Raw genomic sequence first — 109,921 nt, 5'->3', positions numbered from 1 at the left:
GATCGACCGCCGGTCGCTGCTGATGATGATCGAGCAGTTGAAGGGAGCGGCCTAAAGCCAGCGCTTGCGGCGCTTGAAGCTCTTCAGGTTCTTGAAGCTCCGGCGCTGCTCGCCGGCGCCGCCGAGGTAGAACTCCTTGACGTCCTCATTGGCCGCCAGGGCCTCGGCGGTGCCGTCCAGCACCACCTTGCCGTTCTCCATGATGTAGCCGTAGCTGGCGCAGGACAGCGCCATCCGGGCGTTCTGCTCGACCAGCAGGATGGTCAGGCCGAGTTCGGCGTTGAGCTGGCGGATGATGCCGAACACCTCCTTCACCAGCAGCGGCGACAGGCCCATCGAGGGCTCGTCCATCAGGATCAGCTTCGGCCGGGCCATCAGCGCCCGGCCGATCGCCAGCATCTGCTGCTCGCCGCCCGAGAGGTAGCCGGCCAGGCCGGTGCGCTCGCGCAGCCGCGGGAAATAGCCGTAGACCCGGTCGATGTCGTCGCCGATCTCGCGGTCGCGCCGGGTGTGGGCGCCGAGCCGGAGGTTCTCCAGGCAGGTCATGTCGGCGACGATGCGGCGCCCCTCCATCACCTGGAAGATGCCCCGGCGCACGATGGCGCCGGGGTCGAGATGGTGGATCGGCTGGCCGTCATAGGTGATGCCGCCGCGGGTGACGGCGCCGTCCTCGGTGCGCAGCAGGCCCGAGATCGCCTTCAGCGTGGTCGACTTGCCGGCACCGTTGGCGCCGAGCAGCGCCACGATCGCGCCCTTCGGCACCGTCAGGCTGAGGCCGCGCAGCACCAGGATGACGTCGTTGTAGACCACCTCGATGTTCTCGACCGAGAGCAAGGGCGGCGCCGTTTCCGGCAGGGCCGCCGCCGCGGGCGCCGCCTGGCTCATCTCAATACCCCAGCCATTCCGGGCGGCGGGGCAGGGTGATCTCGCCGACCTTCTCCAGCGCCATGGTGCCGTCGGCCATCAGGGCGGAGACCTCCTTGCCCTGGGTCGCGCCCTTCACATGGCCCTGGTAGATCGGCACGGTCATCAGGCCGCGATGGTCGGTGGCGGTCCAGGTCGAGGGCAGGCACACCCCCTCCAGCCCGGCCGGCACCCAGTCCTTCTTGTCGTACATCGCGTCGCGGATGGCGACGCCGCCGACCGCGCCCTTGGCCTTCGCCGCCTTGATCGCCTCGACCATGTAGGAGGTGGCGCAGACCCCGGCGATGTAGCTGAGAGGGCGGTAGGCTTGGCCGCCGGAATCGCTGATCTTCGAGATCTCGCGCACCCGGTCCATGCCGGCGCCCTTGTCGGTCCAGATCGCGCCGGTGCGGACCGCGACCACCACGCCGTCGGCGTTGGCGCCGGCCGCCTTCATGATGTTCTCGTCATAGCCCCAGACATTGGCCACGAACTGCACCTTGGTGCCGGCGGTGGCGCAGGCGTTGAGCAGCGAGGGGGTCGAGCCGGCGATGTTGGCGATGTAGGCGTAGTTGGCGCCCTTCTCCTTCAGCGTCAGGCATTGCGGCGTGAAGTCGCCCGGCGCCATGGTGTACTGGATCGGGTCCAGCACCTCGAAGCCCAGCTCCTTCGCGTATTCGTTGCAGGCGACCTTGGGCGAGTTCGGGTAGGGGTGGTTGTCGCCCATATGCACCCATTTCGGGGTGCCCTGGCCGCCCTTCTTCTTCCAGTCCTCGGCCGCCCATTGCGCCAGGGCGCGGCAGGCGTCGGAGTAGGAGGGGCCGTAGAAGAAGTTGAACGGCGTCGCCTTGGTCGCCTTCGGCGCCTTGCCGGTCGGGTCGGTCAGCGCCCCGGAATAGGAGCCGGAGAAGTAGGGGATCTGGTCCTTGCCGATGAACTCGATCAGCGCCTCGGTGTCGGCCGTACCCCAGCCGGCGATCGCCACCACATGCTCGTTGGCCACCAGCCGCTGGTATTCCGACACCGCCTGCGGCGCCTTGTAGGCGTAGTCGTAGGTCTCGAAGGCGATGCTGTCGCCGTCGACCCCGCCATTTTCGTTCACCCAGTTCAGCGTGTCGGCGACGCCATCGGCATAGGGCACGCCGATCGAGGCGGTCGGGCCGGTCAGGTCGGCGATGTGGCCGACCGGGATGTCGTCCGCCACAGCCGGTGCGGCGGCGCAGAGGCCGATGAAAGCGGTGGCGGCGAGCAGGGATCGTCTCGACATCGGTGTCTCCTCCATGGCGGCCGTTCTGTCGCGGCCGGGTTAGTACGAGAAGGGATACAGCTTCCACCAGGCCTTGATCTGGCGCCAGCGATGGGCCAGCCCGTCCGGCTCGAAGATCAGGAACAGGATGATGGCGACGCCGACCGCCATCTCCTTCAGGAAGTTGATGCCGACCCGCAGGTCGAGCGTCTTGTACAGCCAGGTGCCGCGGATCAGCCGCACCAGCCAGTCCATCACATCGGGCAGCGACACCATGAAGATGGTGCCCAGGATCGACCCCATGATCGAGCCGAGCCCGCCGATGATGACCATGCCGAGGAACTCGATCGATTTGAGGATGGTGAACTCCTCGACCGAGACCACCTGCAGGTAATGGGCGTAGAGGGCGCCGCCGACCCCGGCGTAGAAGGCGGCGATGCCGAAGGACAGCACCCGGTACTTGGTCAGGTTGATGCCCATGATCTCGGCGGCGAGGTAGTGGTCGCGCACCGCCACGAAGGCGCGGCCGTCGCGCGAGCGCATCAGGTTGGTCGCGGCCAGGAACAGCAGCACCGCCCAGAACAGCACGACGTAGAAGTAGTTGATGCGGTCGACCTCCCAGCCGAACAGCATCACCGGGGCGGCGGTGGCGCCGGCGACGCCGCCGGTGAACCAGCCGGCGCGGGCGAAGAAATCCTCGAGGATGACCTGGGCGGCGAGGGTGGCGATGGCGAGGTACAGGCCCTTGATCCGCGCCGCCGGGATGCCGAACACCAGCCCGACCCCCGCGGTCAGGATCCCGGCCAGCGGGATGCAGAAGAAGACGGGGATGCCGGTGGTGCGGTTCAGCCAGGCCGAGGCGAAGGCGCCGAAGCCGAAGAACACGGCATGGCCGATCGAGATCTGGCCGGTGAAGCCGACCAGGATGTTGAGGCCCAGCGCCGCGACCGCGAGGTAACCGATCTCGATGAAGCTGTCGATCCAGCCCTTGGACAGCCAGCCGAGCTGCACCGCGATCGGCGAGGCCGCCAGCAGCAGCAGGATGACGATGACGCTGCGCCGGCTGAAGGCGTCGGCGAAGATGGTGGTGTCGGCGCCGTAGCTGGTGCGGAAGTCGCCGCAGGGGCGGGCATAGGCGTTGGCCATCACATCCGCTCGATGTCTTTGGTGCCGAACAGGCCGTAGGGCTTGATCATCAGGATCACGATCAGGACGTAGAAGGGGGCGATCTTCAGCATGTTGCCCCAGCCCAGGACCGTGACGTCGAGCCAGTGGGCGAAATGCTCGAGGATGCCGATGATCAGCCCGCCCACCACCGCGCCGACCACGCTGTCCAGCCCGCCCAGGATCACTGCCGGGAACACCTTGATGCCGAAGCCGGACAGGGCGGAGGACACGCCGTTGACCACCCCGACCACGATGCCGGCCACCGACGACACCATGGCCGAGATCGCCCAGGCCATGGCGAACACTTGGCGGACCGAGATGCCCATCGACTGCGCCACCTGCTGGTCGAAGGCGGTGGCGCGCATCGCCAGCCCCATGCGCGAGAATTTGAAGAACCAGGCGAAGCCGCCCATGATGAACAGGCTGATCGCCATCGACAGGATGTAGACCGTCTGCACCTGCAGCCCGAGGATGTTGACCGACTGGGTCTCGAAGATCGGCGGGAAGGGCTGGGCCGAGACGCCGAAGATCCAGGCCATCATCGGCTGGAAGATCAGCGACAGCCCGATCGTCACCATGATCACCGAGATCACCGGCTGCCCGATCATCGGCCGCAGCACCACCAGCTGCAGCAGGATGCCGAACACCAGCATGAACACCAGGGTGATGGCGAAGCCGATCACGAACGGCACCTGGTACTTGGTCAGCACCCACCAGCAGATCCAGGCGCCGATCAGCAGGAACTCGCCCTGGGCGAAGTTCACCACCCGGCTGGCCTTGTAGATCAGCACGAAGGACATGGCGACCACGCCGTACAGCGTGCCGACGATGACGCCGTTGACCAGCAGCTGCAGCAGGAAGGAGAGGTTCATCGGCTCACTCCGCCGCGTGGCGCTGGCCGGGCCGGCCGGGCGCGAGGTCGACCACCTTCAGCGTGGTCCGGATCCGCTGCTTCGTGCCGTCCTGGAAGGCGATGGTGGTGTCGACCGGGATCGCCGGGTCGCCGCGATACACCGCGTCGATGATGTCGCCGTATTTCTCGCCGATCACGCCGCGCCGCACCTTGCGGGTGCGGGTCAGTTCGCCGTCATCGGCGTCCAGCTCCTTGTACAAGAGCAGGAAGCGGCGGATGCGCTGGGCCTCGGGCAGCCCGGCATTCACCGTCTCAACCTCGCGGCGCAGCAGGGCATAGACCTCGTCGCGGCCCGACAGGTCGGTGTAGGTGGTGAAGGAAATCCGCTTCTTCTCCGCCCATTTCGACACGATCGGGAAGCGGATGCAGATGATCGCGGCCAGGTCCGGCCGGCCATGGCCCAGGATCACCGCCTCGCCGACGAAGGGCGAAAATTTCAGCTTGTTCTCGATGTGCTGCGGGCTGAAGCGGTCGCCGCCGCTGGTGACGGCGAGGTCCTTCAGCCGGTCGATGACCACGAGATGGCCGCGGGCGTCGACATAGCCGGCATCGCCGGTGGCCAGCCAGCCGTCGCGCAGGTCCGCGGTCGACGCCGCCTCGTTGCGGTAGTAGCCCAGGAACATGTTGGGGTGGCGGGTGACGATCTCGCCGACGCCGTTGGGGTCCGGCGCGTCGATCCGCAGCTCGACCGTCTCGTCGAAGGCGACGCCGACCGTGTCGAAATCGACATCGTCGGCGGCGTGGATGGTGTAGGCGCCCAGCAGCTCGGTCTGGCCGTAGAGCTGGCGCAGCGGCACGCCCATGGCGAGGAAGAAGCGGAAGGTGTCAGGCCCCAACGCGGCGCCGCCGGTCGCGGCCGAGCGCAGCCGCGAGAAGCCCAGCCGGTCGCGCAGGGCGGCGAACAGCAGCAGCTTCGAAAGCGGTGATTTTCGCTTCCGATCAAGTGCTTTCAGTCCGATCTTCATTCCGAGGTCGAACAGCCGGCGCTTGAGCACGGAGGCATCCATCATCCGGCTGCGGACATCGGCGGCCAGCCCCTCCCACACCCGCGGCGCCAGCAGCACGAAGCTGGGCCCGATCTCGCGGAAATCGGCCCAGGTGGTGCTCTGCTCCTCGACGAAGTTCACCACCATCCGGCATTGCAGCGCTTTGCCGAAGACGTAGACCTGCTCCATGATCCAGGACAGCGGCAGCACCGAGACGTATTCGTCCTTCGGCCCCTTGGGGTCGACCGCGAGGTAGCTGGCGCTGTGCCGGATCAGCGAACCGGCCGACAGCATCGCCAGCTTGGGATGGGCAGTGGTGCCGGAGGTGGTGCACAGCACCGCGACGTCGTCTCCGCGCGTCGCCGCCACCATGCGGTCGTACAGGCCGGGCTCGGCGGCCTCCAGCGCGGCGCCGCCGGCGATGAAGGCCTCGACCGGCAGCAGCCGCGGGTCGTCGTATTTCCGCATGCCGCGCGGGTCGGTGTAGACGATGTGGCGCAGGCTGGGGATGCGGTCGCCCAGCGCCAGCAGCTTGTCGACCTGCTCCTCATCCTCGGCCAGCACCAGGGCGATGCCGGCATGGTCGATCAGGTAGGCGACCTCCTCGTCCAGCGCGTCGCGGTACAGGCCCAGGCTCATGGCGCCGGCGGCGTGGGTGGCGATCTCGCCCGCCACCCAGTCCGGCCGGTTGTCGCCGATCAGCCCGACCACGGCGCCCGGCCCGATGCCCAGGGCGCGCAGGGCCAGGGCAAGGTCGCGCACCCGGGCGTGGAAGCCGGCCCAGCTGATCTCGCGCCAGATGCCGAAATCCTTCTCGCGCAGCGCCACCGCATCCGGCCACTGCGCCGCGTTGCGGGCGACCAGCTTGGGGAAGGTGTCGAGTGGGGCGTCGGTCAAGCCGCCGCCTCCTCGTCGACTTCGCCGAGATAGGCGCGGCGGACATGGGGGTCGGCCAGCACCGCCTCGGGCTCGCCCTCGGCGATCTTGCGGCCGAAATCCAGCACCATGACCCGGTGCGAGATGTCCATCACCACGCCCATGTCGTGCTCGATCATGATCACCGTCATGCCCCATTCGGCGTTGAGGTCGACGATGAAGCGGGCCATGTCCTCCTTCTCCTCGAGGTTCATGCCGGCCATCGGCTCGTCCAGCAGGATCAGGTCGGGCCGCAGCGCGATGGCGCGGGCGAGTTCGACGCGCTTACGCAAGCCGTAAGAGAGAGTACCTGCAAGGGCGCGGCGGACATGCTGGATCTCGAGGAAATCGATGATCTCCTCGACCGCGCGGCGGTGGCTCAGCTCCTCCTGCCGGGCGCCGCCCAGCCACCACAGCGCCCCGGTCAGGACGTTGTTCTTCAGCAGGTGGTGGCGACCGACCATGATGTTGTCGAGCACCGACATGTGGGCGAACAGCGCCAGGTTCTGGAAGGTGCGGCCGAGCCCGGCCCGGGCGCTGGGCCTCAGCCGGGTGATGTCGCGGCCCTTGTAGAGGATGCGTCCCGCGGTCGGGCTGTAGCGGCCGGAGATGCAGTTGACCATCGAGGTCTTGCCGGCGCCGTTCGGGCCGATGATCGAGAACAGCTCGCCGCGCCGGACGGTGAAGCCGACCTCGGTCAGCGCCTTCACCCCGCCGAAGGCGAGGCTGACCGCATCGGCGGTCAGCAGCGCGTCATCCGATGGGGGCCCTGCGGTCCCGGCCTGCATGTCTCTCCCCCTGAGCCCAATCGACCGGGCGCACCGTCTGCCGGGTGCTTCCCGGGCGGATCGTGTCGAGACAATCCGCCGCACCGCAGTGTCGCGGATGCAGCCGGAAAAACGCAAGCCGGTAAAAGCGGTTAGGGATGGGCGCTGGTCGAGGGGCTGCGCGCTGGCCTCGCGTCCCCGGGGCAGCGCTCCCCCTTCGTCATTGCGAGGAGGCGAAGCCGACGAAGCAATCCATGCCAGGCGTCGACGTGGATTGCTTCGCTGCGCTCGCAATGACGGTGAGGGTGAGCTGGCCTGATAAACACAATGTGCATTGTGTTAACTGGCTCACCTCGTTCATGATGTGTTCTATGGAAAAGGCACCAGAAGACCTCGACATCCAGGCCTACTGCCGCCGCCTCGCGCTGCAGCAGGTGGAGATGCTTACCCGCCTCGCCGAGATGAGCATGCAGCTGGGGGATGACGAGGGCGCCCGCGCCCTCGCCGCCGAGGCCCAGGTTGCCCGGGCGAGAGCCGCCGGCTCGAAGGCCGACGAGGCCGCGGCGGTGGCGGCCAGGGCTGGGCCGAGCACGCGGCGCCCGGCCCGGTCGGCGGGCAGCCCGGCGGAGATCCAGGCGATCCGGGCCCGGCGCCGGGATGCGGTGATCGCCGCGGTCGAGCGAGACTTTGCGAAATACGCCGATCCCGCCCTGATCCCGGCCCTCCGGGCCGGGCTGGCGGTGCGGCTGCAGGAGCCCGATGTGGTCGAGATGCTCGACACCGAGACCATCGCCGTCGCCACCGCCGCCGACCGCCTGTGCCGGTCCCTCGGGCTCGGCTTCAAGATCTACAAACCGGACGCCCCGGACACCGAGTGACGGATGGGCCGGGCCGTCCCGCCCTCACAGCACCCCGATCGCGGCGTCGCCGATCGCGTGGTCGTGCTCGGCGCCCGCCCCGGCGATGCCGAGCGCGCCGGCGACCGCCCCGGCCTCGCGCCAGGGGAAGCCGCCGGGCTGCACCAGCATCTCCGGCAGGCCGGCCAGCAGCGCCGCCTCGACCGGGTCGCGGCTCAGCCGCAGGGCGACGCCGCGGGTCGGCTCTGCGAAATGCACCGCCGCCGCGGCCCGGCGCCGGGCGATGGCCAGCGTCAGGTGGTCGACGCCATCCATCCGCGCCGCCGCCACGATGTGGCCGCCGCGATCGATCACGACCGCCGCGATCCGCCGGCCGCGCGCCGCTGCATCGGCCAATGCGCGGGACAGGACGGCCTGGGCTTCCTCCAGGGCAGGGGCGAAGGCAGACATGAAGGGCTCCAGGGCAGGAGAGTATCGAGAGAACAGCAACAACCGCTCCTCACTTTGTCATGCCACGGCTTGACCGTGGCATCCAGGGGCGGCCGGAGCAGCTCTTGGTGGCCCCTGGATTGCCCGGTCAAGCCGGGCAATGACATTAAAAGTCGAGATCCGTGCCTCATTCTCAACCCGGAAAGCTCAACCGGACACCCGTGGACTTGACCCGGCCATGACAGACCAGGGAAAGGCGCCGCGAAACAATCGTACGCGACGCCCCTTGATCCCGCGGCCGGTTGCGGCCACGCTGTGGCCATGAGCTTCACACTGAACGCCGACCAGGACGCCATCCGCGATGCCGCGCGCGCCTTTGCCGTGGAGCAGATGGCCCCCCACGCCGCCCGCTGGGACGAGGAGCAGATCTTCCCGGTCGACACGCTGCGCCAGGCCGCGGCGCTGGGCTTCGCCGGCATCTATTGCGGCGAGGCCCATGGCGGCAGCGGGCTGACCCGCCGCGACGCCGCCATCGTGTTCGAGGAGCTGTCGGCCGCCTGCATCTCCACCGCGGCTTACATCTCGATCCACAATATGGTCGGCTGGATGATCGACAGCTTCGGGTCGGAGGAGTTGAAGGCCCGCTTCCTGCCGTCGCTGATGACCATGGAGCGCTTCTCCAGCTACTGCCTGACCGAACCCGGCTCAGGCTCCGACGCCGCGTCGCTGCGCACCCGGGCGGTGCGGGACGGCGACCACTATGTGCTGAACGGCTCCAAGGCCTTCATCTCCGGCGGGTCGACCTCCGACGTCTATGTCGTGATGGTGCGGACCGGGGAGGCGGGGCCGAAGGGCATCTCGGCGGTGATCGTCGAGAAGGGCACGCCCGGCCTGTCCTTCGGCAAGAAGGAGAAGAAGCTGGGCTGGAACAGCCAGGTCACCACCGCGGTGATCTTCGAGGATTGCCGCGTCCCGGTCGCCAACCGGCTGGGCGAGGAGGGGCAGGGCTTCACCTTCGCGATGAAGGGGCTGGACGGCGGCCGGGTCAACATCGGCGCCTGCTCGGTCGGTGGCGCCCGCGCCTGCCTGGAGGCGGCGCGCAGCCACATGCTGCAGCGCAGCCAGTTCGGCCGCAAGATCGCCGAGTTCCAGGCGCTGCAGTTCAAGCTGGCGGACATGGCGATCGACCTCGACGCCGCCCGGCTGATGATCCACCGCGCCGCGGATTCGCTCGACCGCCGCGACCCGGACGCGACCCAGCACTGCGCCATGGCCAAGCGCTTCGCCACCGACGCCGGCTTCAGGATCTGCAACGATGCGCTGCAGCTGCATGGCGGCTACGGTTACATCAAGGAGTATCCGGTGGAGCGTTTCCTGCGCGACATCAGGGTCAACCAGATCCTGGAAGGCACCAACGAGATCATGCGCCTGATCGTGGCCCGGCGCCTGCTGGCGGAATGAGGGCGGCCGAGTGAGCAAGGGATGACCGACGAGATCCTGTTCGACCGCGAGGGGCCGATCGCCATCGTCACCCTGAACCGGCCGAAGGCGCTGAACGCGCTGACGCTGGGGATGTGCCGGGCGCTGCTGCCGAAGATCGCGGAGTGGACCGACGATCCGTATCTGCACGCCGTGGTGGTGCGCGGCGCCGGCGACCGCGCCTTCTGCGCCGGCGGCGACATCCGCGCGGTCTACGACCTCGGCCCCGCCGCCGCCAAGGCGGCGCTGGCCGGCGATCCGGAGGCGGATTTCTTCCGCACCGAGTACCGGCTGAACCACGCCATCCACCATTTCCCCAAGCCCTGGATCGCGTTGCTCGACGGCGTCACCATGGGCGGCGGACTCGGCCTGTCGGTGCATGGCTCGCACCGGGTGACCACCGAGAAGGCGATGTGCGCCATGCCCGAATGCGGCATCGGCCTGTTCCCGGACATCGGCGGCGGCTGGTTCCTGCCACGCTGCCCGGGCGAGACCGGCACCTATCTGGCGCTGACCGGCGCCCGGCTGCATGCCGCCGACCTGCTGTACACCCGGCTGGCGACGCATCATGTCGCCTCGGCCCGGGTCGACGACCTGGTGGCGGCGTTGGCCGATGCGGCGTGGATCGGCACTGGCGGGCTGGTGGCGGAAGCGGTGCTGCAGGACTTCGCCGCCGATCCCGGCGTCGCCGCCCTGCCGGCGCTGCGCCCGGTGATCGACGCCTGCTTCCGGCACGACACGGTGGAGGAGATCCTGGCCGCCCTGGATGCCGAGGGCGGCGACTGGGCCACGGCCGCGGCGGCGCAGATCCGGGCGGGGTCGCCGACCAGCCTGAAGGTCACGCTGCGCCAGATGCGCCAGGGCAAGACCATGCCCTATGACGCGGTGGCGGCGATGGAGTTCCGCATGGTCCACCGCTTTCTGTCCGCGCCGGATGTGTTCGAGGGCATCCGGGCCCAGCTGGTGGACAAGACCCGCGACCCGAAATGGCGGCCGGCGACGCTGGATGCGGTCGACGAGGCGGATGTCGCGGCCTATTTCCAGCCACTGCCCGGCCCCGAGCTGACCTTCGACTGAACGAGACAGACGGGCGGTCCACGCCCGGTGTGAGGAGACCCCGATGTCGCTGCGTATCGCCTTTCTCGGGCTCGGCCATATGGGCCGGCCGATGGCGCTGAACCTGCTCAAGGCCGGGCATTCGGTGACCGGCTTCGATCCGGTGGATTCCGTCCGCACGGCGGTGGTGAAGGAGGGGATCGACGCCAAGCCCTCGATCGCCGCGGCGGTGGACGAGGCGCAGGTGGTGATCAGCATGCTGCCGACCGGCGCCCATGCTCGCGAGGCCTATCTCGGCGCCGACGGGGTCTGCGTCAATGCGCCCGCCGGCGGGCTGCTGATCGACTGCTCGACCATCGACGTCGACAGCGCCCGCGCCATCGAGAAGGAGGTGACGGGCCGCGGCTTCGCCATGGTCGACGCCCCGGTCTCCGGCGGCACCGGCGGCGCCACGGCCGGCACGCTGACCTTCATGGTCGGCGGCGCGGACGACGCCTTCGCCCGGGCCGAGCCGGTGTTGCAGGCGATGGGCAAGACCATCGTCCACACCGGCGGCCCCGGCACCGGCCAGGCGGCGAAGATCTGCAACAACATGGTGCTCGGCATCTCGATGATCGCGGTGTCGGAGGCTTTCGCCCTGGCCGACAAGCTGGGGCTGGAGCGCCAGGCGCTGTTCGACGTGGCCTCCAAGAGCTCCGGCCAGTGCTGGTCGCTGACCACCTATTGCCCGGTGCCCGGGCCGGTGCCGACCTCGCCGGCCAACCGCGACTACGCCGCCGGCTTCACCGCGGCGATGATGCTGAAGGACCTGCGCCTGTCGCAATCCGCGGCCCAGGCCGCCGGCGCTGCCACGCCGCTGGGCGCCGCGGCGGCCGCGCTTTACACGTTGTTTGTGAACGAAGGGCAGAAAGATACTGATTTTTCAGGAATCTTCAAGATGATCGCCGGCGAATAGCGAGCGGTCCAACCCGGGCGGCACAGGATTGACCCGACGCGGCTGTATCGGCCGATGCCGGAACCCAAACCGCCGCGCATCTGTTACGATCGCGCAGCAGCGGCTTCGGCCCGTGTTTCGTGCCGTGGAGCCCAAGCCGGATCAGAACCGCCGGAATGTCGGGGGAGGGCGTGACCCGAGAGTGCCGTCAATGCGGCCACAGAAGGATGGGTCATGCGGATTCGCGTCGGATTTGATCTGGTCTATGACTGCCCGCAGCCGACGCCGATGCTGGTGATGCTGCGGATCCATCCGTCGCGCGATGCGGATGTGACCACGCCCGACCTGCTGCGCACCGACCCGGCCGTGCCGATCGAGACCTATGTCGACAGCTTCGGCAACCGCTGCGGCCGGCTGCTGGCGCCGGCCGGGAAGATCCGCTTCTCCACCGACGCGATCGTGCTCGACAGCGGCCTGACCGAGCCGGTGGTGCCGGAGGCGGCGGAGATCCCGGTGCCGGCGCTGCCCGAGGACAGCCTGGTCTTCCTGCTCGGCAGCCGCTACTGCCAGACCGACCTGATGTCCGAGACCGCCTGGAAGCTGTTCGGCACGGGCCCGACCGGCTGGGCCAAGGTGCAGGCGATCTGCGACTTCGTGCACAGCCATGTGCGCTTCGGCTACGACCATGCGCGGCCGACCAAATCGGCCTGGGACGTGTATGAGGAGCGGACCGGCGTGTGCCGCGACTTCGCGCATCTCGCCATCACGCTGTGCCGCTGCATGAACATCCCGGCGCGCTACTGCACCGGCTATCTCGGCGACATCGGCCTGCCGCCCGACCCGGCGCCGATGGATTTCAGCGCCTGGTTCGAGGCCTATCTCGGCGGCCGCTGGTACACCTTCGACGCCCGCCACAACACGCCGCGCATCGGCCGGGTGCTGATGGCGCGAGGGCGCGACGCGGCGGATGTCGCGCTCAGCAACAGCTTCGGCATGACCACGCTGGCCGGCTTCAAGGTGTGGTCGGACGAGGTCACGGGCTGGACGCGGGATCCGTCCGAGGACGCTTGAGGCCGGGACCTCAGTCCCAGTCGGCGACCTTGCCGGCGGTGAGCCCGTCGCCCGACAGGAGATGGGCGAGCAGGCGGTCGGCGGCGGCGTCCGGCGCCGGCTGGCTGCCTTGGGGTTCGCCGGGGAAGCCCTGTTCGCGCAGGCGGCTGGTCATCGGGCCGGGGTGGAACAGCGCCACCCGCAGCTCGGTCTTCGCCGTCTCCGCCGCATACAGCCCGGCCAGGGTGTCCAGCCCGGCCTTGGCCACGGCGTAGGCGTTCCAATAGGCGATGCCGGTCCGCGCGATCCGGTCGGTGACGAAGATCGCGCGCGGCGCCGCGGCGGCGCGCAGCAGCGCGTCGGCCGAGCGGATCAGCCGGTAGTTGGCATTCAGGTTGAGATCCAGCACCTGGCCCCAGACCTTGGCGTCGCTGTAGGCGACCGGGCCGAGATGGCCGAGCATCGCGGCATTGCCGACCAGGATGTCGAGCTTGCCGAAGCGCTGGGCCAGCGACCCGCCGAGCAGGTCGATCTGCTCGAACTTCGACAGGTCCATCGGCACCAGCGTGGCGCTGCCGCCCACCGCCTTGATCGCGTCGTCGGTCTGCTCCAGCCCGCCGACGGTGCGGGCGGCGCAGACGACATGGGCACCGGCGCCGGCCAGCCGGACCGCAACCGCGGCACCGAAGCCGCGCGACGCCCCGGTGACGAGCGCGATCCGCCCCTCCAGGGGCCTGGTGGTCTCGGTCATCGGCTCAGGTGCGTTCGGAGAGGGAGGAGCTGCGGCGCGGCGCCGCCTCGTTGTCGGTCAGCGGTGTCGGATAGTCGCCGGTGAAGCAGGCGTCGCAGAACTGGCGGGCATTGCCGGCCCGCTTCGGCGCGCCCATCGCCCGGTACAGCCCGTCGATCGAGATGAAGGCCAGGCTGTCGACGCCGATCAGCTCGGTCATCTGCTCGACCGAGTAGTTGTGCGCCAGCAGCTTCGACTTCTCCGGCGTGTCGACGCCGTAGAAGCAGGGGTTGGTGGTCGGCGGGCTGGAGATCCGCATATGGACCTCCTTGGCGCCGGCCGCGCGCACCATCTTCACGATCTTCTGGCTGGTGGTGCCGCGCACGATCGAATCATCGACCAGCACCACCCGGCGGCCTTCGATCATCGCCCGGTTGGCGTTGTGCTTCAGGCGCACGCCGAGATGGCGGATCTGGTCGCTCGGCTCGATGAAGGTGCGGCCGACATAGTGGTTGCGGATGATGCCGAGCTCGAACGGCACGCCGCTCTGCGCCGCGAAACCGATGGCGGAAGGCACGCCGGAATCGGGCACCGGGATGACGACATCGGCCTCGACGGGCGATTCGATCGCCAGCTCGGAGCCGATCCGGCGGCGCGCCTGGTAGACCGAGGCGCCTTCGACCACGCTGTCGGGCCGGGAGAAGTAGACGTATTCGAAGATGCAGAAGCGGCGCTCGGCCGGTTGGAACGGCTTGATGCTGGTGACCTTGCCGCCCTGCAGCACCACCATCTCGCCCGGCTCGACGTCGCGGACGAACTCGGCGTCGATGATGTCCAGCGCGCAGGTCTCCGACGCCAGGACATGGCTGGTGCCGGACGCGGTCTCCAGCTTGCCCAGCACCAGCGGCCGGAAGCCCATCGGGTCGCGGATGCCGATGACATGCTCGGGCGCCAGGGCGATCAGCGAATAGGCCCCCTCGACCTGGCGCATCGCCTCGACCAGCCGGTCGATCACGTTGCCGCCGCGCGCGGTTGCCATCAGGTGCAGGAACACCTCGGTGTCCGAGGTCGACTGGAACAGGCAGCCGCGGCTGACCAGCTGGTGGCGCAGCCGGCCGGCATTGGTCAGGTTGCCGTTGTGAGCGATGGCGAAGCCGCCGAACTCGAAATCAGCGAACAGCGGCTGGACGTTGCGCAGGCCGGCGCCGCCGGTGGTGGCATAGCGGTCATGGCCGATCGCGGCGTTGCCCTTGAGCTGGCTGACGACCGAATGCGCCGAGAAGGTGTCGCCGACATGGCCGATGGCCCGGTGGGCGTGGAACTGCTCGCCGTCATAGGAGACGATGCCGCAGGCTTCCTGGCCGCGATGCTGCAGGGCGTGCAGCCCGAGCGCGGTCATCGGCGCGGCCTCCGGATGGCCCATGATGCCGAAGATGCCGCACTCCTCCCGCAGCGTGTCGCCGTGGAGGTCGAAGGGGTCTGTCGTCAGCATGAAGCTGCGGTAGCTCCTGATCCTGGGCGCCATCGGCGCCATTCGGAACGTCTGGCGCCTATATAGTGTCAACCGCCACCGGTTGCACCCGCGTTCGACGGGGGGGCCGGATGCGTCTGTGTTGGGTGTGTCGGCGTCAGGGTCGGCGCGGCCGGCCGCGGTGCCGCCGGCTGGGCCGGTGCCGGCTGAGCCGGGGCGGGCGCGGGGGCCGGAGCTGCCGGCTGCTGCACCGGCTGGGCCGGCGCCGCCGGTGCTGCGGGCTGGCCCTGGTTCAGCAGGCTGCCGATCGGGTCGGTGATGGTCTGCGGCGTCAGCGGCCCGGCCTCCTGCTTCGCCTTGTCGAGGGCGCTGGCCACCATCTCCTGCGGCACCAGGCTCTTCAGGTAGTTCGAGCCGGCCTGGACCCAGGGCAGCATCCGGGCGTTCTCCAGCCAGGGCGGCCGCTTGGTCTCGGGGAACACCCAGGTCAGCAGCAGGTAGCCCAGGCACACCAGCACGGCGCCGCGCAACAGCCCGAACAGGAAACCCAGCGACCGGTCGACCGCGCTCAGCGCCGATCCCTTCACCACCTTCGCCAGCATGTGGCTGATGGTGGAGAAGATCACCAGCGCGACGATGAAGATGCCGACCCCGGTCAGGATGTCGGCCAGCAGCTGCATCTGGATGTACTGCCGCAGATAGGGCTTCGCGTCGCCATAGGTCCATAGCGTGACCAGGGCGGCGCCGACCCAGCCGGCGATCGACAGCACCTCGGCGACGAAGCCGCGCGCCAGCGCCAGGAAGGCGGAAATGGCGAGGATGATCAGGATCGCGATGTCGCCGGCGGCGATGGGAAGGCTATCCAGAATCACTCTCCTCGAAACTCTTGCGTCGGCCGGTGCCTGCTCCGCGCCCTTCCACGCCGAACAGGGCCACCAGCTCTTCGAGCCGGGCGAGGCCGCGGCGCTCGATCGGGATCGCGTCGCGGCCGGCGGGGCGGCCCCTCTTCGGGTGTCCTTGTGGCACGATCGCGGCGGTGAATCCAAGCTTCGCCGCTTCCTTCAGCCGGGCCTCGCTCTGCCCCACCGCGCGGATCTCGCCGGACAGGCCGATCTCGCCGAACACCACGGTCTCGCGCGGCACCGGCACGCCGGTCAGCGACGAGACCAGGGCTGCAGCCACCGCCAGGTCGGCCGCCGGCTCGGCGATGCGCAGGCCGCCGGCGACGTTGAGATAGACGTCGTTCATGCCGATGGCGACGCCGCAGCGCGCCTCCAAGACCGCCAGCACCATGGCCAGGCGGGCGCTGTCCCAGCCGACCACGGCGCGGCGCGGGGTGCCCAGCGGCGAGGGCGCGACCAGGGCCTGGATCTCGACCAGCACCGGCCGGGTGCCCTCCAGCCCGGCGAACACCGCGGCGCCGGAGACGTCGCCGCTGCGGTCGGCCAGGAACAGCTCGGACGGGTTGGAGACCTCGGCCAGGCCGCCATCGGTCATCTCGAACACGCCGATCTCGTCGGTGGCGCCGAATCGGTTCTTCACCGCGCGCAGGATGCGGAACTGATGGCCGCGCTCGCCTTCGAAATACAGGACGCTGTCGACCATGTGCTCCAGCACCCGCGGGCCGGCGATGGCACCGTCCTTGGTGACATGGCCGACGATCAGCAGCGCGGCGCCGCGGCGCTTGGCATGGCGGATCAGCTCCGCCGCCGAGGCGCGGACCTGGGCCACGGTGCCCGGCGCGCTCTCCAGCGCATCCAGGAACATGGTCTGGATCGAATCGATCACCACCACCCGCGGCCCGTCCGGCCGGTCCATGGCGGCGATAATGTCGCGGACGTTGGAGGAGGCGGCGAGGCGGATCGGCGCGTCGGCCAAGCCCAGGCGCCGGGCCCGCATGCGGATCTGGTCGACCGCCTCCTCGCCCGAGACGTAGGCGCATTCGACGGTGCCGGCCAGGCGGCACAGCACCTGCAGCACCAGGGTCGACTTGCCGATGCCGGGGTCGCCGCCGATCAGGATGGCCGAGCCGGGGACGATGCCGCCGCCGCAGACCCGGTCGAACTCCTCATTGCCGCTGCGCCAGCGCGGCTCCTCGATGGTGGCGGCGGTCAGGTCGGTGAAGGCCAGGGCGCGGCCGGTCGCGGCGTTCTTGGCGCCGCCGAAGGCCTTGGGCGTGGCTTCGACCACCTCCTCGACCAGCGTGTTCCACTCGCCGCAGGATTCGCAACGCCCGGCCCAGCGGGGAAAGCTGGCGCCGCAGTTCTGGCAGATGTAGCGGGTGGTGTTCTTGGCCACGGGCCAACCTTACGTCAGGAGACGCGGACCTGCATCTGGATCGGCCCGTCGGCGCGGCCATGCACGAACTGGTCGACATAGGGGTTGCCGGGGTCATCCACCTTTTCCGCACGATCGGCCCAGATGATCCGGCCTTCGTAGATCATGGCAATGCGGTCGGCGATCTTGCGGGCGCTGGCCATGTCGTGGGTGATCGACAGGGTGGTGGCGCCCAGGTCGCGACGGCACTTCACGATCAGGTCGTTGATCACGTCGGCCATGATCGGGTCGAGGCCGGTGGTCGGCTCGTCGAAGAAGATGATCTCGGGTTCGGCGGCGATGGCGCGGGCCAGGCCGACGCGCTTCTGCATGCCGCCCGACAGCTCGGCCGGGAACAGCATGGCGACGTCGGGGCCGAGGCCGACCTGGGCCAGCTTGCTGACGGCGATGTCCTTGGCCGCCTTGCGCGCCACGCCGCGGCCCTGGATCAGGCCGAAGGCCACGTTCTCCCAGACCGGCAGGCTGTCGAACAGGGCGGCGCCCTGGAACAGCATGCCGAAGCGGTTCATCAGCGCCACCCGGTCGGAACCGGAGAGGCGGCTGGTTTCGACGCCGTCGATCAGGATGCGGCCCTTGTCCGGCCGGATCAGGCCGAGGATCGACTTCAGCAGCACCGACTTGCCGGTGCCGGAGCCGCCGATCACGACCAGGGATTCGCCGGCCGCGATCTCCAGGTCTATGCCGCACAGCACCTGCTTCGGGCCGAAGGCCTTGGTGACGCCCTCGAGCCGGATCTTGGGGGTGGTGGTGGTCATCGCCGCATTACCCCACGAACAGCCCGGTGATCATGAAGTCGAACAGCAGGATCAGGATGGAGGAGGAGACCACCGCGTTGGTGGTGGCCGCGCCCACGCCCTGCGCGCCGCCGCGCGAGTTGTAGCCGTGATAGCTGCCCATCAGCGCCACGACGAAGCCGAACACCGCGGCCTTGACCAGGCTGAGGACGACGTCTTCGACTTCGAGAGCCTGCCAGGTCGAAACCATATAGGCCGAGGGGTTGGCGTCCAGCCGGTAGACGCTGATCAGGAAGCCGCCGAACACGCCGATGATGTCGGCGACGATGACCAGGCAGGGCAGCATCAGCAGGCCGGCGATCAGCCGTGGTGCCACCAGGTACTTGTACGGGTTGGTCGACAGGGTGCTCAGCGCGTCGATCTGCTCGGTCACCCGCATGGTGCCGATCTCGGCGGCCATCGAGGCGCCGATGCGGCCGGCGACCATCAGACCGGCCAGCACCGGCCCCAGCTCGCGCACCACCGACAGGAGGACGACGCTGGCGCCGAAGCCGCCGGCGCCGAATCGGCTGAATCCCGCCTGGGTCTGCAGCGCCAGCACCATGCCGGTGAACAGCGCCGTCAGCCCGACCACCGGCAGCGAGTAGTAGCCGATATCGACGATCTGGCGCCCGAACAGCCGGGGATAGAAGGGCGGCCGGACGCACTGCACCAGCCCGTTCGCGGCGAACAGGGCGAGGCGTCCGATGGCGGCCAGGAAAGCGAGGAAGGCCCGGCCGATCGCGGCGAGGAAGTTCATAAGGCGCCGCCGACATAGTGCCGGGCGTAGCGCCGGCCGAGGCTGGTCAGGATCTCATAGCCGATGGTCCCGGCGCTCGCGGCCAACCGCTCGGGCGGCAGGTCCGGGCCGATGATCTCGGCCAGGGCGCCGGGCACCGCCAATGGTTCGGGAATGTGGGTCACGTCCACCGTGATCAGATCCATCGAGATGCGGCCGGTGATCGGCGCGGTGAAGCCTGCGATGCGCACGGCGCCCCTGTCACCCGAGGCGCGGAGAACGCCATCGGCATAGCCCACGGCGATCGTCGCGATCCGGCCGGGACCCTCCACGCGGTGGGCCGCACCGTATCCAACGGTCATGGGGGTGTCAACGCGGCGGGTCTGCAGGATCCGGGCCTGCAGCCGCACCACCCCCATCATGGGGTTCGGCCGGTCCGGCGTGGGGTTGATGCCGTAGAGGGCTGCGCCGGGCCGGGTCAGGTCGCCCTGGAAGTCTGGGCCGAGGAAGATGCCGGAGGAGTTGGCGATGCTGACCGGCGCCGGCGGCAGCCTAGCCACGGCCTGGCGGAACCGCTTCAGCTGGGCCCGGTTCATCGGATTGTCGGACTCCTCGGCGCAGGCGAGGTGAGTCATCCAGGCGATGGGCGCGATGCCGGCCAGCGCGGACGGATCGCCGGCCAGCCGGTCCTGGTCCTCCGGCGCCAGGCCGAGGCGGTTCATGCCGCTGTCGAGATGGACGAAGCCGGGCAGGGTGGTGCCCAGCGCCGCGGCATGGGCGGCCCAGGCCGCGATCTCACCCGGGTCATTCAGCGCCGGGACCAGGCGATGGGCGCTGTACTCCGCCGCATGGGTCGGCAGCAGGCCGTTGAGGACGACGATGCGGGGTTCGGTGAGCACCGCCCGAAGGGCGATGCCTTCTTCCAGATGCGCGACGAAGAAGCTGCTGGCGCCGGCGGCGGCCAGGGCCCGGCCGACCTGGGCGGCGCCGAGGCCGTAGCCGTCGGCCTTGAGCACGGCGCCGCATTCCGCCGGCATGCCTTGTGCCGAAAGCCGGCGCCAATTCTCGGCGACGGCGTCGAGATCGATGGTCAGGAGGGCGCCGGCCCGGCCCAGCGCCGCATCCTCACTGGTCATCAAAGCTGGGGTCGGTCTGCAGGTTCGAGAACTTGGTGTACTGGCCCTCGAAATGCAGGCGCCGCGTGCCGGTCGGGCCGTGGCGCTGCTTGGCGACGATGACCTCGGCGACGTTGTGGACCCGGTCCATCGCCGCCATCCAGTCCTGGTGCTCCGGCGTGCCCTCCGGCGGCTCGCCCTTCGAGAGGTAGTAGGCCTCGCGATAGACGAACATGACGACGTCGGCGTCCTGCTCGATCGAGCCGGATTCGCGAAGGTCGGACAACTGCGGCCGCTTGTCCTCGCGGTTCTCGACCTGGCGCGACAGCTGCGACAGGGCGATCACCGGGATGCTCAGATCCTTGGCCAGGATCTTCAGGCCGCGGGTGATCTCGGAGATCTCCTGCACCCGGTTCTCGTTCTTCTTGGTCGATCCGGCGCTCATCAGCTGGATGTAGTCGACCACCAGCATGCCGAGATTGTGCTGCCGTTTCAGTCGCAAGGCGCGCGTTCTTAAGGTGCTGATCGAGACGCCGGCGGTGTCGTCGACGAAGAACGGGGTCTGCCGGATCAGGTTGGCGGCCTCGACCACGCGCGGGAAGTCCGCCCGCTTCATATCGCCCTTGCGGATCTTCTCCGACGGGATCTCGGCGACCTCGGACAGGATACGGACGGCGAGCTGGTCGGACGACATTTCCATCGAGAAGAAGCCGACCACGGCGCCTTCCTTGCCGTTCTTGCGCAGGTAGGCGGTGGCGGCGTTGAAGGCCATGTTGGTGGCCAGCGCGGTCTTGCCCATGCCCGGGCGGCCGGCCAGCACGATCAGGTCCGACGGCTGCAGGCCGCCCATCATCTTGTCGATCTCGGCCAGGCCGGTGGTCACGCCGGTCAGCGGCGTGTCGCGCTCCAGCGCCTTGCCGGCGGCCTCGACCGCGCGGGCCAGGATGTCGCCGAACGGCTCGAAATCCTTGCGCAGCACGCCGGAGCTGGAGAGGCGGTACAGCTTCTCCTCGCCCTCCTGGATCTGGGCCGGGCCGTCCTGCTCGTTGTCGAGCTTGTAGGCGTCGTTGACGATCTCCTCGCCGGCGAGGATCAGCTGACGCCGCAGCGACAGGTCGTAGATGGTCTGGGCGTAGTCCTCGGCATTCATCACCGAGACCACGCTGGCCGCCAGGTCGGTCAGGTACTGGGCGCCGCCGACGCCCTCCAGCTCGTTGTCGGTCTCGAAATACTGCTTCAGGCTGATCGGGTCGGCGACCCGGTTCAGCTCGGCGAGTCGCATCGCGGCGCCGTAGATCCGGCCATGCGCGGGCACGTAGAAATGCTCGGGCCGCAGGAAGTCCGAGGCCTTCTCCAGCGCGGCGTTGTTGGCGAGGATGGCGCCCAGCAGCGCCTGTTCGGCTTCCTCGTTCGCCGGCATCCGGCGGTAGTTCGGGCTCGCCATCGGGTCGGCGCTGTGAACGAGGGTGAGGGGGGCGTCGGGGCGCGATTTCTCCATAGGCCCACCCTACCCCAGCCGGGCGGGGCATCGCCAGAACCACCGGCCCGTCATCCTGTGGATAGCGGGATCAAATGTGCACAGATCTGTGGACAACCGGAATTCCGATGTCAAATCAGGGTGTTGTCGTCTTGATAGCGGCGCCCGGGCTGCCGGCCTGCAGTCGCTTCGCGGCGCCGTCCATGATCACCTTCGCCAGGCTGTCGTAATCGCCGTCGAAATGATGGCCGCCGGTGGTCTTGATGATCTCGGTACCGGCCATGGCGGGGTTCGGGCACACCGTGTCGTCCTCCTCCTCGCCGTAGAAGCACTGGATGCGGGCGGGGTCGATCGATTTGAGCTCCGGCAGCACCGGCGGCGCGTCGTCGTCGGCGCTGACGCCCAGCCAGCCGGTGACGCGGATCTCGAAATCGGTGCGTTCGGCGAGGCCGAGCAGGCTCAACTGCGTGACCTTGGCCTTCTCCGCCGCCGGCAGCCGGTTGAAGGCGAAGGGCAGCACATTGGCGCCGAAGGAATAGCCGATCAGCACCACGTGCTGGGCGCCCCAGGCCTTGGTGTAGTGGTCGATGATATGGGCCAGGTCCTTGGCCGTCTGGTCCGGCGTCCGCTGGCTCCAGAAATAGCGCAGGCTGTCGACGCCGACCGCCGAAACCCCAGACTTCTGAAGGGCTTCGCCGATAGTCTTGTCGAGATCCTGCCAGCCGCCGTCACCGGAATAGATGATGGCGAGGGTGGGCGAGGGGCCGGCGGCCTGCAGTTCCTCCAGCGGCAGGCTGCTGACCGCCGCGCTGTCGGGGTCGGTCGCCTTCGCATCCTGGGGCAACATCGCCGTCACCCGGTCGGCCAGGGACGAGCCCTTGTCCAGCGTCACGACTTCGCCGCCCGACGCCGTGGCGAAGGCGGACACCGCAGGGTCCGGCTGCTCGAGGCCGACGCGCCACCAGCCGGGGATATGGGGCTGCGAGCCGTAGGTGAAGCCGCCGCCCGGGGCCGGCGTCGCTGCAGGCAGGTCGTTGGGGCCGGAGCACAGCGGCAGCTTGGTCTGCACCGCCGGCATCGCGCCGATGCTGGCGCCGCCCTGGATCGTGGTCTTCGCGGCGGCCTGGGCGACCGCGACATAGGCCATGGTCGCGCCCTGGCCGGTGCCGACCACGATCGGGGCGCGGTAGGTGCTGAACTTGTATTCGCGCTCCAGCCGCTGGCTCAGATCCTCGAAGTCGCCGGCCGGGGAATGGCAGTCGGTGTCGTCGTTCTTGTCCAGCCCGGCCAGGTAGCTCTTCAGGTCGACGCCGACGACGAAGGTGCCGGTGGCCTGCAACTGCTCCGCGGCGGTTTCGAACTCGGGCGTCCAGCCGGTGGCGTCGGAAAGCAGGAAGACCATGGCGCCGGGCTGGTCCGCCGGCTGCCACAGTCGGATCGAGCCGAGGTCGCCGCCATCATAGTTCCGCGGCGGCGTGGCCGAGGCGCGCTCGGCCGGCAGGAACCAGGTCGCCGCGACCACGGCGACGCCCGCCGCCACACCCGCTGCGGCGGCCACAAGCCAGGATCGTCTCATCGTGCGACCAGCCCCTTGATCCCGCCGCCGATCAGCGCCGCGATGTCGGAGATGGCGAGGGCCGGGGCCAGGCCGCTCGGCGTCGCCAGGTAGCGCGGCTCCCACACCGGGTCGAACTTCTGCTTGAAGGCGCGCAGCCCCTCGAAATTGTAGAAGCGCGCGCCGCTGCGGTAGACGAAGCGGCCGATGCGATGCCACAGCGGCGCCATCGGGTGCGAATCCATGCCTGAGAGCGGCGCCATGCCGAGGCTGAGCGTCTCGTACCCGGCCCCTTGGAAATGCACGATCAGCTTGGTGATCAGGTATTCCATGACCAGGCGCGAGGTCGCCTCGGTGTGGCGCATCAGGTCGATCGCCACCTCGGCGGTCTCATCCGTCGTCATCAGGCTGGCGAAGGCGACGAGGCGGCCATTCTCGCGGATCAGTGCCAGCGTCGAACCCTGGACGTAATCGGGGCCGAAGGCGCCCAGCGAGAACTTCTTTTCGCGCGCGGCCTGCTTGGTCAGCCAGGCGTCGGACACGGCGGCCAGCTCGCTGATCAGCGGCATCCCGGCGCCGGCCGGCACGATCTCGAAGGTCAGCCCGTCCTTCTCGCCGCGGGTCAGGGCGTAGCGCAGGGCCTTCTTGCGGCCGCCGCCCTCCAGGGTGAAGCCACGCAGCGGGATCCGCGCCTCCTCGCCCAGCTTCGACAGGGTCATGCCGGTGTCGAGGTAGAGCGGCAGGGTCTCGGCGCGCACGGCGTAGTAGGCCGGGCGGCCGCTGCTGGCCTCGGTCATCTCGCGGAAGCGCCAGATCAGCTCGGGCCAGTCCTCACGCGCGCCCACCGGGTCGCCCAGCGCCGCCCAGGTGCGGCCCTGGATGGCGTACATCAGGAATGCCTTGCCGCTGTCGGAGAACAGGATCGCCTTGTCGCCCATGCGCACCAGGTTGGCCTCGGCCCGAGGCTGCTGCCGCAGGATCTGCTCGGCCCGGAACAGCTCGGCCGCGGTCGGCGCCACCGCCCGGCCGCGATGGGCGCGGACCAGGTGCCACAGCCCGTACAGCGTGGCCAGCAGGCTGACCACCACCATGGCGCGAAGGGCGCGCGACGCCTCCTCATGGATCTCGAAGGTCCACCACAGGTCGTTGGCGTAGGCGACGTGGCGGAAGGAGAAGAAGGTCAGCCAGGCCATGCCGCCGACCACGCTGCCCAGGGCGACCAGCCAGCCCGGCGTCATCGGCTGCTCGAACAGGGCGGAGCGGCGCCAGAACTCCTGCCGGCAGGGCAGCATGATCACCAGGCACAGGAGCAGCAGCAGCGCCTCGCGCCAGGCGAAGCCCTTGCCCAGCGCCAGCACCGCGCTGGCGCCGAGCAGCGCCAGGGTCAGCCAGTAAGCGGCGATCAGGCGTCGGAACAGACCCCAGGCCACGACCAGCAGCGCCAGCCCGACCACGCTGGCCAGCAGGTGCGACAGCTCGACCACGGCGACCGGCAGGGTCTCCAGAATCTCGAAGCGGCTCTTCAGCGTCGGCGTCGCCGCCGAGATCAGCAGCAGGGTGCCGATGACGAAGACCAGCGCCGCCATCAGCGACGGCATCAGCCGGCCGGCGACGTCGAGCGTCAGCCGGGTGGGGACGTGGGTCTGCAGCTGTCGGACGCCGCGGGCCGCCTCGGCGCCCGCCAGGATGCCGACCGCCAGGATCACCGGGATCAGGAAATAGACCGCGCGGTAGATCACCAGCGCGGCGGCGATGGCCGACGGCGGCAGCACCGAGCCGAGGCCGAGCAGCATCACCGTCTCGAACACGCCGACGCCGCCCGGGACATGGCTGACGATGCCGGCCACGGTGGCGACCACGAACACGACGAAGAAGGCGCTGAAGGACACGCTGCCATGGGGCAGCAGCACCCAGAAGGCGAAGCCGGCGAACAGCAGCTCGACGGCGGAGATCAGCAGTTGGCCGGAGGCGATGCCGAAGCTGGGCAGCGCAATCCGCCCGAACAGCGGCTGGTCGGGGCGGCGGCGGGCGCACAGCAGCAGGAACCAGGCGGCCCCGGCCAGCACCGCGACCGCACCCGCCGTGACCCAGGCGGTGCGGATACCCAGCGCCTGGGTCACCAGATGCGGCTGCAGCAGCAGCGCCGTGGCACCGACCGTGGTGATGCCGAAGCCGAAGGCGAGGGCGCAGAACCCGGCGATCCGGGCGATGTCGGCGAAATCCAGCCCGGTGGCGGTGTAGACGCGGTAGCGGACCGAACTGGCAGTGACCAGCCCGCCGATGGTGTTGCCGACGGCGTAGCCGCAGAAGCTGGCCAGCGCCATGGTGCGGAACGGTACCTTGGCGCCGACATAGCGCAGCGCCGACCAGTCATAGCCGATCAGGGCGGTGAAGCTGCCGATGGTGCCGACCAGGGTCAGCAGCACGGCGGACCAGCGCAGGCCCCGGATCTGGACCACCAGGTCATGCCACTTCATCGTCTCCAGCTGGTGCCGGATGGCATAGGCCGCGCCGGCGAACAGCAGCAGGGTGACGATGGTCAGCAGGGCCGGCTTCAGGCGCTGGTGCATGGGCCGACTCACAGAGCCGCCGGCGACGGCCGGCATTTCGGCAGTGGGAAGGGAGACCGCCTGCGGCTGTGCCGTGGACATGGACTTGAGGACTCGATCGGATCGGAAGCCCGGACGCTAACCCTGTCCGACCTCCGGATCACGTTAAGAGTTTGCAACCCGGGTGTTAGATTACCGTCATTCCGCCGAACAGGATGCCGCGGATGGCGGTCCTACAAATGAAAAAGCGCGGATCCGAAGATCCGCGCCATTCCACAGCAAGGATAGATGGGGCCGATTACGCGGCCTCACCCTCCGTGTCGACATCTTCGGCCTCGGTCGCGATGCGGCCGGCCTCGGCAGCAGCGGCCGCCTCGGCGGCTTCTTCCTCGTCTTCGAGCAAGGACGCCGAGACCATGCCGCCACGCGCACGCTGCATCTCGGCCTCTTCGGCCGAACGGGCGACGTTCACGGTGACGGTGACGCTGACCTCGGGGTGCAGCCGCAGCCGGACCTTCTCAAGACCCAGGGTCTTGATCGGGTGCTCGATCGCGACCTGGCTCCGATCGACGCTGTAGCCGTCCGTGGTCAGGGACTCCGCGATGTCGCGGGCCGACACCGAACCGTACAGCTGGCCGCTGTCGCCGGCCTGGCGGATGACGACGATCTGGACGTCGTTCATGCGCCCGGCCACCTTCTCGGCCTCGGCCTTGAGCTCGAGGTTGTTCGCCTCGATCTGGACGCGCTGCTTCTCGAACACGGCGAGGTTCGCCTTGGTCGCGCGCAGCGCCTTCTTCTGCGGCAGGAGGTAGTTGCGGGCGAAGCCGGGCTTCACCTTCACCACGTCGCCGATCTGGCCGAGTTTCTCGACCCGCTCCAGCAGGATGATTTCCATCGGATCCTCCCCTTACTTCACGATGTAGGGCAGGAGGCCGAGGAACCGCGCGCGCTTGATGGCGCGGGCCAGCTCACGCTGCTTCTTGGCGGACACCGCGGTGATGCGGCTCGGGACGATCTTGCCGCGCTCGGAGATGAAACGGCCGAGCAGCTTGGTGTCTTTGTAGTCGATCTTCGGCGCGTTGGCGCCGGAGAACGGGCAGGTCTTCCGACGACGGAAGAACGGACGCCGTGCACCCATCGCACTCATGCCGGAACTCCTTCACCACCCTCGGGGCGGTCGCCGCCGAAGCCACGGTCGCGGCGGCCGTCACGGTCGCCACCACGGGTGTCGCGGTCACCACCGCGGCCCTCGCGGTCGCCACGGCCATCACGGTCGCGGCCGTCGCGGTCACGGCTGGCCCGGCTCTGCATCATCGCGGACGGGCCTTCCTCGAGGGCGTCCATGCGCAGGGTCAGGGTGCGCAGCACGTCTTCGTTGATGCCCATCAGGCGCTCCATCTCGGCCACGGCGGCCGACGGGGCGTCGATGTTCAGCAGGACGTAGTGGCCCTTGCGGTTCTTCTTGATCCGGTAGGCGAAGCTCTTCAGGCCCCAATACTCGGTCTTGGTGACCTTGCCGCCATTCTCGGTGATGATGGTGGTGAAGCCCTCGGTCAGGGCCTCCACCTGCGTGGCGGAAACATCCTGCCGCGCGATGTACACGCTCTCGTATAGTGGCATGGTAACTCCTTGTGGCTGTTCCCGGCATGGCGCTGTGCGGCGAACCGCCAGCCGCCCATACCAAAGCCGACCGCTATGCCCAGCGGCCGGCAAGGAGCATTGACGAAGCCGCGCACTATACGGATGGCGGCCCGAAGATCAAGCTCCATCGCGCCCAGCCGTGTCGATCGCGCTTGACTTGCAGTCGCGACACTCTATGACCTGCGGCCCTCATCGCGATGCGGGGGCGGGGCCATGACGCGCGCTTTCATCTTCCCGGGACAGGGAAGCCAATCGATCGGAATGGGCAAGGCGCTGGCCGATGGGTCGGCCGCCGCCCGGGACGTCTTCGCCGAGGTCGACGCGGCGCTGGGCGAGAAACTGTCCGAGCTGATGTTCGCCGGCGACATCGCCACCCTGACCCTGACCGAGAACGCCCAGCCGGCGCTGATGGCGGCTTCGGTCGCCGCCGCCCGCACGGTGGCGGAGCGGACCGGCCGGTCGATCGCCGACCTCGCCGGCTTCGTCGCGGGCCACAGCCTCGGGGAATATTCGGCCCTGGCCGCGGCCGGGGCGATCAGCGTCGCCGACGCGGCGCGGCTGCTGCGGCTGCGCGGCCTGGCGATGCAGAAGGCGGTGCCGGTCGGCGTCGGCGCCATGGCGGCGCTGCTGGGCCTCGACCTCGAGCAGGCCCGCGACGTCGCCACTCGGGCGACGACCCTGGAGTCGATCTGCGCCACGGCCAACGACAATGCGGTCGGCCAGGTCGTGGTTAGCGGCCACAAGGAAGCGGTCGAGCGCGCGATCGCGCTGGCGGCCGAACTCGGCGCCAAGCGCAGCATCCTGCTGCCGGTCAGCGCCCCTTTCCACTGCCCGCTGATGGCGCCGGCCGCCGAGGCGATGCGCGCGGCGCTGGCCGAGGTCGAGATCAAGGCGCCGGCCGTGCCGGTGATCGCCAACGTCACCGCGGCGCCGGTCACGGCACCCGACGAGATCCGCCGCCTGCTGGTCGATCAGGTGACCGGAACCGTGCGCTGGCGCGAAAGCGTGCTTTACATGAAATCCGCGGGCGTGCAGGAACTGGTCGAACTGGGGGCGGGCAAGGTCCTGGCCGGCCTCGCCAAGCGCATCGATCGCGACCTCGCCGCGGTGTCGCTGCAGACGCCCGAGGAGATCGATGCCTGGGTGGCCGGCATYGGGGCAGCCTGATCCGGGCGCGTGAAGGGGTTGAGGGAGTGAGCATGTTCGATCTGAACGGCAAGTCGGCGCTCGTCACCGGCGCCTCGGGTGACATCGGCCGGGCGATCGCGACCCTGCTGCACGCCCAGGGGGCGACCGTGGCACTGTCCGGCACCAAGGTCGAGAAGCTCGAGGCGCTGGCCAAGGCGCTGGGCGACCGCGCCCATGTGGTTCCCGGCGACCTGTCGAGCGCCGAGGGCGCCGAATCGGTGTCCAAGGCGGCCGAGGCCGCGACCGGCGGCATCGACATCCTGGTCAACAATGCCGGCCTGACCCGCGACGGCCTGGCGATGCGGATGAAGGACGAGGATTTCGAGACCGTCCTCGACGTCAACCTGGTCTCCGGCTTCCGCCTGGCCCGCGCCGCGCTGCGCGGCATGATGAAGCGCCGCTGGGGCCGGATCGTGTCGATCACCTCGATCGTCGGCCACACCGGCAATCCGGGCCAGGTCAACTACGCCGCCTCCAAGGCCGGCATGACCGGGATGACCAAGGCGCTGGCGCAGGAAGTCGCCAGCCGCGGCATCACCGTCAACTGCGTCGCCCCGGGCTTCGTCGCCAGCGCCATGACCGATGCGCTGAACGACGAGCAGAAGGCGCGGATCGCGACCACCATCCCGATGGCGCGGATGGGCGAGCCGGCCGAGATTGCGTCGGCGGTGCTGTACCTGGCCAGCCTCGAGGCGGCCTACGTCACCGGCCAGACGATCCATGTGAATGGCGGCATGGCAATGTATTGACATCGCCCGGCCCGGGCGCGGCCATAGGCTTGGCCATGCCCGATCAGGTGTGTTATGTGACCGCGGGTCCTACGGGGCGGTCACTAGCGGGGGTCATGCTGCGGAAACCTGCCCCGTTCCGCTCTCTTGAAAGGTAGAACGAATGAGCGACATCGCCGAGCGCGTTAAGAAGATTGTTGTCGAGCATCTCGGCGTCGAAGAAGGCAAGGTCACCGAATCGGCCAGCTTCATCGACGACCTCGGCGCCGACAGCCTCGACACCGTCGAGCTGGTCATGGCGTTCGAAGAGGAGTTCGGCTGCGAGATTCCGGACGACGCGGCCGAGAAGATCCTCACGGTCAAGGACGCGATCAGCTTCATCGAGCAGCATTCGGCCGGCTGATCGCACGCCCTTGTCACCCGTTCCGCTGCACAACCGGATGAAATGATGCGACGTGTCGTAATCACCGGCATGGGGATGGTCACGCCTCTCGGTGCCGGTGTGAAGACCAACTGGGACCGGCTGATCGCCGGGCAGTCCGGCATCGGGGCGATCACTGCCTTCGAGGTCGCGGACCTGCCGGCGCGCGTGGCCGGCATGGTGCCGCGCGGCACCGGGCCCGGTGACTTCGACGTCGACAGCGCGGTCCCGCCCAAGGACCAGCGCAAGAACGACGTCTTCATCCATTACGCGATCGCCGCGGCCAACGAGGCGATCGCGAATTCCGGTTGGCAGCCCCCGGATGACGAGGCGCGCGAGCGCACCGGCGTCATGATCGGGTCGGGCATCGGCGGCCTGCAATGGATCGCCGAAGGCTCGCTGACGCTGGAGCAGAAGGGGCCGCGCCGGATCTCTCCCTTCTTCATCCCGGCGGCGCTGATCAACCTGGCCTCCGGCCAGGTCTCGATCCAGCACGGCTTCCGCGGTCCGAACCATGCCGTGGTCACGGCCTGCTCGACCGGCGCGCACGCGATCGGCGACGCGGCGCGGCTGATCATGTGGGACGATGCCGACGTCATGGTGGCGGGCGGGGCGGAGGCGGCGGTGTGCCGGCTCGGGCTCGCCGGCTTCGCCGCGGCGCGGGCGCTGTCCACGGCCTATAACGAGACCCCCGACCGGGCCTCGCGCCCCTATGACAAGGGTCGCGACGGCTTCGTCATGGGCGAGGGCGCCGGCGTCGTCGTGCTCGAGGAGCTCGAGCACGCCAAGGCGCGCGGCGCCACCATCTATGCCGAGGTGGTGGGCTACGGCCTGTCGGGCGACGCCCACCACATCACCGCCCCGCCGGAAGACGGCAATGGCGGCTTCCGGGCGATGACGGCGGCGCTGAAGCGGGCTGGCCTGACCCCATCCGACATCGACTACGTCAACGCCCACGGCACCTCGACGCCGCTCGGCGACGAGATCGAGCTCGGCGCGGTCAAGCGCCTGTTCGGCAACGCCATCGAGACCGTCTCGATGTCCTCCACCAAATCGGCGATCGGCCATCTGCTCGGTGCGGCCGGCGCGGTCGAGGCGATCTATTCGGTGCTGGCGATCAACCACGACGTGGTGCCGCCGACGCTGAATCTGGAGGACCCGTCCGACAGCTGCCTCGGCGTCGACCTGGTGCCGAAGCAGGCCAAGGAGCGGCCGGTGCGGGCCGCCCTGTCGAACAGCTTCGGCTTCGGCGGCACCAACGCGTCGCTGGTCTTCCGCGAGCACGCCTGAACGCATGCTACGGGCTCTTGCCCGCGCTCTCGCCATCCTGGCGGTGCTGGCCGCCGTCATCGGCGGGGCCGTGGGCTATTTCCTCCATGCCTACCGCGCGCCGGGGCCACTGACCGCCCCGGCGACGCTGGTGGTCGAGCGCGGCAGCGGGCTGTCGGTGATCGCGGCGCAGCTCGAAGCGGCCGGTGTGGTCTCCAACCGCTGGGTATTCCTGGCCGGCAGCGTGCTGGACGGCGGTGACCGCAGCCTCAAGGCGGGCGAATACGCCTTCCCGGCCGGGATCTCGCCGGCGGAGGCCACGGACCTGCTGGCCCGTGGCAGCAACGTCTCGCACAAGATCACCATCGCCGAGGGCCTGACCTCGACCGAGATCGTGGCCCTGCTCGACGCCGAGCCGCTGCTGACCGGCGAGGTCGGCGACACGCCGGCCGAAGGCTCGCTGCTGCCGGAGACCTACCAGTTCATCCGCGGCGACAGCCGGGCAGGGGTGGTCGAGCGCATGCGCAAGGCGATGCGGCAGGAGGTCGACGCGCTGTGGTCGAAGCGCACCAACGGCCTGCCGATCAGGAGCGCGCAGGAGGCGGTGACGCTGGCCTCGATCGTGGAGAAGGAGACCGGCGTGGCGGCGGAGCGGCCGATGGTCGCCAGCGTGTTCCTGAACCGGTTGCAGGCTGGCATGCCGCTGCAGTCCGACCCCACGGTGATCTACGGCCTGACCAACGGCAAGAAGCCGCTGGGGCGGGCACTGACCCGGGCCGACTGGAAGCTCGATTCGCCCTACAACACCTATGTCGTCCAGGGCCTGCCGCCGGGCCCGATCGCCAATCCCGGGCGCGACGCACTTGCCGCAGTGCTCAAGCCGGCCGTCACGGGCTATTATTACTTCGTAGCCGATGGGTCGGGTGGACATGCCTTCGCTCGGACGCTTGAGGAACATAATCGCAACGTCGCCGAATGGCAGAAGCGACGGCACGCAACCGAGCCGAATTCCGACGACACGGCTCCGGAGACCGGGGACAGCACGCCTTGAACGGTAACGGTAAAGACGAGCCGCATCTGTTGCACACGATCCGCGGCGTCCTGGTGCCGATCCACCCGGCCGGCTATCCGTTCATCGGGGTGTTCGCCGTGGCGACGGTGATCCTGTTCCTGATCTGGGAACCGCTGGGCTGGCTCGGCGTGGTCGCGACCGCCTGGTGCGTCTACTTCTTCCGCCATCCGCCGCGGGTGACGCCGAACCGCCCCGACCTGGTGGTGGCGCCGGCCGATGGCCGGGTGCAGATGGTGGTGCGGGCGACGCCGCCGGTCGAACTCGGCCTCGGCGACCGGCCGCTGACCCGGATCAGCATCTTCCTCGACGTGTTCAACGTGCATGTGAACCGGATCCCGGCCGATGGCGCGGTGATGGACGTGAAGTACCGCCCCGGCAAGTTCTTCAGCGCCAACCTGGAGAAGGCGAGCGAGGAGAACGAGCGCTGCGCCGTGTCGCTGCGCCTGCCCGACGGCCGCGCCCTGGTGTTCGTGCAGATCGCGGGGCTGGTCGCCCGGCGCATCATCTGCGACCTGTCGCCCGGCCAGCCGGTGGTCGCCGGCGAGACCTACGGGCTGATCCGCTTCGGCAGCCGCACCGACATCTACCTGCCGGACGGGGTCGAGGCCCTGGTCTGCGTCGGCCAGACCATGGTCGGCGGCGAGACCGTGCTGGCCGACCTCGCCGTCGCCGCCGTCAGCCCGCTCGCCCTGGCCCGATGACCGCGCCCGAGCCCCGGCCCTACCGCCGCCCGTTCCGCCGCCGGCCCGTCGTCCGCATCCGCGGCTTGACGATCAACCGGCTGCTGCCGAACATCCTGACCACGCTCGCGCTGTGCGCCGGGCTGACCGCCATCCGCTACGCCATCCAGGGGCGCTGGGAGCAGGCGGTGACCGCGATCCTGGTGGCGGCGGTGCTGGACGGGCTGGACGGCCGCGTCGCCCGGCTGCTGCGCGGGTCCAGCAAGTTCGGGGCCGAGCTGGACAGCCTGGCCGACATCGTCAGCTTCGGCGTCAGCCCGGCGATCATCCTCTACCTCTGGATGATGCAGGGGGCCGGCAGCTTCGGCTGGCTCGCGGTGATGGCCTATGCCGTCTGCGCCGCGCTGCGGCTGGCCCGGTTCAACACCGCGCTTGACGACGCCGACAGCCTGCCGCCCTTCGCCTACAACTACTTCACCGGCGTGCCGGTGCCGGCCGGGGCGATCCTGATCCTGATGCCGCTGATGATCAGCTTCGAATTCGCGCCGGGATTCTGGGCCGCGCCGGTGCTGGTCGGGGTGTGGACGGTGTTCGTGGCGCTGCTGCTTGTCAGCCGGATCCCGACGTTCTCGATGAAGGTGGTGCGGATCCCGCAGGAGTACATCGTGCCGGTGCTGGTCGGGGTCGGGCTGGTGGCCACGTTGCTGGTCACCGCCACCTGGCCGACGCTGGTCGCGCTCGGCCTGATCTATGTCGGCAGCATCCTGTTCAGCATCCGCCGCTACGCCCATCTCAAGCGCCAGGCGGCGCTGATGATGGGGGTCGAAGACGATGCGCCGGACGTCGACCCGGAGCCGCCGGCGGACCAGCCGCCTTCGGCCCCGTCGCCGGTCTGACCGGCCGGGGCCCGGTCAGCCGATCGCGGCGTAGGCCAGCAGCAGCAGGGCGAAGGTGGTCGCCACCCAGCCGACGATGGTCGCGATCTCGCGGATCAGGTCGAAGGGGCTCTCGATTTCGTCGTCGTCATGGATCAGATGCATGGTGGTCGCGCTTTCGATCGGAAGATCGCCTGACGCCACAATGCACGTCCGATCGTGATCCCACCGTGACGGCGGTCACAGCCTGACGAAGCGGCGCATCGCGGCGTCGACCCAGCCGGTCGGCAGCGCCGCCACCAGCCGCATCCCGGCATGGATCGGCCAGGGGAAGGCGATCAGCGGCCGGCCGCGGTCGAGGCCGCGCCGGATCGCCGCCACCGCGTCCCCGACCTCCATCAGCATCGGCATGGGGAAGGCGGCGCCAGCGGTCAGCGGCGTCCGCACGAAACCGGGGCAGATCACCGAAACCCGAATGCCGCGCGGCCGCAGCTCCATCCGGATCGCCTCGCCATAGACCCGGACCGCGGCCTTCGAGGCGGTATAGGCGCCCATGCCAGGCACGCCGCGGAAGCCGGCGAGGGAACTCATCAGCGCGATCTGGCCGGCTCGGCGCGCCACCATGCGCGGCCGGATCGGGTCGACCGTGTTCAGCACGCCGTCGAGGTTGACCGCGAAGACCCGCCGGGCGATCGCCGTCTTGTCGGTGCCCTCCGCGCCAGCTGGGCCGATGCCGGCATTGGCGATGACGAGGTCGAGCGGCCCGGCCTCGTCGGCCGCCACCACCGCCGCCGCCATCGCCGCCCGGTCGGTGACGTCGATCGCCACCGTCTCGGCGGTGGCGCCGAGGGCCTGCACCGATATCGCCACCGCCTCCAGCCGCGCCGCATCGCGGCCGAACAGGACGAGCCGCACGCCCGGGCCGGCATAGGCCCTGGCCAGCCCGGCGCCGAGCCCGCTCGAGGCGCCGGTGATCAGGATGTTCGCCGGCGCCGTCATGGCGTTCTCCTTGTTGGCGATCGGGACGCCCGGTATAAGCCGGCTATGATTAACCTGCACCTCTCACCCTCCTTGTGTCCTGCGCCGGTTCAAAATGCCGGCAGGGCAGGAGAGCGGCGCAGCGCGATGCAGCGCATCGCGCAAGCCGTTCGACGCCCCCTGCCGGCATTTTCAACCGGCCCGGAGGGTCGCCTTGCGGCGGCCGCCTGCGGGCGCGGGCCGCTCGACCGTATAGTCCGATACGCTCTTCGCGTCCCACCCCCGCATCCGACTCGCCGCAAGGCGACGCAGGACACAAGGAGGGTGAGAGGTGCAGGTTAGCGATAAGACCGCCACGGCCCAGCTATCCAGCATGACCGGCTTCGCCCGCAGGGAGGGCGGCGTCGACGGGCTGTCCTGGGTGTGGGAGGCGCGCAGCGTCAACGGCAAGTCGCTGGACCTCCGCCTGCGCACCCCGACCGGCTTCGAGCGGCTGGAGGCCGCGGCCCGGATCGAGCTGGCCAAGCGCTTCCGGCGCGGCAACGTCACCCTCAACCTGTCGCTCGGCCGGGTCGAGACCGCGTCCCAGCTGCGCATCAACCGCGAGGTGCTGGACCGGCTGATCGCGCTGGTGCGGGAGCTGAACGGCCCCGCCGCCCCGATCCAGGTCGACACGCTGCTGGGCATCCGCGGCGTGGTCGAGACCGGCGAGGGCAACACCGCCGAGCTGAACAGCGCGGTCGAGGCCGAGGCGGCGGCGGCGATCGTGCCGCTGCTCGACGATCTCCTGTCCACAAGGCTGGAAGAGGGCGAGCGGCTGCGCGGCGTGCTGGCCGGCCAGGTCGACCACATCGCCCAGCTCGTCGGCCAGGCCCGCGGCAGCGCCGCGACGCAGCCGGAAGCGCTGCGGGCGCGGCTGAAGGCCCAGCTCGACCTGCTGCTGGAGGCGCGGCCGCCGCTGGCCGAGGACCGGCTGGCGCAGGAGGTGGCGCTGCTGGTCGGCCGCTGCGACGTGCGCGAGGAGCTGGACCGGCTGGATGCCCATATCGGCCAGGCGCGCGGCATGCTCGCGGATGGCGCCGGCGTCGGGCGCCGGCTCGACTTCCTGTGCCAGGAGTTCAACCGCGAGGCCAACACGCTGTGCTCGAAGGCGGCGGATGTGGCGCTGACCCGCATCGGCCTCGACCTCAAGGCCGTGATCGAACAGTTCCGCGAGCAGATCCAGAACATCGAATGACCAACATCCCTCGACGCGGCCTCATGCTGGTCCTGTCCTCGCCCTCAGGCGCCGGCAAGACCTCGATCACCCGTGCGGTGCTGGCGCAGGACCCGAACCTGACGATCTCGGTGTCGGTCACCACCCGGGCGCAGCGTCCGGGCGAGATCGACGGGACGCATTACCACTTTATCGACCAGGCGACCTTCGACGCCATGGTCCGCGACGACGCGCTGCTGGAATACGCCCGGGTCTTCGGCAATTCCTACGGCACGCCGCGCGCCCCGGTCGAGGCGGCGTTGGCCGCCGGCCGTGACGTGATCTTCGACATCGACTGGCAGGGCACGCAACAGCTGCACCAGCGGGTGCGCGACGACCTGGTCGGCGTCTTCGTCCTGCCGCCGACGGTGGATGACCTGGAGAAGCGTCTGCGCGTCCGAGCCCAGGACAGCGACGCGGTGATCGCCAGCCGCATGGCCAAGGCGTCGGACGAGATGAGCCACTGGCCGGAATACGACTACGCCATCGTCAATGACGACCTCGCCACCAGCATCGCCCAGATCCAGGCGATCCTGACGGCCGAACGCCTGCGCCGCAGCCGCCAGACCGGCCTGCCGGCCTTCGTCCGGGCGCTGCAGGCGAAGCTTTAGGTCAGCCCTGGCGCGCTGCCACCGCCCTGGCGAGGCGGACGAAGCCGGCGACGTCGATCTCCTCGGCCCGGGCGGTCGGCGACAGCTGGGCCTCGGCCAGCAAGGCCTCGGCGTCGCCCAGGCTGCGCAGGCTGGCGCGCAGCATCTTGCGGCGCTGGCCGAAGGCGGCGGCCGTCACCGCCTCCATCACCGCGAAGGGCACGTCCTCGCGACCCTGGCGCGGGCGCAGCTGGACCACGGTCGAATCGACCTTGGGCGGCGGCGTGAAAGCGCGGGCGGGCAGGGTCAGCAATGGGTCGACCTCGGCGCGCCACTGGGCGATCACCGACAGCCGGCCATAGGCGTGGCTGCGCGGGGCGGCGACGATCCGGTCGGCCACCTCCTTCTGGAACATCAGCGTCAGCGACCGAAACTCGTCGATGTGCCGCAGCCAGCCGATCAGCAGCGGCGTCGCCACATTGTAGGGCAGGTTGGCAATGACGGCGCGTGGCGCCGGCACCAGGGCCAGGATGTCGGTCTTCAGCGCATCCGCCTCGACCACGCGCAGCTTGCCGCCGCCGATCGCCGCCAGCTCCTCGAGCGCCGGCAGGAAACGGCGATCGCGCTCGATCACGGTAATGCTGGCGGCGGGCGCGGCCAGCAGGGCGCGGGTCAGGCCGCCCGGGCCGGGGCCGATCTCGACCACGTTCGCCCCGCCGAGGTCGCCGGCCTCGCGCACGATCCGGGCGGTGACGTTGAGGTCGAGCAGGAAGTTCTGGCCCAGCGACTTCTTCGCCGCCAGGCCGTGCTGCGCGATGACCTCGCGCAGCGGCGGCAGGGCGGCGATGGCACTGCGCAACGCGTCAGCGCCGCGCGCGGCTTGGTCGGAGGGGCTCAGAGCCGGATGTCGATGTAGGCGTTGCCGCGCAGGTCGCGCAGCAGCCGGCGCTGCATCATGTCGATCCGCTGCTCGGCCAGGCCGGCGCGAATCTGGTCGCGGTCGATGCCGTCGCCGCCGGCGTCGGCGCGCGAGCAGACCATCATCACCGCGACGCCGTCCGACACCCGCATCGGCGGGCTGACCTGGCCGTCGGCCAGGCCGCTGACCACTTGGCGCATGCCCTGGGGCAGGCGGCTGAGCAGGACATCGCCGAGATCCGGATTGGCGGTCACGCCGAGTTCCTTGACCTTGGTGCGGAAGGCCTCGCAACCGGAGATGTCCTTGAAGTCATTGCGCATCTGGCCAACCACGGTGTCGACCCGATTGGCCGGCGCGGTCGACGGCACCGGCACCACGATCTGGTTCAGGCGAACCTTGACGCCGGTGGCGGTCTGGGCGTTGACCACCCGCTTGTCGCGCACCAGCAGGATGTTGTAGCCGCCGAGGGTGCGGATCGGGTCCGAGACCTGGCCCTGGGTCATGCCGCCAAGAACCTGGTCCAGCGCCGGCTCCAGCTGCCCGGCCAGCACCCAGCCCATGTCGCCGCCGTTCTGCGCGCCGGCAGCCTGGCTAAACTGGCGCGCCACGGCGGGGAAGGGGGCGCCCTTGCGGACTTCCGAGACCAGGCGATCAGCCAGGGCCCTGACCTGGGCGTCGTTCGAATCCTGGTCGACCGCCAGGAAGATCGAGGCGACGAGGTATTGCGGCTTGCCCTGGTTGGCGCGCAGCCGTTCCACCACCTCGTCGATCTGGGTGTCCGAGACCTCGACCTGGGACACGAAGCGGCGCTGCACCAGCTGGCGCCAGGCGAGCTGGGCTCGCACCTGGTCCTCCAGCGCCGCCTGCGGCACGCCGGTGGATTTCAGCATCGTGAACAGCTGCTGCGTGCTGAGGTGATTCTGGCCGGCGATCGACGCCAGCGCCTTGTCGACATCCTGGGCGGGAACGGCGACGCCGGTGCGGCTGGCCTCCTGTCCCTGCAGCTTCTCGTCGATCAGCAGGCGCAGCACCTGGGGCAGCATCCGCTGCTGATTCTCCTGCGACGCCGGCAGGCCGCTGCTCATCAACGCCAACCGCAGGCGCAACTGCAGGTCGGTGACCGTGATCACGTCGTCGTTGACGACGGCGGCGATGGTGCCGACGGCGCTTGCCGCAGGCGCGGGAGCCGCACGGGTCTGCGCCAGGGCGGACGGCGCGGCGACCGAGACGAGGGCCAGGACCAGGGCGATGAACGGGGCCGACAGGCGACGGATCATGAGGGCTACACGGCCTCGCAGTTGAAAGGCGCAGATACAGCACGCGACTTTGGCCGACTCAAGGCAAAAGCGGCGGCAGGGCGGGGCAGCGGCGGCATCAGCCATCCTCGAGATGCAGCAGCGCCGCGATGCCGAACAGCATGGCGACGCCGGACGTGGCCCAGGCGGCCATCGGCACCGGCAGCGTCCCGGCGCGGCCGAGCGCCGCGACGATGTCGCCGAGCACGAAGATCGAGAAGCCGGTGACGATGGCGCCGACGATCATCAGCACCGTGTCGACCCGCCGGCCCGGCCGCAGGCTGAACGCCGCGGCGACCAGGATCATCGCCGCCATCAGCAGCGGCTGCGACAGCAGCGACTGGTAGGCGATGCGGTAGCGGGTCGAGGAGAAGCCGGTGGATTCGAGGTTGCGGACATAGTCCGGCAGGTCCCAGAACGAGATGGTCTGCTGCGAGGCGAAGCGCTCCTGGATCCCGTTGCGTGTCAGGTTGCTGGGCAGCGTGGTGCTGTCGACATGCTGCGGCGGCTCGTTGCCATCCATCACCCAGGCATCGGTGATCTGCCACTTGCCATCCTTGAGCCTGGCGCTGGCGCCGTCGATCCGGCCGCGATAGCTCTCATCCGGCTTCAGCAGCAGGAACATCGCGTTCTCGAGCTGGTCGCCATTGCCGCTGACCTTCTCGGCATGGATCACCGCGACGCCGTTCTCGTCCTTCTGCCGCAGCCAGAAGCCGGTCTTCGCCACCTTCATGATGTCGCCGGTGCCGCCGAGATAGTCGACGTCCAGGCGCTCGAAGCGTCCGTACATCGCCGCCGAGATCGGGTTGACCACGGTGATCTTGACCACCCCCAGCACCATCGCCGTCACGATCACCGGCGCCAGGAACTGCCAGGCCGACAGGCCGGCGGCGCGGGCCACCACCAGCTCGCGGCTGCGGGTCATGCGCCAGAAGGTCACCATCGCCGCGATCAGCACCGCGAAATGGAACAGGATCTCGATCGAGCTCGGCAGCTTGAACGCGGCCAGGGTGAAGGCCAGGCTCAGCGGAAGCTCCGGGATGGCGCTGACCTGGCGGACGAATTCGACGAACTCGAACACCGCGATCACCCCGCTCAGCACCAGCAGGACCGCTATGAACCAGAACAGGAACTGCCGCACGATATAGGCGTAGAAGGTGGGGGATCGGACCATGAGGCGTCGATTGGGCCTGTGAATGCAGGGGGCTCGGCGGATCTTCTACAGTAGTCGGGGCGCCGCGGCGACCGCCAACGAGGTCGCAGCCGGCCATGGGGCCCGTTGAACGGGTGACGATCGTGAAACCCGCTGTTACGGTGCGGGTTCCGCCGCGTCGCCGCGGTTCATCAAAAATCGCCCGGAAGTCGAAACGATGCAGATCTCCTTCGCCTCGCCCGCTTCGGTGGAAGCCGGCGTCCTGGTGCTCGGCGTGTTCGCCGACGGTGTGCTGTCCACCGCCGCCGCGGGCATCGACAAGCAGTCCAAGGGCGCCCTGTCGCGGGCGCTGAAGGCCGCGCCGAAGTTCAAGGGCGGCCGGGACGAGACGCTGTCGCTGTACGGCCTGCCCGGCATCGGCACCGACCGGGTCGTGCTGTTCGGCCTGGGCAAGCCCGATGCGGTCGACGCGGTGGGGCTGCAGCGTGCCGGCGGCGTGGTCGCGGCCCTGCTGAACCAGACCGGCGCGGCCGCCGCCACGGCGCGGCTCGACGGGGTTGCCATCGTCGGCAAGGATGGGGCCGGCAAGGACGGGGCCGCGGCCGCCGCCGCCGAATTCGCCTTCGGCGTCCGGCTGCGGGCCTGGCGTTTCGAGCGCTACCGCACCACCGAAAAGCCCGAGGCCAAGCCGACGCTGAAATCCCTGACCGTCCAGACTGGCGAGGCCGCGGCGGCGAAGAAGGCCTTCGCCCGGGCCGATGCGGTGGCCCAGGGCGTGTTCCTGACCCGCGAACTGGTGTCCGAGCCGCCGAACATCCTGAATCCGGAAAGCTTCGCCGCCAAGGCGAAGGAGCTGGCCGAACTCGGCATCGAGGTCGAGGTCCTCGGCGAGAAGCAGATGCGCAAGCTCGGGATGGGTGCGCTGCTCGGCGTCGGCCAGGGCTCGGCGTTCGAGAGCCAGCTGGTGGTGCTGCAGTGGAAGGGCGCCGGCGGCAAGCGCCGCGACGAGGCGCCGATCGCCTTCGTCGGCAAGGGCGTCACCTTCGACACCGGCGGCATCTCGCTGAAGCCCGGCCAGGGCATGTGGGACATGAAGTGGGACATGGGCGGCGCCGGCGTCGTCACCGGGCTGATGAAGGGCCTGGCGCTGCGCAAGGCCAAGGTCAATGCCGTCGGCGTGCTCGGCCTGGTCGAGAACATGCCGTCGGGCGACGCCCAGCGCCCGGGCGACATCGTCACCTCGATGTCGGGCCAGACCATCGAGGTCTGGAATACCGATGCCGAGGGCCGGCTCGTTCTGGCCGACGCGCTCTGGTACACCCAGGACCGGTTCAAGCCGAAGGCGATGATCAACCTCGCCACCCTGACCGGGGCGATCATCATCGCGCTGGGCACCGACCATGCCGGGCTGTTCTCGAACGACGACGCCCTGGCCGAGAAGCTGGCCGCCGCCGGCAAGGCGGTGGAGGAGAAGCTGTGGCGCATGCCGCTGGCCGATTCCTACGACAAGCAGATCGACAGCGACATCGCCGACATGAAGAACATCACCGGCAGCCGCGACGCCGGCTCGATCGTCGCCGGCCAGTTCCTGCAGCGCTTCGTCAACAAGGTGCCCTGGGCCCATCTCGACATCGCCGGCACCACCTGGTCGGGCAAGGACACGCCGACGGTGCCGAAGGGCGCCACCGCCTTCGGCGTGCGCCTGCTGGACCGGCTCGTGGCCGACAATTACGAAGGGTAATGGCCGAGATCCGGTTCTATCACCTGACCGCACGGACGCTCGAGCAGACCCTGCCGGTCCTGCTCGAGCGCACGCTGCAGCGCGGCTGGCGCGCCGTGGTCTGCGTCGGCTCGGAAGAGCGGGTGGAGACGCTGGCCGGTCATCTCTGGACCTGGTCCAAGGAAGGCTTCCTGCCGCACGGCACCAAGCGCGATGGCTTCGCCGAGGAGCAGCCGGTCTGGATCACCGACCAGGTCGAGAATCCGAACCGGGCCCAGGTCCTGTTCCTGGGCGACGGTGCGGATTCCGACGGCGGCGGGGGATTCGAGACGGTGTGCGACCTGTTCGACGGCAACGACCCGGACGCGGTGCAGGCCGCCCGTGGCCGCTGGAAGAGCCGGCGCGAGGCCGGGCATGCCCTGGTCTACTACCAACAGGACGAGGCCGGGGCCTGGAGCGAGAAGCAGCGGGTGGCGGCGGGGTGACCCCCCGCGTCGCGCTCTGGCTCGCGGTCGCCGTCTGCGCCGTCCTGGTCCTGCTGCCGGGGATCGACCTGGTGGTCGCCGGCTGGTTCTACGCCGCCGGCAGCGGCTTCGCCTGGGACGGCGCGCCGCTGGCCGAGGCGATCCACCAGGCGGTGCAGTTCGCGGCCCGCGCCGGTGCCGCGCTGCTGCTGGCGGCTGCGGCCTGGACCTGGCTGCGGCCGGCCCGGCTGCACGGCCTCGATGCGCGGCGCTGGACCTTCTTGCTGCTGGCGCTGGCGATCGGGCCGGGTCTGGTGGCCAATGCCGTGCTGAAGGACCATTGGGGGCGGGCGCGACCGCGCCAGGTCGAGGCCTTCGGCGGCGCCGCCGCCTTCTCGCCGCCGCTGATCCCCGCCGGCCAGTGCAGCCGCAACTGCTCCTTCGTCGCCGGCGACCCCACCGTCGGCTTCGTCGTCCACAGCGTCGCCTATGTCGTGCCGAGGCGCCGGCGGCGGCCGATCTTCTGGGGATCGATGGCGCTGGGCGGAGCGATAGGCCTGCTGCGCATCGGCATGGGCGGGCATTTCCTCAGCGACGTGGTCTTCGCCGCGGCCGTCACCCTGCTGGTCAGCGCCGGGCTGCACGCGCTGCTGTTCGACCGCTGGACCACGGCCGCGGCGTGGCGCGACTTTACCCGCGGCCTGGTGCGCTGGCCGCAACCCAGCTGAACCCACTCACCCCGCGAGCTGCTGCGCCGCGTCGAGCTTCGCCGTAGCTTCCAGCCAGGCTTCCTCCGACTTGTCCAGCTGTGCCTGGAGGTCGTGCAGCGCGATCTGCTGCCCGGTCGCCGCCGACGGGTCGGCATAGAGCCCGCCATCGGCCAGCTTGGCCTCGATCGCCTGCTTCTCGCGCTCCAGCTTCTGGATCCGGCTCTCGATCTGCCGGATCTCCTGGCGCAGCGGCGCCAGCTGGGCCCGGGCCTCGGCGGCCAGGCGGCGCTGTTCCTTGCGGTCGGCCTGGCTGGCCTTGTCGCCCTTGTTGCCCGCACGCTCCTGCCGGCGCTGCTCGACCAGCAGGCGCCGGTAGTCGTCGAGGTCGCCCTCGAACGGATGCACGCCGCCGTCGCGCACCAGCAGCAGCCGGTCGGCGGTCAGCTCGATCAGATGCGGGTCATGGGTGATCAGAACCACGGCGCCGTCATACTCGTTCAGCGCCTGGACCAGCGCCTGGCGGCTGTCGACGTCGAGATGGTTGGTCGGTTCGTCGAGCAGCAGCAGCTGCGGCGCCTCGCGCGCCATCAGCGCCAGCAGCAGCCGGGCCTTCTCGCCGCCGGACATGTCGCTGATCCGGGTCTCGGAGCGGCGCTGGACGAAGCCGAAGCGGCCGAGATGGGCGCGGATCTTCTCGTCGGTCACGCCGGGCATCGACCGCCGCGCCTGGGCGATGGCGTTGAGCGACAGGTCCAGCTCCTCGGCCTGGTGCTGGGCGAAATAGCCGACCTTGAGCTTGGAGGACCGGCGCATCTCGCCCGCCATCGGCTGCAGCCGGCCGGCGAACAGCTTGACCAGGGTCGACTTGCCGTTGCCGTTGGCGCCGAGCAGGGCGATGCGGTCGTCCATGTCGATGCGCAGGTCGAGGCTTTTCAGCACCGCCCGGTCGTCATAGCCGACCGCGACCTTGTCCAGCACCAGGATCGGCGGCGACAGCGCCTGCGGCTTGGGGAAGTCGAAGCTGATCGACTGGTCCTCGACCAGGGCGACGATCGGCTCCATCTTCTCCAGCGCCTTCATCCGGCTCTGCGCCTGGCGGGCCTTGGTCGCCTTGGCCTTGAACCGGTCGACGAAGCTCTGCATGTGCTCGCGCTGGGCGATCTGGCGCTTCTGCAGCGCCGCCATGTGGTCCAGCCGCATCCGCCGGGTCTGCTCGAACTGGTCGTAGCCGCCGGTGTAGGCGGTCAGCTTCGAGTTCTCGAGATGGATGGTCATGTCGACCACCCGGTTCAGCAGGTCGCGATCGTGGCTGACCATCAGGATGGTGTGCGGATAGCTCTTCAGCCAGGTCTCGAGCCACAGCGTCGCCTCGAGGTCGAGGTGGTTGGTGGGCTCGTCGAGCAGCAGCAGGTCGGGCTGCAGGAACAGCGTCGCCGCCAGCGCCACGCGCATCCGCATGCCGCCGGAGAGGTCGCCGACCGGCCGGCCTTGAGCCTCGGTGTCGAAGCCCAGGCCGGCCAGGATGGTGGCGGCGCGGGAGGGGGCGCTGTGCGCGTCGATATCGGCCAGCCGCATGTGGATCTCGCCGATGCGGTCGGGATCCTCGGCGGTTTCGGCTTCGTCCATCAGCGCGGCGCGCTCGATGTCGGCGGCCAGCACGGTGTCGAGCAGGCTGGCGGGGCCGGCCGGCACCTCCTGGGCGACGCTGGCCATGCGCCAGCGCCCGGGATAGCTGATCTGGCCGCCGTCGAGCCCGATCTCCTTGCGGATCGCGCGCAGCAGCGTCGACTTGCCGGTGCCGTTGTGGCCGACGAGGCCGGCCTTGTGCCCAGCCGGCACCGACACCGAAGCGGTGTCGAGCAGCGAGCGGCCGGCGATGCGGATGGTGACGTCCTGGATTTGAAGCATGGCGGCGGGGTCATAGCACGACCCGGCCGGATTCGGGCCCCGCGATTCATGCACTCCGGTTGCCGGATCGGGGCGGCCCGTCTATAAGGCCGCGCAATTCCGATCCCAATCGCCCGAAAACGAGGACCACATGGCCGAGCGCACCCTTTCGATCATCAAGCCGGACGCCACCCGCCGCAACCTGACCGGCAAGATCAACGCCAAGTTCGAGGATGCCGGCCTGCGCATCGTCGCGCAGAAGCGCCTGCAGCTGACCAAGGCCCAGGCCGAGGCGTTCTACGGCGTCCACAAGGAACGCCCGTTCTTCAACGACCTGTGCGCCTTCATGATCTCGGGCCCGGTCGTGGTCCAGGTGCTGCAGGGCGACAACGCCGTCGCCAAGAACCGCGACGTGATGGGCGCCACCAACCCGGCCAACGCCGCGGCGGGCACCATCCGCAAGGAATTCGCGGAATCGATCGAGGCGAATTCGGTCCACGGTTCCGATTCGGCCGAGAATGCGGCGGTCGAGATCGCCTTCTTCTTCGCGGGCACCGAAATCGTCGGCTAAACAGCCGCGCTGCGATCGTCGGCTAAGCAGCCGGGTTGCGGAGGGCCTGCCCTCCAAACCAAAAGAGCCGGCCCTGCGGGGCCGGCTCTTTTTCGTTCATCCCGCTGACATCAAAGCAGGAACAGGGTCATCGCGATCAGCAGCACGGCGACGAAGACGATGCCCCAGGTGCTGAAGCGGACGAAGCTCGCATACATCAGCCTGCGGGACGTCAGCAGCTCGTCCGAGACCTGATTCGTGCCGTCGGTGGCCATCGCACTCATCCTCGTCCGCATCTTTCATGTGTTTCGGAACAGGGCACCATTTACGAACGGGCCCCGGTCTTGTCCAGTGAATTAGGGTTTAATTGTCGCAGCGACACCAGGCGGAATTGTTACAGTCGTCACAACGGGTTGCGCAGCGCCTCTGATGCCGCCGCCGCGCCGGTGATCCGGGCCCGGCCGCCGTCGATCGCGACCCGGCCCTCGGCGACCCAGCGCAGCGCCAGTGGATAGCACCGGTGCTCCTCGACCAGGATGCGGGCGGCCAGGCTGTCCGGGTCGTCGCCGTCGAGCACGGGGACGGCCACCTGGGCCAGGATCGGGCCGTCATCGACCACCGCGCGTACCACATGCACGGTGCAGCCGGCGACCTTGACCCCGGCGGCCAGGGCCCGGGCATGGGTGTCGAGCCCCGGGAAGGCCGGCAGCAGCGACGGATGGACGTTGAGGATGCGGTCGCGCCAGCGCTCGACGAAATCGGCGCTCAGCACCCGCATGAAGCCGGCGAGGCAGATCAGCTCGACCCCCGCGGCGCGAAGGCCGGAATCGACCGCCGTCTCGAACGCTGCCTTGGAGGCGTAGGCCTTGCGGTCGACAGCCTGGGTGGCGATGCCGCGGCTGGCGGCGAGGGCGAGGCCGCCGGCGGTCGGGATGTCGGACAGGACGAGGGCGATTTCGGCCGGGAAGTCGGGCGCGGCGCAGGCCTCGGCCAGCGCCGCCATATTGCTGCCGCGGCCTGAGATGAGAATCCCGACCTTCAGCCGGCCCATGCCGCCTCCGCCCCGGAGATCTTCACCGAATGCCCGGCATCGACGACGACGCGGCCGATCTGGTGCACGGACTCGCCCTGGCCGGTCAGGATCGCCGACAGCGCCTCGACCCGCTCCGGCGCCACGATCACCACCATGCCGATGCCGCTGTTGAAGGTGCGGGCCATCTCGGCCGCGCTCAGCCCGCCCTGCGCCTTCAGCCAGCGGAAGGCCGGGGGCAGGGGCCAGGTGCCGGCATCGAGCGTGACGCCCAGCCCGTCCGGCAGCACCCGCGGAATGTTCTCGGTCAACCCGCCGCCGGTGATGTGGGCCATGGCGTGGACGCCGCCGGCGCGGATGGCCGCGAGCGTGCTCTTCACATAGATCCGGGTCGGGGTCAGGAAGGCCTCGCCGACCGTGAGGTCGTTGGCGAAGGGGGCCGGCGCGTCCCAGGCCAGGCCGGCATCGGCGACCGTGCGGCGGACCAGCGAATAGCCGTTGGAGTGCACGCCGGTCGAGGACAGGCCGAGCACGACGTCGCCGTCGCGGACATCCTTGCCGGTCAGCGCCTGCTCGCGCTCCACCGCGCCGACCGCGAAGCCGGCGAGATCGTAGTCGCCGGGCGCGTACATGCCCGGCATCTCCGCGGTCTCGCCGCCGATCAGGGCGCAGCCGGCCTGGCGGCAGCCTTCGGCGATGCCGCGCAGCACGCCGCCGCCGACCGTGCGGTCGAGCTTGCCGGACGCGAAATAGTCGAGGAAGAACAGCGGCTCGGCGCCCTGCACCACCAGGTCGTTGACGCACATGGCGACGAGGTCGATGCCGACGGTGTCGTGCCGCCCGGTCTCGATCGCCACCTTCAGCTTGGTGCCGACGCCGTCGGTCGCGGCCACCAGGATGGGGTCGCGGAAGCCGGCGGCCTTGGGGTCGAACAGCGCGCCGAAACCGCCCAGGCCTTCCATCATGCCGCGCCGGCGCGTGCTTTCGGCCAGGGGCTTGATGTCGCCGACGAAGGCGTCGCCTTCGGCGATGTTCACGCCGGCTCGGCTGTAGGCGTCGGCGCTTTCCTGGGGGTCAGTCGGCGGGCACATGATGACCTCGCGGAGAGGGGTGCTATATAAAGGCGGATTATCCGTGCGGATGGGCGCGGACCATAGCGGAACCGGAAGGCTTTGCAATGATGCTTCGCATCGGATCGACTGTGGCGCTGGCAGCCCTGCTGCTCGGTGCCGGACTGGCGCCGATCCATGCCCAGACCGGCGGTGGGGCGCCGATCGCCGGCAATGCCTCCGGCTATTCGGTCGACGGCGTCGCGGTCGAGGCCACCGCGGCGAACGCCACCGAGGCGCGGACCAAGGCCTTCGCCCAGGGACCGCGCAAGGCGCTGCAGCAGCTGCTGCAGCAGATCGGCGGCGATCCCGCCCGCGCCACCGGCATGTCCGACGGCGAGGTCGAGCGGCTGGTCGAACGCTTCCAGGTGCAGTCGGAGCAGACCTCGCCCGGCCACTACGCCGCGAAACTGGCCTACACCTTCCGCAGCAATGGGGTGCAGCAGCTGCTGGCCGGTGCCCCCGCCGCGCCGCAGATCGCGCCGACCGCGCTGGGCACGCCGCCGGGAACCCTGCCGGGAACCGTGGCACAGCCAGGGGCGTCGCCGGGCTTCACCGCCCAGGGCCATGTCACCGTCACCGTGCCGCTCGCCGCGGCGGCCGACTGGTACGACATCCAGGGCCGGCTGACCCGTCTCGGCGGCGTGGTCACCTCGTCCATGGTCAGCCTGACGTCGCGCCAAGCGGTGCTGGAGTTGCGCTTCCCCGGCGACCAGACCCAGCTCAACCAGATCCTGGCGCAGCAGGGCCTCACGGTCCAGCAGGGCCCCCAGGCGCTCGAGCTGCACCGCACCGGCGGCTAGGAACGACGTGACCGATCCCGTCCCACCCCGGCAGGGTTCCCTGCGCCGCCTGGCGCGCTACCTGCCCAACCTGCTCAGCCTCGCCCGGCTCGTCGTCGCGCCGGTCACGATCTGGCTGATCCTGGACGGGCGGCTGGTCACCGCGTTCTGGATGTTCTCGGCGGCGGCGCTGACCGACGCGATCGACGGCATCCTGGCGCGCTGGCTGCAGGCCCGCACGGCGTTGGGCAGCTATCTCGACCCGATCGCAGACAAGTCGCTGCTGGTCGGCACCTATCTTGCGCTGACCTGGATGGAGGCGCTGCCGGTCTGGCTGGTGTGGCTGGTGGTGGCCCGCGACATCGGCCTGGTGCTCGGCGTGGTGGTGCTGCATTTCGCCGGCCGCGGTGCCCGGTCGCTGACGCCGTCGCTGATCAGCAAGCTCAACACCCTGCTGCAGATCGCGCTGGTGGTGCTGGTGATGGCAGCACCCGGCTTGGCGGTCGACGCCAGCGGCGTGATCGGCGGGCTGGTCTGGGTGGTCGCCGCCACCACCATCCTGTCGGGGATCGGCTATCTCCGTGAGACCATCCGTCAATTCTTCACTGCGATCGGGGCCCACGCGTGAACGCATCAGCGCAGATCCGCTTCTGGCTGATCGGATTTGTCATCTTCTGCCTGCTGGTCTGGCTGCTCAGCGGCGTGCTGGCGCCCTTCGTCACGGGCATGGTCATCGCCTATCTGCTGGACCCGGTGTGCGAGCGGCTGCAGCGGCTGGGCCTGCCACGCTGGCTGGCGACCACGGTGCTGCTGCTGATGTTCCTGTTCGTGGCGATCCTGGCGGCGCTGATCATCCTGCCGATCATGCTGAACCAGGTGACCGGGCTGCTGTCGGCCGTGCCCGACATGATGACCCGGGCGGCGGCGCGGCTGCAGCCGCTGATCGCGGAGCTAAAGCACCGCGTCTCCCAGTCCAACTTCGCCGAGATCCAGAAGGCGGTCAGCCAGTATGCCGGCAGCGCCGTGTCCTGGATCGGCACGGTGATCGGCGGGCTGTGGCAGGGCGGCATGGCGCTGATCGACCTGCTGTCGCTGGTGTTCATCACGCCCGTCGTCGCCTTCTACATGCTGCGCGACTGGGACCGCATGATCGGGGTGATCGACCAGAACCTGCCGATCGCGCAGCGCGACACCATCCGCGGCCTGGGCATCGAGGTGAACTTCACCCTGTCGAAGTTCATCCGCGGCCAGCTGATCGTCTGCCTGCTGCTGGGGCTGTTTTATGCCATCGCCCTGTCGATCGTCGGGCTGAACTTCGGGCTGCTGATCGGGATGATGACGGGGATTCTCTCGATCATCCCCTATGTCGGCTCGCTGGTCGGGCTGATCAGCTCGGTCGGCATCGCCATGGTGCAGTATGATGACTGGACGATGTGGGCGCTGGTGCTGGGCATCTTCCTGCTCGGCCAGTTCCTCGAGGGCAATTTCGTCACCCCGAAGCTGGTCGGCGAATCCGTCGGGCTGCATCCGGTCTGGGTGATCTTCGCGCTGCTCGCCGCCGGCAGCCTGTTCGGCTTCACCGGGGTGATGCTGGCGGTGCCGGTGGCGGCAGTGATCGGCGTCCTGACCCGGTTCGGGCTGCGCCGCTACCGCGAGAGCGCGCTGTACCGCAAGCCGCCCGACCCGCCCGATCCCGGCGAACCAGGCCCCGGCGAATCCGGCCTCCCCACGGTGTCATGAGCAGGATGACCGGAGAGGTCGCGCAGTTCGTCTTCGATCTGTCGCTGCCCCCCGCTTTGGGGCCCGAGGATTTCATCGTCGCCGACAGCAACCGCGAGGCTGCGGGCTGGATCGCGCGCTGGCCCGGCTGGCCGGCCGGCGTCCTGGCCCTGCACGGCGCGCCGGGGGCGGGCAAGAGCCACCTGCTCGGCATCTGGGCGCAGCGCAGCGGCGCGCTGCGGCTGGCCGGAGGCGCGCTGGCCGCGGCGGACCCGGCCGAGGTCGCGGCCGCCGGCGCGGTGGCGCTGGACGATGCCGACCGCGTCGCCGGCGATGCGGCGGCGGAGCGGGCGCTGTTCCACCTGCACAACCTGCTGAAGGAGGCTGGCGGCTTCTTGGCTCTGGCGGCGCGCCAGCCGCCGGCGCGCTGGCCGGTGGCGCTGCCGGACCTGGCCTCGCGGCTGAAGGCGGCCCCGGCAGTCGGCCTGGGTGAGCCGGACGACGTGCTGCTGGCCCAGGTGCTGGCCAAGCTGTTCGCCGACCGCCAGCTGGCGGTGGGGCCGGAGATCGTGCAGGCGATGCTGGCGCGGATGGAGCGCAGCTTCGCCGAGGCCCGGCGGCTGGTGGCCGAGATCGACGCCGCCAGCCTGGCCCAGGGCCGCTCGATCACCCTGCCGCTGGTCCGCACCGTGCTGGCGGAGCGGGGCGGGGATTAGGTTCTCGGCAGCGCCTGGAAGGCGGCGAGGGCGAGGCGGCGGGCGGCGGCGTGGTCGACGATCGGCTGCGGATAGGTCTTGCCCAGCACCACTCCGGCTTCGGCCAGCACCGCGTCCGGCGCCGCCCAGGGCCGGTGGACCCATTTCGCCGGCAACCGCGCCAGCTCGGGCACGTGGCGGCGACATAGGTCCCGTCGGGGTCGAATTTCTCGCCCTGCAGCACCGGGTTGAAGATGCGGAAATAGGGCGCGGCGTCGGCGCCGCTGCCGGCCACCCACTGCCAGCTGGCGGCGTTGTTGGCCAGGTCGGCATCGACCAGCGTGTCCCAGAACCACGCTGCGCCCTCGCGCCAGTGGAGGCGCAGGTGCTTGATCAGGAACGAGGCAGCGACCATGCGCACGCGGTTGTGCATCCAGCCGGTCCGCCACAGCTGCCGCATCCCGGCATCGACCACGGGATAGCCCGTCAGGCCGCGCTGCCAGGCCCGCAGGGCCTTGGGGTCGCTTTCCCAGGGGAAGGCGGCGAAGCGGGCGTCGAGCGGGTCGGCCGGCAGCTCCGGCCGCGCATGCAGCAGATGGGTGGAGAATTCGCGCCAGCCGAGCTGGCGCTGATAGGCGCTGGCGGCGGAGCGCAGCGCCGGCGTTTCGGCGGCGGCGTGCTCGAGCGCCTGCCAGCTTCGCCGCGGCCCGATCTCGCCCCAATGCAGATGCGGCGACAGGGACGAGGTGCCGTCGAGATCCGGCCGGTCGCGCCGTGCCGCATAGCCGGCGAGGCCGCTATCGAGGAAGCTGGACAGGCGCTCGCGGGCGCCGGCCTCGCCCGGTGTCCAGGCCGCGCGCAGCCCGCCGGCCCAATCCGGTTTGGTCGGCAGCAGGCGCCAGCCGTCGAGGTCGTCACCCTCGGGCCAGGCGTCCGGCGCGGGGATCCGCTTCGGCGCATCCAGTGGCTCGGCGATGCCGCCGCGCTCGAGGCAGGCGCGCCAGAATGGGGTGAAGACCTTGAACGGTGCGTCCGACCTGCTGCGGATCTCCCAGGGTTCGAACAGCAGCGCCGCGTTGAGGCTTTCGGCGGCGATACCGCGCCGCTTGAGGTCCTGCTTGATCGCGCTGTCGCGGGCGATCGCGGCCGGCTCGTAGCGCCGGTTCCACAGCACGGCGCCGGCCCCGGCCTCCCGGATCAGCGCGTCCAGCACCTTCGCCGCCGGCCCGCGCCGCAGCACCAGCCGGCTGCCGCGCGCCGCCAGCGCCGTTGCCAGGGCGGCCAGCGAATGGTGCAGCCACCACCGGCTGGCGCCGCCCGGCGGCCAGTCGCCTTCGCCCCCGGGGTCGAGGATGAAGACCGGGACCACCGACCCGCCGCGCGCGATGGCGGCGGCGAGGGCGGGGTTGTCGTCGAGGCGGAGGTCCTGGCGGAACCAGAGCAGGGTGGCGTCGGTCATGTGCCGAAGCTGGAGCAGAGCCAGCGAAAGTCCAGCACCCTTCGGGTCAGGCCTCGGCCCAGCGCTGTCCGATCGGCGACAGCCGGGCGCCAGGGAAGCGGTGCAGCACCGCGCGGCCGATCAGCCAGACATGGAAGGCCGGCGCCAGCAGCCCGCGGATCGCCGGGTCGAGCACGTCGAGCCCGCCGGTGTAGGCGCCGAAGGCCGGCAGCACCAGCCGGTGGTCGTCGGCCACGAAGCAGCGCCCGGTCACCCGCCCGGCGCGGCCGCTGACCGCCGCCTTGGGGTGGTAGTGGCCGGAGATCTCGGCCGTGGCCCCGGGCAGGGCGGCGTGGCGGCAGGTCACCCCGTCGATCGCGAATTCGGTGATGCGGTCGCCGGGCAGCGCCGCCGGCAAATCGGGGTCGTGGTTGCCCAACACCCAGATCCAGTCGCGACCCCGGGCCAGCCGGCCCAGCACCGCCAGCTCGGCGGCGCCCAGCCGGTCGGCGCCGGCCGAATCGTGGAAGCTGTCGCCGAGCGCGACCACGGTGACCGGATCCAGCCGGTCGATCACCGCGCCGAGCCGGCCCAGGGTGGCGGCGCTGTCATAGGGCGGCAGCAGGCGGCCGGAGCGCCGGGCCAGCGCCGTGGCCTTCTCCAGATGCAGGTCTGCGACCAGCAGCCAGCGCCGCTCCGGCCACCACAGCGCGCCCGACGGGTCGGGCCGGAAGTCGTGGTCGCGGAGCGGAATGGTGCGGGTCGGCATGCTTCCGGTTTAGGCCCGCTTCCGGGGTCCGGCAATGGCTTTGTTCGACTTCCGTTCTGATCAGGGCTTCGGCGCCGCCTTGTCCAGGATCCGCCGGGTGGCGGCGGCGCTGCGCTGGCCCAGTCCCAGCAGCCCGAACGACAGCACGACGAAAAGGCCCAGGAACACCCACAGCGCGACGGCGATGTTGGGGTAAAGCGGATCGGCCGTGGCCGTGCGGATCATCAGCAGGGCGTTGCCCAGCACGAACAGGACGAACAGGATCACGCTGAGATTGACCACCGCGGTCGGCCAGCTCACCAGCTTGCGGTATTCGACCCGGCATTCCAGCAGCGCCCGTTTCTCGGCTTCACTGCCGGCGAAGCGGTTCAGATCGCTCTTCTTCTCCAGCGCCATCAGGTCGCGCAGCCACTGGCTGAGCTGGATGTAGAAGAAGCTGCCGAGCAGGCCGGCGAGGGTCAGCATCAGGCTGACCATGGTCAGCGGGTTCAGCGGACTCACGGCTTGGTCTCCTCGGGCAGGGCGTCCAGCAGGGCCAGGATGGTCTCGGCGGTGATCGAGAACCAGGTCAGGGTGGGGGAGGAGGGCCGCTTGGTCGGCGGCGCCGGGCGGTCGCCGCCGGTGACGGCGGACGCCACGGCGTCATACAGCACCACCAGCTCGTCATAGGCGCCGCGCGACAGGCTGAGGTCGAAGCGCTGGATCTGTGCCCGGCCGACCGCGGCGGCCTCGCGGGACATGGTCTCGGCCCGCTGCAGCGCCTGGCGCAGCTCGGCCCGGGCGGCGGCGCGCCACTGGGCGCTGCGGCGGGCGCGCAGCAGCCGGGCCAGGTACTGCGCTCGCGGCAGCCCCAGCTGGAACCGGGCGTAGATGCGGGCCGCGTCCGGCTGCTCGTCGCTGTGCAGGGCCTCGTAGCAGCGGGCGATCCAGTCCTCGGCCTGCTGGCCCTGGCTTTCGAACCGCTTCTCGCCCAGCACCCAGGCGCTGACCAGGTCGACGCACAGCGCCTCGTAGCCGGCCTTGATCCGGGCGCGTGCCTCGGGCGAGGCATCGATCTCCAGCGCCGCCTTGGCCCGCGCGAGCCGATCCCGCCTGTCCGCATCCTCTGCCATCGATCGCCCCCCGAATCTGGCTGCCGGGGTGGATCGTAGCGAATTCAGCGGGATGGGGCAGGGGGGCCAGAATTCGGTCGGTCCTGCTGCGCCGCTCACCCCCGCCGCCGGCGCCCTTCGGCCTTCTGCGGCGTGGCTTCGGCGATCATCTCGGCGGCGGTCTCCTCCAGCATCGCGTCGATGGCGCCGGCGGCGACGCTGACGCGGCCGATCTCGAGCAGCACCGGGACGGCCAGCGGCGAGACCCGGTCCAGCGCGCGGTGGGTCAGCTTGCGCCGGGCGCGCTTCAGCGACAGTGCCACGCGAGCGACGTCGACCAGGCCGCGGGCCGCATCCGCCCTTGTGGCCCGCAGCAGCACATGGTCGGGCTGGTGCCGGCGCAGCACGTCGTAGATCAGGTCGGCGCTGACCGTGACCTGGCGCCCGGTTTTCTTCTCGCCGGGCGACCGCCGCTCGATCAGCCCGGCGATGATGGCGACGTTGCGGAAGGTGCGGCGCAGCAGGCTGGAATCGCCCATCCAGGCCTCCAGGTCGTCGCCCAGCATGTCCTCGCTGAACAGCGGCGCCGGGTCGGTCACCGGATGCAGGCTCCAGGTCGCCAGCACATAGTCGGTGGCGACAAAGCCGATCGGCCCCAGCCCGGCCCGCTCCATCCGCTTGGTCAGCAGCATGCCCAGGGTCTGGTGCGCCTGCCGCCCCTCGAAGCAATAGGCCACCATGTAGTGCCGGCCGCCGCGCGGGAAGGTCTCGACCATCAGCTCGCCCGGGCCCGGCAGGCCGGAGCGGTGGCGCTGCAGCTCCAGCCATTCGCGCACATCGTCGGGCAGCCCGGCCCAATGGGCGGGGGTCGACAGCAGGCGGCGCACCCGGTCGGCCAGATGGGTGGTCAGCGGCATGCGGCCGCCGGCGAAGGCCGGCACCTTGGGTTCGCCGCTGGCGGCGCGGCTGGCGATCACCGACATCTCGCGGATGCCCTCGAAGCGCAGCAGCTGGCCGGCGAACATGAAGGTGTCGCCCGGCACCAGGCCTTGGGCGAAATACTCCTCGACCTCGCCCAGCACCTTGCCGAAGCCGCCGCCGAGCCGGACCTTCAGCGTCTCCTCCTCGACGATGGTGCCGACATTCATGCGGTACTGCCGCGCCACCACCGGGCTGGCCACGCGCCAGCGGCCGTCGGCGTCGCGCTTAAGCCGATGGAAGCGGTCATAGACCTGCAGCGCGTAGCCGCCGTGGGCGACGAAATCGAGCACGTCGTCGAAGTCGCGCCGGGTCAGCGCGGCATAGGGCGCCGCCCGCCGCACCTCGGCATACATCTCCTTCGCGTCGAAGGGGGCGGAGCAGGCGCAGCCCAGCAGGTGCTGCGCCAGCGTGTCCAGCGTGCCGGGGGCGGGCGGGTCGCCGTCCAGCGTCATCGCCTCGACCGCGTCGGCGGCGGCCTGGCACTCCAGCACCTCGAAGCGGTTGGCCGGCACCAGCAGCGCCACCGAGGGCTCGTCGAAGCGGTGGTTGGAGCGGCCGATGCGCTGCAGCAGGCGGCTGGCGCCCTTGGGCGCGCCGATCTGGATCACCAGGTCGACCGCCGCCCAGTCGATGCCGAGGTCGAGCGAGGAGGTGGCGACCACGGCGCGCAACTCACCCCGCGCCATCGCCGCCTCGACCTTGCGCCGCTGCTCCGCCGCCAGGCTGCCATGGTGCAGCGCGATCGGCAGCACGTCGTCATTGACCCGCCACAGCGCCTGGAACACCAGCTCGGCCTGCGCCCGGGTGTTGACGAACAGCAGGGTGGTGCCGGCCTTGCGGATGCGGTCGTACAGGTCGGCCACGGCATAGGTGCCCATGTGGCCGGACCAGGGCAGCGGCGCCTCGGCCTCCAGGATCTCGACGATCGGCTTGATCCCGGGCGGGCCCTGGACGGTGCGCACCAGCGCCGGATCGGCATGGCCGCTGGGCGACAGCCAGGCGACCAGCGCGTCGGGATGGGCGACGGTGGCCGACAGCCCGACCCGCCGCGCCGTCGGCGCATGGAAGGCGAGGCGGGCGAGGCCCAGCGCCAGCAGGTCGCCGCGCTTGGTGCCGGCCAAAGCGTGCAGCTCGTCGATGATGACGCAGCGCACGCCGCCGAAGATGCGGTCGGCGTCGCCATAGGACAGCATCAGCGCCAGGCTTTCCGGCGTGGTCATCAGGATCTGCGGCGCGTGGCGGCGCTGGCGCTCGCGCTTGGCCTGCGGCGTGTCGCCGGTGCGGGTCTCGGCCCGGATCGGCAGCCGCATCTCGGCGATCGGCTGCTCCAGGTTGCGGTGGATGTCGACCGCCAGGGCCTTGAGCGGCGAGATGTAGAGGGTGTGCAGCCCCTCGCGCGGCCGCTCCGCCAGCTCGGTCAGCGAGGGCAGGAAGCCGGACAGGGTCTTGCCGCCGCCGGTCGGGGCGATCAGCAGCGCGTGCACGCCGTCGCGCGCCGCCTGCAGCATCGCCAGCTGGTGCAGGTGCGGCGTCCAGCCCTTGTGCCGGAACCAGCCTTCGAAGGCCGCCGGCAGCAGCGGTTCGGCGGTCTCCGCCAGCGCGCTCATGATCCCTTGTCCCGACAAACGCCGTCACGGCCGTCGCCGTCACCGCACCAGATCAGCCCATCGCCGGGCGGCAGCGCAAGTGTTTAGTGTTTGTTCTCGTCAAGCCGGTGTCCGGGGCGGTCACCACGGCAGCAGGAACCCGGCGAGGGCCAGCAGCAGGGCGGGCGGCATGACGATGCAGCCGAGGCGCAGGAACTGCAGGGCGCCGACCTCGATGCCCTCGCGGCGCAGGGCGACCAGCCACAGGATGGTGGCCAGAGACCCGGTGACCGACAGGTTGGGGCCGAGGTCGACGCCGATCAGGGCGGCGCCGGCCAGCTGCGGCGGCACCGGTGCCTGGGCGAGGGTGGATTGCACGATCAGCCCGGCCGGCAGGTTGTTCATCAGGTTGGTCGCCACCGCCACGATCACGCCGACGCCCCAGGACGTGCCGTCGATGGAGCGGAAAGCGGCCTCCTGCAGGGTGCCGGCCAGCAGGTGGACCACGCCGGTGCGGTCCAGCCCCTCGACCAGCACGAACAGGCCGGCGACCAGCGGCAGCACCTCCCAGGAGATGCTGCGCATCAGCCGCCACGGCGCGGCGCGGCGGTGCAGCAGCACGATGGCGGTGGTGGCCAGGCCGGCCAGCGCGGTCGGCAGGCCGAGATCCAGCCCGAAGCCGGAGGCCAGCAGCAGCACCACGGCGGTGGCGCCGAGGCCCCAGGCGGCGATGTGGCCGCCCGGCGGCAGGGCCGGCACCACGATGTCGGTTGCGATCGGCGCGCGCAGCGCCTTGGCCTGGGTCAGCCGCAGCGCCACGAAGGTGGCGCCGATCGCCAGCACCGACGGCAGGGTGAACCAGGACAGCCAGGTCAGCAGCGGCGGCATCTGGCTGCCGAACACCACGAGGTTGGCCGGGTTGGAGATCGGCAGCACGAAGCTGGCGGCGTTGGCAATGAAGGCGCAGATGAACAGGTAGGGCAGGGGCGGCGCCCCGGCCGCCCGCGCCACGGCATAGACCGCGGGCGTCAGCACCACCGCGGTGGCGTCGTTCGACAGGAACACGGTGACGACGATGCCGACGACATAGGTCAGCCCGAACAGCCGGCTGGCCGACCCGCGGGCCTGGCGGGCGGCGATCGCCGCGGCCCAGTCGAACAGCCCTTCGATCCGGGCCAGCTCGGCCAGCAGCATCATGCCGATCAGGAACAGGTAGACGTCGGCGCCCTTGCCGATGGCCATCAGCGCATCGCTGCCGGACAGCAGGCCGAACCCGACCAGGGCCGCGGCGCCCGCCACCGCCCAGATCGCCTCCGGCAGGCGCCAGGGCCGTGCGATCACGCCGATGGTGGCCAGCGCCGCGATTCCCCAGGTGGCGGCGGCGCTGTCGGTCAGGATGCTCATCGGGGGCTTCGGCCTCTGTTCCCACGGCGATCGGGCGCCGAGGCTTCGGGGCCCCGGCCCAAGGCCATGTCCGCACAATTCGTTCGGCGGCCGTCGGGTTCCCACGCGACCGTCGTTGCAGAATTGCCAGCGATGCAGGGGCGGCGTCCAGCCTTTGTGTCGGGCCGATCAGGCGTTCAGGCGCTCCACCTTGTACAGGCGCCGGTCGACCAGGTTGTAGATCTGGGCATAGAAGCGCCAGGTGCCGCCGCGCCTGACTCCGATGATCGTCGCGAGATTGCCGGGTTCGCCGTAGGAGGTTTGGCCGGGGCGGGATTCGCGATCGAAGAAATGGGCCATCGGGCCCAGCGATCCCGCGTCGCGCATGGCCTGGTAGTCCGCGGCGTCCGGCTGGCGGCCCTGGGGCGGGCGGATATGCGACACGATCAGGCCGCCACCCTGCGACGCGGTGCCGATCGAGAAGGTGCAGCCCGACAGCTGGGAGGTGAAGGCGATGTCGGGGCCTTCGGTGCCGGAGAGCAGGGTGTGGCGGTTGGCCATCCGGGTGGTGTCCTCGGCCATCGGCACGTACCAGACCTCGGCGACGTCGGGCCCCAGCGCGGCGTTGCTGTTGGCGGGCAGCTGGGCGAACTGGATGGAGGGGCGGTCCTTCTGCTTGGACCGCAGGCCCGCGATGCCGGTCTGGAAGCCGCGGAACGCCGCGCGCCCTTCGGTGCGCAGCTGGAATTTCGCCCGCTTTTCCTGAAGCTGCGTCAGATCGGGCGCCCGGCCGGCAATGGCCACCGCGTAGTGGCGCAGGAAGGCCTCGGGGTCGGCGCGCAATTCGTCCAGGACGGTCGCCATGGTCATCGATCCGGTGCTCACTCTCACGAAAGCCAGTTCCGGATGCATTTTACGGCAAAAGCTCCACAAAAGTGTTTCATCGCCCGATCATCGCGTTACGCCTGCAATGTTGGGCCGACCGTGCTTGGGGGTCGTCAGCCAGAGCGGCGGGCAAGGCAGCCATGCCCGGCGCCTCTATGTCGCCCCGGTGTGGTTCGGCTTGCTGATCGTGGCCTATCGCCTGATCGGCCCGCGCGCCCGGCCGGCTCTCGGCCTGTCCTGACCGTCGCATCCCCTTGGCGCCTGTCCCCGCCCCAGGCATAAGGGCGGGGACGTGGCGCGGAGGGATGCGATGGGCGGCAACGGACCGATCGGGTTGATGGCGGCGATCCCGCAGGAGCTGGCGGCGCATGCCGATCTGGTGATCCGGCAGGAGCGCGAGATCGCCGGTTGCCGCTTCCGCATCGGCCGGCTCGGCGGCAAGGATCTGGTGGCGGTCGAGGCCGGCATCGGCAAGAGCCATGCGGCCATGGTCGCGACCCTGCTGCTGCAGGAGTTCAAATGCCGGGCGCTCTTGTTCTCCGGCGTCGCCGGCGGGCTCGACCCCGATCTCGGCATCGGCGATGTGGTGGTGGCCGACCGGCTGGTGATGCATGATTACGGCGCCCTGGTCGGTGGCCGGCTGAAGCCCTACCAGCCCGGTGTCCCGCCGCTGCCCGGTTTCCCCGAGGACATCGGCTACATCCTGCCGCCCGACCTGATGTCGAAGATCAAGGACGCACTGGAAGGCGTTGATATCGGTGGATTCAGTGCCGCGGCGACCGGCGGCGAGCCGCATCGCTCCCGACTGATCTTCGGCACCATCCTGACCGGGGACAGCTTCGTCAACGACCCCGTGGCGCGCGAGCGGCTGCATCTCGGCTTCGGCGGCGTGGCGGTGGAGATGGAGGGCGCGGCGGTGGCGGCGGTGGCCCAGCGCTTCGGCGCCCCGGCGGTGGTGGTGCGGGCGCTCAGCGACCTCGCCGGCGGTGACAGCCACATGGACTTCCCTGCCTTCCTCGACGCCGCCGCCGGCATCGCCGCCCGCGTGGTCGGACGCATCGTCACGGTGCTGTAGCGGTCCCTCACAGATTCACCAGCCGCTGCGTCAGGCCCTGCACCAGGCTGGTGAAGCCCGGGTCGGCGGGCCCCGCAGCCTGGTCGAGATAGCCGGTGGCCGCGGATTGCGCCCTGCCGTCGATGCAGGTGGCGGCCCGGACCACGATCGGGCGCCGCGCCGCCTCGGTGGCCACCGGCCGGCCGTTGCACAGCGCCTCCGGCAGCAGCCCCGCCGCCGGGTTGAAGGCAAGGGCGACAAAGGGCTTCGGCCCCGCGCCGTGGCCGGCGGCCGGGACGAAGCGGGTGGCGAAGGTCTCGCTCATGATCCGCGTCACCGCGGCGGTGAAGTCCGGCATGGTGACGCCCCGGGCCGCGAACGGGTCGCCCTGCACCGCGGTGGCCACGCCGGCCCCGTCCACGGTGTTGGTGAAGGGCAGCAGCGAGACCGGGTCGATCTCATCGGGCACCACGCGCGGCAACGCGAACGCCGACAGGGCGGTGCCGGCCAAAGCGAGGGCGGCCAGCGGCAGCAGGCGGAACCAGGGGAAGCGGGCGAGAGACATGATCTTGTCCATGGGTTGGCGTCGTGAACCGACAGACCGTTGACCCCGCGGGCACCCCGGCTATTCCGCGGCCCTGCATGAAGCTTTTGTCATCTCCGGCACGGCAATGCCGAACCGCCGCCCTGATGCGGATTTTCCGCCCATGCCTAACCGGGTTGGAGGTTATAGTGCCGGACGGCCGGGCAAGGCCATGGCGGACGACCGTCCCGGAGCCGGTCCCGACCCCTCGGCAAGAAACGCGAATTGCGAGGAGGAGCCTGATGAAGACCATCCTGCCTTCCAAGACTTTGGCCGTCGCCACCCTGGCGCTCTGCGCGGCGCTGTCCCCCGGCGCCTGGGCCGGCACGCCGGAGGAGGACCTGGCCGCGGCCAGGCCGGTGATCGACGCGGCCAACGCCGACTGGATCCCGGCGCTGGAGGCGCAGGACGCCCGCCGCGCCGTCGCCCCCTTCGCTGATGACGCCATGTTCATCCTCGGCGACGGCAAGACCATTGCCGGCCGGGCGGCGATCGAGGCCTTCATCGCGGAGCGTTTCGCGCCCGGCAGCAAGGTCACCGGCGGCACCATCCAGCAGGACGGCATCCAGTCGATCCGCGACGGGCTGATCTACGAATGGGGCCATGGCGGCACCACGAGGGTCGACGCCAAGGGCGAGACCCACAGCTCCTCCGGCCCCTATCTGACGGTGTGGCGCCGCAACCCGTCCGGCCAATGGCAGATCGTGCGCAACCTGACCTTCTGAGCGGGGACAGGGGCCGGGCGACCTCCGGCCCCTCGGCCTACACCGACGCGACGATCCAGAGCGCACCGCCGACGGCGATCGCATCCTCCAGCAGGGCGATCGGCAGGTCCCGGCCCGCCGCCGCGGCCAGCCGCATCCGGGCCTGATAGCCGGCCAGGGTGCCGATCACGGCGCCGATGGCGCCCGCCGCCGCGCCGCCGATCAGCATGCTGCCGGGCTCGCCCAAGGCGGCGCCGCACAGCGCCCCGACGATGATCCGGAAGGCGAAGGGCCCTGGCGCCTTGCGGCTGCCGGTCCGCGGCAGCTGGTCGGCGACCAGCTCCGCGATCGCGGCCAGGGTGAGGATGTAGGGCGTGGCGGTGTAGCCCAGGAACTCCAACCAGGTGCCACCCAGCGGCAGCCAGCCGAGATGGGCGGCCCAGGCCACGGCCGCCGGCGCGGTCAGCGCCCGCAGCCCGGCCACGACCCCGATCAGCAGCGCCAGGACAAGGATGGACATCGCTCTCTCCCTCCGAACGGTCGGCCGCGGAGGGCCGCGCCGAATGTCTCGGATGGAGTGTGCAGGGATGTGCGATTCGGCTCCAGCGGAGATAAATCCGTACAGGCAGGGCTGCTTCCCCGCTGCCGTCTTGACCCGGCCGCCTAGGCCGCCCTTCTATCGGGTCTCCCAAGCCGCGAGACGATCCATGGACTACCAACCCAGGCTGCGCGACCACGGGCTGCCGCATGATCCGTTCAAGGCGCTGGTGGTGCCGCGGCCGATCGGGTGGATCAGCACGGTCAGCCCCGCGGGCGTGGTCAATTTGGCGCCCTACAGTTTCTTCAACGCGGTGGCGGACCGGCCGCCGATGGTGATGTTCGCGCCCAGCGGGCCGAAGGATTCGCAACGCAACGCCGAGGTCACCGGTGAATTCGTCGCCAACCTCGCCACCTGGGACCTGCGCGAGCAGATGAACACCACCTCGGCCACCGTCGGCCCCGAGGTGAGCGAAGCCGACCTCGCCGGGCTGGAGATGGTGCCGTCGCGGCTGGTGAAACCGCCCCGGGTGGCGGCGGCCGCCGCGGCGCTGGAATGCCGTTGGGTCAAGTCGGTGCCGCTGACGACGGCGGCGGGCGAGCCGATGCCGGGCGCGATCGTGATCGGCGAGGTGGTGTCGATCCACATCGACGATGCGGTCATCGTCGACGGCCGCATCGACCTCTCCGCCCGGCGCGCGATCTCGCGGCTCGGCTACATGGAGTACGGCGTGCTGGACACCGTCTTCAGCATGCAGCGGCCGCGCTGAGGGTCGGCCTTCCCCCTACCGTCATTGCGAGGAGGCGAAGCCGACGAAGCAATCCATGGTCCCGCACGAGCGGCCCGATGGATTGCTTCGCTGCGCTCGCAATGACGATGTGGGGAAGCCGGAAAGGCTACGCTCACGCCAAAGGCGACGGGAGGGTGAGGGTGGCATGGCCGTGAGTCGGGCGCCTCAGCCCTCGCCCAGCACCGTCGCGATTGCGCCGGTCAGCACCGACAGCTCGTCCAGCGCGATGGTGAAGGCGGGGGTCAGGTAGACGATGTTGCGGAACGGCCGGACCCAGACGCCGGCCGCGACGAAGCGGCGCTTCAGGGCCGCGAGGTCGCGGATCGCTTCCAGCTCGACCACGCCGATGGCCCCGAGCACGCGGACGTCGCGCACGCCGGGCAGGGTGCGGCAGGGTTCCAGCTCGCGCTTCAACTGGGCCTCGATCGCCGCCACCTGCTGCAGCCGCGGCTCGGTCTCGAACAGGTCCAGCGTGGCGTTGGCGGCGGCGCAGCCCAGCGCGGTGCCCATATAGGTCGGGCCGTGCATCAGCGCGTGGCCGGGGTCGTCCGACCAGAAGCCCTCGAACACGCTGGCGGAGGCCACCGTCGCCGCCAGCGGCAGGGTGCCGCCGGTCAGGCCCTTGGACAGGGTCAGGATGTCGGGCACCACCCCGGCCTGCTGGCAGGCGAACATCGAGCCGGTGCGGCCGAAGCCGGTGAAGATCTCGTCGAAGATCAGCAGCACGTCGTGCCGCTCGGCCAGGTCGCGCAGCCGGCGCAGCACCTCCGGCTCGTGGAACAGCATGCCGCCGGCGCCCTGGACCAGCGGCTCGACCAGGATCGCCGCGATCTCGGGACCGCGCCGCTGCAACAGCGCATCCAGCGCCGCCAGACCGGCCGCGTCGCGCGGCAGGTCGGCGATCACATTCTCCGGCAGCAGCCCGCCGAAATGGCTGTGCATGCCCTCCTCGGGGTCGCACACGGCCATGGTGGCGATGGTGTCGCCGTGATAGCCGCCGCGGAAGGCCAGGACCTTCGACCGGCCCCTCAGCCCGCGGTTCAGCCCGTACTGCACCGCCATCTTGATCGCGACCTCGACCGCGACCGAGCCGGATTCGGTGAAGAACACCCGGTCGAGATCGCCGGGCAGCAGCGCAGCGAGGCGCGCGGCCAGGCGGTAGGGCTGCTCATGCGCCAACCCGCCGAACATGACATGGGGCAGGGCCGCGAGCTGCCGCTCCACCGCCTGGCGGATGTGCGGGTGGTTGTAGCCGTGGCAAGCGGTCCACCAGCTGGCGATGCCGTCGATCAGCTCGCGCCCGTCCGCCAGCCGGATGCGCACGCCCTCGGTTGCCACCACCGGCAGCGGCACCGCCGCATGCTTCATCTGGGCGTAGGGCAGCCAGACATGCAGCCAGCCCTGGTCGAGCCAGGCAGGACCCTCAGGCGGCATCGGCGCTGGCGATCTCCGGGCCCGGCTCGGGCACCATGCCCAGCCGGTCGAGCAGCGCCTGGTCGCGGTCCTCGCCCGGGTTCCGGGTGGTTAGCAGCTTGGCGCCGCAGAAGATCGAGTTGGCGCCGGCGACGAAGCACAGCGCCTGCATCTCGTCGGTCATGTCCTCGCGCCCGGCCGACAGCCGCACCTTCGAGGCCGGCATCACGATGCGGGCCACGGCGATGGTGCGGACGAAGTCGATCGGATGCACCCGGTCGCTGCCCGCCAGCGGCGTGCCCTCGACCTGGATCAGCAGGTTGATCGGCACGCTCTCGGGATGCACCGGCAGGCTGGCCAGGCTGTGGATCAGCGAGGCGCGGTCGCCGATCGATTCGCCGAGGCCGACGATGCCGCCGCAGCACACGGCGATGCCGGCGTCGCGGACATGGGACAGGGTGTCCAGCCGGTCCTGGTAGGTCCGGGTGGTGATGATCTCGCCGTAGAACTCCGGCGAGGTGTCGAGGTTGTGGTTGTAGTAGTCGAGGCCGGCCTGCTTCAGCCGCCCGGCCTGGTCCGGGGTCAGCATGCCCAGGGTCATGCAGGTCTCCATGCCCATGGCGCGCACGCCCTCGACCATGGCGCAGACCTTGTCGATGTCGCGGTCCTTGGGCGACCGCCAGGCGGCCCCCATGCAGAAGCGGGTGGCGCCGCCGTCGCGGGCCTCGCGGGCCTCGGCCAGCACGGTCTCCACCTCCATCAGCTTGGAGGCGTCGACGCCGGTCTCGAACTGCGCGCTCTGCGGGCAGTAGGCGCAATCCTCGGGGCAGCCGCCGGTCTTGATCGACAGCAGCCGCGACATCTGGACCTCGGCCGGGTTGAACCGCATGCGGTGCACGGTCTGGGCCTGGAAGATCAGCTCGGGGAAGGGCAGGGCGAACAGGGCGCGGATGTCCGCCACCGTCCAGTTGCTGTGCACCGTCCCCAGCGGGGCCGGGGGGCGCGTGGCGGTGATCGTGGCCGTGGTCGTGATCATCTGGCGGTCCAGGGTCGTCATCGCGCGGACATCTCCCGAGGGGCGCAATTGCGCCCGATGGGACCCGAAGCTACTGTCCCGGCCGGCCACGTCAAGCCATCTCCGCCGTCCGGCATGTGAGCTCTCAAGACCAAACGCATGAAATCTCTCGATGAATTCGCCGCGGGGAAGATCCGCTCCCTGGCCGCGCGCAGCCTGCTGCGCACCCTGCAGCCGACCGAAAGGCTGGATGGACTCTGGATCCTGCGCGGCGGCCGCCGGCTGTTGTCCTTCTGCTGCAACGACTATCTGAACCTCAGCCAGCACCCGGCGGTGAAGGCGGCGGCGCAGGCGGCGGTCGAACGCTACGGCGCCGGGGCGGGCGCCTCGCGACTCGTGACCGGCAACACCCCGCTGCTCGACGAGCTGGAACGCCGGCTGGCGGTGTTGAAGGGGGCCGAGGCGGCCTGCGTCTTCGGCTCCGGCTACCTCGCCAATGCCGGCATCATCCCGACCCTGGTCGGCGAGAACGACCTGATCCTGGTCGACGAGCTGGTGCATTCCTGCATCTGGACCGGGGCGAAGCTGGCCGGGGCGCCGGTCGCCGTGTTCCGCCACAACGACCTCGGCCATCTCGCCGAGCTGCTGCAGGCCCGGCGGCGCAAGCATGAGCGCTGCCTGATCGCCACCGACGGCGTGTTCTCGATGGATGGCGACCTGGCGCCGGTGCACGACCTCGCCGCGCTGGCCGCGGACCACGATGCCTGGCTGCTGACCGACGACGCGCATGGCATCGGCGTGGTCGGCGGCGGCCGCGGCTCCAGCTTCATCGGCGGCCGCAAGGCCGATGTGCCGTTGCAGATGGGCACGCTGTCCAAGGCGGTCGGCAGCTATGGCGGCTATCTCTGCGCCGCGGCGCCGGTGATCGACCTGATCAAGAGCCGCAGCCGTACCCTGGTCTATTCCACCGGCCTGCCCCCGGCCTCGGCCGGGGCGGCGCTGGCGGCGCTGGACCTGATCGAGGGCGATGCCGCGCTGGTCGCCCGGCCGGTGCTCAAGGCCCGGCTGTTCACCGGGCTGATGGGCCTGCCGCCGGCGGAAAGCCCGATCGTGCCGGTGATCATCGGCGACGCGGCGGCGGCGCTGGACGCGGCGAAGCGGCTGGAGGCCGACGGCTTCCTGGTGACCGCGATCCGCCCGCCGACCGTGGCGCCGGGCACCTCGCGGCTGCGCATCACCTTCACCGCCAACCATCCCGAGGCCGAGATCGAGCGCCTGGCCAAGGCATTGAGGGCGCAAGGGCTGGGCCGATGAGCGCGCTGTTCGTCACCGCCACCGGCACCGAGATCGGCAAGACCTTCGTCACCGCCGCCCTGGCCCGGCACCTGCGCGGCCAGGGCCGGGCGGTGCGGGCGCTGAAGCCGGTGGTCAGCGGCTTCGACGACTCGACCAAGGGCGACAGCGACCCGGCGATGCTGCTGCGCGCGCTCGACCGGAAGATCACCGACGCGGCGCTGGCCGAGATCGCGCCCTGGCGCTTCGTCGCCCCCCTGTCGCCGGACATGGCCGCGCGGAGGGAGGGCCGGACAATCGACTTTGCCGCGCTGGTGGCGCAGGGGCGGGCCGCCATCGCTGCGGCCGACGACGACCCGCTGCTGGTCGAGGGCGTCGGCGGCGCCATGGTGCCGCTGACCGGGCGCGAGACCGTGCTGGACTGGATGGCGGCGCTGGGCATCCCGGTGCTGCTGGTCGCCGGCAGCTATCTCGGCACCATCAGCCACACCCTGACCACGCTCGCCGTGCTGCGCGGCGCCGGGCTGGACGTCCGCGCCATCGTGCTCAGCGAGACCCCCGGCAGCACCGTGCCGCTGGAGGAGACCCGGGAGACCATCGCCCGCTTCGCCGGCGACGTCCCGGTCTTCGCCCTGGAGCGGCGGGGGCCGGAGGCCGATCCCGCGGCCATGGCGGCGATCACGGCAGCGGCGCGGATCTGACCGAGAGGGAACCGATCGGCCGTCTGTCCCGTTTCGGCTCGTACGTCATCCGCCGAGGCCCGGCGGAGCGGAGTCGGAGGGGGACACATGACGAGATCACGCGCCGCGTCGGCGCGGCTGGCGGGAGCCATGACCGGCGTCGGCCTGCTTCTGCTTGCAGCCACAGCGCAGGCGCAGGACACCAAGCCGACCGTGGTGAACCCGACGCCGGAGGCGCCGCATCCCCTGGCCGAGGACACCGGGTCGATCCTCGGCTTCACCCTGGAGAACGACCTCTTCGCCAGAACCGACCGCGGCTACACCAACGGCTTCCGCTTCTCCTACACCACGTCCGAGGCCATAACGCCGGACTGGCTGCTGAACACGGTGCGGTCGCTGCCGCTGTTCCCGGATGCGGCGCCGGTGCGGTCCAGCTTCAGCTTCGGCCAGAGCATGTTCACCCCGAAGGACATCACCCGGCAGAACCCGGACCAGCACGACCGGCCTTACGCCGCCTGGCTGTACGGCGGCGCGGCCTTCCTGGCGGATTCGGGCGACCGGCTCGACCGGCTCGAGCTGCAGATGGGCGTGGTCGGCCCCTACGCGCTGGGCGAGCAGGTGCAGAGCACCGTGCACCACATCATCGATGTGGATCGGGCGCGGGGCTGGAGCCACCAGCTGCACAACGAGCCGGGCGTGATCCTCAGCTACGAGCGCACCTGGCGCAGCCTGTATGTCGCGGCGCCGCTGGGCATCGGCTTCGACCTGTCGCCCTATGTCGGCGCCACCGTCGGCAACGTGCTGACCCAGGCCTCGGCCGGCGCCACCATGCGCCTCGGCTTCGACCTGCCGGTCGATTACGGCCCGCCGCGGATCCGGCCCAGCATCCCGGGCTCGGACTTCTTCATCCCGACCAGCGGCTTCGGCTGGTACGTCTTCGCCAGCGTCGAAGGCCGCGCCGTGGCCCGCAACATCTTCCTCGACGGCAACACCTTCGAGGACAGCCCGCACGTCACCAAGAACCCGCTGGTCGGCGACCTGCAGCTCGGCGTGGCCATGACCATCTCGGGCGCCCGCCTGGCCTACACCCATGTCTTCCGGACCAAGGAGTTCGAGGGCCAGAAGGGCGGCGACCTCAGCCAGTACGGCGCGCTCTCGCTGTCGTTGCGGTTCTAGGCGCGGGCCGCCAGCGCCTTGGCGATCCGGGCGCCGAGGCGGGCGTTGTGCTCGACCAGGGCGATGTTGGCGGTCAGGCTGCGGCCCCCGGTCAGGGCGACGATGCGGGCCAGCAGGTAAGGCGTCACCTCCTTGCCGCCGACGCCCTCGCGCCCGGCATCGGCCAGGGCGCTGGCGATGGCGGCATCGATCTCGGCCTCCGGCAGGGCATGCGCCTCCGGGATCGGGTTGGCGATCACCGCGCCGGCCGGAAAGCCCAGCGCCGCCTGGGCGTCGAGCAGGGCGGCGACCTCCTCCGGCGTGTCGCGGCGCAGCGCCAGGGCCAGGCCGCTGGAGCGGGAGAAGAAGGCGGGCAGGGTGTCGGTGCCGTAGCCGATCACCGGCACGCCGCGGGTCTCGAGGTATTCCAGGGTCTTGGGCAGGTCGAGGATCGACTTGGCGCCGGCGCAGACCACGGCGACCGGGGTGCGCGCCAGCTCGTCCAGGTCGGCCGAGACGTCGAAGCTGGTCTCGGCGCCGCGATGCACGCCGCCGATGCCGCCGGTGGCGAAGACGCGGATGCCGGCGAGGTGGGCCGCGATCATGGTCGCCGCCACCGTGGTGGCGCCCAGCCCGCCCGAGGCCAGGATCCCGCCCAGGTCGCGGCGCGACAGCTTGGCCACGTCCTTGGCCGTCGCCAGCCGGTGCAGCAGCGCCTCGTCCAGCCCGACATGGATGCGGCCGTCGGCGACGGCGATGGTCGCCGGCACCGCGCCCTCCTCGCGGATGATGCCTTCGACCCGCTGCGCCATCTCCAGATTCTGGGGATAGGGCATGCCATGCGAGATGATGGTGCTCTCCAGCGCCACCACCGGGCGGCCGGCGGCCAGGGCGGCGGAAACCTCGGGGGCGATCGAGAGAAGGCTGTTCATGGCGGTCCTCAGGCGGAGAGCAGGGCGCGCCGGCGCAGCGCGTCGGCGGTCAGGGTTTCGGGCACGGCGGTCGGCGCCTCCAGCGCCAGCGCCGCGGCGGCGCGGCCCAGCCGGGCGGCGTCGGGCAGGGCCAGGCCGGTGACCAGGCCGTAGAGCGTGCCGGCCGCGGCGGCGTCGCCGGCGCCGGTGACGTCGACCAGATCGGCCGGGCAGGCGGGGATGGCGGCCTCACCTGCGGCATCGGCGATCAGGGCGCCGTCGCCGCCGCGGTTCAGCACGACGCGGGCAACGCCGGCGGCGCGCAGCCGGCGCAGCGCCGCCCAGGCCGTGGCCTCGTCGGTGACGGGATGGCCGGTGATGGCCTCGGCCTCGTCGCGGTTGAGGCACAAGAGGCCGATGCGGTCGAGCAGCCCGCGCAGCTTCTCGGATTTCGGCGAGGACACGGCGTCGACCGCGACCAGCGCGGGCCGGCCGGGATGGGCCAGGATCGCCGCGATCCCCTCGGCCGGCAGGTTGGCGTCGACGAACCAGGCCGACGCGGCTTCCGCCGCCGCCAGCGCCGGGGCCAGCACCGCCGGCCCCATCTCGTCATAGATGCCCATATCGGCGATCGCGACCGTCATCTCGCCGCCGGGCTCCAGCACCGCAGTGTAGCTGGCGGTGCCGCTGGTCGCCGACCGGGTGACCTGGGACAGGTCGAGGCCCAGCCGCGCCATCGCCGCCAGGATGCGCTCGGCCGACGGGTCGGACCCCATGCGGCTGACCAGCCCGACCGGCAGGCCCAGCCGGGCCAGGGTCTCGGCCACGTTGCGGGCGACGCCGCCCAGGCTGGTGCGGATCGTCACCGGGTTCGAGGTGCCGAGGCGTACGGTGCGGTGGGCGCGGGCCTGGCGGTCGATGTTGGCGGCGCCGAAGCACCAGACGGGCAGCGTCATGCGGGATCTTTCGCCGGAATCGGCCGCACCCTGCGTCCGGTTCCGGCGAAAGGCAAGATCCGGGGTTGCCGCGCGGCCCGGCAACCGGCAGCATCCAGCCCATGCGAAGGCTCCTGCTGCTCTGCGCCCTGCTGTTCGGGCTCACCGCTCCGGCCCTGGCCCAGACCTCGGCCGGGCCGTCCGGCACCTATCGCGGGCAGGTCACCTCCGGCGGCGCGTTGGCGCCGTCGACCCTGACCTTCCTGCCCGAGCGGCACGGCGGCTGCTACCACATCGTCGACAGCAGCGCCGGCCCCTATGACGGGGTGCTGAGCGACGGCCAAGCCCTGGGCGGCGACCGCCACCGCTTCGTCTGGACCGACAAGTTCGGAACCGGCGCCGTGATCTTCGCCTTCAAGGAGGGCGGCACCGGGTTCAGCGGCAAATGGTACGTCGCCGACCGCCTCGCCGGCATCTGGCTGGGCAAGCGGGTGGCCGATGACGGGGCCGGCTGCAAACCGGCCCCGGTGGCGTCCGCCGACTAGGGCTGGATTTGGCGCCGGCCCGGTCCATGTCTTATCGTCGAGCCATGCCGAATCCACGCCCCGACCAATGGATCCGAGTGCAGCCCGAGGGCCTCTTCGTGGTGCCCGGCGGCTTCCATGTCGACCCGATGCGGCCGGTCCCGCGGGCCCTGGTCACCCATGGCCATTCCGACCATGCCCGGCCCGACAACGCCGCGGTGCTGGCGACGGCGGAGACGCTGGCGATCATGCGCGCCCGCTATGGCGACGCCGCCGGCGGCACGCTGCAGCCGGCGGCCCTGGGCGAGACCCAGCGGATCGGCGAGGTCGACGTCAGCTTCGTGCCGGCCGGCCACGTCCTCGGCTCGGCCCAGATCGTGCTGGAGCATGCCGGCAGCCGGGTGGTGCTCTCCGGTGACTACAAGCGCCGGCCGGACCCGACCTGCCGGCCGTTCCAGCCGGTGCTGTGCGACGTGTTCGTCACCGAGGCCACCTTCGGCCTGCCGGTGTTCCGCCACCCGCCGGACAGCGGCGAGATCGCCCGGCTGCTGCATTCGATCGCGCTGTTCCCGGAGCGGGCGCATGTCGTCGGCGTCTATTCCCTGGGCAAGTGCCAGCGCGTGATCTGCCTGCTGCGCCAGGCCGGCTGGGACCGGCCGATCTACCTGCACGGCGCGCTGCAGGCGCTGTGCGAACTCTACGAATCGCTCGGCGTGCCGCTGGGGCCGCTGCTGCCGGCCACCGGCGCGTCGAAGGCCGAGCTGGCCGGGCAGGTGGTGCTGGCGCCGCCCTCGGCCATCGCCGACCGCTGGTCGCGCCGCCTGCCGGACCCGGTGGTGGCGGCGGCGTCGGGCTGGATGCGGGTGCGCCAGCGCGCCCGGCAGGGCGGGGTCGAGCTGCCGCTGGTGATCTCCGACCACGCCGACTGGGACGAGCTCCTCGCCACCATCGATGAGGTCGAGGCCGGCGAGGTCTGGGTCACCCATGGGCGGGAGGAGGCGCTGATCCACCAGCTGCGCAGCACCGGCCGCGCCGCCCGGGCGCTGGTGCTGATCGGCTTCGAGGAGGACGACGGCGTATGAGAGCGTTCGCGGCGCTGATCGAAGGGCTGGTCTACATGCCGTCGCGCAACGGCAAGCTGCGGCTGCTGGCCGACTATTTCGAGCACACGGCGGACCCCGATCGCGGCTGGGCGCTGGCGGCGCTGACTGGTGGCCTGAGCTTCGCCTCGGTCAAGGCCTCGACCATCCGCGGCCTCGCCACCTCGAGGGTCGACGAGACGCTGTTCGGCTGGTCCTACGATTTCGTCGGCGACCTCGCCGAGACCGTGGCCCTGATCTGGCCACCCAAGCCGGGCGCCAACCGGCAACCGACCATCACCGAGGTAGTGGAGGAGCTGCGCGCCACCTCCCGCGCCGCCGCGCCGATGCTGGTCGAACGCTGGCTCGACGCGCTGGCGGCGTCGGAGCGCTTCGCCCTGCTGAAGCTGATCACCGGCAACCTGCGCATCGGCGTCTCGGCGCGGCTGGCCAAGGTGGCGTTGGCGGAATGGGGGCAGCAGCCGGTCGACGCCATCGAGGAGCTGTGGCACGCGCTGGAGCCGCCCTATGAGGAGCTGTTCATCTGGCTGTCGGGGCAGGGGCCGAAGCCGGAGATCGGCGACCGCGCAACCTTCCGGCCGCTGATGCTGGCGCATCCGCTGGAGGCCGAGGACATCGCCGCGCTGGACCCGGCGGCCTACCGCGCCGAATGGAAGTGGGACGGCATCCGGGTCCAGGTGGTCGGCCGCGGCGACCGGCCGCCGCGGATCTATTCGCGCAGCGGCGACGACGTCACCGGCGCCTTCCCGGATCTCGCCGACACCATCCGCTTCCACGCCGTGCTGGACGGCGAGCTGCTGGTGGCGCGGGACGGGCTGGTGGCGCCGTTCAACGACCTGCAGCAGCGGCTGAACCGCAAGGCCGTTACCGCCCGCATGCTGGCCGACCATCCCGCCTGGGTGCGGCTCTACGACATCCTGTTCGAGGGCGAGGAGGACCTGCGGCCGCTGCCACTCGACGCCCGCCGCATCCGGCTGGAATCCTGGATCGCGCGCGAGCAGCCGGCGCGGATGGACCTGTCGCCGCTGATCCCGTTCGAGAGCTGGGACGAGCTGGCGGCCCTGCGCGACGGCGCCCGGGCCCAGGCGATCGAGGGGCTGATGCTGAAGCGGGCCGACAGCGACTACGTCGCCGGCCGGCCGAGGGGCCCGTGGTTCAAATGGAAACGCGGCGCCCTGACCCTCGACACCGTGCTGATGTACGCCCAGCGCGGCCACGGCAAGCGATCGTCCTTCTACTCCGACTACACCTTCGGCACCTGGCGGTCGGAACCCGACGGCGACCGGCTGGTGCCGGTGGGCAAGGCCTATTTCGGCTTCACCGACGAGGAGCTGGCACAGCTCGACCGCTGGGTGCGCGCCCACACGGTCAAGCGCTTCGGTCCGGTGCGTGAGGTCGAGCCGCTGCTGGTGCTGGAGGTGGCCTTCGACAGCGTCCACCGTTCGACCCGCCACAAATCCGGAGTCGCGATGCGATTCCCCCGGGTGCATCGCATCCGCTGGGACAAGCCGGCGGCCGAAGCCGACCGTCTGGAGACATTGGAGCGAATGATCGTCGAGTAATACTTCAATTTAACATTAGTTCAACTTGGCAATAACATTTTGTTCAAACCGCTCGCGTAATAGGCGTTGACAGTCATCGCCGGCTGCGAGAGGTTCGAGGTAAGAGCGGCCTACCACGAGAGGTCGCTGAGCACTTGATGCCAGCAGATGAGGCCGCGCCCGAAGAAGGCGGCAGTCGTACGCTTTCTCGCGGATCGACGGCAGAAACACGGATGGGTAAGATGTTGGCGACTGCTACCAGACCGACCCTCCAGAGGCCCGATCATAAGGTCGGACGATGGCGGAACTGACGGGCATGTCGCCCTGTTCCCCGTCCGCTCCTGTCATAGGTCGGCGCTGAGCGCCGATTCACCCGAGGTCGAGCTCATGGTTCGTTCCGAAGCGTTCACGATCGAGGTCGCCGGCGAGGCGGTCGGCATTGTCGTGGCGCAGAAGCGTGGCTTCCGCTTCTACGCATCCGATTCCCGGTTCCAGGGCCTCGAAGGCCACACTTTCCGCACCGTCGCCGAGGCGGAACGCATCGCCCGGCAGACCGAGCGCGCGGCACCGCCGGCGATCGGCATCGCCAGCTGACGATCCGCCGGCCGCTGCTGGCCGACGCCCCGAATCCTCATCACAGTGCTGCATGGCCCGTGTGACCGGGCCGTGGAGAGACGACGATGAGTCCAGCATTGTCACTGATTGCATCGCCGTCGGCGATCGGCATCGCCACTGAGGCAGAGCGGTAGAGCGGTTGCGGCGAAAGGCAATCGGCGGGCGAGTCCCCGTGCGATCTCGCCCCCTTCACTTGTCATCCTCGGGCTTGACCCGAGGATCCAGGGGCGGCCAGAGCAGCTCTCGGTGGCCCCTGGATTGCCCGGTCAAGCCGGGCAATGACAGAAAAATAAGGTGAATTCTGAGCCCATCTATGGCCCTGGACTTCGTCCGGGCACGACGCCTGAAATGACCGCGATGGGCTGAAGGCTCCGGGAACTGGTGCTGCCGCTGAGGATTGAACTCAGGACCTCTCCCTTACCAAGGGAGTGCTCTACCACTGAGCTACGGCAGCCCGCCTTCGAAGCGGCGCGGAACCTGCCATACCGCCGGGGGTGGTGCAAGCGCTTTTCCGTGATCGTATCCACCCGGATCCGATCGCCGGAATTGCGACTCACGCCGCCGCCGACAAGGCAGGGAACGCGAGAGGTGGTGCTGCCGCTGAGGATTGAACTCAGGACCTCTCCCTTACCAAGGGAGTGCTCTACCACTGAGCTACGGCAGCCCGCTTCAAGGCGGCGCAATCGGCCACATCGGCGGCCCGGACGCAAGTGCTTTCGCCGAACTTTGTTCGTCCGGTTGCGAAACGCCGGCGCATCGGCCATACCAAAGTCGAAATGACCGATCAGCGTCGACCCCCGACAGCCAAGCCCGGATCCGCGTCCCGCCAAGAGCGCGAGGCGGCGGCGCTGCGCGCCAACCTGGCGCGGCGCAAGGCGCAGGGCCGGGGGCGGGCGGCGGTCGAGGGCGAAGCGGGTGCGGCCGGCGGCGAGACCGGGCGCGATGACGAGACGAGGGGTTAGGCCGTGACGATCATGTCCGACATCTGGATCCGCGAGCGGGCGCTCGGGGACACTATGATCGAGCCCTTCGTCGAGCGGCAGAAGCGCGAGGGCACCATCTCCTACGGCCTGTCGAGCTACGGCTACGACGCCCGCGTCTCCGACGAGTTCCTGGTCTTCACCAATGTCGACAGCGCCCTGGTCGACCCGAAGAACTTCGATCCGAAGAGCTTCGTGGAGCGCAAGGGCCCGGTCTGCATCATCCCGCCCAACAGCTTCGCCCTGGCCCGCACGGTCGAGTATTTCCGCATCCCGCGCGACGTGCTGGTGATCTGCCTGGGCAAGTCGACTTATGCCCGCTGCGGCATCATCGTCAACGTCACGCCGCTGGAGCCGGAGTGGGAGGGCCATGTGACGCTGGAGTTCTCCAACACCACGCCGCTGCCGGCCAAGATCTACGCCAATGAAGGCGCCTGCCAGTTCCTGTTCCTCAAGGGCGACCAGCCCTGCGAGGTGTCCTATGCCGACCGGGCCGGCAAATACATGGGCCAAAGGGGCGTCACGCTCCCTAAACTCTGACATCATCGTTCGAACGGCGGGCCAGCGGGAGCCATCATGGACAAGATTCGTATCCGGGGCGGTCGCCCCCTCCAGGGCCGGCTCGCGATCAGCGGGGCGAAGAACGCGGCGCTGCCGCTGATGGCGGCGGCGCTGCTGTCGGACGAGACCCTGACCCTGACCAACCTGCCGCATCTCGCCGACATCTCGACCCTGGCGACGCTGCTGGCCCAGCACGGGGTCGAGATCGCGCTGAACGGCGGCGCCGCGGACGGTGCCCAGGGCCGGGTGATCGAACTGACCGCCCGCCGCATCCGCAGCACCACCGCCCCCTATGATCTGGTGCGGAAGATGCGCGCCAGCGTCCTGGTGCTGGGGCCGCTGGTGGCGCGCGAGGGCCACGCCAAGGTGTCGCTGCCCGGCGGCTGCGCCATCGGCACCCGGCCGGTCGACCTGCACATCATGGGGCTGGAGCAGCTGGGCGCCGAGATCGAGGTGACCGAGGGCTACATCAACGCCCGCGCCCCCAACGGGCTGCAGGGCGCCCGCATCGTGTTCCCCAAGGTGTCGGTAGGCGCCACCGAGAACCTGATGATGGCGGCCTCTCTGGCCCGCGGCGAGACCGTGCTGGTCAACGCCGCGCGCGAGCCGGAGATCGTCGACCTCGCCGCCTGCCTCAACGCCATGGGCGCGTCGATCGAAGGGGCGGGGACCGACACCATCCGCATCCAGGGTCGCGAGCGGCTGGGCCGGGCCACCCACCGCATCGTCGCCGACCGGATCGAGACCGGCACCTATGTCATGGCCGCGGCCGCGACCGGCGGCGAGGTCGAGCTGGTCGGCACCAGCCTGCACCTGATCGAGGCGGCGGCCGACGTGCTGCGCGGCGCCGGGGTCGAGTTCGAGCCGACGGCCGACGGCTTCAAGGTGCGCCGCACCGGCGACCTGGTCGGCGTCGACGTGATGACCGAGCCCTACCCGGGCTTCCCCACCGATCTGCAGGCCCAGATGATGGGGCTGATGACGATGGCCAAGGGCGCCTCGATGATCACCGAGACGATCTTCGAGAATCGCTTCATGCATGTGCCCGAGCTGGTGCGGATGGGTGCCAACGTCACCATCCACGGCGCCTCGGCTCTGGTGCGCGGCGTGCCCAGGCTGACCGGCGCCCCGGTGATGGCGACCGATCTGCGCGCCAGCGTCTCGCTGGTCATCGCCGGGCTGGTGGCCCAGGGCGAGACCCTGCTGAACCGGGTCTACCACCTCGACCGCGGCTACGAGCGGCTGGAGGAGAAGCTGGCCGCCTGCGGCGCCGACGTCACCCGCATCAAGGCCGACTGATCCCGTGGCCGAGGTGACCACCCCTCTGCGCCTGCGCGCCCGGGACAGCGACGACCTCGCCGTGCTTTCGGCCGCGCTGCAGGACGCGATCGTGCCGGTCCACGACGTCACCTTCCTGCGCCGCGAGCGCCGCTTCGTCATGGCGGTGAACCGCTTCTGCTGGGAGGTGCCGGCCGAGGTGATCGAGGGCGAGCAGGTGTGGCAGCGCACTTTGTGCGGCGTGCGGTTCGAGGGCATCGACTCGGCCCAGACCCGCGGCCTCGACCTGCGCGACCGGGCCCGGATGCTCGACCTCCTGGCGATCACGGCGGATGAGGGCGGCATCGTCCTCAGCTTCGCCGGCGACGCCAGCCTGCGCCTGGCCGGCGGCGGCATCGACGTGCTGCTCGAGGACCGCGGCGAACCCTGGCCGACGCCGCAGAAGCCGCAGCACCCGGACTGAGCGTTATCTAAGATTGATCGATCGACCGGTCAGCCTTTGCGCCTCAGCCTCAGTCCAGCCCGCCCTGGGCGCGGAAATGGCCGCGGATCTGCTGGGTCAGGGCGACGAAGCGGGGGTCGCCCATGACCTCCAGCGACCGCGGCTTGGGCAGGGGCACGTCGTAGACCGCGGCGATCGACCCCGGCCGCTCGGTCATCACCAGCACCCGGTCGGCCAGGAACACCGCCTCCGGGATCGAATGGGTGATCAAGAGGATGGTCTTGCGCGTCTCGCGCTGGATCCGCTGCAGCTCGACATTCATCCGCTCGCGCGTCATGGCGTCGAGGGCGCCGAAGGGCTCGTCCATCAGCACGATCGGCGGGTCGGTCACCAGCGCCCGGCACAGCGACACCCGCTGCTGCATGCCGCCGGAGAGCTGCCAGGGCAGCTTGGCCTCGAACCCTTCCAGCCCGACCATGCGCAGCAGCTGGCGGGTGCGCTCCAGATAGGGCGCGCGCGGCAGGCGCTTGACCTCGACCGGCATCATCACATTGGCCAGCACGCTGCGCCACGGCAGCAGCAGTGCGTTCTGGAACACGATGCCGGCGTCGCCATGCGGCTTGGCGACCTCGCGGCCGGCCAGGCGGATGCGGCCGGTGCTGGGCGGCAGCAGGCCGGCGATCAGCTTCAGCAGGGTGGATTTGCCGCAGCCGGACGGGCCGACCAGCACCAGGAACTCGCCCTCGTCGATGGTGAAGTCCAGCGGCGCCAGCGACGGCACCTCGCCGTCGCGGTCGCGATAGGTCTTCGACACGCCCTCGACCGCGATCACCGCCGGCCGCGATGCCTCCGCCGTCTCGACCACGCGCAGGCCAGGCCTGGTCATGCCGCTTCCGCTCATTTCGGCAGGAAGTCGTTGGTGTAGAACGCCTTCGGGTCGGGCGCCGCGTCGGCGGCGACGCCGCCATACTGGATCAGCAGCGCCACGCTAGCGGCCATGTTGGCGTCGGTGACGTGGAACGGCCGCTCGGCCTTGGTCTCGTCGGTGCGGTACAGCGGGATGGTGCGCTCGAAGCCCTCCTGCAGCGTCGCCGGCTTGCCTGCTTTGGGCAGCGCCTCCAGCACCGCGGCGGTGGCCTCGGCCGGCGCCTTCTCCGCCGCCTCGACCGACTGGGTGGTGGCCGCCATGAAGCGCCGGATCAGGTCCGGGTTCTCCGCCACCAGATCCTTGGTCACGACGATGCCGGACGACACCATGTTGACCCCGTAATCGGCGAACAGGATCGGGGTGACGTCCTTGCCGGTGGCATCCTTGATCTTCATGCTCTGGTCCATCGAATAGCCCAGCAGCAGGTCGGCCTGGCCGTTGATCACGGCGTTCAGCTTGGTCTGGGCGTCGCCCGAGACGGTCTTGAAGTCGCTCTCCTGCAGCCCGGTCTTCTGCAGGAAGAACGGCCAGATCTGCGACAGCGAATCGCCCGGCGTGGTGGCCACGGTCTTGCCCTTGATGTCATCAGGCGTGCGGATGTTTTTGTCGGTGAAGCCCATCACCGACATCGGGCTCTTCTGCAAGAGCACCCCGACCGAGACCAGCGGCGCGCCCTTGGCCGCGGCCTTGATCATGGTCGGCACGTCGAAATAGCCGAAGCCGACGGTGCCGGCGGCCACCGCCTGGGCGGTCATGGCCGAGCCGCGGCCCTCCTGGATCTCCAGGTCGATGCCCTGGTCGGCGTAGAAGCCGCGGGCCTTGCCGTAGAAGAACGGCGCGTGCTCGCCATAGACGTACCAGTTCAGCATCAGCACGACCTTGTCGGCCGCCTGGGCGGTGCCGGCGGCGAGCACCAGGGCCAGCGCGGCGAGCAGAGTGCGGATCATCGGTTCCTCCCCCTTCGGACTTTGCGCCGCCTCGGGCGGCTTGGACGTTGCGCCGCCTCAGGCGGCGAGGATCAGGTCGCGCCGCCGGCTGGCGTGCCACGGGATCACCAGCCGCTCGACCAGGTCGACCAGCCAGAACAGGATCACGCCCAGCAGCGCCAGGATCACCAGCGCCGCGAACATGGTCGGCAGCTCGAAATTGCCGATCGACCGCTGCAGCACGAAGCCGATGCCGGAATTGGCGCCGACGAATTCGCCGACCACGGCGCCGACCACCGCCAGCGTCACCGCGACCTTGAGGCCGGAGAAGATCGCCGGCATCGCCGCGGGCAGCCCGACCATGCGGAACACCTGCCAGCGGCTGGCGGCCATGGCGCGGGCGAGGTCCAGCGTGTCGGGGTCGAGCGACTTGAAGCCCTGCACCGCCGAGACCACCACCGGGAACACCGCGAGCAGGAAGGCCGAGATCACCTTGGGCTCCAGCCCGAAGCCGAACCACACCACGAACAGCGGCGCGATCGCCACCTTGGGGATCGACTGCGAGAACACCAGCAGCGGGTAGACATAGGCCTCGACCGTGCGGGAGCCCGCGATCAGCATCGCGGTGGGGATGCCGATGGCGGCCGACAGCAGGAAGCCCAGCACCGTCGCCACCGTGGTCGGCACCGCCTGGCGCAGCAGCTCGGGCCCATCGCGCCACAGCGTCAACATCACATCCCACGGCGCCGGCACCTGGTAGGGCGGCAGGTGGAACACCCGGATCGCCAGGTCCCACAGCCCGATGATGATCAGCAGCAGGACGAACGGCCTGATCCAGCCGGCCTGCAGCAGGGCCTGGGCTCGGGCGCTGCGCGCTCCCATCGGCGTCTCCCCGGTCGCTGGGCTGGGCCCGGCAGAAATTAACTCGTTGGTTAAATCCTGCTGTGACGGACAGTTCCGGTCAAGGCCTGGGATCGCTCACCGCGCGGTGAAACCGCCATCCATCAGATGGAAGCTGCCGGTGACGAAGGAGGCGCGGTCGGACAGCAGGAAGCACACCATCTCCGCCACCTCCTCGGGCCGCCCCAGGCGCCCGATCGGCATCGATGCCGCCATCTGTTCGCGGGCCTCGACCGGGGCCTTGCGCATCTCCGCCGTGTCGACATAGCCCGGCCCGATCGCGGTGATGCGGATGCCCTGGCCGGCATATTCCAGCGCCGCCGACCGGGTCAGCCCGACGATGCCGTGCTTGGAGGCGACATAGGGGGCGATGCCGGCCTGGCCCACGGCGCCGGCGGCCGAGGACATGTTGACGATGGCGCCGCCGCCGCTGCGCAGGATGGCGGGGATCTCGTATTTCAGGCCGAAGAACACGCCGCCGAGATTGGTGGCGATGATGCGGTGCCAGTCCCGCGGGTCGCAATCGGCGGTCGGCACGCCGTGCGGCCCGGTGAAGCCGGCGTTGTTGACCGCGAGATGCAAGGCCCCGAACCGGTCGACCGCCCGCTTCACCATGCCCTCGACCTCGCGATGGTCGGACACATCGACGGCGACGGGCAGGATCCGCTCTCCCGCCGGGTCCAGGCGCCGGGACAGGGCCGCGACGCCGTCGAAATTGATGTCGGCGACGACGACATTGGCGCCCTCGCGGTGCAGCTTGGTCGCAACGGCCTCGCCCAGGCCGGTCGCGGCCCCGGTGACGATGGCGGTCTTTCCCGTGAATTCCGGCATTCCGGACTGCTCCTGCATCGTGATCCGATGATCGGGAAACAGGCAGAGCTGCCCAGGTGATCCCAGGCCGGGATTGACCGCCTCGGGGGGGCCGGGGCCTAGCCTGGATCGTCACCGGAATCGGAGATCGCCATGGCGCCGATCCCGGCCGGGGCGACGGTCGGGGTGCCGGCCGGCCACGCCGTGTTTCCCAAGGAGGTCCTGCCGCCGCCGCGGGTGGTGGCGGAGCGGGTGTTCACCGACCTGCGCCACTGGACGGTGAAGGAGCGTGGCGGCCATCTCGCGGCGCTGGAGCAGCCCGAGGCGCTGGCCCGGGACATCCAGGACTTCTTCCGGCCGCTGCGGTGACAGGGCGGGGCGGATTCGACCCGAAGCCCCCCACGCTGTCTCGCGGAACTGGTGCCGCCACTCAGGATGCCGCCGATTTTGCGATTGAATAAATTCAGTCTTATAGGGATGCTTGCCTGCATACCAACTTCCGGGGATATTTGGCCATTACCGCCAAGCATCCCAAACGGGAGAAAGAGAAATTTTATTAAGTTGAAGGGGAATTTATGCATCTGATACAGAGTATTAATGGCCGAAATTTGATCGGAGTTGGGCAGACCGTCAGGACTCTGGTTGGTGGCCACGCGATGATGGTTGTAGCGATCGATTGCTGTGGACCCGAGTTGATTGCCACTTGCAGTCGGCGGGTGCGGGGGCATGAAGTGCAGGACTTCTATTCTGTCGATGATCTCGAACGGATCCCTGCGGGGGCAAAAAGAACAATGAAAATCGCGTAGGCGACCAAAGCGCCCGGTGCCGCGGTGCCGCGGTGCCGCGGTGCCGGGCGTACCCACCTTCTTCCCGAAGGAGATGTTGCGGCCGCCGCGGGTGGTGGCGGAGCGGGTGTTCACCGACCTGCGCCACTGGACGGTGATGGAGCGCGGCGGCCATTTCGCCGCGCTGGAGCAGCCCGAGGCCCTGGCCCCCGAGATCCAGGACTTCTTCCGGCCGCTGCGCTGACAGGACAGGGCGGATTCGAGCCTTTGCTGCCGTTCGACAGCGTGGCAGAATGATTGGACATTGGATCAGGGAGCGGATGCGTCCCGTGAATATCGCCTCGATCAATTAACATATTCGATTCCACAATCCAATCTTAGATGGGCAATGTTAGTGGAAAGCAAAAATTTCAATCACGGAAAGCGCGGAATAAGGTTTCGATGGTACGGGTTAATTCCGCTATTGACAGTATTGATTAATGCTATGTTAATGTATATTGGAAGATCGTACGTTAAGGACTATAATACTCAGGATATTCTATTTCTATCAGAGATGGTGATCTTGGTTTTCGGTTTCTGCATTTATTTTTATTTCGTGTTCCGTGATAATCGCCGAAAATAATTAAGCCATCCTCTCCCGGCCTTTTGCGCAGGCGAGCAGTCCTACACCGCACGCTCCCATCAACTCCTTTAGAGCGTACCAGACGCGCTTGGTCACTCACTGCAAGGCCTGCAATCCGCCCCTTGCAGAAGATCACAGCCTCACGGCCGCAGCGCCGACAGCACCAGGTCGGTCATATGGGCCAGGCGCTCGGCCCGGGCCTCGGCCTCGAACAGGTCGCGGTCGAAGATGACGCCCAGGGTCCAGCGGTTGGACACGTAGAAATAGGCCAGCCCGGCGATCGAGATGTACAGCTGCACCGGGTCGACGCCGGGGCGGAAGGCGCCGGCGGCCACGCCGCGGGCCAGCACCTCGCCGATCATTTCGACGAAGGGCGAATGCAGCGGCCGGACGCTGTCGGATTTCTGCAGGTGGCGCGCCCGGTACAGGTTCTCCTGGTTCAGCAGGGTCAGGAATTCCGGGTTCTCCAGGAAATAGCTCCAGGTGAACTCGACCAGCCGGGCGATCGCCGCGTCCGGCGCCAGGCTTTCCAGGTTCAGCGCCCGTTCGGCGATGCGGATGCGGGCATAGGCCGCCTCCAGCACCGCCAGGTACAGCGTCTCCTTGTTACCGACATGGTAGTACAGCATGCGCTTGTTGGCGCCGGCCGCCGCGGCGATGCGGTCGATCCGGGCGTCGCCGAAGCCGTGGCGCGCGAACTCCTCCAGCGCGGCGTCGAGGATGCGCTGGCGCATGCCGGCCGGGTCGCGCTGCCAGCGCACCCGCGTTTTCCCCGCCGCCGCCTCGATCCGCTCCAAAGCCTCGCCCCCGCTGCCTCCGCCCATTTGTCCGCAGCCGGGGCGCGGGTGGAAGGGAAAAGCGGGGACGTAAACAATTTGTTCATTGCGATAACGCATCGTTTTGTTCATGATATGTTCCATGACCAAGGCACGATCAGCACCCGCGAAGGCCGCACCGACCGACCAGGAGTGGACGGATTGGGAGCTGGGGCATCTGCGCGAGCTGGCCGAGCTGAGCATGCAGATGGTGCGGATGGTGGCGCAGCAGCAGGAAGCGGCCATTGCCGCCACCCCTGCCGCTGCGGACACTGGCTCCGCCAGCCCCGATTTCATGCTGATGTTTACCCGCGGCGCCCGCGCCGTGCGCCTGACCCTGGCGATGGTGGAGAAGGTCCGCGACGCCCACCGGGCCCGGGCCGCCGAGGCCCAGGCCGTGCGCGACCGCCGCTGGCGCCGCCGCCGTCTGGTCGAGCGCGTGGCCACGGTCGCGATCGACCTCACCGACAATGGCGGCGCGCAGGCACCGATCAAAGCGATGCGGGACCGGCTGCAGGAGCAGCTGCGGGAGAGCGAGAGGCTCGACGCCGAGCTTGACGCCGCGTCGCCCCACGAGCTGTTCGTCCGGATCTTCCGGCACCTCCGGCTGATGCCGGGCCCCGGACGGTGGCCGCAGACCTGGCGGGAGGGGGCTGATCCGGCCAAGGATGGCGACGACTATCAGCCCAAGGGGACGCCGCCCAGCTGGAAGCCCCCGGCCCGCTGGATCCCCCGGCAGGACTGGATGAGCGAGGCAGACCACGCGCTGATGCGCGACGAGGTCGACACCAGCTGAGCGCCGGGTCGTCCGCTGCGAAACCGTTTGCGTTGCCTCTCCCGCCCTGCGGAAGAGGCCGGAGGCGCTTGCGCGTCAGGCGTAGGTTGGGTTCGCACTTGCGAGCCCGACACCCCGCGGCCTGGGTCATTGTTGGGTTCGCAAAAGCGAACCCAACCTACGAGGCTCGGACCGGTTCCCCACAATCGTCGTTGCGAGGAGGCGAAGCCGACGAAGCAATCCATCGCGCCGCCTGGCATGGATCGCCGCGTCGCTTCGTTTCTCGCGATGACGGAGGGGGCGGCCCGACCGAAGCCGGGAACCAGTAGCGGCATCGCGGTTTTCCTTCCTATGATACGGTCACGGGCCCGGTTCGCGGGATGATCGTCGGTTGGAACAGGGAGAGCGTCATGTGCACCCGTCACCATCGCCATTCGATCTTCTGCATCCTGCCGCCCTATCTGTTGCGCTCGGTGCTCGCCAACGGCAGCAAGGCGCAGAAGGCGGCGGCCAGCCGCGCGCTGGGCATCGACAGCACCCTGCGGTCGATGCGGGCCCAGCTGGCCGTGGCCCAGAGCCTGTCGGCGCGACGCAGCCGCAAGCTGGCCTTGCCGCCGTCGCGGCAGCGCAGCATCACCACCGCCGATGGCGGCGAGGGCCTGCCGGGCAAGCTGGTGCGCGCCGAAGGGCAGGGGCCGTCCGGCGACGTCGCGGCCGACGAGGCCTATGACGGGCTGGGCCACACCTTCGATTTCTTCCTGCAGGCCTACCGGCGCAACTCGATCGACGACGACGGCATGGCGCTGGACGCCACCGTCCATTACGGCGACCGCTACAACAACGCCTTCTGGAACGGCCAGCGCATGGTGTTCGGCGATGGCGACGGCGACCTGTTCAACCGCTTCACCAGCTCGCTCGACGTCATCGGCCATGAGCTCGGCCATGGCGTCACCGAGGACGAGGCCGGCCTCGTCTACATGCAGCAGCCGGGCGCGCTGAACGAATCCCTGTCCGACGTCTGGGGCTCGCTGATCAAGCAATGGGTGCTGAAGCAGACCGCCGACAAGGCCGACTGGATCATCGGCGCCGGCCTGTTGACCAAGAAGGTCCAGGGCATCGGGCTGCGCTCGATGAAGGCGCCGGGCACCGCCTATGACGACCCGGTGCTGGGCAAGGACCGCCAGCCCAGCCACATGAAGGACTATGTCGACACCATGCAGGACAATGGCGGCGTCCACATCAATTCCGGCATCCCGAACCGGGCCTTCTACCTAACCGCCACTGCGATCGGCGGCTATGCCTGGGAGCGGGCGGGCCGGATCTGGTATGATGCTGTCCGCGACGCCCGGGTGACCGACACCACCAAATTCGCCGATTTCGCCGCGGTGACGGTGGATGTCGCGGCCCGGCTGCCGGGGTCGAAGAAGGCCGAGGCCAAGGCGGTGGCCGACGCCTGGAAGCAGGTCGGCGTGCCGATCGGCTGACGCCGGCGCTTTACGAGGAACGGGAGATGCGGGTCACCATCGCGATGCCGAGCACAGGCCTGTTCTACGCGCCGGGGCTGGCCGAGCCGGTGGTGCTGGAGCTGTCGGCGCTGCCGCCGGAAGAGGCCGCGCGGATCCAGGCGCTAGTGCATGACGCGAAGTTCCTCGACCGTACGGCGGCGCCCGAGGCGCTGACCCGGCCGATGCCGGATGCCCGGCAGTTCACCGTGACGGTGGAGCAGGCCGGCCGCAGCCGCACCCTGCACCTGGCCGAACCGATCGCCGACCCGGCGCTGAAGGCTCTGGTCGGCTGCCTGCTGGAGCAGGTGCGGGCGCTGCGGGAGAAGAAGCGGCAATAGTCTGGCGCCGGAGCCCCCCCAATCGTCATTGCGAGGAGGCGCAGCCGACGAAGCAATCCATGCCAGGCGGCGCCATGGATTGCTTCGCTGCGCCCGCAATGGCTGAGAAGGCTGAGAAGCCGCCCTCACCCCGCCTGCGGGATCGGGGCGCCGACCGGTCCGCGGCCGCCCTGCGGGGCGCGGATGCCGGTCAGGTCGGCCCAGCGGTAGCGGTCCATCGCCAGCCCTTCCAGGTCGATCTCGGCGCGGCGGCCGGACAGGATGTCCGACATCACCCGGCCGGAGCCGCAGGCCATGGTCCAGCCCAGCGTGCCGTGGCCGGTGTTGAGGAACAGGTTGCCATAGGGCGTGCGGCCGACCACCGGGGTGCCGTCCGGCGTCATCGGCCGCATGCCGGTCCAGAAGCTGGCACGGCTGACGTCGCCGCCGCGCGGGAACAGGTCGGTGACCGAATGCTCCAGCGTCGCCCGGCGCGCGTCCCACAGCTTGCTGCTGAACCCTGCCAGCTCGGCGGTGCCGCCGACCCGGATGCGGTCGCCCAGCCGGGTGATCGCCACCTTGTAGGTCTCGTCCATCACGGTTGAGACCGGCGCGCCGTCGGCCTCGGTCACCGGCACGGTGATCGAATAGCCCTTGACCGGATAGACCGGGATCTCGATGCCCAGCGGCTTCAGCAGCAGCGGGGAGTAGCTGCCCAGCGCCAGCACATAGCTGTCGGCGCGCAGGATCTCGCCGCCCTCCAGCGCCACGCCGCCGATGCGGCTGCCGTCGCTCTGCAGCCCGGCGATCCTGGCGCCCCAGCGGAAGGTCACGCCGAGAGCGGCGGCCAGCTTCGCCAGGTTGTTGGTGAACTTGAAGCAGTCGCCGGTCTCGTCGCCCGGCAGGCGCAGGCCACCGGTGATCTTGCCGCTGACCGCGGCCAGGGCCGGCTCGGCCACGGCGCAGGCGGCCGGGTCCAGCACCTCGTAGGGGACACCGGCCTCCTGCAGCACGGCGATGTCCTTGGCTGCGGCGTCGACCTGCTTCTGGGTGCGGAACAGCTGCAGCGTGCCCTGGGCCTTGTCGTCATAGGCGATGCCGGTGTCGGCGCGCAGCTGCACCAGGCAGTCGCGGCTGTACTCGGCCAGCCGGACCATCCGGGCCTTGTTCACGGCATAGCGGCCGGCGGTGCAGTTGCGCAGCATCTGCGCCAGCCACAGCCACTGCCGCGGGTCCAGCTGCGGGCGCAGCACGAAGGGGCTGTGCTGCATCAGCATCCACTTGATCGCCTTCAGCGGCACGCCCGGCGCCGCCCAGGGCGCGGAATAGCCCGGCGAGACCTGGCCGGCATTGGCGAAGCTGGTCTCGTTCGCCGGCCCGTCCTGGCGGTCGATCACGGTGACGTCGTGGCCGGAGCGGGCGAGGTAATAGGCGGTGGTCACGCCGATGACGCCGGCGCCGAGGACGATGACCTTCACGACGGGACTCCTTCGAGATCCAAGGGGGCGAGAACCAAGGCGGATGACTGGGGGGCGGCCGGCGCGGCGTCGACATGGTCGCGCCGGAAGCGGCGGCCGAAACGGGACAGGATCTCGTAGCCGATGGTGCCGGCCTCGGCGGCGAGGCCGTCGACGCTGCGCTGCGGGCCGATCAGGTCGACCAGGGTGCCGGGGCGCAGCGCACCTTCGGGCAGGGCAGAGGCGTCGAGGGTGATCGAGTCCATCGACACCGCGCCGACGACCGGCAGGGCAACGTCGCCGAGATACGCCGCGGCGCCGCGATGGCCCAGGCTGCGCGGGAAACCGTCGGCATAGCCGACCGCCAGGGTGGCGATGCGGCGCGGCCCATCGGCGCGGAAGTGCAGGCCGTAGCCGACGGCATCGCCGGCCGCGATGATGCGGGTCTGCACCACCCGCGCCTGCAGCCGCACCACCTGATGCAGCGGGTTCGGCGCCCCGATGGTCGGGGCCAGGCCGTACAGCGCGGCGCCGGGCCGGGCGAGGTCGTAATGGAAGGCGGGGCCGAGGAAGATGGCGGAGGAATTGGCCAGCGACGCCGGCGCGGCCGGCAGGGCACGGCGGGCGACGTCGAAGCGCAGGCGCTGCATCCCGTTGGCCGGGTTGTCCGGCTGCTCGGCGCAGGCGAGGTGGCTCATCACCAGGCGCAGGTCGATGCCGTCCAGCCGGTGCGGCTCGGCGGCGATGCGGTCCAGCTCGGCCGGAGCCAGGCCCATGCGCGACATGCCGGTGTCGAGCTGCAACGCCGCCGGCAGCCTGGTCTCGCGGCACCGCGCCAGGGCGGCCCAGGCCTCGACCTGCTCCAGGCTGTTCAGCACCGGGGTGAGGTTGTGGGCGAGGGCGATGTCCTCGCAGCCCGGCATCAGCCCGTGCAGCACGGAGATTTCCGCCGCCTCCGGCACATGCGGCCGCAGCGCGATGCCCTCCTCGAGATGGGCGACGAAGAAGTGGCGGCAGCCCGCCGCGGCCAGCACCGGGGCGACGCGGTCGGCGCCCAGCCCGTAGGCGTCGGCCTTCAGCACCGCGGCGCAGGCGGTGCGGCCGAGCCGCCCGCGCAGCGTCCGCCAGTTGTCGCGGATCGCGCCGAGATCGACGGTCAGCGTGGCGCCGGACAGGTCGGGGAGGGGGCTGTGCATGGGGCCTGACCGCAGGGGATCGGAACGCCCTCAGAATACGGCGGGAGGCCCCCGCTGATCCTTGATTTCCATTGATCCTTCTGCGGCCGGATGGTCAGGTGTTCGCAGCAAATTCGGCGCTTTTCGCAGAAACCACACATGACCTCGCTCGACGCCATCGACCGCAAGATCATCCAGCTGCTGCGCGGCGACGGGCGGATGAGCAATTCCGACCTGGCCGAGGCGGTCGGGCTGTCGCAATCGGCCTGCCTGCGCCGGCGCCAGTTGATGGAGCATGCCGGCATCATCCGTGGCTACACCGCGCTGATCGACGAGCCCGACGTGGCCAACCCGACCATCGCCATCGTCCAGATCACGCTGGAGCGCCAGACCGAGGAGTATCTCGCCCGCTTCGAGGCGGCGGTGCGGAAATGCCCCGAGGTCGACCAGTGTTACCTGATGACGGGCATGTCGGATTATCTGCTGCGCGTGGTCGCCCGCGACACCGCCGATTACGAGCGCATCCACAAGGAGCAGCTGTCGCGCATGCCTGGCGTGTCGCGCATCCAGTCCGCCTTCACCCTGCGCAGCGTGATCCGTGGCAATTCCGGCGTGTAGGCCGGCCGCGGCTCAGGTTTCACACCTGCCGGACGATGGTGCCGATCGCATTGACGAGAAGGCGCGCGGCGGTCAGGGCCGACAGGCCGTCGATGTCGGCGGGAGGATAGAGCTCGACAAGGTCGAATCCTGCGATCCGGGCTCGCCGGCCGAGGCCCGCGATCAGATCGATCACCTGGGTGTAGGTGAGGCCGCCGGGCGTGCGCGCCGCCACGCCCGGCATGATGCCGGGATCGAGGCTGTCGCAGTCGAGCGTGACGACGACCCGTGCTCCTTCCGGGATATGCCGTAGAGCGGCTTCGACGCCTTGGGCGTGAATTTCGCGGGCGGTCACGAAGCGGCTGCCGTAGCGCCGCGCCGCTTCGACGTCGGCGAAGCGCGCGCTGCCGACGCTGCGGAGGCCGACCTGCACCATGCCGGCGACATGCGGCATCTCGCTCGCCCGGCGCATCGGGCTCGAATATCCGTAGCGCTCGCCGTCCACCTCGTCGCGCCAGTCGATGTGGGCGTCGATCTGCAGGATCCAGACCGGCCCGTGATCCGCAAAGCCGGCGAGGAAGGGAAATGTCACGGAACAGTCGCCGCCGAGCAGGATCGGCACGGCCGGCAGGGCCAGGACCGCGCGCGTCTTCGCCTCGATCCGCGCCCGGTTGCCGGCATTGTCATGCAGGTTGGTCGCGATGTCGCCCGCGTCGATGCAAGAGACCGGCCCGCCATCGAACAGCGGGCCGCCGAGATCGAAATCCCAATGCTCGATCAGCCTGGCATCCTCGTGGCTCGCAACCCGGATGGCGTCGGCGGCCAAGGCATGGCCGCTGCTGTCCTTGCCGGGATAGGTGCTGCCGTGTCCGGCTCCGAAGATCACCGCGCAGGGCGTGCGGCCGGCAGCAAGGCGATCGGGAAGGTCGAGAAAGGGAGGCGAGGCGGTCATTTCTCGATGGTCCCGGTGACGGTGGAGCTGAATTTCGGTGTTGAAGGTACAGAAGCAGGCGACGATGCGCAGCGTGTCGTGGCTGTCGTCGAGGATCGTGACCTACTCCGCCTTCCACACGCCCCACAGCCGGGGGTTGCCCGGCGCCCAGTCGGCATAGCCGCGGACCTTCGGCCCGGCCGCGGTGACCTGCGCCAGGTTGAACAGGCCGATCACCGGCACCTGCTCGGCCATGCGGGCGTGCAGCTTGTCGAACACCGCCTGCCGCGCCGCCTTGTCCTCCACCGTCTTGGCCTCGTCCAGCCAGGCGATCGCCTGCGGATCCTCCCACTGGCTGGTCGGGTCCTCGTCCTTGCTGCCGACGATGGAATCATAGGCCAGCGCCGGGTCGGCCCGGCCGGAGAAGGTGAAGACCGAGGCCTGGAACTTGCCCTCGCGGTAGTTCTGCAGCTGGGTCGCCCAGTCCAGCGTGTCGAGCTGGGCGTCGATGCCGGCGCCGGCCAGCAGCCCCTGGAGCATCAGCGCCGCCTCGTACTGGCCGGTCGGGCGGTTGTTGGTCTGGATCCGCAGGGTGGCGCCGGCGTGCCCGGCCTCCTGCAGCAGCTTCGCGGCCGCGGCCGGGTCGAAGGCCGGCCACGCCGCCTCGGCCTGGGTGTGGTAGGCGCTGGCGGCGGCGACGGCCGAGGGGTTGGGGGTGGCGAGGCCGAAGCTCGCCGCCTCGGCCACCTGCTTGCCGTCGATCGCCCGGGCCAGGGCTTGGCGCACCCGGACGTCGGACAGCAGCGGGTCGCGGGTCTGCAGCAGCAGCACCGCCCAGGACAGGGTCGGCGTCACCGTCACCTGAGCGCCCATCGCCTTCATCGCGTTCATCTCGGTCGGGCCGACATCGTTGATGATGTCGACCTGGCCGGCCTGGAGGGCCGCGTTCATCACCGAACGGTCGGGAATGACGACAAAACGCAGCCGCTCCGCCAGCGCCTGGCGGCCGCCGACCATGCCGTCGCGCGAGCCGGGCAGGGGGCTGTAGCCGGGGAAGCGGGTCAGCTCGAGATAGCGGTTCTTCTGCCAGTCGCCGAAGACATAGGGGCCGGTGCCGACCGGCTTGACCCAGGCGCCGTCCGGGCAGACCGAGGACGGGCTCAGGATCACCGCGTCGCACTGGATGCTGGCCATGTTGACCAGGAACATGGCGCTGCGCCGGTCGAGCCGGAACACCGCGGTGCGCGCATCCGGCGTCTCCACCGCCGTCACCTTCGGGCCGTTGCGGCCGTCGAAGCGGTCGAGACACTGCCACTGCGTCGCCGGGTCGAGATAGCGTTTCCAGCTCCACGCCACCTCGGCCGAGGTCAGCGGCTTGCCGTCATGGAAGCGGACGCCGTCGCGGAGATGGAAGGTGTAGGCGGTGCCGTCGGCCGACACGTCGATGCCCGCGGCCAGCAGCGGCGCCACGGTCAGGTCCTCGCGCGGCGCCACCAGCCCCTCGACCACATGATGCAGCACGACGTCGGAGTTGAAGTCGCGCTGCACCCCCGGATTGCTGCTGCGGATGTCGGCGTTGAGCGCGATCGACAGCAGCGGAGTCTGGCGCGGCGCCGGGGCCTCGGCGTGCGCCATGCCGGGCACAAGGAGGAGAGCGAGGACGCCGATCCAGGGACGCAGCTTGGTCATCACGAACCTCCCCATGATTTTTTCGTTGAACAGAACCGGTCAGGCCTTGGATCGGGCCTCCGCCAGCGTCTGGACGAAGAAATCCTCGACCGGCGCCAGCACCCGGCCGCCGTCATGGCCGACGCCGGGCACGGTGTCCTGGCGCACCGCGATGCCGTGGCGCTCGAAACTCTCCCGCAATGACCGCATGCGGTCCTGGCGGTTGGCGCCGGCCAGGTCGGCCCCGTCCATCCAGCCGGGATCGCTGGGCTTGGTCACGATCTCCCAGGTCTCGGTGTCCTCGGCGCCGATCACCATCTGCACCGCCACCCGCCGCATCGCCGCGATGTCCACCGGCCGGCCGAAGCGGGCCTCGAAATCGCGCAGGCCCACCCACCAGTCATGGTCCCAGTCCAAGAGCGTGACCGAGCCCGGCGCGCCGATGCTGACGCCGAGCAGCCGGTCGGGATGGACGTAGAGGAAGCGGTGGACGAAATGGCCACCGCCGGAAAAGCCGAACATCAGGAAGCGGTCGGCATCGACCCGGTACTTCGCCGCCACCTCGTCGACCATGGCCAGCAGCAGCAGGTCGAAGCGCATGTCGTGGAAGGCCAGGCGCTTGTAGTTCGACACGTCGGCCGGCTCGATCAGCCCGGCGGGGAACAGCGGCACCAGCAGGATGCAGTCCTGGGCGTCGGCGAAGCGCTTGAAGCCGTTGCGATAGGTGTCGACGGTGCGGCCGGTGCCGTGCATCAGCACAGCCAGGCTGTAGCGCTTGTCGCCGTCCTCCGCGTAGTCGCGCGGCACGTAGAGGCAGTAGGAGACGCGCTGGTCGGCCTGAAGGGCGAAGAACGGCGTCTGGCCGAAATCGTAGTAGGACAGCTTGACGCCATGGCCCGGACGGTCGCGCATCGCTCGATCTCCCTGTGCCCGGGTTCGAATCCCGGTCCCTCCGCCATCTTACGACGGCGACCGGTAGCTGCAAGTCGGAATGCATTTTGATAATGCAAAAACCCAATTCGTGATGGAGCGTCTCCCGGCCCAGCGGGGTGGTTTCCACCATGGCCTTTGCGGAGGCTAGGCAAGGTCGCCTAGACTTGCCGGATGCAGCAGGCCGTCGGCGCCAAGGACGATCTTCGGGTGGAGCGCGGCGCCGAGCCGGCACCGTCCAGGCTTCTGGCCCCGTTCTTCGAGGCGCTGGCCTTCCCGATCTTCCGCCTGGTCTGGTTCACCGGGCTGTTCGCCAATCTCGGCGACTGGGCGCAGTCGGTCGCCGCCGCCTGGGAGCTCACCGTCATGGCGGCGAGCCCGCTCCTGATCGCGCTGATCCAGGTGGCGACCGCGGTGCCGCTGGTGCTGCTGTCGCTGCCCACCGGGGCGCTGGCCGACATCTACGACCGACGCAAGATGATCCTGGCCGGGGAGGGGTGCTGCATCCTCGGCGGCCTGATCCTGACCGTGCTCGGCTTCCTCGACCTGCTGGAGCCGTTCGGGCTGATCGGGCTGACCCTCTTGATCGCCGTCGGCTACGCCCTGGAGGGACCGGCCTGGCAGGCGGCGGTCGGCGACATGGTGCCGAAGCCGGCGGTGGCCAGCGCCGTCCTGCTGAACTCGATCAACTACAACGTCGCTCGCGCTTTGGGGCCGGCGATCGGCGGGCTGCTGCTGGCCGCGCTGGGCGCCCCTTGGGTGTTCCTGATCGCCACCGTCAGCTTCGCCGGGCTGGCCACGGCCATCTGGTCCTGGGGCTGGCGGCCGACGCGGTCGACGCTGCCGCCCGAGACCCTGCGCGAGGCGGTGACCGGCGGCCTGCGCTTCGCCCGGCATTCGCTGGTGACGCGGCGGGTGGCGACGCGGTCGATCATCTTCGGCTTCTGCGCCAGCTCGGTCTGGGCGTTGCTGCCGCTGGTCGCGATGGCCCGGATGGGCGACGACGCGGTCGGCTACGGCATCCTGCTCGGCGCGCTGGGTATCGGCGCGGTGTGCGGCGGCTTCATCGTCCAGCCGGCGCGGGACTGGCTGGGCACCAGCTGGCTGATCTCGGTCTCGGCCTTCAGCTTCGCCACGGTGCTGCTGGTCCTCGGCACCGTCCACCTCGTCGCGGTGATCCTGCCGGTGCTGTTCCTCGGCGGCGTCGCCTGGATCGCCGTGGTCTCGACCTACAACACCGCGGTGCAGATGCTGGTGCCGGACTGGGTCAAGGCCCGCGCCATGGCGGTCTACCAGATGGCGCTGTATGGCGGGCTGGCGCTGGGGTCGGTGGTGTGGGGCGCGCTGGCCGAGGGCATCGGCGTCGATGCCGCGCTGGCGGCGAGCGGCGCGACCCTGCTGCTGGGCGCGCTGTGGGCGCTGTGGCGCCTGAAGATCCCGGACATCGCCCTGGTCGACCTGCGATCGGCGCCGGCCCGCAAGCTGGAGCTGCCGGCGCTGCCGATCGATCCGCGGCGCGACGCGGTGATGGTGGTGGTCGAATACCGCATCGATCCGGAGCAGGAGCGCGACTTCGTCCGCGCCACGGCCCGGATGCGCGAGGTCCGGCTGCGCAACGGCGCCAGCCGCTGGTCGCTGTTCCGCGACGCCGCCGACCGGCTGAAATGGAGCGAGGTCTATTTCGTCGACAGCTGGTACCAGCATCTGCGGCTGCTGGCCCGGCTGACCGCCGCCGACCGTGAGCTGATCGACTGCGTCGGCCGGCTGCACCAGGGCCCACCACCGCCGGCGGTCCGCCACGCGGTGAGCTGGCGCAAGCGCGGCCGGAAGGTGCTGGCCGCCAGGAAGGTGAACGACAGCCGGGCGAAGCCGAAGCCGGACCGGCCATCATAGAGCGCCCGTCGCACGCCCGACCCAGGCGCGCGACGGGCGGAGTCTCCGGACTTACGGCGCGCCCGCCGAGAGCTTCTCAAGGACGGCATGGGCCGCCGTGACGCGGGCCGAGATCGGGAAGTTCCGGTTGGCCAGCATCACGATGCCGATCTTGCGGTCCGGCACGAACGCGACATAGGCGCCGAAGCCGTTGGTGGACCCGGTCTTGTTGAACAGGGTCGGTCCCGCCGGGACCTGCGGCGGCGTCAGCGGCGTCGCGGCATTGGCCTCCAGGCTCATCTGGTTGGAGTTGCCGGCCAGCAGCCGATCCAGTGTGACCGGATAGGGATACTGCTCCCAGCCCAGCCCCTGCACCATCCCGCCGACCTTGGAGTAGCCGATATGGGTGCCCTCGATCGCCTGGCGCAGCGGCGGCTCGAGCGTCTCCGGCCGGATGTTGGCCTCGACGAAGCGGATCATGTCGGCGGCGGTGGATTTGACGCCATAGGCTTCGGCGTCGAACACGCCGGGATTCACCCGGACCGGCTGGCCGGCCTTGTTGTAACCCCAGGCATAGGCGTCCATCTCAGCCGCCGGCATCCGGATATGGCTGTGGGCCAGGCCCAGCTTGGCGAAGATCTCGGTCTCGACCAGCCCGGCGAAGTCGGCCTTCATCGCCAGCCCGGCGATATGCCCGAACAGGCCGATGCTGGGGTTGGAATAGCGCCGCTGCGTGCCCGGCGCGGCGTCCGGCTTCCACTTCTGGAAATAGGCCAGCATCTCGGCATCGTTGGTCACCGCATCGGGGAACTGCAGCGGGAATCCGCCCGCCGTGAAGGTGCCGAGGTCGAGCAGGCTGGCCTTGTCGACGGCGGTGCCGCGCAGCTGCGGCATGAAGGTCCCGGGATGATCGTCGAATGAGACCTTGCCGAGGACCTGGGAGGCCGAGGCCAGCGTGGCAGTGAAGGTCTTGCTGACCGAACCGATCTCGAAGATCGTGTCCCGGGTCACCGGCGCGCCGCTCGCCTTCGAGGCCACCCCGTAGTTGAAGAAGTATTCCTGGCCGTCGACCGTCACGGCGACGGCGATGCCGGGCACGTCGTATTGCTGCAGCAGGGGGCGGAAGGCACCGTCCACGGCGGCGGTGACGGCATCGGCGCGATTGGCGGCTTGGCCGGCCATCGGGAACAGGGAGGCGGCGGCCAGGGCCAGCGGCAGGGCCGCCTTTGCGATATCTCTCAAGTGACATCCTCTCCGGGGAAGGGCGCTCGCGGAGCGGCCGGGGGCCTGAGAAAGCAAACCCAATGTGGCGGCAGCGAGGCCGATATCGCGGGCCCGGTCGCGCCTTCTCGGAGCCGCGGCGGCCTATCACACATGCTTCGCCCGCAACCCTTCCATGTGGCGGGCCGCGACGGGGTGCAAGCGGTTGCGCAGGGGGCTAAACCCGGTCGCATGGCGGCATCGGACAGCGCACCGGACCAGCAGTCGTTCGCGACCCAGCGCGACCCGCGGCTGCGCGTGATCATCCCGATGATCGTCGCCATCGCCTTCCTGATGGAGCAGCTCGACTCCACCATCATCACCACCGCGATTCCGGACATGGCGGTCAGCCTCGGCACCACGCCGCTGCGGCTGAACCTGGCGGTGACCACCTACATCCTGACCCTGGCCGTGTTCATCCCGGTCAGCGGCTGGTTCGCCGACCGGTTCGGCGCGCGCCGGATCTTCGCGCTGGCGCTGGGCACCTTCACGGTCGGCTCGGCCCTGTGCGGCATGGCCGACAGTTTCGGCATGCTGCTGGCGATGCGGGCCCTGCAGGGGCTGGGCGGCGCCATGATGACGCCGGTGGGGCGGCTGATCCTGCTGCGCAGCTTTCCGCGCAGCCAGCTGGTCACGGCGATGACCTACATGACCCTGCCGGCGATTCTGGGGCCGGTGATCGGGCCGCTGCTCGGCGGCGTCCTCACCACCTACGCGTCGTGGCGCTGGATCTTCTACGTCAACGTGCCGTTCGGCTGCCTGGGCATCGTGATGGCGCTGCGCTTCATCGAGGATGTCCGCGGCGAGGTCATGGCGCGGTTCGACTATCGCGGCTTCCTGATGGTCGGGGCGGGCGTCGCGCTGCTGCAATACGGCCTCGAGAACATCGGCCGGCCGACCATTCCGGTGCCGGCGATCGGGGCGGTGCTGTTTGCCGCCATCCTGCTGCTGCTGGCCTTCGGGCGCTATGCCCGCCGGGTGCGGGCGCCGGCGGTGGACCTGACGCTGTTCCGCCTGCGGTCGTTCTGGGTCGGCACCCTCGCCGGCGGGCTGTGCCGGATCGGCCTGAACGGGGTGCCGTTCCTGCTGCCGCTGATGCTGCAGGTCGGATTCGGCGAAAGCCCCGTGGTCTCCGGCTCGCTGACCTTCGTCAGCAGCCTCGGCGCGCTGCTGATCCGCCCGGCGCTGTCACCGCTGCTGCGCCGCCTCGGCTTCGACCGGGTTCTGATCCTCAGCGCGGCGCTGGGCTCCGCCGGAGTCGCCGGTTTCGCCCTGATGCAGCCCGACACGCCGCATTGGCTGCTGCTCGGCTACATCTTCCTGTTCGGCCTGCTGCGGTCGATGCAGTTCATGACCTCGAACACGCTGTCCTATGCCGACATGCCGGCCGACAAGCTCAGCCGGGCCACCAGCCTCGGCGGCGTGCTGCAGCAGCTCAGCGTCAGCTTCGGCGTCTCGGTCGGCGCCATGCTGCTGGGCCTCGTCAGCTTCGAGAGCCATGTGCTGACCCCGGAGCGCTTCCATGAGGTGTTCCTGCTGATGGCCATCATCCCGCTGCTCTCGATCCCGGGCTTCCTGTATCTGCGGCCGGAGGACGGCGTGCAGGTCAGCGGCCATCAGCGCCGGAAGCAGCCCGGGGCTCAGTGAGCCGCCTGCTCGTCGCGGAGGCAGATGCGGGCGCGGCCCAACCTCGACCGGATGGTGCCGACCGGGACCTGGAAGCGCTCGGCCGCCTCCTCGTAGGACGCCCCCATGATGGCGACGAGCTCCAGCACCTCGCGATGATGCTTGGACAGCTTGGGCCAGCGCGATTCCAGCTCGCGCAGCTCGATCGCCTGGGTCTGGGTCGCGGGCACCGCGGCATCCCAGTCGTCGATCGGGATCATCTCGGCTTTGTTGTGGGCGCCGCTGACGAATTTGGAGAGGTAGAGGCGGCGCATCATGACCACCAGCCAGGCCATGATGTTGGTGCCGGGCTGCCAGAGATGCAGCTTCAGGGTGGCGCGCAGCATGGTCTCCTGAACCAGGTCGTCGGCATCGGCGGGGTTGCGGGCCAGGGACATGGCGTAGCGCCGGAGATCGGGCATGCAGGGCGCGACGGTCGAAAGGAACTGACGTTCGGTCGCGGCAGAGACTGCAGGCATGGGAGGATACCCCCGTTTGTGAATCTGCCAGACAAACGGAGAGGCCGCGCCAATGTTCCGCCAAGTTTATGTCACCGCATCGTTTTTCTGAGACTAAAGGCGCGCAGAAACGGACAAATCGAGGCAATATGCGGGTCTAATTCTGTTTTATAAACAAATGTTAGTCGGATTTATTTTTGGATACTGACCCGATCTATTATCAAATGATGTACGGAGTTTTTATCAAATGATGTGTTCGGTCATTTTCCAGGTGAGCCAATGACTGCCGTTCACTCTCGGTGCGGCGAGGCGGCCCCCGGCGCTCAGGGCAAGTATTGACGGTCTGATCATCGTCGCGCTCTTTTGCTACGGCCGGGCCGGCCTGGACCCGGACTTCCAGCCCCGTCCTGTCCAGGCCCTCACCTTCGAACAGCTCGAGCAGGCCCTGGTCAGCGCCAGGACCGCCACGCCTTAGGATTGCTCATCCGGGATTGCGTGCGGGCGCGGGGAACTCCGTGCGGGAATGTCCCGTTGCTGCAGGCAGTCCGCCGCGAGGCCGAGGATGTCCGGGAGGAAGACGATGGATGACTGGCGCGCCGCCCGCATGATGGAATCCGAGCATGCGGACCCGTCGCGGTCCACGACGACGAAATCCGTCGACGTCGCGCTCCTCGTCGAGGACGAGCCGCTGATCCGGATGGTGGCGGTCGACCTGCTGGAGGAGCTCGGGACGACGGTCGAGGAGGCCGGATCCGCCGCGGAGGCCCTCGCCGTGATGCAGCGCACCGGCGAGCGGATCGATGTCGCCATCATCGATCTCGGCCTGCCCGATGGCAGCGGCCACGATCTGGCCCTGACGCTGCGGCAGGTGCGGCCGCGGCTGCCCATCGTCATCGCCACCGGCTATTGCCAGGCGGCGGTCCCTCCGTCGCCGTCCGAGGCCTTCGCCTATCTGCAGAAGCCCTACGACCTGGGGATGCTCAAGGCCGCCCTGGCCGAGGTCATGGGGACCTGACCTTACGCCGGGAGGCGGGGCAGGCGCGGTGCAGCGTCTCGGTTGGTTCCGAAATCCGGCCTTCGCCGAGCGGGAGAAAAGACCACTGGAAACGGCGGAGGTTTTTTTGCGGGCGAAGTTGTCGTAGCCTCCGCGGCGTGATGAAACAGTCCCCGCCGCCCCACACCGACGATTCGAACGACCGGGCCGAATTCGAGGGCGCCGCCTATCTGACGCGGGCGCTGCTGGATCAGGTCGTCGCCGAGAGAATGTCGTCGCTCGAATTGGCGACCTGGCTGCGACAGCTGATGATGCGCAAGGACGACCCGCTGTCGGACAACGAGAAGAGCGCGATCGTCTGCACCCTGGCCATCGCTCTTCTCGGCGAGGACGGCCTCGAGTTCGATCCGTCGCAACTGATGGATCTGGTCGACAGCTCGGATCAGGCGATCGCGATCGAGCGCATGATCTGAGGGATCCTCAGAGACCGTTTGGAAATGCGCTGGCGTGAGTCGGCTGGTGGTGGTTTCGAGAACCGGAGAGACCGCTGCCAGACGGCCGCGCCAGTAGCATTTACAAACGGTCTCTCAGCGGATCAGGCCCTCGACGGCGAGCTCCAGCTGCTTCCGTTGGAACGGCTTGCTCAGAACCTGCTCGGCCGGGAAACGCCCGAGGTCATGGTCAAGGTAACCCGTCAGGAACGAGAAGGGGATGTTGCGCCGGCGCAGTTGCTCGGCCACAGGATAGACCAGCGCGTCCTGCCCGAGATGCACATCCAGCAGCGCCGCATCGAGCGGCTGCGTCTCCGAGATCCGGATCGCCTCCTGCAGCGAAGCGCAGGGGCCGACGACCTCCAGACCCATCCGCACCAGGATGTCTTCGACCTGATGCGCCAGGAAGAATTCGTCCTCGACGACGAGGATGCGCTTGGCCGGGGCCGCGTGCGGCACAGGAGCGGCCGTGGGGAGCGATGTCGGCCGGCCGAAGATCTGCGCCAACGCCGCGGGCATCGGCCGCAGCGCTGCCTCGCACAGCAGTCCCAGATCCAGGATCTGCAGGCGGCCGCGTTGCAGCCTGACCGCGCCTGAGCGCTGAAGCTTGCCGATGACACGGTTGGCGTGCACCGGGCTGACCCCGAGGGCCGCGGAGAGATGGCTCTGCGTCAACGGCATCGGCAGGGCGCCGGCCCTGAGCATCTGTCGTGACGCGGCGCGCTCGAACAGGTCGAGGAAGAGAGCGGCCATGCGCTCGGCGGCGGTGCGCTGGCCAAGCGAGAGCAGCGCGTCCTGCAGCTCGATCTGCTTGACCGCCATGAGCGCGATGACGTGTGCTGCGACAGCATCCGCGGGGCGGCGGATGCTGTCCGGCCGGCAGGACCGCAGATGGACATCGGTGATCGCCTCGACGGAGGTCGCCGCGGCCCCGGCGAACTGCGCCTGGAAACCAATGAGGTCGCCCGGCAGCAGGAAGGCGAGGATCTGGCGGCGCCCGTCGGGCAAGGATTTGCAACGGGCCGCCCAACCGGACCGGATCACGGCCAGCGGCGGATTCTGATCACCTTCAGCAAGGATGATCCCGCCCGCCGCAACCTGCATGTCCTGGGCGTCCGGATGCGCCAGCAGAGCCCGGGTTGCGGGATCCAGCATCTCGATCTGCGGACGGGCCACGCCGCGCCGAACGTCGGGGAGGGGGGTGGTTTCGAACCCGTCACCGTTCCCGGTACCGGGAAGCCCTGCCGATGGTGTCGCAGGAGGTTGCATGGCGAAAAACCCGTCGACAATGCAAGGAGCGGCGTGTTCGGCCCCATAACACTTTCGAAGCGCCTTGGTTCCTTGGGAATCCCGCAATGAGCAATCGGGTTGCGCGAACCGGTTTCCGAAGGGGTTGCGCCGGGATCAGCCGGCGGCGTGGCTGGCCGGGTGAGCCGCGCGCGATGCCGGAATCGACTCCCACTCCGCATCCAGGCGGGACGACACATAGCGCTCCCACAGCGCGGTGGAGATGAAGGTGTTGGCGAATTCACTGGAGGCCTCGGGGTGCTGGCGTGCGAAGGCCAGCAAAGCCTTCTCGCAGGCGGTCCATTCGTCGTCGCCGGCCTGACGGCTGCTCTGATAGGCGGCGAGAACCTGATGCTTCGTCGATGCCGGAGCTCGGGTGGCCATGTCGCGATCTTCCTTCGTTCGCATCTGCGAGATTCGGATGCTCGTCGGGAGGGTGATGACGGGCGGTGACAGCTCAATGCCGGACGATGGGAAGTTGTTCCCTCGGCCGCATCGGATCCTGGGTCGTCCCGCCGGACGGCAAGCGAAGGGAACCGGCGACGGGCCCACGACATTGACGCCTCGAGGCAACGACCGATTGCGCAGGACTGCGGATCCCGCCGTGTCTCCGGCCTTTTGCCCGAACACGGACGGTGATCCACATGCCCGAACGGCTCGACCTCAGATCCGGCCAGCCCGTCTGGTCCGCCCACGGCATGCCGGGCATCCCCGCGGCGGCTTTGGACGGGGACCACGAGGCGGATGTCGCCATTGTCGGCGGCGGCGTCTCGGGCGCTCTCGTCGCCGACGCGATCCTGCAGGCCGGCCTCAGCGTCATCGCCATCGATCGCCGCGATTTCGGGCGCGGCTCCTCGGCTGCCAGCACCGCCTTGCTGGCCACCGAGATCGACCGGCCCCTGATCCAGCTGACGGACGAGATCGGCGAGGCGCGGGCCGCCCGGGCCTATTGGCGGTCCGCCGCGGCCGTGGATCACCTCCGGACGCGGATCCGCGACCTGGGCCTGCGCCCGAAGTTCCGGGACCGCCTCTCGGTCTACCTGCCGGGCACCACACTAGGCCTGAAGGATTTGCGCCGGGAGTGCGAGGCCCGGCTGCGGATCGGCCTGCGCTCGCGTTTCGTCGACAGCGTGGCGCTGCATGACCTGACCTCGATCGACGCCGCCGGCGCCATCGTCTCGGCCGGCAATGCCGAGGCCGATCCGCTTCGGCTGGTCGGCGGGCTGTGGCGCTCCGCCGGCCGGAGAGGGGCCGCGTTGCATGCGCCGGTCGAGGCCACAGAGGTCCAGGAGACCCGCTCCGGAATCGTCATCGCCACCGCCGGCGGACCGGAGATCCGCGCCCGCTTCGCCGTCTTCGCCACCGGCTACGAGCTGATGCCGTTCATCCCGCCCGCGGCGCACGACATCAATTCCACCTGGGCGATCGCGACCGCGCCGCAGCCCGACCGGCTGTGGCGCAGCCGGGCGCTGGTGTGGGATGCCAGCGACCCGTATTTCTACGCCCGCACCACCGCGGACGGACGCGTCGTCGCCGGCGGCAAGGACGAGCCCTTCGCCGACGAGGACAAGCGCGACGCGCTGATCGGCAGCAAGAGCGCTGCGATCGCCCGCCGGGTCGCCGCGCTGTGGCCGGCGATCGACCCGACGCCGGACTACCGCTGGACCGGCAGCTTCGGCGAAAGCCGGAGCGGCCTGCCGACCATCGGCCGGATTCCCGGGATGCGCCGCGGCTTCGCAATCCTCGGCTTTGGCGGCAACGGCTTCACCTTCAGCGCGATGGCCGCCCAGTTGATCCCTCGCGCGATCCTGGGCATCCCCGATCCCGACGAGGCGATCTTCGCATTTCCCTGACATCGGCCCGGACGCTGCCGATCGGAGAAAGCGGAACGAAACCATCCGACCCACTATTGGCTAAGCATCAGTCCTTTTCTTGGAGGCCAAAATGGGCCGCGGAATTCTTCTTTGGCTGCTCGGTGTTCCCATCCCGGTGATCATCATCCTGGCGCTTCTGTTCCACTGAGGAGAACCAGGACATGACCACCACATTCTCGGACTCCCGGGGCGTGGTCCCGGTGGCCGCGGAGACCGCTTCAGCGGTGTCCTGGGGCGCGATCTTCGCCGGTGCCGCGGTCGCCGCCGCGGTCACGCTCGCCCTGATGGTCCTGGGCACGGGCTTCGGGCTGTCCATCGTCTCGCCCTGGTCCAACACCGGGGTCGGCGCCGGCACCTTCGCCGTGACCGCGGCGATCGGGTTCCTGGTGATCCAGTGGATCGCCTCCGGCCTCGGCGGCTACGTCACCGGTCGGCTGCGGACCCGCTGGACCGATGTCCACACCGACGAGGTGTTCTTCCGCGACACCGCCCACGGCCTGCTGGCGTGGTGCGTCTCGACCCTGCTCGTCGCAGCACTGCTGGCGTGCATCGCCTTCGGCGCCGCCTCGACCGGGGTGCAGGCCGGGGCAACCGTCGCCGCCGGTGCGGCGCAGGGCGCGACGGCCGCCGCGTCGAACGCCGCGCCAGGCGACCCGACCGGCTACTTCGTCGACCAGCTGTTCCGGCAGCCGCCCGGCAGCCAGGTGGCGACGGCGGACCGGGCCGATGCGCGCCAGGAGGTGACTCGCATCCTGGTGAACGGCGCCGCCACGGGTACGCTGCCGGACGCCGACAAGAGCTACCTCGCCCAGGTCGTGGCGAGCCGGACCGGCCTGAGCCAGGCCGATGCGGAGAAGCGGGTCGGTGAGGTCGTGGCGCAGATCGACGCCGCAACCGTGAAGGCGAAGCAGGCGGCCGATGCCGCCCGCAAGGCCGGCCTGACGACGGCCTTCGCCACCTTCCTGTCGCTGCTGATCGGCGCCTTCATCGCCTCGGTCAGCGCGGCGCTCGGCGGCCGGCTGCGCGACGATCCCTGATCGGTTCGTCGAGGTCCGGACGTGAAAAGGAAACCCCGGCTTCAGCCGGGGTTTTTCTTGAGCGAGACTGGGTCCCCGGCGTATGGCCCGTCTCCAGCCAGCCGATTGATGCACCGGGGCCGGCGCGATAGGCTGGTTTGCCTGCTGCCCCCCGACGGGCGTGCGATCGATGCGATGGGAATGCGGTCACCGGTGCAGAAGATCATCGTCATCGGGGCGGGCCCGGCCGGCTTGAGCGCGGCCATTTGGCTGCGGCGCTTCGACCTCCACCCCATCGTGCTGGACAGCCATGACCGGCCGGGCGGCCAGTTGCTCTCGATCGGCAACCTCATTCCCGACTTTCCGGGAATTCCCGAGGTTGCGGGTCCGGACCTCGCCGCACGGCTTGCGGCGCATGCCTCGGCCCTCGGCGTGCAGATCCGCCAAAACATCGTGGTGGAAGGGATCGATCCGGAGTCCGGCGTCGTTCGGACGACCACGGGGCCGTATGGCTATGACCGGCTGATCATCGCCTCGGGCAGCCGGCAGAAGACCCTCGGCATCCCCGGCGAAGCCGAGATGATCGGGCGCGGCGAGGTGTATTCGGCCTCGCAGGATGCGCAGCGCTTCGCCGGACGGACCGTGGTGATCGTCGGGGGCGGCGACCGCGCCGTCGAAAACGCGCTGCTGCTGGCCGAGGCGGCGGCGCGGGTGGTCCTGGTGCACAGGTCGCCAGTCTTTCGCGGGCAGGACCGCTTCCTCGACCGGATGGCGAAGACCGCAAACATCGAGGTCCGGGCGCCGGCGCGGGTGCTGCGGATCGTCGGACGCGATCGGGTCGAAGGTGTCGAGATCGAGCAGGGCTCCGAAATCCGCATCCTGCCGTGCGCCGCCGTGCTGGTGCGCATCGGGGTCACGGGGAATACGTCTTTCCTGAACGACACCAGCCTGATCGATGAGCGGGGATTCCTGCGCGTCGACGAACGCTGCCGGACCCGCCTGCCGAATGTCTGGGCGATCGGCGATGTCGCGCTGGACCCCTTTTTCGCGTCGATCTCGGCCGGCATCGGCCAGGCCGCGATGGTCGCGAAACAGCTGGTCTAGACTCCAGACGGCTGCCGGTTCGACGGCCGGCAGCCTTCGGGACATTTCGGCTCTCCGAAAATTCGCATAGCGTTTTGATTTCGCCCGGGTTTGGTGAGGATAATAGTCTCCTGTTGAATCTCTCTGCCGTCCAATACAACCTATGAGAGTATGTAGAAATACCCAGGCAGATCGGGGATCGCGGGTGCCGTTTCGGGTCGGCCGACAGGTCAGTTGCAGAAGCAACGAACCGAGACGGACCGAAAAAGCTGGACCCGGCCCCGGTTCTTATGACATATCGATCAACATGACTGCCGAACCGAACCTGACCCGGTCCGGACGCCGTGCCTTCTGCGTGAGATCTACCCGCAGGAACACGGATCGTCGATCGGGGCTCGCCGTCGTTGCAGCCATCGGTGTGGCACTGGTCGCCACCGGATGCGCTCCCACCCAGTCCGGGAAGGGGAGCATCGCTGAACGGCCGACTGTCCAACGACCCGCCGATCCGGGTGTCGTCGCCATTAACGGCGTGCGCTACGTGGCGCGCACCGATCGCGATTCCGTGCAAGTCGGCGACGCCACTTGGTATGGGCCCGGCTTCCACGGCCGGAAGACCGCCAGCGGCGAACGCTTCGACAGCGGTCTCGTCACCGCCGCGCACCGCAGCCTGCCGATGCCCAGCCTGGTCAAGGTCACCAACCTCGACAACGGTCGGACGCTGATCGTCAGGATCAACGACCGCGGCCCGTTCGTGCGGTCGAAGATCATCGACATGTCCGCCCGTGGTGCGGAGTTGCTGGGCTTCCGCGGCAGCGGTTCGGCCCGGGTCAAGATCCAGGTGCTCGAAGAAGAGACGCGCTACCAGGCGCTGCAACTGCAGCGGCAGCAGGCGCGGCGCAGCCAGGTCGCCTCCGCCGGCGGCCCGGCCGATGTCGGCGACGTGCCCTATATCGCCGTCCCGCCGGCGCCGGCGCTGCCCGCCCGGATGCCGGAGATCGTCGGCCGCGCCGAGGACGAGGGGAAGCCGACCGGCCTCTTCGTCGCCGCCGCCAAGGTCACCCGGCCGCAGCAGGTGGCCACGCTGTCCGAAGCTCTGCGCCGCTTCGGACCGGTCTCGACCGCCGCTGGTTCCGGCGCGATCGAACTGCGCATCGGCCCCTTCATCGACCCCAAGGCCGCATCGAGCGCCCTGAAGCAGATCGCCGATGCCGGCTATCCCGGGGCGCGCATCGTCGCGGAGTAACGGCCGGCCAGACGTGGGGAATGCCCGGCCGTCGCAGATGACGGTCTCAATCATCTGGATCATGCGGTCCGCAACTCGCTAGGGTGGGGCTCGCCTGGCCCTGGCGGACGAGACCCGTCCCCGAGGCGAACCATCGGGACGGATCGCTTGAGCACGCGCGGACAGTTCATCACCCTGGAAGGCGGCGAGGGCTCCGGCAAGAGCACCCAGCTCCGCCGCCTCGCCACGACCCTGGCCGAACGCGGCCTGGAGGTCGTGACCACGCGCGAGCCCGGAGGCTCTCCCGGGGCCGAGGCGATCCGCGACCTCCTGGTCAAGGGCGACACCGACCGCTGGGACGCCGTGACTGAGGCTCTGCTCCATTTCGCCGCCCGGCGCGACCATCTGCGCGTCACCGTGCGCCCCGCCCTGGCTCGCGGCGCCTGGGTGGTGTCGGACCGCTACGCCGACAGCTCGCTGGTCTATCAGGGCGTGGGGCAGGGGGTGGATCGCGGCGTGCTCGACACCCTGTTCCAGATCGCGACGGACGGGCTGAAGCCGGACCTCACGCTGCTGCTCGACGTGCCGGTCGAAATCGGCCTGGCGCGGGCCGGCGCCCGGCGCGGGGCCGAGGATCGCTATGAGCGGATGGGCGAGGCGCTGCACCGCCGGCTGCGCGACGGCTTCCTGGCCATCGCCGCGGCCGAGCCGCAGCGCTGCGTCGTGATCGACGCCGCCGGCCCGATCGACGATGTGGCCGCCGCCATCCGGACCGCCGTCGACGCCAGGTTCAAGTTGGGGGCCGTCAGGTGACCGAGCCCCTGCTGGCGCCCCGCGCCAACCCCCGGCTGCTCGGCCATGAGGCGGCGGAGGCGGCGTTCCTGGACGCGTTCCGCGCCGGCCGGCTGCCGCATGCCTGGCTGATCACCGGCCCATCCGGCATCGGCAAGGCCACCTTTGCTCATCGTGTCGCCCGCTTCCTGATGGCCGGCGGCCGCCCTGACGCGGCAGGTCTCGACCTGCCGCTGGAGCACCCGACCTTCCGCCGCGCCGCCGCCGGCGGCCATGCCGACCTGCTGACCATCGAGCGCAACAACGGCGACGACGAGCGCAAGCGCCGCAGCCGCGAGATCCCGGTCGAGGAGATCCGGCGCATCGACCCGTTCCTGCGCCTGACCGCGGCCGAGGGCGCCTGGCGCGCCGTCATCGTCGACGAGGCCGAGGCGATGAACCGCAACGGCGCCAACGCCCTGCTGAAGATCCTGGAGGAGCCGCCGGCCCGCGCCATCCTGCTGCTGACCTGCGGCAACCCCGGCGCGCTGCTGCCCACCATCCGCTCACGCTGCCGGCACCTGGCGCTGGAGCCGCTGCCGGATGCGACGGTCGACCGGCTGCTGGCCGAGCACGCGCCGGAGCTGGATCCAGCCGACCGGGCGGCGCTGGTGCGCCTGGCCGAGGGCAGCATCGGCCGCGCCACGTCGCTGCTGGAGGAGGGCGGGCTCGGCCTCTATCGCGACATGGTGGCGCTGCTGGACGACTTCCCGCGGGTCGATTTCCGCGCCGTGCACAAGATGGGCGACCGGATCGGGCCGGTGGCCGCCGAATCGAGCTGGCGGCTGTTCACCGAGCTGCTGGTCTGGTGGATGGCGCGGCTGGCCCGCGCCGCCGCCCGCGGCACCGAGCCGCCCGAGATCGTGGCGGGCGAGGGGACGGTGATGCAGCGTGTGGTCGGTGCGGTCGGCAGGGCCGGCGGCCTTGATCGCTGGGTGGAGCTGTGGGACAACACCCGCCGTCTGTTCGCCCAGGCGGACGGGTCCAACCTCGATCGGAAGCAGGTCCTCCTGCAGGCGTTCATCGGCATCGAGCGCGCCTGCAACAGCTGACCGCCGCCACAGCACGAAAAGAGGCCGCGATGTCGGCGCCGAAGCCCTTCTACATCACCACCCCGATCTACTACGTCAACGACAAGCCGCATATCGGCCACGCCTACACCACGCTCGCCTGCGACGTGCTGGCGCGGTTCAAGCGGCTCGACGGCTATGACGTGCATTTCCTGACCGGCACCGACGAGCACGGCCAGAAGGTGCAGAAGGCGGCCGAGCTGGCCGGGATCGACCCGCAGGCCTTCACCGACCAGGTCAGCCAGAATTTCCGCGACCTGGCCGCGGCGATGAACTTCAGCAACGACGACTTCATCCGCACCACCGAGCCGCGCCACATCAAGGCGTCGCAGGCGATCTGGGAGGCGATGAAGGCCAATGGCGACATCTATCTTGGCGGCTATGCCGGCTGGTACTCGGTGCGCGACGAGGCGTTCTACGGCGAGGACGAGCTGACCATTGTCGACGGCAAGCGCATCGCCCCGACCGGCGCCGAATGCGACTGGGTGGAGGAGCCGAGCTACTTCTTCCGCCTGTCGGCCTGGGGCGACCGGCTGCTGGCCTTCTACGAGGCCAACCCGGACTTCATCGCGCCGGAATCGCGCCGCAACGAGGTCATCGCCTTCGTGAAGTCGGGGCTGCGCGACCTGTCGATCAGCCGCACCACCTTCAACTGGGGGGTGAAGGTGCCAGGCGACGAGGCGCACATCATGTATGTGTGGGTCGACGCGCTGACCAACTACCTCACCGCGGTCGGCTATCCCGACACCCAGGCCGAGAGCTTCAAGCGCTTCTGGCCGGCCGACCTGCACATGGTCGGCAAGGACATCCTGCGTTTCCACGCCCTGTACTGGCCCGCCTTCCTGATGTCGGCCGGCCTGCCGGTGGTGAAGCGCGTCTTCGCCCATGGCTGGTGGACCAATGAGGGCCAGAAGATCTCGAAGTCGCTCGGTAACGTGATCGACCCGCTGGAGCTGGTGGAGACCTACGGCCTCGACCCGGTGCGGTACTTCCTGCTGCGCGAGGTCTCGTTCGGCCAGGACGGCGACTTCTCGCGCCGCGCCATGGTCCAGCGCACCAATGGCGAGCTGGCCAACGGCTTCGGCAACCTTGCCCAGCGTGTGCTGTCGATGATCGCCAAGAACTGCGACGGCCGCGTGCCGCAGCCCGGCCCCCTGACCGAGGTCGACCGCGGGCTGCTGGACCAGCTGCCGGCGCTGCTGGAGACGCTGCGTCGCGAATTCGACGCCCAGGCCTTCCATCGCGGGCTGGAGGCGGTGTGGACCGTCGTCGGCGAGGCCAACCGCTATGTCGACGAGCAGGCGCCCTGGACCCTGCGCAAGACCGACCCCGCGCGGATGGCCACAGTGCTGTGGGTGCTGGCCGAGACGGTGCGGCGCCTGTCGATCCTGGTGCAGCCGATCATGCCGCAGGCGATGGCGAAGACGCTCGACCAGTTGGCCGTGGCGGACGACGCGCGCAGCTTCGCCCGGGTCGGCGACGCCGATGCCCTGGTGCCCGGCACGCCGCTGCCGAAGCCCGAGGGCGTGTTCCCGCGCTATATCGAGCCGGAGAGCGCCGCCTGATGCTGGTCGACAGTCACTGCCACCTGGATTTCCCGGATTTCGCCGCGGAGATCGACGATGTGGTCGGCCGCGCCACGGCCGCCGGAATCGGCTGCATGCTGACCATCTGCACCCGGCCGGAGCGGCTGCCGGCGACCATCGCCCTGGTCGAGCGCTTTCCGATGCTCTACGGCGCGGTCGGGGTGCACCCGCATGAGGCCAAGGACTTCACCGACCTCACGGTCGAGGAGATCCTCGACCTCACCACCCATCCGAAGATCGTCGGCATCGGCGAGACCGGCCTCGACTACCACTACGGGTTGAGTCCGGCCGAGGCGCAGCAGGAGGGCTTCCGCCGCCACATCCGCGCCGCCCGCATCGCCGACCTGCCGATCATTGTCCACACCCGCGAGGCCGAGGCCGACACGCTGCGGATCCTGGAAGAGGAGGGGCAGGGCGGCGACCGGCCACCGCTGCGCGGCATCATCCATTGCTTCAGCGGAACGCGGCAACTGGCTGAAGAATCAGTGAAACTCGGGCTTCATATCTCGCTGTCCGGGATCGTGACCTTCAACAAGTCCGAGGACATCCGCGCCACCGCCAAGGACGTCCCGCTCGACCGCATCCTGGTCGAGACCGACGCGCCCTACCTCGCGCCGGTGCCGAAGCGCGGCAAGCGCAACGAGCCCGCCTTCGTCGCCCACACCGCCCAGCGCGTGGCCGAGCTGCACGGCCTTCCAAGCTCAGATTTTGCGCGAAGGACGACGGACAACTTCTTCAACCTGTTCACGAAAATTCCGAGACAAGAGGCCTGAGCGATGCGCGTGACGGTCCTCGGCTGCGGCGGTTCGATGGGCGTGCCGATGGTCGGCGGCATCTGGGGCACCTGCGACCCGGCCAATCCGCGCAACCGCCGGCGGCGGCCGTCGATCCTGGTGCAGAGCGACACCACCACAATCCTGGTCGACACCTCGCCGGACCTGCGCGAGCAGCTGCTGGACCACGAGGTGAAGCGGGTCGACGCGCTGCTCTACACCCACGCCCATGCCGATCACATCCACGGCATCGACGACCTGCGGCCGCTGGCCTTCAAGCAGCCGATCAACACCTACATGGACGCGGCGGTGCGGCAGGAGCTGGAGGAACGCTTCGGCTACACCATGACCTCGGTCGAGATGGACCGAGGCTTCTACCACCCGTTCCTGGTGCCGCATGTGCTGGAGGGGCCGTTCCGGATCGGCGACATCGACATCGTGCCATTCGAGCAGGACCACGGCCGCAGCCTGTCGATGGGCTACCGCTTCGGCAGCTTCGCCTATTCGACCGATGTGGTGCGGCTGGACGATCGGGCCTGGGCGGCGCTGGAGGGGGTCGAGAGCTGGATGGTCGATGCCACGCGGGAGGAGCCGCATGTCTCCCACGCCCATCTGGAACTGACCCTGGAATGGATCGAGCGGCTCAAGCCCAAGCGGGCCTGGCTGACCCACATGAACCACCAGATGGACTACGACCGGCTGTGCGCGCGGCTGCCGGCGCATGTCCGGCCGGCCCATGACGGGCTGGTGATCGAATACAGCTGAGAGCCGGGGCGGCGAGCCGCCGCCCCTCAGATGCTCAGCGGCGCGGGCCGCCCGGCCGGCGCGGCGCGGGGCCGGCGGCGGACCGGCGCGGCGCGGGGCCGGCGGCGGAC

Annotated in this window: 112 protein-coding genes, 2 tRNA genes and 1 pseudogene (1 of these 115 cut by a window edge); 57 read left to right on the top strand and 58 right to left on the bottom strand. The window is 69.8% G+C overall.

Translation table 11 applies throughout. From position 1 onward, the window contains the following. Positions 1-55 carry the 3' portion of a class I adenylate-forming enzyme family protein gene (locus AB4112_RS27380; protein ID WP_309799191.1) on the top strand. It extends 1,463 nt beyond the left edge of the window, so the window shows 55 of its 1,518 coding nt (coding positions 1,464-1,518); its start codon lies off the left edge, out of view; its stop codon occupies positions 53-55. Here AB4112_RS27380 and AB4112_RS27375 read toward each other — a convergent pair. Genes AB4112_RS27375 through AB4112_RS27350 form a run of 6 tightly spaced genes read right to left on the bottom strand, consistent with a single transcriptional unit; the run spans position 52 to position 6,918 of the window. Next, positions 52-885 carry an ABC transporter ATP-binding protein gene (locus AB4112_RS27375; protein ID WP_309799193.1) on the bottom strand — a complete coding sequence of 278 codons (834 nt, stop codon included), beginning with the start codon at positions 883-885 and terminating at the stop codon, positions 52-54. The genes AB4112_RS27380 and AB4112_RS27375 overlap by 4 nt on opposite strands. Position 886: 1 nt before the next feature. Continuing rightward, the gene (locus tag AB4112_RS27370; protein WP_309799194.1) at positions 887-2,170 is read right to left on the bottom strand and encodes an ABC transporter substrate-binding protein; all 1,284 of its coding nucleotides are present in this window, start codon (positions 2,168-2,170) and stop codon (positions 887-889) included. 39 nt (positions 2,171-2,209) lie between these two features. Beyond that, entirely contained in the window at positions 2,210-3,295 is a 1,086-nt protein-coding gene (locus tag AB4112_RS27365; RefSeq protein ID WP_441724196.1) for a branched-chain amino acid ABC transporter permease, read from the bottom strand. After that, a complete protein-coding gene (locus AB4112_RS27360; protein ID WP_441724194.1) occupies positions 3,295-4,188 on the bottom strand; it encodes a branched-chain amino acid ABC transporter permease in 894 nt (297 codons plus the stop codon). Before AB4112_RS27360 ends, AB4112_RS27365 begins: the two co-directional genes overlap by 1 nt. Positions 4,189-4,192: 4 nt before the next feature. Next, entirely contained in the window at positions 4,193-6,112 is a 1,920-nt protein-coding gene (locus AB4112_RS27355; protein ID WP_441724192.1) for a long-chain fatty acid--CoA ligase, read from the bottom strand. Continuing rightward, positions 6,109-6,918 carry an ABC transporter ATP-binding protein gene (locus AB4112_RS27350; RefSeq protein WP_441724190.1) on the bottom strand — a complete coding sequence of 270 codons (810 nt, stop codon included), beginning with the start codon at positions 6,916-6,918 and terminating at the stop codon, positions 6,109-6,111. Before AB4112_RS27350 ends, AB4112_RS27355 begins: the two co-directional genes overlap by 4 nt. 350 nt (positions 6,919-7,268) lie before the next feature. On the opposite strand from AB4112_RS27350, the gene AB4112_RS27345 reads away from it, so the two are divergent. Further along, positions 7,269-7,775, top strand: coding sequence for a hypothetical protein (locus tag AB4112_RS27345; RefSeq protein WP_441724188.1), 507 nt, complete (start codon positions 7,269-7,271; stop codon positions 7,773-7,775). Positions 7,776-7,799: 24 nt separating this feature from the next. Here AB4112_RS27345 and AB4112_RS27340 read toward each other — a convergent pair whose 3' ends face one another. Next, complete coding sequence (locus AB4112_RS27340; RefSeq protein ID WP_441724186.1) at positions 7,800-8,204, bottom strand: heme-binding protein; 405 nt, start codon at positions 8,202-8,204, stop codon at positions 7,800-7,802. A 300-nt stretch (positions 8,205-8,504) separates the two neighbouring features. Here AB4112_RS27340 and AB4112_RS27335 point away from each other — a divergent pair, with 300 nt between their 5' ends. The 4 genes from AB4112_RS27335 to AB4112_RS27320 all read left to right on the top strand — a co-directional run bounded on the left by AB4112_RS27335 (position 8,505) and on the right by AB4112_RS27320 (position 12,723). After that, positions 8,505-9,644, top strand: a complete 1,140-nt coding sequence (locus AB4112_RS27335; RefSeq protein ID WP_441724184.1) for an acyl-CoA dehydrogenase family protein — start codon at positions 8,505-8,507, stop codon at positions 9,642-9,644. Positions 9,645-9,665: 21 nt separating this feature from the next. Beyond that, complete coding sequence (locus AB4112_RS27330; protein WP_441724182.1) at positions 9,666-10,739, top strand: enoyl-CoA hydratase/isomerase family protein; 1,074 nt, start codon at positions 9,666-9,668, stop codon at positions 10,737-10,739. Positions 10,740-10,782: 43 nt separating this feature from the next. Continuing rightward, positions 10,783-11,673: a 3-hydroxyisobutyrate dehydrogenase gene (gene mmsB, locus AB4112_RS27325; protein ID WP_441724180.1), complete on the top strand. Its 891-nt coding sequence runs from the start codon at positions 10,783-10,785 to the stop codon at positions 11,671-11,673. A gap of 213 nt (positions 11,674-11,886) precedes the next feature. Next, positions 11,887-12,723 carry a transglutaminase-like domain-containing protein gene (locus tag AB4112_RS27320; RefSeq protein ID WP_441724178.1) on the top strand — a complete coding sequence of 279 codons (837 nt, stop codon included), beginning with the start codon at positions 11,887-11,889 and terminating at the stop codon, positions 12,721-12,723. Between the two features lie 10 nt (positions 12,724-12,733). On the opposite strand, the gene AB4112_RS27315 is transcribed toward AB4112_RS27320, so the two are convergent. The 13 genes from AB4112_RS27315 to rpsF form a co-directional block, all read right to left on the bottom strand. Further along, entirely contained in the window at positions 12,734-13,453 is a 720-nt protein-coding gene (locus AB4112_RS27315) for an SDR family NAD(P)-dependent oxidoreductase (protein ID WP_441724176.1), read from the bottom strand. 4 nt (positions 13,454-13,457) lie between these two features. Beyond that, entirely contained in the window at positions 13,458-14,924 is a 1,467-nt protein-coding gene (gene purF, locus AB4112_RS27310; RefSeq protein WP_309799765.1) for an amidophosphoribosyltransferase, read from the bottom strand. Positions 14,925-14,992: 68 nt separating this feature from the next. Continuing rightward, the gene (locus AB4112_RS27305) at positions 14,993-15,775 is read right to left on the bottom strand and encodes a CvpA family protein (RefSeq protein ID WP_441724174.1); all 783 of its coding nucleotides are present in this window, start codon (positions 15,773-15,775) and stop codon (positions 14,993-14,995) included. Then, positions 15,762-17,201, bottom strand: coding sequence for a DNA repair protein RadA (radA, locus tag AB4112_RS27300; RefSeq protein WP_309799216.1), 1,440 nt, complete (start codon positions 17,199-17,201; stop codon positions 15,762-15,764). The genes AB4112_RS27305 and radA overlap by 14 nt, the downstream gene beginning before the upstream one ends. A gap of 14 nt (positions 17,202-17,215) precedes the next feature. Further along, complete coding sequence (locus AB4112_RS27295; protein ID WP_309799218.1) at positions 17,216-17,995, bottom strand: ABC transporter ATP-binding protein; 780 nt, start codon at positions 17,993-17,995, stop codon at positions 17,216-17,218. A 7-nt stretch (positions 17,996-18,002) separates the two neighbouring features. After that, positions 18,003-18,773 (bottom strand): MlaE family ABC transporter permease, encoded by a 771-nt coding sequence (locus AB4112_RS27290; RefSeq protein ID WP_309799220.1) that lies wholly within the window; start codon positions 18,771-18,773, stop codon positions 18,003-18,005. Next, on the bottom strand, positions 18,770-19,888 hold the full coding sequence (alr, locus tag AB4112_RS27285) for an alanine racemase (protein ID WP_441724171.1): 1,119 nt from the start codon (positions 19,886-19,888) through the stop codon (positions 18,770-18,772). The genes AB4112_RS27290 and alr (AB4112_RS27285) overlap by 4 nt, the downstream gene beginning before the upstream one ends. Then, positions 19,878-21,365, bottom strand: coding sequence for a replicative DNA helicase (locus AB4112_RS27280; RefSeq protein WP_309799224.1), 1,488 nt, complete (start codon positions 21,363-21,365; stop codon positions 19,878-19,880). The genes alr (AB4112_RS27285) and AB4112_RS27280 overlap by 11 nt, the downstream gene beginning before the upstream one ends. A 115-nt stretch (positions 21,366-21,480) precedes the next feature. After that, entirely contained in the window at positions 21,481-22,902 is a 1,422-nt protein-coding gene (locus AB4112_RS27275; protein ID WP_441724169.1) for a virulence factor family protein, read from the bottom strand. Between the two features lie 14 nt (positions 22,903-22,916). Continuing rightward, positions 22,917-25,469 (bottom strand): bifunctional lysylphosphatidylglycerol flippase/synthetase MprF, encoded by a 2,553-nt coding sequence (mprF, locus tag AB4112_RS27270; protein ID WP_309799228.1) that lies wholly within the window; start codon positions 25,467-25,469, stop codon positions 22,917-22,919. Between the two features lie 277 nt (positions 25,470-25,746). Further along, positions 25,747-26,343: a 50S ribosomal protein L9 gene (gene rplI, locus AB4112_RS27265; protein ID WP_309799230.1), complete on the bottom strand. Its 597-nt coding sequence runs from the start codon at positions 26,341-26,343 to the stop codon at positions 25,747-25,749. A 12-nt stretch (positions 26,344-26,355) separates the two neighbouring features. Continuing rightward, the gene (gene rpsR / locus AB4112_RS27260; protein WP_306770208.1) at positions 26,356-26,586 is read right to left on the bottom strand and encodes a 30S ribosomal protein S18; all 231 of its coding nucleotides are present in this window, start codon (positions 26,584-26,586) and stop codon (positions 26,356-26,358) included. Positions 26,587-26,591: 5 nt separating this feature from the next. Beyond that, entirely contained in the window at positions 26,592-27,068 is a 477-nt protein-coding gene (rpsF, locus tag AB4112_RS27255; protein WP_309799237.1) for a 30S ribosomal protein S6, read from the bottom strand. A gap of 234 nt (positions 27,069-27,302) precedes the next feature. On the opposite strand from rpsF, the gene fabD reads away from it, so the two are divergent. From fabD to pssA, 7 genes are all read left to right on the top strand, one after another. Continuing rightward, entirely contained in the window at positions 27,303-28,256 is a 954-nt protein-coding gene (fabD, locus tag AB4112_RS27250; RefSeq protein WP_309799238.1) for an ACP S-malonyltransferase, read from the top strand. A gap of 32 nt (positions 28,257-28,288) precedes the next feature. Then, on the top strand, positions 28,289-29,026 hold the full coding sequence (gene fabG / locus AB4112_RS27245) for a 3-oxoacyl-[acyl-carrier-protein] reductase (RefSeq protein WP_309799239.1): 738 nt from the start codon (positions 28,289-28,291) through the stop codon (positions 29,024-29,026). Between the two features lie 142 nt (positions 29,027-29,168). Further along, positions 29,169-29,408, top strand: coding sequence for an acyl carrier protein (locus AB4112_RS27240; RefSeq protein ID WP_309799242.1), 240 nt, complete (start codon positions 29,169-29,171; stop codon positions 29,406-29,408). Between the two features lie 45 nt (positions 29,409-29,453). Next, on the top strand, positions 29,454-30,716 hold the full coding sequence (gene fabF, locus AB4112_RS27235) for a beta-ketoacyl-ACP synthase II (RefSeq protein ID WP_309799244.1): 1,263 nt from the start codon (positions 29,454-29,456) through the stop codon (positions 30,714-30,716). Between the two features lie 4 nt (positions 30,717-30,720). Then, positions 30,721-31,746, top strand: coding sequence for an endolytic transglycosylase MltG (mltG, locus tag AB4112_RS27230; RefSeq protein WP_441724165.1), 1,026 nt, complete (start codon positions 30,721-30,723; stop codon positions 31,744-31,746). A 29-nt stretch (positions 31,747-31,775) separates the two neighbouring features. Continuing rightward, positions 31,776-32,468: a phosphatidylserine decarboxylase gene (locus AB4112_RS27225; protein ID WP_441724163.1), complete on the top strand. Its 693-nt coding sequence runs from the start codon at positions 31,776-31,778 to the stop codon at positions 32,466-32,468. Further along, entirely contained in the window at positions 32,465-33,343 is an 879-nt protein-coding gene (gene pssA / locus AB4112_RS27220; RefSeq protein ID WP_309799250.1) for a CDP-diacylglycerol--serine O-phosphatidyltransferase, read from the top strand. Before AB4112_RS27225 ends, pssA begins: the two co-directional genes overlap by 4 nt. 15 nt (positions 33,344-33,358) lie before the next feature. On the opposite strand, the gene AB4112_RS27215 is transcribed toward pssA, so the two are convergent. Further along, positions 33,359-33,526: a hypothetical protein gene (locus AB4112_RS27215; RefSeq protein WP_309799252.1), complete on the bottom strand. Its 168-nt coding sequence runs from the start codon at positions 33,524-33,526 to the stop codon at positions 33,359-33,361. A gap of 36 nt (positions 33,527-33,562) precedes the next feature. Next, positions 33,563-34,321: an SDR family NAD(P)-dependent oxidoreductase gene (locus AB4112_RS27210; RefSeq protein WP_309799254.1), complete on the bottom strand. Its 759-nt coding sequence runs from the start codon at positions 34,319-34,321 to the stop codon at positions 33,563-33,565. Positions 34,322-34,631: 310 nt separating this feature from the next. Here AB4112_RS27210 and AB4112_RS27205 point away from each other — a divergent pair, with 310 nt between their 5' ends. Next, on the top strand, positions 34,632-35,537 hold the full coding sequence (locus tag AB4112_RS27205; protein WP_441724160.1) for a YicC/YloC family endoribonuclease: 906 nt from the start codon (positions 34,632-34,634) through the stop codon (positions 35,535-35,537). Further along, complete coding sequence (gmk, locus tag AB4112_RS27200; protein ID WP_309799257.1) at positions 35,534-36,166, top strand: guanylate kinase; 633 nt, start codon at positions 35,534-35,536, stop codon at positions 36,164-36,166. The genes AB4112_RS27205 and gmk overlap by 4 nt, the downstream gene beginning before the upstream one ends. 1 nt (position 36,167) lies before the next feature. On the opposite strand, the gene rsmA is transcribed toward gmk, so the two are convergent. From rsmA to lptG, 3 genes are all read right to left on the bottom strand, one after another. Next, on the bottom strand, positions 36,168-37,004 hold the full coding sequence (rsmA, locus tag AB4112_RS27195; protein ID WP_309799259.1) for a 16S rRNA (adenine(1518)-N(6)/adenine(1519)-N(6))-dimethyltransferase RsmA: 837 nt from the start codon (positions 37,002-37,004) through the stop codon (positions 36,168-36,170). Positions 37,005-37,039: 35 nt separating this feature from the next. Next, a complete protein-coding gene (locus AB4112_RS27190; RefSeq protein ID WP_309799261.1) occupies positions 37,040-38,341 on the bottom strand; it encodes a peptidylprolyl isomerase in 1,302 nt (433 codons plus the stop codon). Positions 38,342-38,438: 97 nt separating this feature from the next. Beyond that, the gene (lptG, locus tag AB4112_RS27185; protein WP_309799263.1) at positions 38,439-39,533 is read right to left on the bottom strand and encodes an LPS export ABC transporter permease LptG; all 1,095 of its coding nucleotides are present in this window, start codon (positions 39,531-39,533) and stop codon (positions 38,439-38,441) included. Positions 39,534-39,729: 196 nt separating this feature from the next. On the opposite strand from lptG, the gene AB4112_RS27180 reads away from it, so the two are divergent. The 3 genes from AB4112_RS27180 to AB4112_RS27170 are packed head-to-tail and all read left to right on the top strand — an operon-like array spanning position 39,730 to position 42,424. Beyond that, a complete protein-coding gene (locus AB4112_RS27180; RefSeq protein WP_309799265.1) occupies positions 39,730-41,253 on the top strand; it encodes a leucyl aminopeptidase in 1,524 nt (507 codons plus the stop codon). Continuing rightward, positions 41,253-41,717, top strand: coding sequence for a DNA polymerase III subunit chi (locus AB4112_RS27175; protein WP_309799267.1), 465 nt, complete (start codon positions 41,253-41,255; stop codon positions 41,715-41,717). Before AB4112_RS27180 ends, AB4112_RS27175 begins: the two co-directional genes overlap by 1 nt. Next, the gene (locus tag AB4112_RS27170; RefSeq protein ID WP_441724156.1) at positions 41,714-42,424 is read left to right on the top strand and encodes a phosphatase PAP2 family protein; all 711 of its coding nucleotides are present in this window, start codon (positions 41,714-41,716) and stop codon (positions 42,422-42,424) included. Before AB4112_RS27175 ends, AB4112_RS27170 begins: the two co-directional genes overlap by 4 nt. A 6-nt stretch (positions 42,425-42,430) precedes the next feature. Here AB4112_RS27170 and AB4112_RS27165 read toward each other — a convergent pair whose 3' ends face one another. Next, positions 42,431-44,314: an ATP-binding cassette domain-containing protein gene (locus AB4112_RS27165; RefSeq protein WP_441724154.1), complete on the bottom strand. Its 1,884-nt coding sequence runs from the start codon at positions 44,312-44,314 to the stop codon at positions 42,431-42,433. 130 nt (positions 44,315-44,444) lie between these two features. On the opposite strand from AB4112_RS27165, the gene ndk reads away from it, so the two are divergent. Then, positions 44,445-44,864, top strand: coding sequence for a nucleoside-diphosphate kinase (gene ndk, locus AB4112_RS27160; RefSeq protein WP_309799272.1), 420 nt, complete (start codon positions 44,445-44,447; stop codon positions 44,862-44,864). 110 nt (positions 44,865-44,974) lie between these two features. Here ndk and AB4112_RS27155 read toward each other — a convergent pair whose 3' ends face one another. The 3 genes from AB4112_RS27155 to purM form a co-directional block, all read right to left on the bottom strand. Next, the gene (locus tag AB4112_RS27155) at positions 44,975-45,127 is read right to left on the bottom strand and encodes an aa3-type cytochrome c oxidase subunit IV (protein WP_441724152.1); all 153 of its coding nucleotides are present in this window, start codon (positions 45,125-45,127) and stop codon (positions 44,975-44,977) included. Positions 45,128-45,246: 119 nt separating this feature from the next. Beyond that, positions 45,247-45,894, bottom strand: a complete 648-nt coding sequence (gene purN, locus AB4112_RS27150) for a phosphoribosylglycinamide formyltransferase (protein WP_441724150.1) — start codon at positions 45,892-45,894, stop codon at positions 45,247-45,249. Further along, the gene (gene purM / locus AB4112_RS27145; RefSeq protein WP_441724148.1) at positions 45,882-46,964 is read right to left on the bottom strand and encodes a phosphoribosylformylglycinamidine cyclo-ligase; all 1,083 of its coding nucleotides are present in this window, start codon (positions 46,962-46,964) and stop codon (positions 45,882-45,884) included. Before purM ends, purN begins: the two co-directional genes overlap by 13 nt. Positions 46,965-47,050: 86 nt before the next feature. On the opposite strand from purM, the gene AB4112_RS27140 reads away from it, so the two are divergent. The 4 genes from AB4112_RS27140 to AB4112_RS27125 are packed head-to-tail and all read left to right on the top strand — an operon-like array spanning position 47,051 to position 50,199. Continuing rightward, positions 47,051-47,785, top strand: coding sequence for a hypothetical protein (locus tag AB4112_RS27140; protein ID WP_441724146.1), 735 nt, complete (start codon positions 47,051-47,053; stop codon positions 47,783-47,785). Positions 47,786-47,792: 7 nt separating this feature from the next. Further along, a complete protein-coding gene (locus AB4112_RS27135) occupies positions 47,793-48,392 on the top strand; it encodes a CDP-alcohol phosphatidyltransferase family protein (protein ID WP_441724144.1) in 600 nt (199 codons plus the stop codon). Next, entirely contained in the window at positions 48,389-49,504 is a 1,116-nt protein-coding gene (locus AB4112_RS27130) for an AI-2E family transporter (protein WP_441724142.1), read from the top strand. The genes AB4112_RS27135 and AB4112_RS27130 overlap by 4 nt, the downstream gene beginning before the upstream one ends. Before the next feature lie 5 nt (positions 49,505-49,509). Further along, positions 49,510-50,199: an HdaA/DnaA family protein gene (locus AB4112_RS27125; protein WP_441724140.1), complete on the top strand. Its 690-nt coding sequence runs from the start codon at positions 49,510-49,512 to the stop codon at positions 50,197-50,199. On the opposite strand, the pseudogene AB4112_RS27120 reads toward AB4112_RS27125, so the two are convergent. The 7 genes and pseudogenes from AB4112_RS27120 to AB4112_RS27090 all read right to left on the bottom strand — a co-directional run bounded on the left by AB4112_RS27120 (position 50,196) and on the right by AB4112_RS27090 (position 58,290). Beyond that, positions 50,196-51,637 (bottom strand): annotated as a pseudogene (locus AB4112_RS27120) (cryptochrome/photolyase family protein). The gene AB4112_RS27125 and the pseudogene AB4112_RS27120 sit on opposite strands and share 4 nt — an antisense overlap. Before the next feature lie 46 nt (positions 51,638-51,683). Beyond that, entirely contained in the window at positions 51,684-52,385 is a 702-nt protein-coding gene (gene pdeM / locus AB4112_RS27115; protein ID WP_309799290.1) for a ligase-associated DNA damage response endonuclease PdeM, read from the bottom strand. A gap of 60 nt (positions 52,386-52,445) precedes the next feature. Beyond that, complete coding sequence (locus AB4112_RS27110) at positions 52,446-52,886, bottom strand: hypothetical protein (RefSeq protein WP_309799291.1); 441 nt, start codon at positions 52,884-52,886, stop codon at positions 52,446-52,448. Next, a complete protein-coding gene (locus tag AB4112_RS27105; RefSeq protein ID WP_309799293.1) occupies positions 52,883-53,497 on the bottom strand; it encodes a hypothetical protein in 615 nt (204 codons plus the stop codon). Before AB4112_RS27105 ends, AB4112_RS27110 begins: the two co-directional genes overlap by 4 nt. 95 nt (positions 53,498-53,592) lie before the next feature. Beyond that, the gene (locus AB4112_RS27100; protein WP_309799296.1) at positions 53,593-56,064 is read right to left on the bottom strand and encodes a ligase-associated DNA damage response DEXH box helicase; all 2,472 of its coding nucleotides are present in this window, start codon (positions 56,062-56,064) and stop codon (positions 53,593-53,595) included. A 120-nt stretch (positions 56,065-56,184) separates the two neighbouring features. Next, complete coding sequence (locus tag AB4112_RS27095; RefSeq protein ID WP_441724137.1) at positions 56,185-57,447, bottom strand: arsenic transporter; 1,263 nt, start codon at positions 57,445-57,447, stop codon at positions 56,185-56,187. 168 nt (positions 57,448-57,615) lie between these two features. Further along, the gene (locus AB4112_RS27090; protein ID WP_309799299.1) at positions 57,616-58,290 is read right to left on the bottom strand and encodes a hypothetical protein; all 675 of its coding nucleotides are present in this window, start codon (positions 58,288-58,290) and stop codon (positions 57,616-57,618) included. Between AB4112_RS27090 and AB4112_RS27085 the strand changes: the two genes are divergently transcribed. Continuing rightward, positions 58,289-58,552, top strand: coding sequence for a hypothetical protein (locus AB4112_RS27085; protein WP_309799301.1), 264 nt, complete (start codon positions 58,289-58,291; stop codon positions 58,550-58,552). The genes AB4112_RS27090 and AB4112_RS27085 overlap by 2 nt on opposite strands. Positions 58,553-58,621: 69 nt before the next feature. Continuing rightward, positions 58,622-59,386, top strand: a complete 765-nt coding sequence (locus AB4112_RS27080) for a 5'-methylthioadenosine/adenosylhomocysteine nucleosidase (protein WP_309799303.1) — start codon at positions 58,622-58,624, stop codon at positions 59,384-59,386. A gap of 7 nt (positions 59,387-59,393) precedes the next feature. Here AB4112_RS27080 and AB4112_RS27075 read toward each other — a convergent pair whose 3' ends face one another. Beyond that, positions 59,394-59,942 (bottom strand): hypothetical protein, encoded by a 549-nt coding sequence (locus AB4112_RS27075; RefSeq protein ID WP_441724134.1) that lies wholly within the window; start codon positions 59,940-59,942, stop codon positions 59,394-59,396. 248 nt (positions 59,943-60,190) lie between these two features. On the opposite strand from AB4112_RS27075, the gene AB4112_RS27070 reads away from it, so the two are divergent. Continuing rightward, positions 60,191-60,673 (top strand): YybH family protein, encoded by a 483-nt coding sequence (locus AB4112_RS27070; RefSeq protein ID WP_441724132.1) that lies wholly within the window; start codon positions 60,191-60,193, stop codon positions 60,671-60,673. 37 nt (positions 60,674-60,710) lie between these two features. Here the strand turns inward: AB4112_RS27070 and AB4112_RS27065 are convergent, their stop codons facing one another. Then, complete coding sequence (locus AB4112_RS27065; protein ID WP_309799309.1) at positions 60,711-61,172, bottom strand: DUF4126 domain-containing protein; 462 nt, start codon at positions 61,170-61,172, stop codon at positions 60,711-60,713. Positions 61,173-61,359: 187 nt separating this feature from the next. On the opposite strand from AB4112_RS27065, the gene AB4112_RS27060 reads away from it, so the two are divergent. Continuing rightward, positions 61,360-61,959 (top strand): flavin reductase family protein, encoded by a 600-nt coding sequence (locus tag AB4112_RS27060; RefSeq protein ID WP_309799310.1) that lies wholly within the window; start codon positions 61,360-61,362, stop codon positions 61,957-61,959. 186 nt (positions 61,960-62,145) lie between these two features. Here the strand turns inward: AB4112_RS27060 and AB4112_RS27055 are convergent, their stop codons facing one another. Continuing rightward, positions 62,146-63,414: an adenosylmethionine--8-amino-7-oxononanoate transaminase gene (locus AB4112_RS27055; RefSeq protein WP_309799312.1), complete on the bottom strand. Its 1,269-nt coding sequence runs from the start codon at positions 63,412-63,414 to the stop codon at positions 62,146-62,148. Continuing rightward, positions 63,404-64,450: a biotin synthase BioB gene (gene bioB / locus AB4112_RS27050; protein ID WP_441724130.1), complete on the bottom strand. Its 1,047-nt coding sequence runs from the start codon at positions 64,448-64,450 to the stop codon at positions 63,404-63,406. The genes AB4112_RS27055 and bioB overlap by 11 nt, the downstream gene beginning before the upstream one ends. 117 nt (positions 64,451-64,567) lie before the next feature. Between bioB and AB4112_RS27045 the strand changes: the two genes are divergently transcribed. From AB4112_RS27045 to AB4112_RS27035, 3 genes are all read left to right on the top strand, one after another. Next, positions 64,568-65,722: an aminotransferase class I/II-fold pyridoxal phosphate-dependent enzyme gene (locus AB4112_RS27045; protein WP_441724128.1), complete on the top strand. Its 1,155-nt coding sequence runs from the start codon at positions 64,568-64,570 to the stop codon at positions 65,720-65,722. After that, a complete protein-coding gene (bioD, locus tag AB4112_RS27040; RefSeq protein WP_441724126.1) occupies positions 65,719-66,402 on the top strand; it encodes a dethiobiotin synthase in 684 nt (227 codons plus the stop codon). Before AB4112_RS27045 ends, bioD begins: the two co-directional genes overlap by 4 nt. 87 nt (positions 66,403-66,489) lie before the next feature. After that, positions 66,490-67,557 (top strand): lipid A deacylase LpxR family protein, encoded by a 1,068-nt coding sequence (locus AB4112_RS27035; protein ID WP_441724124.1) that lies wholly within the window; start codon positions 66,490-66,492, stop codon positions 67,555-67,557. Here the strand turns inward: AB4112_RS27035 and AB4112_RS27030 are convergent. After that, positions 67,554-68,468 (bottom strand): pseudouridine-5'-phosphate glycosidase, encoded by a 915-nt coding sequence (locus AB4112_RS27030; protein ID WP_441724122.1) that lies wholly within the window; start codon positions 68,466-68,468, stop codon positions 67,554-67,556. The genes AB4112_RS27035 and AB4112_RS27030 overlap by 4 nt on opposite strands. Before the next feature lie 8 nt (positions 68,469-68,476). Continuing rightward, positions 68,477-69,403 (bottom strand): PfkB family carbohydrate kinase, encoded by a 927-nt coding sequence (locus AB4112_RS27025; protein WP_441724120.1) that lies wholly within the window; start codon positions 69,401-69,403, stop codon positions 68,477-68,479. 101 nt (positions 69,404-69,504) lie between these two features. On the opposite strand from AB4112_RS27025, the gene AB4112_RS27020 reads away from it, so the two are divergent. The 4 genes from AB4112_RS27020 (at position 69,505) to AB4112_RS27005 (ending at position 73,141) form a co-directional block, all read left to right on the top strand. Then, positions 69,505-69,927, top strand: coding sequence for a hypothetical protein (locus tag AB4112_RS27020; protein WP_441724118.1), 423 nt, complete (start codon positions 69,505-69,507; stop codon positions 69,925-69,927). A 77-nt stretch (positions 69,928-70,004) separates the two neighbouring features. Then, entirely contained in the window at positions 70,005-70,988 is a 984-nt protein-coding gene (locus AB4112_RS27015) for a ligase-associated DNA damage response exonuclease (RefSeq protein ID WP_441724116.1), read from the top strand. Further along, on the top strand, positions 70,985-72,568 hold the full coding sequence (locus AB4112_RS27010) for a cisplatin damage response ATP-dependent DNA ligase (RefSeq protein ID WP_441724114.1): 1,584 nt from the start codon (positions 70,985-70,987) through the stop codon (positions 72,566-72,568). Before AB4112_RS27015 ends, AB4112_RS27010 begins: the two co-directional genes overlap by 4 nt. A 366-nt stretch (positions 72,569-72,934) precedes the next feature. Next, positions 72,935-73,141, top strand: a complete 207-nt coding sequence (locus AB4112_RS27005) for a hypothetical protein (protein ID WP_441724112.1) — start codon at positions 72,935-72,937, stop codon at positions 73,139-73,141. A gap of 400 nt (positions 73,142-73,541) precedes the next feature. Here the strand turns inward: AB4112_RS27005 and AB4112_RS27000 are convergent. Together AB4112_RS27000 and AB4112_RS26995 are read right to left on the bottom strand one after the other, a co-directional pair. Further along, a tRNA-Thr gene (locus tag AB4112_RS27000) sits at positions 73,542-73,616 on the bottom strand. Positions 73,617-73,751: 135 nt separating this feature from the next. Beyond that, positions 73,752-73,826 (bottom strand) — tRNA-Thr (locus tag AB4112_RS26995). A 112-nt stretch (positions 73,827-73,938) separates the two neighbouring features. On the opposite strand from AB4112_RS26995, the gene AB4112_RS26990 reads away from it, so the two are divergent. The 4 genes from AB4112_RS26990 to AB4112_RS26975 are packed head-to-tail and all read left to right on the top strand — an operon-like array spanning position 73,939 to position 76,444. After that, on the top strand, positions 73,939-74,124 hold the full coding sequence (locus AB4112_RS26990; RefSeq protein WP_441724110.1) for a hypothetical protein: 186 nt from the start codon (positions 73,939-73,941) through the stop codon (positions 74,122-74,124). Between the two features lie 12 nt (positions 74,125-74,136). Then, a complete protein-coding gene (gene dcd, locus AB4112_RS26985; protein WP_374710659.1) occupies positions 74,137-74,682 on the top strand; it encodes a dCTP deaminase in 546 nt (181 codons plus the stop codon). A gap of 36 nt (positions 74,683-74,718) precedes the next feature. Next, entirely contained in the window at positions 74,719-76,002 is a 1,284-nt protein-coding gene (gene murA / locus AB4112_RS26980) for a UDP-N-acetylglucosamine 1-carboxyvinyltransferase (RefSeq protein ID WP_441724108.1), read from the top strand. A 13-nt stretch (positions 76,003-76,015) separates the two neighbouring features. Then, on the top strand, positions 76,016-76,444 hold the full coding sequence (locus AB4112_RS26975) for a DUF2948 family protein (RefSeq protein ID WP_441724106.1): 429 nt from the start codon (positions 76,016-76,018) through the stop codon (positions 76,442-76,444). Positions 76,445-76,493: 49 nt separating this feature from the next. Here AB4112_RS26975 and AB4112_RS26970 read toward each other — a convergent pair whose 3' ends face one another. The 4 genes from AB4112_RS26970 to AB4112_RS26955 all read right to left on the bottom strand — a co-directional run bounded on the left by AB4112_RS26970 (position 76,494) and on the right by AB4112_RS26955 (position 80,008). Then, the gene (locus AB4112_RS26970; RefSeq protein WP_441724104.1) at positions 76,494-77,309 is read right to left on the bottom strand and encodes an ABC transporter ATP-binding protein; all 816 of its coding nucleotides are present in this window, start codon (positions 77,307-77,309) and stop codon (positions 76,494-76,496) included. Positions 77,310-77,320: 11 nt separating this feature from the next. Beyond that, positions 77,321-78,298: an ABC transporter substrate-binding protein gene (locus AB4112_RS26965; RefSeq protein ID WP_309799341.1), complete on the bottom strand. Its 978-nt coding sequence runs from the start codon at positions 78,296-78,298 to the stop codon at positions 77,321-77,323. Positions 78,299-78,355: 57 nt separating this feature from the next. Further along, positions 78,356-79,159 carry an ABC transporter permease gene (locus tag AB4112_RS26960; protein ID WP_441724101.1) on the bottom strand — a complete coding sequence of 268 codons (804 nt, stop codon included), beginning with the start codon at positions 79,157-79,159 and terminating at the stop codon, positions 78,356-78,358. Between the two features lie 96 nt (positions 79,160-79,255). Then, positions 79,256-80,008, bottom strand: coding sequence for an SDR family NAD(P)-dependent oxidoreductase (locus AB4112_RS26955; RefSeq protein ID WP_441724099.1), 753 nt, complete (start codon positions 80,006-80,008; stop codon positions 79,256-79,258). Positions 80,009-80,140: 132 nt separating this feature from the next. On the opposite strand from AB4112_RS26955, the gene AB4112_RS26950 reads away from it, so the two are divergent. Next, positions 80,141-80,356, top strand: coding sequence for a hypothetical protein (locus tag AB4112_RS26950; protein ID WP_441724097.1), 216 nt, complete (start codon positions 80,141-80,143; stop codon positions 80,354-80,356). A gap of 477 nt (positions 80,357-80,833) precedes the next feature. Then, the gene (locus AB4112_RS26945; RefSeq protein ID WP_441724095.1) at positions 80,834-81,016 is read left to right on the top strand and encodes a hypothetical protein; all 183 of its coding nucleotides are present in this window, start codon (positions 80,834-80,836) and stop codon (positions 81,014-81,016) included. Between the two features lie 518 nt (positions 81,017-81,534). Here the strand turns inward: AB4112_RS26945 and AB4112_RS26940 are convergent. After that, on the bottom strand, positions 81,535-82,218 hold the full coding sequence (locus AB4112_RS26940) for a TetR family transcriptional regulator (protein WP_441724093.1): 684 nt from the start codon (positions 82,216-82,218) through the stop codon (positions 81,535-81,537). Positions 82,219-82,312: 94 nt separating this feature from the next. Between AB4112_RS26940 and AB4112_RS26935 the strand changes: the two genes are divergently transcribed. The 3 genes from AB4112_RS26935 (at position 82,313) to AB4112_RS26925 (ending at position 84,827) form a co-directional block, all read left to right on the top strand. After that, a complete protein-coding gene (locus tag AB4112_RS26935) occupies positions 82,313-83,005 on the top strand; it encodes a hypothetical protein (protein ID WP_441724091.1) in 693 nt (230 codons plus the stop codon). A 389-nt stretch (positions 83,006-83,394) separates the two neighbouring features. Continuing rightward, entirely contained in the window at positions 83,395-84,468 is a 1,074-nt protein-coding gene (locus tag AB4112_RS26930) for a M4 family metallopeptidase (protein ID WP_441724090.1), read from the top strand. A gap of 26 nt (positions 84,469-84,494) precedes the next feature. Further along, positions 84,495-84,827, top strand: coding sequence for a protealysin inhibitor emfourin (locus AB4112_RS26925; protein WP_441724088.1), 333 nt, complete (start codon positions 84,495-84,497; stop codon positions 84,825-84,827). A 125-nt stretch (positions 84,828-84,952) separates the two neighbouring features. Here AB4112_RS26925 and AB4112_RS26920 read toward each other — a convergent pair whose 3' ends face one another. Both AB4112_RS26920 and alr (AB4112_RS26915) read right to left on the bottom strand, forming a co-directional pair. Then, positions 84,953-86,284, bottom strand: coding sequence for a D-amino acid dehydrogenase (locus AB4112_RS26920; RefSeq protein WP_441724086.1), 1,332 nt, complete (start codon positions 86,282-86,284; stop codon positions 84,953-84,955). Then, the gene (alr, locus tag AB4112_RS26915) at positions 86,281-87,459 is read right to left on the bottom strand and encodes an alanine racemase (protein WP_441724084.1); all 1,179 of its coding nucleotides are present in this window, start codon (positions 87,457-87,459) and stop codon (positions 86,281-86,283) included. The genes AB4112_RS26920 and alr (AB4112_RS26915) overlap by 4 nt, the downstream gene beginning before the upstream one ends. 138 nt (positions 87,460-87,597) lie before the next feature. Here alr (AB4112_RS26915) and AB4112_RS26910 point away from each other — a divergent pair, with 138 nt between their 5' ends. Beyond that, positions 87,598-88,056 carry an Lrp/AsnC family transcriptional regulator gene (locus tag AB4112_RS26910; protein WP_441724082.1) on the top strand — a complete coding sequence of 153 codons (459 nt, stop codon included), beginning with the start codon at positions 87,598-87,600 and terminating at the stop codon, positions 88,054-88,056. Between the two features lie 19 nt (positions 88,057-88,075). On the opposite strand, the gene AB4112_RS26905 is transcribed toward AB4112_RS26910, so the two are convergent. From AB4112_RS26905 to AB4112_RS26895, 3 genes are all read right to left on the bottom strand, one after another. Further along, positions 88,076-88,987: an agmatinase gene (locus tag AB4112_RS26905; RefSeq protein ID WP_441724080.1), complete on the bottom strand. Its 912-nt coding sequence runs from the start codon at positions 88,985-88,987 to the stop codon at positions 88,076-88,078. Positions 88,988-89,089: 102 nt separating this feature from the next. Beyond that, entirely contained in the window at positions 89,090-90,655 is a 1,566-nt protein-coding gene (locus AB4112_RS26900) for an ABC transporter substrate-binding protein (protein WP_441724078.1), read from the bottom strand. A gap of 39 nt (positions 90,656-90,694) precedes the next feature. After that, positions 90,695-91,546 carry an alpha/beta hydrolase gene (locus AB4112_RS26895; protein WP_309799369.1) on the bottom strand — a complete coding sequence of 284 codons (852 nt, stop codon included), beginning with the start codon at positions 91,544-91,546 and terminating at the stop codon, positions 90,695-90,697. 192 nt (positions 91,547-91,738) lie between these two features. Between AB4112_RS26895 and AB4112_RS26890 the strand changes: the two genes are divergently transcribed. Beyond that, the gene (locus AB4112_RS26890) at positions 91,739-93,457 is read left to right on the top strand and encodes an MFS transporter (protein WP_309799371.1); all 1,719 of its coding nucleotides are present in this window, start codon (positions 91,739-91,741) and stop codon (positions 93,455-93,457) included. 51 nt (positions 93,458-93,508) lie between these two features. Here the strand turns inward: AB4112_RS26890 and ampC are convergent, their stop codons facing one another. After that, entirely contained in the window at positions 93,509-94,618 is a 1,110-nt protein-coding gene (gene ampC, locus AB4112_RS26885) for a class C beta-lactamase (RefSeq protein ID WP_441724221.1), read from the bottom strand. A gap of 270 nt (positions 94,619-94,888) precedes the next feature. Between ampC and AB4112_RS26880 the strand changes: the two genes are divergently transcribed. After that, complete coding sequence (locus tag AB4112_RS26880) at positions 94,889-96,343, top strand: DHA2 family efflux MFS transporter permease subunit (protein ID WP_309799375.1); 1,455 nt, start codon at positions 94,889-94,891, stop codon at positions 96,341-96,343. On the opposite strand, the gene AB4112_RS26875 is transcribed toward AB4112_RS26880, so the two are convergent. Then, a complete protein-coding gene (locus AB4112_RS26875) occupies positions 96,337-96,783 on the bottom strand; it encodes a sigma-70 family RNA polymerase sigma factor (RefSeq protein WP_441724075.1) in 447 nt (148 codons plus the stop codon). The genes AB4112_RS26880 and AB4112_RS26875 overlap by 7 nt on opposite strands. Positions 96,784-97,399: 616 nt before the next feature. Between AB4112_RS26875 and AB4112_RS26870 the strand changes: the two genes are divergently transcribed. Both AB4112_RS26870 and AB4112_RS26865 read left to right on the top strand, forming a co-directional pair. Next, entirely contained in the window at positions 97,400-97,834 is a 435-nt protein-coding gene (locus AB4112_RS26870; RefSeq protein WP_309799379.1) for a response regulator, read from the top strand. Between the two features lie 140 nt (positions 97,835-97,974). Then, entirely contained in the window at positions 97,975-98,286 is a 312-nt protein-coding gene (locus AB4112_RS26865) for a hypothetical protein (protein WP_309799380.1), read from the top strand. 114 nt (positions 98,287-98,400) lie between these two features. Here the strand turns inward: AB4112_RS26865 and AB4112_RS26860 are convergent, their stop codons facing one another. Together AB4112_RS26860 and AB4112_RS26855 are read right to left on the bottom strand one after the other, a co-directional pair. Then, positions 98,401-99,459 (bottom strand): helix-turn-helix domain-containing protein, encoded by a 1,059-nt coding sequence (locus AB4112_RS26860; RefSeq protein ID WP_309799382.1) that lies wholly within the window; start codon positions 99,457-99,459, stop codon positions 98,401-98,403. A 249-nt stretch (positions 99,460-99,708) separates the two neighbouring features. After that, positions 99,709-99,999 carry a hypothetical protein gene (locus AB4112_RS26855; RefSeq protein WP_309799384.1) on the bottom strand — a complete coding sequence of 97 codons (291 nt, stop codon included), beginning with the start codon at positions 99,997-99,999 and terminating at the stop codon, positions 99,709-99,711. A 236-nt stretch (positions 100,000-100,235) separates the two neighbouring features. Between AB4112_RS26855 and AB4112_RS26850 the strand changes: the two genes are divergently transcribed. The 9 genes from AB4112_RS26850 to AB4112_RS26810 all read left to right on the top strand — a co-directional run bounded on the left by AB4112_RS26850 (position 100,236) and on the right by AB4112_RS26810 (position 109,811). Then, a complete protein-coding gene (locus AB4112_RS26850; RefSeq protein ID WP_309799386.1) occupies positions 100,236-101,444 on the top strand; it encodes an NAD(P)/FAD-dependent oxidoreductase in 1,209 nt (402 codons plus the stop codon). A gap of 182 nt (positions 101,445-101,626) precedes the next feature. Beyond that, entirely contained in the window at positions 101,627-102,502 is an 876-nt protein-coding gene (locus AB4112_RS26845; protein WP_309799388.1) for a hypothetical protein, read from the top strand. A 192-nt stretch (positions 102,503-102,694) separates the two neighbouring features. After that, positions 102,695-103,585: an NAD(P)/FAD-dependent oxidoreductase gene (locus tag AB4112_RS26840; RefSeq protein ID WP_309799390.1), complete on the top strand. Its 891-nt coding sequence runs from the start codon at positions 102,695-102,697 to the stop codon at positions 103,583-103,585. A 286-nt stretch (positions 103,586-103,871) separates the two neighbouring features. After that, a complete protein-coding gene (locus tag AB4112_RS26835) occupies positions 103,872-104,807 on the top strand; it encodes a septal ring lytic transglycosylase RlpA family protein (RefSeq protein ID WP_309799391.1) in 936 nt (311 codons plus the stop codon). 147 nt (positions 104,808-104,954) lie between these two features. Beyond that, positions 104,955-105,599, top strand: coding sequence for a dTMP kinase (gene tmk, locus AB4112_RS26830; RefSeq protein ID WP_309799393.1), 645 nt, complete (start codon positions 104,955-104,957; stop codon positions 105,597-105,599). Continuing rightward, positions 105,596-106,669: a DNA polymerase III subunit delta' gene (locus AB4112_RS26825; protein ID WP_309799394.1), complete on the top strand. Its 1,074-nt coding sequence runs from the start codon at positions 105,596-105,598 to the stop codon at positions 106,667-106,669. The genes tmk and AB4112_RS26825 overlap by 4 nt, the downstream gene beginning before the upstream one ends. Positions 106,670-106,698: 29 nt before the next feature. Beyond that, the gene (gene metG / locus AB4112_RS26820; protein WP_309799395.1) at positions 106,699-108,252 is read left to right on the top strand and encodes a methionine--tRNA ligase; all 1,554 of its coding nucleotides are present in this window, start codon (positions 106,699-106,701) and stop codon (positions 108,250-108,252) included. Further along, entirely contained in the window at positions 108,252-109,046 is a 795-nt protein-coding gene (locus AB4112_RS26815) for a TatD family hydrolase (RefSeq protein WP_309799397.1), read from the top strand. Before metG ends, AB4112_RS26815 begins: the two co-directional genes overlap by 1 nt. Before the next feature lie 3 nt (positions 109,047-109,049). Then, positions 109,050-109,811: an MBL fold metallo-hydrolase gene (locus tag AB4112_RS26810; RefSeq protein WP_309799399.1), complete on the top strand. Its 762-nt coding sequence runs from the start codon at positions 109,050-109,052 to the stop codon at positions 109,809-109,811. Positions 109,812-109,921: the final 110 nt, after the last annotated feature.

It is taken from the genome of Inquilinus sp. 2KB_23, from assembly GCF_052115705.1.
Taxonomy (GTDB): Bacteria; Pseudomonadota; Alphaproteobacteria; order DSM-16000; family Inquilinaceae; genus Inquilinus; species Inquilinus ginsengisoli_A.
The sequence above is the reverse complement of the archived record's forward strand: the minus strand, read 5'-3'. Positions and strand labels throughout refer to the sequence as shown.

Bases quoted from the DNA above. Each gene is read 5' to 3' on its own strand.
- AB4112_RS26875 (WP_441724075.1), bottom strand. From the start codon at position 96,783: ATGCCCGATCTCCGGCGCTACGCCATGTCCCTGGCCCGCAACCCCGCC.
- AB4112_RS26845 (WP_309799388.1), top strand. From the start codon at position 101,627: ATGACCACCACATTCTCGGACTCCCGGGGCGTGGTCCCGGTGGCCGCG.
- AB4112_RS27095 (WP_441724137.1), bottom strand. From the start codon at position 57,447: ATGAGCATCCTGACCGACAGCGCCGCCGCCACCTGGGGAATCGCGGCG.
- AB4112_RS27280 (WP_309799224.1), bottom strand. From the start codon at position 21,365: ATGGAGAAATCGCGCCCCGACGCCCCCCTCACCCTCGTTCACAGCGCC.
- alr (WP_441724084.1), bottom strand. From the start codon at position 87,459: ATGCACAGCCCCCTCCCCGACCTGTCCGGCGCCACGCTGACCGTCGAT.
- AB4112_RS27035 (WP_441724124.1), top strand. From the start codon at position 66,490: ATGACGAGATCACGCGCCGCGTCGGCGCGGCTGGCGGGAGCCATGACC.
- AB4112_RS26855 (WP_309799384.1), bottom strand. From the start codon at position 99,999: ATGCGAACGAAGGAAGATCGCGACATGGCCACCCGAGCTCCGGCATCG.
- AB4112_RS26950 (WP_441724097.1), top strand. From the start codon at position 80,141: ATGGCGCCGATCCCGGCCGGGGCGACGGTCGGGGTGCCGGCCGGCCAC.
- fabF (WP_309799244.1), top strand. From the start codon at position 29,454: ATGCGACGTGTCGTAATCACCGGCATGGGGATGGTCACGCCTCTCGGT.
- purM (WP_441724148.1), bottom strand. From the start codon at position 46,964: ATGTGCCCGCCGACTGACCCCCAGGAAAGCGCCGACGCCTACAGCCGA.
- AB4112_RS27330 (WP_441724182.1), top strand. From the start codon at position 9,666: ATGACCGACGAGATCCTGTTCGACCGCGAGGGGCCGATCGCCATCGTC.
- AB4112_RS27295 (WP_309799218.1), bottom strand. From the start codon at position 17,995: ATGACCACCACCACCCCCAAGATCCGGCTCGAGGGCGTCACCAAGGCC.
- ndk (WP_309799272.1), top strand. From the start codon at position 44,445: ATGGCCGAGCGCACCCTTTCGATCATCAAGCCGGACGCCACCCGCCGC.
- AB4112_RS27030 (WP_441724122.1), bottom strand. From the start codon at position 68,468: ATGAACAGCCTTCTCTCGATCGCCCCCGAGGTTTCCGCCGCCCTGGCC.
- rpsF (WP_309799237.1), bottom strand. From the start codon at position 27,068: ATGCCACTATACGAGAGCGTGTACATCGCGCGGCAGGATGTTTCCGCC.
- AB4112_RS27065 (WP_309799309.1), bottom strand. From the start codon at position 61,172: ATGTCCATCCTTGTCCTGGCGCTGCTGATCGGGGTCGTGGCCGGGCTG.
- AB4112_RS26895 (WP_309799369.1), bottom strand. From the start codon at position 91,546: ATGCGCGACCGTCCGGGCCATGGCGTCAAGCTGTCCTACTACGATTTC.
- AB4112_RS26890 (WP_309799371.1), top strand. From the start codon at position 91,739: ATGCAGCAGGCCGTCGGCGCCAAGGACGATCTTCGGGTGGAGCGCGGC.
- AB4112_RS27370 (WP_309799194.1), bottom strand. From the start codon at position 2,170: ATGTCGAGACGATCCCTGCTCGCCGCCACCGCTTTCATCGGCCTCTGC.
- mprF (WP_309799228.1), bottom strand. From the start codon at position 25,469: ATGCACCAGCGCCTGAAGCCGGCCCTGCTGACCATCGTCACCCTGCTG.
- AB4112_RS26865 (WP_309799380.1), top strand. From the start codon at position 97,975: ATGAAACAGTCCCCGCCGCCCCACACCGACGATTCGAACGACCGGGCC.
- dcd (WP_374710659.1), top strand. From the start codon at position 74,137: ATGTCCGACATCTGGATCCGCGAGCGGGCGCTCGGGGACACTATGATC.
- AB4112_RS26970 (WP_441724104.1), bottom strand. From the start codon at position 77,309: ATGACCAGGCCTGGCCTGCGCGTGGTCGAGACGGCGGAGGCATCGCGG.
- AB4112_RS27190 (WP_309799261.1), bottom strand. From the start codon at position 38,341: ATGATCCGTCGCCTGTCGGCCCCGTTCATCGCCCTGGTCCTGGCCCTC.
- AB4112_RS27350 (WP_441724190.1), bottom strand. From the start codon at position 6,918: ATGCAGGCCGGGACCGCAGGGCCCCCATCGGATGACGCGCTGCTGACC.
- mmsB (WP_441724180.1), top strand. From the start codon at position 10,783: ATGTCGCTGCGTATCGCCTTTCTCGGGCTCGGCCATATGGGCCGGCCG.
- AB4112_RS27055 (WP_309799312.1), bottom strand. From the start codon at position 63,414: ATGCCGCCTGAGGGTCCTGCCTGGCTCGACCAGGGCTGGCTGCATGTC.
- AB4112_RS27340 (WP_441724186.1), bottom strand. From the start codon at position 8,204: ATGTCTGCCTTCGCCCCTGCCCTGGAGGAAGCCCAGGCCGTCCTGTCC.
- AB4112_RS27025 (WP_441724120.1), bottom strand. From the start codon at position 69,403: ATGACGCTGCCCGTCTGGTGCTTCGGCGCCGCCAACATCGACCGCCAG.
- AB4112_RS26815 (WP_309799397.1), top strand. From the start codon at position 108,252: ATGCTGGTCGACAGTCACTGCCACCTGGATTTCCCGGATTTCGCCGCG.
- AB4112_RS27375 (WP_309799193.1), bottom strand. From the start codon at position 885: ATGAGCCAGGCGGCGCCCGCGGCGGCGGCCCTGCCGGAAACGGCGCCG.
- AB4112_RS26910 (WP_441724082.1), top strand. From the start codon at position 87,598: ATGACCTCGCTCGACGCCATCGACCGCAAGATCATCCAGCTGCTGCGC.
- pdeM (WP_309799290.1), bottom strand. From the start codon at position 52,385: ATGCCGACCCGCACCATTCCGCTCCGCGACCACGACTTCCGGCCCGAC.
- AB4112_RS27100 (WP_309799296.1), bottom strand. From the start codon at position 56,064: ATGAGCGCGCTGGCGGAGACCGCCGAACCGCTGCTGCCGGCGGCCTTC.
- AB4112_RS27125 (WP_441724140.1), top strand. From the start codon at position 49,510: ATGACCGGAGAGGTCGCGCAGTTCGTCTTCGATCTGTCGCTGCCCCCC.
- pssA (WP_309799250.1), top strand. From the start codon at position 32,465: ATGACCGCGCCCGAGCCCCGGCCCTACCGCCGCCCGTTCCGCCGCCGG.
- AB4112_RS27020 (WP_441724118.1), top strand. From the start codon at position 69,505: ATGCGAAGGCTCCTGCTGCTCTGCGCCCTGCTGTTCGGGCTCACCGCT.
- AB4112_RS26810 (WP_309799399.1), top strand. From the start codon at position 109,050: ATGCGCGTGACGGTCCTCGGCTGCGGCGGTTCGATGGGCGTGCCGATG.
- AB4112_RS27070 (WP_441724132.1), top strand. From the start codon at position 60,191: ATGAAGACCATCCTGCCTTCCAAGACTTTGGCCGTCGCCACCCTGGCG.
- AB4112_RS27360 (WP_441724194.1), bottom strand. From the start codon at position 4,188: ATGAACCTCTCCTTCCTGCTGCAGCTGCTGGTCAACGGCGTCATCGTC.
- AB4112_RS27365 (WP_441724196.1), bottom strand. From the start codon at position 3,295: ATGGCCAACGCCTATGCCCGCCCCTGCGGCGACTTCCGCACCAGCTAC.
- purN (WP_441724150.1), bottom strand. From the start codon at position 45,894: ATGGGCCGGCTGAAGGTCGGGATTCTCATCTCAGGCCGCGGCAGCAAT.
- AB4112_RS27010 (WP_441724114.1), top strand. From the start codon at position 70,985: ATGAGAGCGTTCGCGGCGCTGATCGAAGGGCTGGTCTACATGCCGTCG.
- AB4112_RS26940 (WP_441724093.1), bottom strand. From the start codon at position 82,218: ATGGGCGGAGGCAGCGGGGGCGAGGCTTTGGAGCGGATCGAGGCGGCG.
- AB4112_RS27175 (WP_309799267.1), top strand. From the start codon at position 41,253: ATGGCCGAGATCCGGTTCTATCACCTGACCGCACGGACGCTCGAGCAG.
- gmk (WP_309799257.1), top strand. From the start codon at position 35,534: ATGACCAACATCCCTCGACGCGGCCTCATGCTGGTCCTGTCCTCGCCC.
- bioD (WP_441724126.1), top strand. From the start codon at position 65,719: ATGAGCGCGCTGTTCGTCACCGCCACCGGCACCGAGATCGGCAAGACC.
- AB4112_RS26990 (WP_441724110.1), top strand. From the start codon at position 73,939: ATGACCGATCAGCGTCGACCCCCGACAGCCAAGCCCGGATCCGCGTCC.
- AB4112_RS27045 (WP_441724128.1), top strand. From the start codon at position 64,568: ATGAAATCTCTCGATGAATTCGCCGCGGGGAAGATCCGCTCCCTGGCC.
- AB4112_RS26955 (WP_441724099.1), bottom strand. From the start codon at position 80,008: ATGCCGGAATTCACGGGAAAGACCGCCATCGTCACCGGGGCCGCGACC.
- AB4112_RS27060 (WP_309799310.1), top strand. From the start codon at position 61,360: ATGGACTACCAACCCAGGCTGCGCGACCACGGGCTGCCGCATGATCCG.
- AB4112_RS26900 (WP_441724078.1), bottom strand. From the start codon at position 90,655: ATGACCAAGCTGCGTCCCTGGATCGGCGTCCTCGCTCTCCTCCTTGTG.
- AB4112_RS27180 (WP_309799265.1), top strand. From the start codon at position 39,730: ATGCAGATCTCCTTCGCCTCGCCCGCTTCGGTGGAAGCCGGCGTCCTG.
- AB4112_RS26850 (WP_309799386.1), top strand. From the start codon at position 100,236: ATGCCCGAACGGCTCGACCTCAGATCCGGCCAGCCCGTCTGGTCCGCC.
- alr (WP_441724171.1), bottom strand. From the start codon at position 19,888: ATGACCAGTGAGGATGCGGCGCTGGGCCGGGCCGGCGCCCTCCTGACC.
- AB4112_RS26835 (WP_309799391.1), top strand. From the start codon at position 103,872: ATGACTGCCGAACCGAACCTGACCCGGTCCGGACGCCGTGCCTTCTGC.
- AB4112_RS26925 (WP_441724088.1), top strand. From the start codon at position 84,495: ATGCGGGTCACCATCGCGATGCCGAGCACAGGCCTGTTCTACGCGCCG.
- AB4112_RS26870 (WP_309799379.1), top strand. From the start codon at position 97,400: ATGGATGACTGGCGCGCCGCCCGCATGATGGAATCCGAGCATGCGGAC.
- AB4112_RS26905 (WP_441724080.1), bottom strand. From the start codon at position 88,987: ATGACCGCCTCGCCTCCCTTTCTCGACCTTCCCGATCGCCTTGCTGCC.
- AB4112_RS27105 (WP_309799293.1), bottom strand. From the start codon at position 53,497: ATGGCAGAGGATGCGGACAGGCGGGATCGGCTCGCGCGGGCCAAGGCG.
- lptG (WP_309799263.1), bottom strand. From the start codon at position 39,533: ATGGTCCGATCCCCCACCTTCTACGCCTATATCGTGCGGCAGTTCCTG.
- rpsR (WP_306770208.1), bottom strand. From the start codon at position 26,586: ATGGGTGCACGGCGTCCGTTCTTCCGTCGTCGGAAGACCTGCCCGTTC.
- AB4112_RS27155 (WP_441724152.1), bottom strand. From the start codon at position 45,127: ATGAGTGCGATGGCCACCGACGGCACGAATCAGGTCTCGGACGAGCTG.
- ampC (WP_441724221.1), bottom strand. From the start codon at position 94,618: ATGGCCGGCCAAGCCGCCAATCGCGCCGATGCCGTCACCGCCGCCGTG.
- AB4112_RS27090 (WP_309799299.1), bottom strand. From the start codon at position 58,290: ATGGCGACCGTCCTGGACGAATTGCGCGCCGACCCCGAGGCCTTCCTG.
- AB4112_RS26960 (WP_441724101.1), bottom strand. From the start codon at position 79,159: ATGGGAGCGCGCAGCGCCCGAGCCCAGGCCCTGCTGCAGGCCGGCTGG.
- AB4112_RS26860 (WP_309799382.1), bottom strand. From the start codon at position 99,459: ATGCTGGATCCCGCAACCCGGGCTCTGCTGGCGCATCCGGACGCCCAG.
- mltG (WP_441724165.1), top strand. From the start codon at position 30,721: ATGCTACGGGCTCTTGCCCGCGCTCTCGCCATCCTGGCGGTGCTGGCC.
- murA (WP_441724108.1), top strand. From the start codon at position 74,719: ATGGACAAGATTCGTATCCGGGGCGGTCGCCCCCTCCAGGGCCGGCTC.
- bioB (WP_441724130.1), bottom strand. From the start codon at position 64,450: ATGACGACCCTGGACCGCCAGATGATCACGACCACGGCCACGATCACC.
- metG (WP_309799395.1), top strand. From the start codon at position 106,699: ATGTCGGCGCCGAAGCCCTTCTACATCACCACCCCGATCTACTACGTC.
- fabG (WP_309799239.1), top strand. From the start codon at position 28,289: ATGTTCGATCTGAACGGCAAGTCGGCGCTCGTCACCGGCGCCTCGGGT.
- AB4112_RS27210 (WP_309799254.1), bottom strand. From the start codon at position 34,321: ATGACGGCGCCGGCGAACATCCTGATCACCGGCGCCTCGAGCGGGCTC.
- AB4112_RS26965 (WP_309799341.1), bottom strand. From the start codon at position 78,298: ATGATCCGCACTCTGCTCGCCGCGCTGGCCCTGGTGCTCGCCGCCGGC.
- AB4112_RS27165 (WP_441724154.1), bottom strand. From the start codon at position 44,314: ATGCTTCAAATCCAGGACGTCACCATCCGCATCGCCGGCCGCTCGCTG.
- AB4112_RS27080 (WP_309799303.1), top strand. From the start codon at position 58,622: ATGGGCGGCAACGGACCGATCGGGTTGATGGCGGCGATCCCGCAGGAG.
- AB4112_RS27335 (WP_441724184.1), top strand. From the start codon at position 8,505: ATGAGCTTCACACTGAACGCCGACCAGGACGCCATCCGCGATGCCGCG.
- AB4112_RS27290 (WP_309799220.1), bottom strand. From the start codon at position 18,773: ATGAACTTCCTCGCCGCGATCGGCCGGGCCTTCCTCGCTTTCCTGGCC.
- AB4112_RS27075 (WP_441724134.1), bottom strand. From the start codon at position 59,942: ATGGACAAGATCATGTCTCTCGCCCGCTTCCCCTGGTTCCGCCTGCTG.
- AB4112_RS27320 (WP_441724178.1), top strand. From the start codon at position 11,887: ATGCGGATTCGCGTCGGATTTGATCTGGTCTATGACTGCCCGCAGCCG.
- purF (WP_309799765.1), bottom strand. From the start codon at position 14,924: ATGCTGACGACAGACCCCTTCGACCTCCACGGCGACACGCTGCGGGAG.
- rplI (WP_309799230.1), bottom strand. From the start codon at position 26,343: ATGGAAATCATCCTGCTGGAGCGGGTCGAGAAACTCGGCCAGATCGGC.
- AB4112_RS27140 (WP_441724146.1), top strand. From the start codon at position 47,051: ATGATGCTTCGCATCGGATCGACTGTGGCGCTGGCAGCCCTGCTGCTC.
- AB4112_RS26880 (WP_309799375.1), top strand. From the start codon at position 94,889: ATGGCGGCATCGGACAGCGCACCGGACCAGCAGTCGTTCGCGACCCAG.
- AB4112_RS26935 (WP_441724091.1), top strand. From the start codon at position 82,313: ATGACCAAGGCACGATCAGCACCCGCGAAGGCCGCACCGACCGACCAG.
- AB4112_RS27085 (WP_309799301.1), top strand. From the start codon at position 58,289: ATGGTCATCGATCCGGTGCTCACTCTCACGAAAGCCAGTTCCGGATGC.
- AB4112_RS27315 (WP_441724176.1), bottom strand. From the start codon at position 13,453: ATGACCGAGACCACCAGGCCCCTGGAGGGGCGGATCGCGCTCGTCACC.
- AB4112_RS27240 (WP_309799242.1), top strand. From the start codon at position 29,169: ATGAGCGACATCGCCGAGCGCGTTAAGAAGATTGTTGTCGAGCATCTC.
- AB4112_RS27345 (WP_441724188.1), top strand. From the start codon at position 7,269: ATGGAAAAGGCACCAGAAGACCTCGACATCCAGGCCTACTGCCGCCGC.
- AB4112_RS26930 (WP_441724090.1), top strand. From the start codon at position 83,395: ATGTGCACCCGTCACCATCGCCATTCGATCTTCTGCATCCTGCCGCCC.
- AB4112_RS27005 (WP_441724112.1), top strand. From the start codon at position 72,935: ATGGTTCGTTCCGAAGCGTTCACGATCGAGGTCGCCGGCGAGGCGGTC.